This window comes from Aquabacterium commune (assembly GCF_004362855.1).
GTDB lineage: Bacteria > Pseudomonadota > Gammaproteobacteria > Burkholderiales > Burkholderiaceae_C > Aquabacterium > Aquabacterium commune.
On the sequence record NZ_SNXW01000009.1, the window covers coordinates 1 to 115,343 of the forward strand.

Consider the following 115,343-nt stretch of genomic DNA (forward strand, 5'->3'; position numbering starts at 1 on the left):
AACGCCAACCCATCAACCACCAACGCAGGATCAGTTAACCTGCAAACCCCTGGACCTTTCTCCAACTGATTGGTATGGCAAGAGGGGGCAGGTCAGTGCCAGTCCACGGTGTAGCCCAGGCCGCGCAAATGGTCACGGGCCGCAGCGCCCCGTGCGGGCACGACCACGTCGTCGGCATCGCCATGGGCCATGAAGATGGGCGTGTGCTGGTTGGCCGGGTGGCGCTCGGCTGCGGTGGTGTCGAGCAAGGGCAGGTAGCCCGACAGCGCGATCAGGCCCGCCAGTCGGTGCGGGTTGCGCAGGCCAGCCATCAGCGTCATGGCGCAGCCCTGCGAGAAGCCCATGAGCACGATGCGGTCGCTGGGGATGCCGCGGTCGATCTCGCGCTGGACCAGGCCGTCGATCCAGCCTTGTGCGCGGCGCAGCGTGGCCTCGTCTTCGCGGCGTGGGCCGCTGTGGCCCGAGGTGTCGCTGTGCGGCACGGGCAGGATGTCGTACCAGGCGGGCATCTCATGCCCGCCGTTGAGGCTCACCGGCATCACCGGGGCGCTGGGCAGCACGAAGCGCAGGCCGCCGTCTGCGCCGAGGCCAGGCACACCGCTGAAGTCGAGCTCCTGGCAGAAGGGCGCGAAGTCGCTGCCATCGGCACCCAGGCCGTGCAGGACGATGAGGCTGGCGGTTGGCGCGGGGCCGGTGGCGAGTTCCTGGATCTGGAGGTTCATGCGCGCATCTTCGCCGAATTCGCCGCGTCCGCCGAGGCCCAGGGGCGCCTCAGGCCAGCCACTCGATGCCCGGCAGCTGCGCGCATTCGCTGCGCATGATCTCGGCCATGTCCTGCATGTAGGGGCGGCTGGCCAGGGCCTTGGGGCAGATGGCGTGCAGCGCGCTCCACAGGCCTTTCGGGCCGATGCGCAGGCCTTGCACGTAGTCGTGCGAGAGGTAGCTTTGCAGGCCCCAGCTGGGCAGGGCGGCCACGCCGCGGCGGCTGGCGGCCAGTTGCACGATGGCCACCGTGAGCTCGGCGGTGCGGCGCTGCACCTGCACGCCGGCAGGCTGCAGCACTTCGCGGATGAGGTCGATGCGGGCCTCGGGCACCGGGTAGGTGATGAGGGTTTCGCCAGCGAAGTCGCACGCGCTGAGGTGGCGCTTGTGGCGCAGCGGGTGGTCGTTGGCCAGCACGGCCAGGATCTCGAAGCGGAACAGCGGCAGCACGTGCCAGGGGCGCTGCGCCTTCGGTGGTGTGCCGATGACGAGGTCGGCGCGGCCTTCTTTCAGCAAGGCGATGGGGTCGGCGTGGAAGCCGGCCACCAGGTCCACCTCGACACCGGGCCAGCGCTGGCGGAAGCGGTGCATCACGGGCATGAGCCAGTCGAAGCAGGTGTGGCATTCCAGCGCGATGCGCAGCTCGCCCGTGGCCTGGCCGTTGAGCTGCTGCAGGTCGCGCTCGGCGGCTTGCACCTCGGCCAGCACGGTGCGCGCCAGGGCCAGCAGGCGTTCGCCGGCGGGCAGGAAGCGCAGGCCTTGCGGGGTGCGCTCGAACAGCGGCAGGCCGTGGTGCGCCTCCAGCCCGCGGATCTGGTGCGACAGGGCCGACTGGCTCAGGTGCACGCGCTCGGCGGCGGTGGCCAGCTTGCCGGTGTCGGCGATGGCCACGAGGGAGCGCAAGTGCCGAAGGTCGATCATGAGCCGTTTGTGTCAAGGATGTGAAGTACCTGCATTCTATTCATGTGGATGCTGCTGCGGCACAATGAGGCGCCCTTCTTGCCAACCCTCGCTGGAGATCCCATGGGTCAGATGATCGACGTGCCGCGCCCCGATGGCGCCACCCTGCCTGCTTACCTGGCCGAGGCGCCCGGGGCCACGGCATCCACCCCTGCCATCGTCCTCGTCCAGGAGTGGTGGGGCCTCAATGGCCACATCCGCGAGGTGGCCGACCGCCTGGCCGCCACGGGCCACACCGTGCTGTCGCCCGACCTCTACCGCGGCCGCCAGACGACCGATGCCGACGAGGCCGGCCGCCTGATGAACGGGTTGGATTTCATGGACGCCACGCACCAGGACCTCGCGGCTTGTGTGGCCTGGCTGGGCCAGGGCGGGCGCAAGGTCGGCATCATGGGGTTCTGCATGGGCGGTGCGCTCACCGTGGCCGCGGCCGTGCACGTGCCTGGGTTGTCGGCGGCGGTGTGCTTCTACGGGATCCCGCCGAAAGAGGTGGCCGACCCGTCGCGCATCCGCATCCCCTTCCAGGGCCATTTCGCCATGGCCGACACCTGGTGCACACCGGCCGCGGCCGCGTCCCTGCAGCAGGCCATGCAAGGCGAGGGCCAGTCGCCCGAGGTGTTCCATTACCCCGCGCAGCACGCCTTCTTCAACCACAGCCGGCCCGAGGTGCACGATGCCGATTGCGCGGCGCAGGCCTGGTCGCGCATGTCGGCGTTCTGGCAGAGGCACCTGTCGGCTTGATCTGGGTCGGTGCCGGGGCGGTGTGGCTTCGTGATACCTTGGTGTCTTCACTGGCTTCATGGTCTGCACGATGAAGGTGTTCTCCTGGCGCGTGGCCCAGTGGGGTCTGTGGGCCCTGCTGGCCGTGGGCGCTTTCCTGGCATGGCGCACGTTCATGCCCGCCCGCACCGACGCGGTCTCGCTGGTGCGTGCACCCCTGGTGCGCACCGTGCAGTTCAGCGCGCGCGTCAAGACCCCGGCGCGGGTGGAACTTGGCGCGACGCTGACGGCCCGTGTGGCCAAGGTGCGGGTGCAGGAAGGCGATGCCGTGCGTGCTGGCGACGCGCTGGTTGAACTCGAAGCCGAAGAGCCCCGCGCCGCCCTGGCGCAGGCCGAGGCCAGTTGGCAGCAGGCGCGCGCCCGCCTGGAGAGCCAGTCGGCGCTGTCATTGCCCACGGCGCAGGCCAGCCTGGCCCAGGCCGATGCCAACCTGCAGGCCGCCGAGCGTGACCTCGTGCGCACCCAGGAGCTGGTGGCGCAGAAGTTCTACAGCCAGCAAAAGCTCGACGAGTCGAAGCGCGCGGTCGATGTGGCCCGTGCCCTGCGCGATGTGGCGCGTGTGCAAACGCAGGCCAACGGCCGCACGGGCGCTGAGCGCGCCAACGCCCAGGCGCAGTTCGAGGCCGCGCGTGCGACGGTGGAGGCCGCGCGGGCCAAGCTGGCCCAGTACACCTTGCGCGCGCCGGGGCCGGGCCGGGTGCTGGTGCGCAGCGTCGAGCCCGGCCAGATCGTGCAGGCCGGCAAGGCCTTGCTGACGGTGGCCGTGCAGGGGCCGCTGGAGCTGCAGGCCCAGGTGGACGAGCGCTTCCTGGCGCAGCTGCAGCCGAAGCAGCGCGCACGCGTGCTGGCCGATGCCTACCCCGAGCGCCCCTTCGATGCCCTGGTGGACCGCCTCGCGCCGTCGGTGAACGCGCAAAGCGGTTCGGTCGAAGTCACCTTGGTGGTGGCCGGCCCGCCTGACACGCGCCCCGACACCGGCCCCGACACCCGCCCCGATTTCCTGCGCGAGGACATGACCTTGTCCGTCGAGGTGCTCACCGGCGAGCGGCGAGAGGCCCGCGTCCTGCCTTTGCGAGCCTTGCGCGCAACCGCTGCCGCCGCGGCACCGGCCGATCCGCGCGATGGTGCGGCCACGGGCGCCGTGCTGGTCGCCGAAGGGGGCCGTGCCGTGGTGCGCGAGCTCAAGCTGGGCCTGCGCACCCTGTCCGAGGTGGAGGTGCTTTCCGGCCTGCAGGACGATGACCTGGTCCTGCTCGACCCGACCCTGACGCCGGGTGTGCGGGTGCGCGCCCGCCGTGTGGAGACTGCGTCCACCGCGCGCAAGGCGGCCGACACCGGCGAGACCTTCGGCAATGCCGTCAGCCAGGGGTTCTCGCGTTGACCCAAGCGCTGCCCCTGGCCTTCGAGTTCAGCGTGGCCTTGCGCTTCTTGCGCGAGGGGCGCTTTCAGAGCTTGCTCATCATCGTGGGGGTGGCCGCAGGCGTGGCCGTGGTGGCCTACATCTCGGCGCTGGTCACGGGCTTGCAGACCAACACGCTCAACAAGACGCTCGGGGCGCAGGCGCACATCGTGATCTCGCCGCCCGACGAGCGCGTGGCGCCGGCCTGGCCGGTGGCCCCCGGTGAGCGCCATGCCAGCGAGACCCAGGCCCGGGCCCAGCGTCTGCGCACCATCGCCAACTGGCCGGCGGTGGATGCGGCCATGTCGCGCCGCGCTGGCATCACGGCTGTCTCGCCCATGACCTCGGGTGCGGCCCTGGCGCGGCGCGGCGAGGCCACCCGCGCCATCGCGCTCACGGGCGTGGACCTGGCGCGCTACGACCGCATCGTCAACCTGCGCGAAAAACTGGTGGCGGGCAGCTTCCGCATCGGGCCGGGCGAAGCCATCGTCGGCAAGACCCTGGCCGAAGACCTCGGCGTGCGCGTGGGCGACCGCATCACCCTCAGCACCGACAGCCGCAGCGATTCGGTGCGCATCAATGGCCTGGTGGACCTGGGCATCAAGGACCTCAACCGGCGCGTCGTCATCGTGCCGCAGCGCTCCGCGCAAAGCCTGCTCGACCTCACCGGCGGCGCCACGCAGATCGACCTGCGCGTCAACGACGTCTGGGCCGCGCAGGCCCTGGCCGCATCGCTGGCGCGCGAGCTGCCATGCAAGGTCGAGAGCTGGCAGGACGCCAACACCCAGCTGGTCACGGCGCTCAATGCGCAGAGCATCAGCACCACGCTCATCCGCAGCGTGGTGATGGTGGTGGTCGTGCTCGGCATCGCCAGCGTGCTGGTGGTCTCGGTGGTGCAGAAGCAGCGTGAAATCGGCATCCTGCGGGCCATGGGCGCGCAACGGGCGCAGGTTTTGCGCATCTTCCTCATCCAGGGCGGGATGGTGGGTTTGCTGGGCTCGGTCTTGGGCGCGGGCATCGCCATGGGCATGATCAAGGTATTCACCACCTTCGTGCGTGGCGCAGATGGCCTGCCGCTGTTCAGCATCACCCTGCCGCCCGAAACCGCCCTGCAGACGATGGCGATGGCCTTGGCCGCAGGCCTGCTCGCCGCCGTGGCACCGGCCCGCCGCGCCGCGCGCATGGACCCGGCGCAAGCCATCCGGATGTGAGCGAGGCCATGGCACTCCCCAAGCGCATCACCGCCAACCCAACAGCCAGCCCATCGGCCAACCCATCGGCCCGCCAGATGGGCGCCGAGCTGGTCCAGCTCAGTGGCATCCGCAAGGTGTACAACGCTGGCCAGCCCAACGAGATCGAGGTGCTGCACGGCCTGGACCTGCGCATCCGCCAGGGCGAGTTCGCCGCCCTCATCGGCCCGTCTGGCTCGGGCAAAAGCACCTTGCTCAATGTGCTGGGCCTGCTGGAGCGCGCCAGCGCCGGCGAGTACGTGCTGGCCGGGAAGGCCGTCAGTGCGCTCGATGACGATGGCCTCACGCGCCTGCGCCGCGACACGCTGGGCTTCGTCTTCCAGTTCCACCACCTGCTGCCCGCGTTCTCGGCCGAAGAGAACGTGACCATGCCCGCCCGGGTGCGCGATGGCGTGGTCACCCCGCAAGCCCGTGCTCGTGCGCGCGAGTTGCTTGATGCGGTGGGCCTGGCCCATGCGATGGACCGGACGCCCGCGCAGCTCTCGGGTGGCATGCAACAGCGTGTGGCCATCGCGCGGGCCTTGATGCTGCAGCCGGCCTTGGTGCTGGCCGACGAGCCCACCGGCAATCTGGACACCGCCTCGTCCAACGAGGTGTTCGGCCTGATGCGCCGCATCCACGACGAGGTGGGCACGTCCTTCCTCGTGGTCACGCACGACCCGCGCCTGGCCGCGCGCTGCGACCGCGTCATCGAGCTGGTGGACGGCCACATCGACCGCGATGGCCCGATCTCTGCGAGCACATCGATGCCCTCATCGCCACCTTCATTGCCACCTTCATTGCCACCTTCATCGACATGAATTGAATTCAAGTCGATGTGAAAACATCTCGCTTGATTCATGTGGTGCCGCTGGCCACACTGCCTGCCATCGCCCCGCCTGACGTGGGGCCTGGACACACGCCGAACAAGGCACAGAAGGCAGCACATGACACACGCACACACCCTGGGATTCCCGCGCATGGGCGCGCACCGCGAGCTGAAGTTCGCCCTGGAAAGCTTCTGGCGCGGCGACAGCAGCGAGGCGCAACTGCGCGACACCGGCCGCACCCTGCGCCAGCGCCACTGGGCCTTGCAGCGTGAGGCGGGCCTGGCCCAGGTGGCCGTGGGCGACTTCGCCTGGTACGACACCACGCTCACGCTCGCGGCCACACTGGGCGCCTTGCCCGCACGCTTCGGTTTCGACGCCAAGCGCCTGACGCTGTCGCAGTACTTCGAACTGGCCCGTGGTCGCGCCGACCAGCCCGCCATGGAGATGACCAAGTGGTTCGACACCAACTACCACTACCTCGTGCCCGAGCTGAGCGCGGACACCGCCTTTGACGGCGGCGTGGACTGGTTGTTCGACGAGGTCGATGAGGCGCTGGCCCAGGGCCTTGTGCCCAAGCCCGTCATCCTGGGGCCCATCAGCTTCCTGTGGCTGTCCAAGGTGCATGGCGCCCAGTCCGCCGCCAGCGCGGGTTTTGACCGCCTCAGCCTGCTGCCCCGCCTGGTGCAGGCCTACCGCCGCCTCCTCGCGGGCTTCCAGCAGCGCGGTGTGCAGTGGGTGCAGGTGGATGAGCCCGTGCTTTGCCTGGACCTGCCTGCCGACTGGCTGGCCGCCTTCCAGCCCGCGTACGACGAGCTGGCCACGCCCGGCCTGAAGCTGCTGCTGGCCACCTATTTCGACACCGCGGCCGACCACGCCGTGTTGGCCGCACAGCTGCCGGTGCAGGGCTTCCACATCGACCTGGTGCGGGCGCCGCAGCAGCTCGACGCGTGGCTGGCCGCGCTGCCGCCGCAGGCGGTGTTGTCGGTGGGCGTGGTCGATGGGCGCAACATCTGGCGCAGCGACCTGGGCCGCATCCTGGCGTGGCTGCAGCCTTTGCAAGCGCGCTTGGGCGATCGCCTGTGGATCGCGCCCTCGTGCTCGCTGTTGCACGTGCCGGTGACGCTGGCCCACGAGGTCAAGCTCGATGCCGAGGTGCGCAGCTGGCTGGCCTTCGCCACCGAAAAAATCGGTGAGTTGAAGGTGCTGGCCCAAGGCTTGCGCGACGGTGTTGACAGCGTGGCCGAGGCCCTGCAAGCCAATGCCCAGGCCCTGGCCGCGCGCCGCGCCTCGGGCCGCGTGACCAACCCCGTGGTGCAAAAGCGCCTGCAGCGCATCAGCGCCGACATGGCCCAGCGCCACAGCCCCTTCGTGCAGCGCCAGGCCGCGCAGCGCGAGGCCCTGCAGCTGCCACCGCTGCCCACCACCACCATCGGCTCCTTCCCGCAGACGGCCGAGATCCGCCAGGCCCGTGCCGCCTGGCGCCGTGGTGAGCTCAGCGCCACCGACTACCTGCAGCGCATGCGCGCCGAGATCGAGGCCGTGGTGCGCAAGCAGGAAGAGCTCGGTCTGGACGTGCTGGTGCACGGCGAGGCCGAGCGCAACGACATGGTCGAGTACTTCGGCGAGCAGCTCTGGGGCTACGCCTTCACCGACAACGGCTGGGTGCAAAGCTATGGCTCGCGCTGCGTGAAGCCGCCGGTGCTCTACGGCGATGTCTTCCGGCCCGAGGCGATGACGGTGGAGACCACACGCTACGCCCAGTCGCTGACCACGCGGCACATGAAGGGCATGTTGACCGGCCCGGTGACGATGCTGCAATGGTCCTTCGTGCGCGATGACCAGCCGCGCGACACCACCGCGCTGCAGCTCGCGCTGGCCATCCGCGACGAGGTGAGCGACCTGGAGCAGGCTGGCATCCGCATCGTCCAGATCGACGAACCGGCCTTCCGCGAAGGCTTGCCGCTGCGCCGCACGGACTGGCCGCGCTATCTCGATTGGGCGGTACAGGCCTTCAAGGTCTCGGCCTGCAGCGTGCGCGACGACACCCAGATCCACACGCACATGTGCTACTCGGAGTTCAACGACATCCTGCCGGCCATCGCCGCGCTCGACGCCGACGTCATCACCATCGAGACCTCGCGCTCGGCCATGGAACTGCTCGACGGCTTCGGTGCCTTCGATTACCCCAACGAGATCGGCCCCGGTGTGTACGACATCCACTCGCCGCGCGTGCCTTCGGTCGATGCCATGGTGCGCCTGCTGCAACGTGCCGCCGAGGTGATCCCGGCCGAGCGGCTGTGGGTCAACCCCGACTGCGGCCTCAAGACCCGCGGCTGGCCGGAAACCGAAGCGGCCTTGCGCAACATGGTGCAGGCGGCGCAGCGCTTGCGTGAAGGATCCGCGCTGGCGGCGTGAGCCGACGCAGGTTGGCCGCTGAGCGATGTCACACACGCTCACCTTTGCTTGAGGGGGATGTCACGCTGCACCCATGGGCTGACGCTACATTGGCACCGACACACAAAGACCGGTGCCAACATGACAGAACACAGGGAATCACAGGGGCGTGACCTCGGCGCACCGCCTGCCAGCGCGGCGCCGTCTGCCGGTGAGCGCCATCTGGCCTGGCCTGCCGCGGTCACGTTGACGGCCATGGCCCCCTTGGCGGGATGCGGTGGCGGCGGGGGGGACCCAGCGCCTGCGCCTGCGCCCACGGACGACCCGCAAGTCCTGGCCGGCACCACCGCCTTGCTGCCGGAAGAGGATGCCGCGCGTTTCCTGGGCCAGGCGGCCTTGTCGGCGCCCATGGCCGAGGTGACCCGCCTGGTCAATGGCGGCTTGAATTACAAGGCCTGGCTCGACGAGCAATTCGCCAAGCCCGCGCGCACCGACAGCGCCACGGCCCTCAACGGCCGCACCGCTTTCCAACTGGCGCTGGACCAGGGCGCGCTGGCGTTGGACGCCAGCGGGCAGAACTACGCCCACATCGGCGGTGATTTCGGGCTCGACAGCGCGCTGTGGTTCCGCCTGATCACGTCCGACGACGTGCTGCGCCAGCGCATCGTGCTGGCCTTGTCGGAGATCTTCGTGGTTTCGCAGCGCAACATGCCCATCCCCTGGGGCCACATGGCCTGCCTGGCCTACTGGGACCTGCTGGAGAAGCATTGCTTCGGCACCTTCCGCGAGCTGATCGAGGCCATCACCCTGTCGCCGGCCATGGGCACCTACCTCAGCCTGCGCGGCAGCCAGAAGGCCGATGCCGGCGGGCGCCGCCCCGACGAAAACTTCGCGCGCGAACTGCTGCAGCTCTTCACCATCGGCCTGGTGCGCCTGGACGACGGCGGCCAGCCCGCGGGCGGCGAAACCTACGGCATCCAGGACGTCACCGAGCTGGCGCGGGCGCTCACCGGCTGGGATTTCGACCGGCCCACCCCCCCGAGCTACACCCTGGGCACCTTGCCGGACTACACGCGCCGCCCCATGACCCTGGTGGCCGACCGGCATGACGACGACGCCAAGGCCTTCCTGGGCCTGACACTGCCCGCCGGCGCCGGTGGCGCACAGGACCTGAAGGCCGCGCTGGACGGCATCTGCGCCCATCCGAACGTGGCGCCGTTCTTTGCCCGCCAGCTCATCCAGCGGCTGGTGTCCAGCAACCCCGAGCCCGTCCACGTGCAGCGGGTGACGCGGGTGTTCCGCGACACCGGTGGCGACCTGAAGGCCGTGATCCGCGCCGTGTTGATGGACCCGCTGGCGCGGCGCGCCCTGTCCGGCACCGCGGCGGTGCGGCGCAGCAAGTTGCGCGAGCCCATGCTGCGCTTCGTGCAGTGGGCCCGCCTGGTCCAGTTGCGTTCCACCGACAACCGGTGGTCGGTGGGAGACCTGTCGGCCAGCGACCGGCTTGGCCAGAGCCCGCTGCGCTCACCCTCGGTCTTCAACTTCTTCCGGCCGGGTTACGTGCCTTTGAACTCCGGCGTCAGTGCCGATGGCTTTGTCGCGCCCGAGTTCCAGATCACGAACGAATCCACCGTGATCGGCTATGCCAACTTCATGCTGACGCACATCGCGGGCTCGCCCCAGCAAGGCCTGGTGGTGGATTACAGCGATTGGTTGCCCCTGGCGAGCGACCCGGCCAAGCTGGTGGACCGCCTCAACCTGCAGCTCAGCGGGCGCGCCCTGGCCGCGGCCAGCGTGGACCTCGTCACCCGGGCCGTGCGCAGCCTGCCGGCCACCAGCGCCGAGCAGCAGTTGCGCCGCGTCCAGATGGCGTTTTACCTGATGCTGGTCTCGCCCGATTACCTCGTGCAGCGCTGAAGGAGCCCGCCCATGTCGCACCCCCCCCTCCCTTCCGATGCGCTGCCGCAGCAGGCCTCCAGGCGTGACTTCCTGCGCCGCGGCGGCGCCTTGTCGCTGGGCGCAACCCTCCCCGCCTGGGGCATGAACCTGGCCGCCATGGCGGCCTCGGCCGATGCCGCCGCGGCGCTCAGCAACACCGGCGATGGCTACAAGGCCCTGGTCTGTGTGTTCCTGCAAGGCGGCAACGACCACGCCAACACCGTCGTGCCGGTGGACGCGGGCGGCCACGCGCTGTACGCCCGCCTGCGCGGCGCCCTGGCCACGCCACGTGCGCAGCTCTTGCCGCTGTCACCGCTGGCAACGGCGCCTGCCGTGGCGGGTTTGGCGGGTGGGCAGCTGGCGCTGTCGCCGGCCTTGCCGAAGCTGCAGAACCTGTTCAACACCGAGCGCCGCCTGGCGGTGCTGCTCAACATCGGCCCCTTGCAGCAGCCCACGACGCTGGCGCAGTTCAGGGCGCGCAGCGTGGCGCTGCCGCCCAAGCTGTTCTCGCACAACGACCAGCAATCGGTGTGGCAGTCGCATGCGGCCGAGGGCAGCACCGTGGGCTGGGGCGGCGTCATCGGCGACCAGGGCTTGCTGCTCAACCGCGCCGCGCAGGCCACCGAGTCGCTGAGCTGCGTGAACCTGGCGGGCAACGCCGTGTACCTGGCGGGGCAGCAGGCCGGGCAGTTCATGGTCAACCCGCTGGGTCCGGACCGCCTGCTGGCCTTGCAGCCGGCCAACATGCTGGGCTCGCAAGATTGCGTCGATGCCTTCAAGGCCCTGGTCGGCACCCAGGAGCCCGCGGTGCACCGCCTGGCCAAGGAGCACAGCGCCATCATGCGCCGCGCCATGGACACCAACGCTGTGCTGCTGGACAAGCTCTCGGCCATCACCGTGCCGGCCGAGCGCACGCAGCCCAGCGGCAACCCGCTGGCCGACCAGCTGCGCACGGCGGCGCGCATCATGGCGGCCCACCGCAACCTGGGCGCGGCGGGGGCAGCGGGTTCCGGCGGCACCGGCTTGCGCCGCCAGGTGTTTTTCGTCTCGCTCGGCGGCTTCGACCTGCACGACAACCTCAGCGGCCAGCACCCGGTGCTGCTGGCGCAACTCGACGAGGCCCTGGCGCAGCTCGACACCGACCTTGACGCGCTGCAGATGCGCGACCAGGTCACGGCCTTCACCGCCAGCGACTTCGGCCGCACGCTGAGCTCCAACGGCGATGGCTCCGACCACGGCTGGGGATCGCACCACTTCGTCATGGGCGGCGCGGTGCAGGGCGGGCGCTTCTGGGGAGACTGGCCCGAGGTCACCGACCACGACAGTGGCGCGCAGAACATCGGGCAAGGCCGCTTGCTGCCCACGATGGCGGTGGACCACCTCGCCGAGGCCCTGGCGCGCTGGATGGGCGTGAGCGATGCCGCGGCGCTGGACCGCATCGCGCCACATCGGGCGGCTTTTGCGGGCAACTCGCCGTTGACGGGGTTGATGTCGGTCTGAGATCGCAGCGGATGTGGGCTGATGTGTGGCGGATGGGGGCGTTTGCCCTTACCATCCGGGCCCTTCGGCCTCCTTCCTTGGCCGCCACCTTCCTCGGCCCGCACCATGTCCACTGCCCGCACCCCGAACAAGCTCGCCCGCACCGTCGCCGGGTTCCAGCGCCTGCCCCGGGGCCTGCGCACCTGGGCCACCAGCTTCGCGCTGGGCCGCGTGGTGCCGCTGGTGGGCACGGCGGGTTTGCGCTATGAAGAGATCACACCGCAGCGCGTGGTGGTGCGCATCCGCAACCAGCGCAAGGTGCAAAACCACATCCAGGGCGTGCACGCCGCGGCCATGGCCTTGCTGGCCGAGACCGCCACGGGCTTTTGCGTGGGCATGAACCTGCCCGACGACAAGCTGCCGCTCATCAAGACGATGAAGATCGACTACGTGCGCCGCTCGCAGGGCGACATGGTGGCCGCGGCCAGCCTGCGCCCGGAGCAAATCCAGCAGATCCTCACGCAGGACAAGGGCGAGGTGACGGTGCCCGTGACCATCACCGACGCCTCGGGCGAGCAGCCCATCCAGGCCGAGATGGTCTGGGCGTGGGTGCCCAGGAAGCGGGGCTGATCAACGGGCGCGGGCCAAGGCCCACTGCCATCGCCACTGCCATCGGCTCAAGCGAAGTCGGCCGGGGCGTGCCGCAGCAGCGTCTGCACCAGCGCCTCCAGCTCGATGGGTTTGACGACCAGGTCCACCATGCCTGCAGCCCGGCACTTGTGGTGCTCTTCGGCCATGGCGTGGGCGGTCTGGCCGATCACCGGCAGGGTCGGTGCGAAGGCCTTGATCAGGCGGGTGGCCTCGTAGCCGTCCATCAATGGCATCTGGATGTCCATCAGCACCACGTCGAAGGCCGCGCGGCCACTGGCCTGCAGCTCGGCCACCACCGCCAGGCCGCTGTCGCTCATCGTGACGTGGGCGCCCTCGAAGGCCAGCAGCTCTGTCAGCACCATCTGGTTGACCGGGTTGTCTTCGGCGGCCAGGATGCGCAAGCCCTCCAGGCGGCGCAAGCGCTGTGGCTGCACCGCTGGCGGTGTGGCGGGTGCCTGGGGCGTGGCATGGGCCGCTGCGGGCGCAGCCTGTGCAGGCAGGAATGGCAAGCTCACCTCGAAGCGCGTGCCCTGACCGGGAGCGCTGTGGACCTGGATGTCGCCTTCCAGCATCTCCACCAGGCGCTTGGTGATCGTCAAGCCCAGGCCGGTGCCACCGTACTGCCGGGTGGTCGAGCCGTCGGCCTGTTCGAAGGGCTGGAACAGGCGGTCAACTTGCGACGGGCGCATGCCGATGCCGGTGTCGGTGACGGTCAGCACCAGCCGGGTGTGGCGCAAGCTGGCATGGACGTGGACCTCGCCCTGGGCCGTGAACTTGACCGCGTTGGACAGCAGGTTCAAGAGGATCTGCTCCAGCCGCAGGGCATCGCCCATGCACGTGGGCGGCAGGTCGTCGGCCAGCGCGACGTGGATCGCCAGCCCTTTGCCGTCGGCGCGCTCACGCACCACTGCGACGGTGCGGTCGATCAGGGCCCGCAGATCGACCGGCTGCAGCTCGATGTGCAGCTTGCCGGCTTCGATCTTCGAGAAATCCAGGATGTCGTTGATGATGCCCAGCAGCAAGCGCCCCGAGGCGTTGATCTGCTCGAACACCTGCCGGGCCGGGCCGCTGTGGTCGCGCAACCCGATCTGTGCGAGGCCCAGCACGCCATTGAGCGGTGTGCGGATCTCGTGGCTCATGTTGGCCAGGAATTCGCTCTTGATGCGGGTCAGGCGCTCGGCCTCCTGGCGGGCCGCTTCGAGTTCGGCGGTGCGCTCGCGGACGGTTTGCTCCAGGCGCTCCTGGTGGGCCTGCAGCGCGGCACGGGCTTGCTGCACCTCGCTGATGTCCTGGATGGCGCCTTCGATGCGCACCACGCGGCCATCGCATTGCACGGGCTCACCCTGGGTGCGGATCCATTTGACCGCCCCCTTGGCACTGGTGAGTTGCAACTCCAGCGCGTAGGGCTCGCCGCGTTCGACGGCCTGGCGCAGGGTCTGGGCGATGCGGTCGTGGTGCTCGCCCTGGAAGTATTTCAAGCCGTCGTGGAAGGTCAGCGAAGCGGGGTCGCTCGGGTCGAGGTCCAGGATGCGCGCTGCGCCGTCCGTGCGGGTGCCCATGCCGGTGGCAACATCGATGCCCCAGCCGCCGACCTTGGCCAGCGTGCTCATGCGGTCGAGCAGGGCCTGCTTGTCGCGCAAGGCGGTCTCGGTGTGGCGTTGTTCGGTGACGTCCAGGGCCAGGCCGATGACGACGTTGCCGCTGGTGGTCTGCAACCCGCGGCCGTGGACTTCCAGCGCCACCGTCGAGCCATCGCGGCGCCGACCGGCAAAGCCGTAGCGGACCTCGCGGCCCGGGTTGTCGAAGCGGTCCTGCAGCTGCGCGCGAACGCGTTCGCGGTCTGCCTCGGCCACCAGCTCGCTGACGCGCACTTGCTGGACGATCTGCTGCGGGCTGTCGTAGCCCAGGATCCGCGCGAACTCCGGGTTGACGTAGAGGAAGTCGTCGCCCTGGACGATGTAGATCCCCGCCAGCGTCTGTTCGACGAGCGCTTCGAATTTGCTGTTGCCCGAGCGCTGCTCGGTGCGGTGCAGCCACTCGATGCCCATGCTGATGAGCAGGCCCATGGTCACGAACACCCCCATCGCGATGGTCTCGCCGGGGTTGCGCACGGCCCAGTGCCCATGGGGTGAGAGGAAAACGAGCCAGGTCAGGGCCGCGGACACGGAGGTGGCCAGCATGCCCGCCATCCAGCCACCCATCCAGGCGGCCACGAACACCGCCGGGTACGACAACAGCCACGCAAAGGGCTGGAGGTGTGTCCAGAAGTCCCATTGGAGGGTGGTGGCCAGCACCGGCATGCCCACGCCCCAGAGCACGGCCGTGCGGCGGCTGCGCTGCGGCGTGCTTCCCAGCAGCTGGATGTCGGCTTCGGCAGGGACGTTCTGCAGGGTCAACCACAGGATGGCGGACGTCGCAGCGACGAAGGCCAGCCCTTTGAACATCGAGAAACGGGCCAGGGTCTCGGGGTCACTGAACTGCCCGAGGACGCGGTCTGACAAGAAGATCCAGGCCGCAGCGAAAACGGCGTAACCCGCCGTGGCACGCAGGCTGAACAGCTTGCGACGAGAGACCGACATCCATGCTCCTTCCCACCCAGCAGGGCGGTCTGGATTATCGCGCCGGGACAACCGGCGCGGTGCGGGGATCTACAGGGTGTCCGCCCCGTTTCAGCCAGCGTTCAGCCGGCGTTCACGCGGGCCGTCACCGCCTTGCCGCTCTGCAGGCCGAGCTTGGCCATCAGCGCCTGGTCCTTCTCGAACTCGGGGTTGCCGGTGGTCAGCAGCTTGTCGCCGTAGAAGATCGAGTTGGCGCCGGCCAGGAAGCACATCGCTTGCACGGCCTCGCTCATGGCCTGGCGACCGGCGGACAGGCGCACGCGGGCCGTGGGCATGGTGATGCGGGCCACGGCGATGGTGCGCACGAATTCCAGCGGGTCGAGCTGCGGGGTGTCGGCCAGCGGCGTGCCGGGCACGCGCACCAGGTCGTTGATGGGCACGGACTCGGGGAAGGTGGGCAGGTTGGCCAGCTGGGCGATGAGGCCGGCGCGGCCTTCGCGCGTTTCGCCCATGCCCACGATGCCACCGCTGCACACCTTCAGCTTGGCCTTGCGCACGTGTTCGAGCGTGTGCAGGCGGTCTTCCAGGTCACGCGTGGTGATGATGTCGCCGTACAGCTCGGGCGCGGTGTCGAGGTTGTGGTTGTAGTAGTCCAGGCCGGCATCTTTCAAGGCCGTGGCCTGGGTGTCGGTCAGCATGCCCAGGGTGCAGCAGGCTTCCAGGCCCTCTTGCTTGATGACGCCGATCAGCTCGGCGACTTTCTCGATGTCGCGGTCTTTCGGGGCTCGCCAGGCGGCGCCCATGCAGAAGCGGCTGGCGCCGGCGTCGCGCGCGGCGACCACGGCCTCGCGCACCTCATCTGGCGACATCAGCTTGCTGGCTTCCACGCCGGTGTCGTAGGACGCCGATTGCGGGCAGTAGCCGCAGTCTTCGGGGCAGCCGCCGGTTTTCACGGACAGCAGCGTGGCGTGCTCGATCTCGTTGGCGTTCCAGTGCTGGCGGTGCACCTGCTGGGCCTGCCACAGCAGGTCGTTGAAGGGCAGGTTGAAGAGGTCCAGCACCTTCGCGCGCGGCCAGCGGCCATTGTCGAAGTTGGGGTCGGTGCAGTCACCGCCGCAGCCGTGGGCGTTCAGCACGGGCTTTTTGGGCACGAGCTGGATCGGGCGCTCGGCGGTGGCCGGTGCGCTGGTGGGCTGGGTGGACGTTGAGCAGGAAGACATGGGCGTTCGGCGCTGGGTGAGCGCGAAGGGCAGCAAAACCAAGTGCGCAGTTTAGTCCTTCTGCCTGGGTGACCGTGTTGACCACGGATGCATCCGGTTGACGTCAGGTGCCGTCCGCGTCAGCGGTGCGTGCAGGCCAGGAAACCGGAGCGCGGCTGGGCTAAGCTTGGCCCATGCGCTTCGAACACCTCATCGAGATCAACTCCCACCGCGTCAGCATCGGCACCGTCGTGCCACCGTTCACGCGCGAGCAGCTCTGGCGCGGCCTGATGGTCCGGGTGCAGATGCCGCAGCGTTTTCCCATGGGCCCGGAGCGCTGCGACTGGACCGAGACCGAACCCGGCCGCATCCAGCGCACCGTGCATTTCGGGCAGCACGTCATGCACGACGAGGTGGTGGTCGAGCCAGAGCAGCGCCTGGTGTTCACGCCCCAGGCCCATGGCGACACCGCCCCCATCCGCTTGAGCATCGCCATCGAGGAGCCCCAAGCCGGGCAGATGGTGCTGCGCTTCACCTACGAGGCCCTGGCCGCGCAGACGCCCGAAGAGGCTTACTACAACGACTACCGCCACAACGCCTGGCTGCACAACGACCGCGACATGGTCCGCACCCTGCGCCAGTGGTTGTCAGACGAGGGCCTGTGACGCGGGCTCGGTGTCGGTGTGGGCCTTGCGGGGGGCGTCACCGCGTGGCAGCCGCAGCGTGAAGCAGCTGCCCTGACCGGCCTCGCTGTGCACCGTCACGCTGCCGTGCATGCGCTGCAGCAACTGCCGCACGATGTACAGGCCCAGCCCCGTGCCTTCGATGTGGGCCGAGCCCTGCGTGGGCCGCTTGAAGGGCTGGAAGAGCTCGGCTTGCTCGGCTGCGGTCATGCCCAGGCCGGTGTCGCAGAGGTCGATGACGATGGCGTCGGGCTCCTCGCGCGCCGACACGCTGAGCTGACCACCGTCGCGGTTGTACTTGCAGCCGTTGCTCAGCAGGTTGATGAAAACCTGCTGCAGGCGCTGCGGGTCGGCCGTCACCAGCAGGGGCGCGGTGGGCAGGGCATCGACGATGTGCACATGCCGTTCGGCGCGCATGGCCTCCACCAGGGGCAGGCAGTCGCGCACGACCTGCTGCAGCACCAGGGTTTGCGGACGCATGCTGACCTCGCCGGCCTCGACCTTGCTGAGGTCCAGCACGTCCTCGACCAGCGCCAGCAGCTGTTGCCCGGCGCGCAGGATCCATTGCACCTGCTGGTGCTGGGGCGCGGACATGCCGCTGCTGCGGTCGAGGTCGAGCAGTTGCGCGAAGCCGAGGATGGCGTTGAGCGGCGTGCGCAGTTCGTGGCTGAGGCGAGAGAGGAAGGCCCGCTGGGATGTCGCCACCCGCTCGGCGGCATCCCGCTGGACCTCGGCCTGGGCCTGGGCGACCTCGTCGGTCACATCGCGCAGCACGCCCATCAGGTGCAGCCCGCGGTGCGGGTGGGTGAGTCCGACGCGCCCGGTGTTCTCGACGTGGCGGACGCGGCCATCGGGCTGCACCACCCGGTAGCGCAGGGTGGCGATGTGGCCGTGCAGGATGGCGTCGTCGAGCTGCCTTCGGGTGGCGTCCCGGTCGTCGGGGTGGATGCGCTGGCGCAGGGCATCGCGGTCGAGGCTGAGCGCATGCGGCGCCAGGCCGTGCAGTTCGGCGGCGCGGGCGTCCAGGGTGTAGCGCTGGTTGTCGATGTCGAGGTCGAAGCGGCCCAGGCCGGAGGACCGCACGGCCAGGTCCCAGCGTTCGCGTGCCTGGTGCATGGCCTGGGCGTCGCGCTGGCGCCGCTGCAGCGTGCGCAGCGCGACCCAGGTGTAGGCGCCGGACATCAGCAGGGTGGCAGCCAGCAAGCAGGCCTGCAGGATGTTTTCGGTGGTGTGGGCGGCCTCGTTGAGGCTGCCGATGAACTGCTTTTCCTGTGCCAGCAGGCGCTGGTTGATGTCCCGGATGCGGGCCCGGGTGTCGGCTGGGGCGTGGGTGCTGGGGCCGTGGGCTGCGCGGTGTTGCGCCGCCACGGCGCGCAGTTCGGCGAGCAGGCGGTCGCCGGCCACCCAGGCTTGCAGGGCGTCGCGGAAGATCCAGCTCTGGCCGAACAGGCGGAACAGGCCGATCATGCCGTCGATGTCGCTGGCGCGGTTGCCGCCGGCCAGGAAGCCCGCGCGTGCGGCCGCCACATCGACCGGGTCGCGCAGCAGGGCCTCGCGGGCTCGGCGGTCGCCATCGTTGACTTGCAGTGCTGCCTCGAAGCGGGCGAAGGCTTGCGGTTCGCCGGACTGGACGTGCGCGTCGAGCGCCATCACCGCGTCGCTGCGGGCCTTGGACCACAGGCTTTCGCCGGTGACGTAGGCGCGCACTGCGGCCATCATGTGCAGGCTGCCCACGCCGAGGCCGCACAGCAGGGCCAGCACCAGCAGCGGCGGGCCCAGCACCATCAGCCGCAGGTGGGGTTCGGTCGGAGCGTGTGGCTGATCGGTCAGGTGATCGGGCATCTGGACGGGGCCTCCCGGTGACCTGGGTTGGAGCCTCAGCATGACGCAGGGGCCGCGACCGCGTCATCGGGGATTCCACCGGGCGGTGCGCGGTCTCAGAGCACGGGGTGCGGCAAATCGGGGTCGTGCACCTGCGTGGTGCCGATCTCGCTGCGGCCCAGCTTCACCGCGGAGCGCAGCGCCGGCACCGCCGCCTGCATGGCTGCGGCGTTCAGCCCCAGGCCGCGCACCACGCACACGGCTGCGGGCTGGCAGGCGGCAAAGCGGCGCACATCGGCCGGGGTGAGCAGCCCGCCGATGGCCACGACCGGCGCGGGGCTGTGGGCCAGCCACCAGCGCAGGTTGTCTTCGCCCTGGGGCTGCCAGGGCATGTCTTTGGTGGTGGTGGCTTGGACCGGGCCGCAGGCGATCAGGCTGGCGCCGCAACCGGCCGCGCGGGCCAGCTCCCACAGGCTGTGCGAGCTCAGGCCGAGCATGATGCGGTCGCGTTCGGCCAGCAGGCGGGCGCGGTCGTCGGGGCTCAGGGCCTGGAGGTCTTCCTGGCCCAGGTGGACGCCCAGGCGGAAGCCGGCTTCGGTCGCCATGCGCGGCGGCAAGGTCAGGGCGGCGCGCCAGTGGTCGTTGACGAAGAGTTGGGCGCCCGCCTGTGCGGCATCGGCCAGGCTGGCATCGAGCTGGGCTTGCAGGGCCTGCAGGCTGGCAGGGTGCTTGTGGCGCAGCTGCACGCAGCGCAGGCCGGCGGCCAGGGCCGATTGCAGCAGGGCGTGGTCGGGCAGGATGCCGTAGAGGCCGTCGGTGGGCGGGGTGAAAGGGGCGAACAGCGGCGGGGTGCGGGGTGTGCCAGGGGGGGCGGGGTTGTCAGATGCGCTGGGCGTGCCCAGGCTGAGTTGCCAGGGCAGGTCGGTGCCCAGGCCCAGCCAGGGCAGGGGGGCGCCGCCGCGTGCTGGGCCGGCCGCGAAGCCCGCACGCGCCTGCACCGGGCCTGCGCCGCGGCCTGCCGCATGACCTTGCGCCAGGGCCTGGCGGGTGAGCATGTGGGCCAGCACGATGGCATCGGCATCGGCGTGTCCCAGGGCCCAGGCGCCGGCCACGCCGCTGGCGAAGGTGCAGCCGCTGCCGTGGTGGTGCGGGGCGTCCAGGCGCGGTGCGCACAACCAGCCCTGGGCTTGCGGGGTGTCCAGCCAATCCAGGCACCAGGCCTGGCCATGGGGTGAGGGCACCTCGTCGGGGGCGTCGCCACCGGTGATGACCACGCTGCGTGCGCCCAGGGTGCGCAGGGCGGCCGCCAGCGCGGGCAGGGTGTCGCGCGGGCCGCCGTGGCCGCCCGCTTGTTGCAGCAGCAGACGGGCTTCGGCGCGGTTGGGCGTGAGCACGGTGGCGCGTGGCAGCAGCCACTGGCGGTAGGCCTGGCGGACGTCGTCGTCGGCAAAGGCGGCGCCACCGGCCGAGGCGCCCAGCACCGGGTCCACCACCAGGGCCAGTTGGCGGTGGGGGTCTTGGCCCGGGGGCGTGCTGGCGCGGAAGTGGTCCACGCATTGCGCCACCAGGCGCACGGCGGCCACGCTGCCCAGGAGGCCGGTCTTGATGACGCTGGGTGGCATGTCTTCGGCCAGGGCCTGCAACTGGGCCTGGAGCGGGTCTGGCGGCACCGGCCAGACGGCGGCCACACCTTGCGAATGCTGGGCGGTGAGGGCCGCGGCCACGGGGCACAGGTGCACGCCCAGGGCGTCGGCGGCGCGCTGGTCGGCGCTCAGGCCGGCACCGCCGGCGGTGTCCAGGCCGGCGATGCTCCAGACGATGGGCGGGGAGGAGGTCATCGGCAGGGCGGCGTTCACAGTTCGGTGCTCACAGCAGCACGAAGGGTTGGCCACCGACGGGCGTGGTGGCCACGGCGACATCGCTGGTCGGCATCAGGCCCGCGCGGAAGCCTTCGCGTCCGGCGGCCACGGCGTGGCGGAAGGCGCGGGCCATGCGCACCGGGTCGGTGGCTTGCGAGACGGCCGAGTTCAGCAGCACGGCGTCCATGCCCAGCTCCATGGCGGCGGTGGCGTGCGAGGGCGCGCCCAGGCCCGCATCGACGATGAGGGTGATGCCGGGCAGGCGTGCGCGCAGGGTGCGCAGGGCCCAGGGGTTGAGCAGGCCCAGGCCTGAGCCGATGGGCGCCGCCCAGGGCATGAGGATGCGGCAACCGGCATCGACCAGGCGCTGGGCGCTGATCAGGTCATCGGTGCAATATGGCAGCACCTCGAAGCCATCGGCCACCAACTGGCGTGCGGCATCGACCAGCTCGAAGGGGTCGGGCTGCAGGGTCTGTTCGTCGCCGACGACCTCCAGCTTGACCCAGTGCGTGCCGAGCAGCTCGCGCGCCATGTGGGCCAGGGCGATGGCCTCGCGGGCGCTGCGGCAACCGGCGGTGTTGGGCAGCAGGTGGGCGCCTTGGGCGCGGGCCGTGTCGCGGATGGTTTGCACGAAGCCGTTGTCGTGGCCCATGGCGACCGCGCCCGTGCTGGCCGCCAGCGTGCGCTTGAGGCCCAGGGTCAGCACCTGGCTGCCCGAGGCGACGATGGCATCTTGCAGGGCCTGGGGCGAGGGGTGGCCGGCGGTGCCCAGCAGGAAGCGGCTGTGCAGCACGGTGTCGCCGATGCGCCAGGTGTCGGCCGTGTCAGCGTGGTGGGGCTCAGGGCGCATGGGGGTCAGCCTCCGGTGATGGGGGAAAAGCACAGCACGGTGTCGCCATCGTGCAGGGGGTGGGCGCTGCGGGCCTGTCGGGCCACGAAGCTGCCGTTGACCGCAGTGGCCACTTGCGTGGCATCGGTTTGCGTGCCAGCCAGCAGGGCCGCGACCGCATCGGCCAGGGTGCTGTCGGCGGGCAAGGCCAGCGGGCCGCGCTCGGTGTGGACGGTGAGGGTGTGGGCGTCTGGGTGGGTCATGCGCGAGGGTGTTCCTGTCATGCGGACGGGGCGATGGACGTGTCTGGCAACCCTGGCAACCCCGGTAACCCCGGCAGTGCCAGCGCCCGCAAGGCCTCGTCGGCCAGGGACGGTGCCAGCAGCCAGCCGTGGCGGTACAGGCCGTTGAGGCGCATCAGCCCGGGCTCGGTGTGGATGTGGGGTCGGTGGTCGGGCAGGGCGGGGCGCAGGTTGGCGTCCAGCCGCAGGATGCGGGCCTCGGCCAGCGCTGGCAGGATGCTGTGCGCCGCGGCCATGAGCTCGACGGCGCTGCGCAGCGTGACGGGGCCGCGGTCTTCGGTTTCGAGCTCGCTGGCGCCCACCAGCAGGCACTCACCGGGCCGGGGCACGATGTAGATGCGGTGGCGCGGGTGCAGCAGACGCACCGGGCGGTGCAGCCTCACGCCGGGCGCATGCAGCCACACCACCTCGCCGCGCACGCCGCGCACGGGCAGGGCGGGGCGCGCACCCACCCCACGCACATCGCAGACCAGATCGAACGCGTGCGCTGCGGCCGGTGCCGCTGAGGGGTCGGCCAGCGGGGCCAGCCACAGGCATCCGGGCGTGACCTGCTGCACCCGCGTGCCCCAGTGCCAGCGCGCGCCGGGGGCGCCGTCGTGCAGGGCCTGCATCATGGCCACGGTGTCGATGTGGGCCTCGCCGGGCAGCAGCCAGGCGTGCAGCGGGCCGCCGCTGCCGTGCAGCTCTGGCTCCAGCGCGCGCAGTTGTTCGGGGCTCAGCGCTTGGGGCTGGGCATGGGCATGGATTGGAGTTTGGTGCGCTGCGAATCCCGCAGCCAGCAGCGCCTGCGGGCGGTCCAGGCGCGACAGCACCCGCCGCGCGGCACCCAGGTCGGGGCCGTGCGCCACCATCAGGCTGCCGTGCTGGGCAAAGTGGGGCGGTGTGCGTGGCGGTTTGCGGGGCGGCTTGCGGGGCGCGATGTGTTCGCCCAGCTCCGCCGCGATGGCCCGCCAGTGCGCGATGCTCTGCCAACCGCGCACCGCCACATCCGGCTCGGCCGTGTCCAGCTCGGCCAGCGGGCTCAGCATGCCGGCGGCCGTGAAGCCCGCCGCGCCCTGCCCGTCGTGGGTGGGCAGGGCGTGCGGCGCCGGGTCGAACACCTGCACCTCGTGGCCGTGGCGTGAGAGCTGCCAGGCCAGCAGGCGGCCCAGCAGCCCTGCGCCTGCGATGCCAATCGTCATGTTGCGCATGGTGAGCACCTGGCCGTGGCCTCAAACCGGCTGGATGGGGATGTAGAGCTCGCCGCCCACCTGTTTGAACTCCTCGGACTTGGCGGCCATGCCTTGTTGCAGCGCATCGCCCTCGGCCAGGCCTTGCTTCGCAGCGAACTCGCGCACCTCCTGCGTGATCTTCATCGAGCAGAACTTCGGCCCACACATCGAGCAGAAGTGCGCCACCTTGGCCGCGTCCTTGGGCAGCGTCTCGTCGTGGAAATCGCGCGCGGTTTCGGGGTCGAGGCCGAGGTTGAACTGGTCCTGCCAGCGGAAGTCAAAGCGTGCTTGCGAGAGCGCATCGTCGCGCGCCCGAGCGGCTGGATGCCCCTTGGCCACGTCCGCCGCGTGCGCCGCGATCTTGTAGGCGATCAGGCCTTGCTTGACGTCGTCCCGGTTGGGCAGGCCCAGGTGCTCCTTGGGCGTCACGTAGCACAGCATGGCCGTGCCCATCCAGCCGATCATGGCCGCGCCGATGGCCGAGGCGATGTGGTCGTAGCCCGGCGCGATGTCGATGGTCAGCGGGCCCAGCGTGTAGAAAGGCGCCTCGTGGCAATGCGCGAGTTGCTCGTGCATGTTGGCCTGGATCAGGTGCATGGGCACGTGGCCGGGGCCTTCGATGAGGGTCTGCACATCGTGCTGCCAGGCGATCTGCGTGAGCTCACCCAGCGTGCGCAGCTCGGCGAACTGGGCCTCGTCGTTGGCGTCGGACAGGCAGCCCGGGCGCAGGCCATCGCCCAGCGAGAAGGTCACGTCGTACGCCTTCATGATCTCGCAGATGTCTTCGAAGTGCGTGTAGAGGAAGTTCTCCTTGTGGTGCGCGATGCACCACTTCGCCAGGATCGAGCCGCCGCGCGAGACGATGCCCGTGCGCCGGTTGGCCGTCAGGTGGATGAAGGCCAGGCGCAGGCCGGCGTGGATGGTGAAGTAGTCCACCCCCTGCTCGGCCTGCTCGATCAGCGTGTCGCGGAAGATGGCCCAGGTGAGGTCTTCGGCCACGCCGCCCACTTTTTCAAGCGCCTGGTAGATGGGCACGGTGCCGATCGGCACGGGGCTGTTGCGCACGATCCAGTCGCGCGTGGTGTGGATGTGCTTGCCGGTGGACAGGTCCATCACCGTGTCGGCGCCCCAGCGGATGGACCACACCAGCTTCTCGACTTCCTCTTCGATCGACGAGCTCACGGCGCTGTTGCCGATGTTCGCGTTGACCTTCACCAGGAAGTTGCGCCCGATGACCATCGGCTCCAGCTCGGTGTGGTTGATGTTGGCCGGGATGACGGCGCGGCCACGGGCGACCTCGTCGCGCACGAACTCGGGCGTGATCTCGCGCGGGATCATGGCGCCCATGGGGTTGCCACGCAGGCGGGCTTCGCGTTCGGCATCGTTGCCATATTTGGCGCGCCAGTCTTCGGCGAGCTCGATGCGGCGCTGGTTCTCGCGCAGGGCGATGAATTCCATCTCGGGCGTGACGATGCCTTGGCGCGCGTGGTGCATCTGCGTGACGTTGCGGCCACCACCGATGCCACCGAGCGCCCGGCGCGGCTGGCGCTGCAGGCCCGAGGCGGCCTCGCGCAGGGCGGCCATGCGGGCGTCGTGGCGCTCACCGTCTTTCAGGCCATCGTCCAGCGCCTGCACGGCACGGCCTGCGTAGGCTTCGGTGTCGCCGCGCGACAGCACGGCGGCCTCGCGCACCGCGGGCAGCCCACGCGTGACGTCGATGGCCACGGCCGGGTCGGTGTAGGGCCCCGAACAGTCGTACAGCGTGACCGCTTCGCCGTTGGTCAGCGAGACTTCGCGCATCGGCACGCGCACGCCGGGATGGCTGCCCTCGACATAGACCTTGCGCGAAGCGGGCAGTGGCTCGCGGGTCAGGCGGGTGCGCTCGTGGAGGGACGCGGCGGCGGGGGGCAGATCGGTGCCCGGAGCGGTGTCTCGGGCGGTGTCTGGGGCGGTGTCTCGGGCATTCACGGTCGGCTCTCCTCGGTGTGGGACAGGTGCCACGGCAGATGCCATGGGACACGTGCTCCGAGGGGTGCCAGCGGGCACAGGAAAGCGACCAGGGAAGGGGTGAGCCCGATGCGCAGCGGCCCAGGAGCAGCGCACGCACATCGGGCTGCCCCCGTCACGGACCACCACAGGCCAGACAGGACAGCTCTTCTTTCGCCGGTATGAGCCGGATCAAGTTCAACGGGTTCGGTGCATCACCATCTCAGCGTCACTGCGCGGCATCGAGCGAAGTCGAAGCGCACGCGGGACACACCCCGGAGCAAGCCCACAGTGTAGCGCGAGCCGTCCGGGCGGGCCGATCACCGGGGTCGGTTTCGGGGGAATGGGCCTTCGGCCGTCAGGGTGGTGAGGCCCGCATGGGTGCGCTCTGGGGTGTGCAGGGCCGTCGGCGCACGCTCCACAGTTTGGCGTTCCGAGGCGGGGTGCTGTCCGGGGGCCGATGCCGTGCTGGACAAGGTCGCGCGCTCGGCGTCCTGGCGCGCCTGCTCACCCGCGTCCCAGCGCACAGGGCGGGGACCGGCGAAGGCCAGCAGCAGGGCCAGGGGAGCGATCGCGAACAGGGGGCGCATGGGCAAGGGGGCAACAAGGTCAGCAGCCAGGCCGATGGGCCCGGCCTCGGCGCCAGCACCCAAGGAGATGCTGGGAATGCCGTGGATCAGCCCAGTGTAGGCAGCCTGGGTGTGCGCTCACACCCCCGGCACGCGGGGCTCCCCCCTGACGGCGGGTGGCCCGCTGCAAGGCGCTCGGGTGGGCTGTCGCGATGGCGCGTCAGTGTTTCGCCTGGCGCGGCGGGTGCCAGTGCACCGCCTCGGCGCCGGGCACCGCATGGGCGGTGGCGCGGTGGGTGCGGTGGTCGCGCGAGGGCGTGGCAGGGCCGCTGCCACAGCCGCCACTGCAGCTCTGGCAAGCGCCCGATGCCGATGAGCTGGCCGTGGGCGTGCCTGGCGTGCCGGTGCCGCAGTGGGTGCCACTTTGGGCCAAGTGGGCAGCCTCACGGCCCGGCCACCAGCGGCGCACCAGGTAGGCCAGGGCCAGCAGGCCAATGGCCAGCGTGATCCAGGTCTGCCAACTTTGCCAAGTCTGCCCGCTGTGCGCCAAGCTCATCTCACAGCCCCCAGGCCATCGCCGTGTGATAGACCAAGAACGATGCGCCATAGGCCAGCGCGAACAGGTAGCCCAGCATCAGCAGCGGCATGCGCCAGCCGTTGGTCTCGCGCTTGACCACGATGACGGTGGACAGGCACTGCGGCGCGAACACATACCAGGTCATCAGCGACAGGGCCGTGGGCAGGCTCCAGGCGTGGCCGATCAGCTGCACCAGCGCGCTCGACAGCTCGTCGCCCGTCTGCGACATGGCATAGACCGTGCCGAGCGCGGCCACGGCCACCTCGCGCGCGGCCATGCCCGGCACCAGCGCGATGCAGATCTGCCAGTTGAAGCCGATGGGCGAGAACACCACCTCCAGCCCGCGTCCCAGCATGCCGGCCAGGCTGTGCTCGATGGCCGGCCCGGTGGCACCGGCGGGCGGGGCCGGGAAGTTCGAGAGGAACCACAGCACGATCATCAGCGACAGGATGATGGTGCCCACCCGTTTGACGAAGATGGCGGTGCGCTCCCACAGGCCGAGTGCCAGGTTGCGCAGGTGGGGCACGTGGTAATCGGGCAGCTCCATCAGCAGGGGCTGGGCGGCGCTTTGCTTCATGAAGCGCTTGAGCACCAGCGCCACCGCCATGGCCGAGACGATGCCCGCCATGTACAGCGCGAACAGCACCAGGCCTTGCAGGTTGAACAGGCCGCCCACCTCGCGGTCGGGGATGAAGGCGGCGATCAGCATCGCATAGACCGGCAGGCGTGCCGAGCACGTCATCAGCGGAGCGATCAGGATGGTGACGAGGCGGTCGCGCGGGTCGGCGATGGTGCGCGTCGCCATGATGCCGGGCACCGCGCAGGCGAAGCTGGAGAGCAGCGGGATGAAGGCGCGCCCCGACAGGCCCACGCTGGCCATGACGCGGTCGAGCAGGAAGGCCGCGCGCGGCAGGTAGCCGGAATCTTCCAGGGCCAGGATGAAGCCGAACAGGATGATGATTTGCGGCAGGAAAACGAGCACGCTGCCCGCGCCGCCGATCACGCCCTCGATCAACAGGCTGCGCAGCATCCCGTCCGGCATGTGCGCCTTGAGCAGGTCGCCCAGCGCGCCCATGCAGGCCTCGATGGCGTCCATGGGCGCTTGCGCCCAGCTGAACACCGCCTGGAAGACCAGGAACATCAGCGCGGCCAGGATGAGCGGCCCGAACACCGGGTGCAGCACGTGGCGGTCCAGCCGCGCGGTCAGCGGCGAGGCGTGGTCGGGCATGGTCACGCAGGCCGCCAGCAACTCGCCCACGCGGCGGTGGGTGGCCTCGACCGGCGTTTGCGCGATGCGCGCCATGGGCCTGGGCGCATCGGGCACCGGCAGCTTGGCCCAATCCAGGGTGTCGAGTTGGGCCAGCAGGGCGCGTTCGCCGCCGGCACGCACGGCCACGGCCTCGACCACGGGGATGCCGAGTTCGGCCTGCAGGCGGGCGGTGTCGATGTGGATGCCACGGCGCGCGGCCAAGTCCATCATGTTGATGGCCAGCACCATGGGCACGCCCAGGGTTTGCAGCTCCAGCACCATGCGCAGGTTCAGGCGCAGGTTGGTGGCGTCCACCACGCAGACCAGGCCCACCGGGGCGGCTTCGCCATCGCGGGTGCCGGCGATCACATCGCGGGTGATGGCCTCGTCGGGTGTGGCCGCCAGCAGGCTGTAGGCGCCAGGCAAGTCCAGCACGCGCCAGCCCTGGCCTTGCGGCGAGACGAACTGGCCCTCCTTGCGCTCCACCGTCACGCCAGCGTAGTTGCCGACCTTCTGGCGCGCGCCGGTCAGGCGGTTGAACAGGGCGGTCTTGCCGCAATTGGGGTTGCCCACCAGCGCGATCAGCGGGGTGGCCAGCGGGGTTGCCGGGTGGATGACGTCGGGGGACGCGGTCGCCATGGGGCGCTCCTGGGGGTGCGGCCGTCAGGCCAGCACGACTTCGATCAGCGAGGACTCCAGCTTGCGCATGGCGAAGGTGCTGGTGCCCACGCGCACGGCCAGCGGGCCGTGGCCGAAGAACACCCGGCGCAGCACCTGCACGCGCTCGCCCGGCACGAAACCCAACTCCATCAGGCGGCGTTTGAGGGCGCCACCGTCGTGGCCGGCCGTCTGCACCTCGCGGATGGTGGCCATGGCGCGCACGGGCAGCTTGTCCAGCGTGGTGACCGAAGGCTCGGCGCCCGGGTGGGGGCTGTGTGGGGCGGCATGTGCGGTGCCCGGCGCGGGCTGACGTTGCGACTTCATGGGCCCATTGTGGATCAAATGAGAACGATTCGCAATGCAGCCACTTTGACGCAGGTCAGGTGGGGGCTGCCCTCCCTCGGGGTGGGTTCGCCCGGATTCACGGTGTGAAATTCCTCAACGTTCACTTCCAGACACCTTTGCAGGTCATTGATTCATAAGGACTTTTTTTGCGCGCATTTCCCTGAAAATCGCCGCTAAGTCTTTGATTTCATTGAACTTTTTTTCACACCCACCTTGTTGCGGGGGTGTTGATCGGGTAAAGTGGGATTTAGTGCAAATTCGTGGGGTTTTGTGTGAGTCTGATCTTTCAAGGTGCATCAGCGCTGTCGCTGGACGCCAAGGGCCGCTTGGCGGTCCCGGCGCGCCATCGTGACGCCCTGGCCGCCTTGTGCAGCGGTCAGCTCACCCTCACCAAACACCCGGAAGGTTGCCTGATGGTCTTCCCCCGTCCGGCCTGGGAAGCCTTCCGTGACAAGGTCGCGGCCCTGCCCATGTCGGCCTCCGGCTGGAAGCGCATCTTCCTGGGCAATGCGATGGACGTGGACGTCGATGGCGCCGGCCGCGTGCTGGTCTCGCCCGAGTTGCGCGCTGCCGCCGGCCTGAGCAAAGACGCCATGCTGCTGGGCATGGGCAGCCACTTCGAGTTGTGGGACGCGCAGCGCTACGCCGCGCACGAAGCCGAAGTCATGGCCCAGGCCATGCCCGATGCGCTGCAGGACTTCACCTTCTGATCGGACGCACGGTGAACGCACCTTGGCAGCACCACACCGTCCTGCTGCGCGAGGCGGTCGATGCCTTGTGGGATGAGGCCGACGGCCCGCAGCCCGATGGCATTTACGTCGATGCGACCTTTGGCCGTGGCGGTCACTCGCGCCTGATCCTCTCCAAGCTGGGGCCGGGCGCGCGCCTGATCGCGCTGGACCGCGACCCCGAGGCCATCGCCCACGCCACGCAGGGCCCCGACGCCATCACCGACCCGCGCTTCCAGATCGTCCACGCGCCGTTCTCGTCCTGGGGTGAGGTGTTGCGCGAGCTGGGTTGCACGCAGGTGCAGGGCATCCTGATGGACATCGGCGTGTCCTCGCCACAGATCGACAACCCCGAGCGCGGTTTCAGCTTCCGCTTCGATGCGCCGCTGGACATGCGCATGGACACGACCCAGGGCATGAGCGCGGCCGACTTCCTGGCCCAGGCCTCGGTCGATGAGATCGCCGACGTCATCCGCAACTACGGCGAAGAGCGCTTTGCCGGCCCCATCGCGCGGGCCATCGTGGCGCGCCGTGAAGAAGGCCATCCGCTGCAAACCACCGGCGAGCTGCAGGCCCTGGTGGCGCGTTGCGTGAAGACCCGCGAGTTCGGCCAGGACCCGGCCACGCGCACCTTCCAGGCGCTGCGCATCCAGGTCAACCGCGAGCTGGGCGAGCTGGAAGACGCGCTGGACGCGGCCTTGCAGATGCTGGCGCCCGGTGGTCGCCTGGCCGTCATCAGCTTCCATTCGCTGGAAGACCGCATCGTCAAGACCTTCATCGCCCGCCACAGCAAGGAAGAGGTCGATCGCCGCGTGCCCTTCGCGCAGCCGCGCCCGCTGATGCTGGACGCCGTGGCGCGCATCAAGCCGTCAGACGAGGAGATCTCGGTCAACCCGCGTTCGCGCTCGGCGGTGCTGCGCGTGGCCGAGCGCACCGCGGTGCCCTGGTCGCCCGAGGCGGTCGCGGCGGCCTCGCCTTTGGCGAAAAAAGCAGGTGCCAAGGCGGCATCGAGGGCGCCGGCCAGGCCTGCGGGCAAGTCGGCTGGCAAGCCCGCTGGCGGCAAGGGAGGGCGCAAGTGATGCTGCGCCTCAACCTGCTGCTGGCCATCGTCTTGCTGGGCAGCTGTGTCTGGCTGATCCGCACCAGCCATGAGTCGCGCCGCCTGTTCGTGGCGCTGGAGCGGGCGCAAAGCGAGTCGCACGAGCTGCAGATCGATTTCGAGCGCCTGGAAGTGGACAAGCGCGCCCAGGCCACGCCGCTGCGCGTGGAGCGCCTGGCCCGCGAGAAGCTGCGCATGTACGGCAACAGCCCGACACTGACGCAATACGTGAGCGCTTCGGCCTCGTCGCCGATGGTGGCGCCTGCTGCGCCTTCTGTGGCACCTCCCGCGGCCGCGTCGGGAGCGCGTCCATGAGCCGGGTGGTGGGTCGCATGGCCGACCTCTGGCGTCGCCTGCGTGGCCAGCCGCGTCGCCAGGGTGGCCAGGGCATGCCCACGGTGCGCTACGCCACCAGCCCGCTGCTGGCCTCGCGCACGCCGCCCTGGCGCGTCAAGTTCCTGATCGGTGCCATCGGGCTGGGCTTTGCGGTGCTGATCGGCCGCGCTGCCTGGATCCAGATCGTCCACAACCAGTTTTACCTGGACCAGGGTGCCAGCCGCTACGAGCGCCGCATCGAGCTGCAGGCCACGCGCGGCCGCATCCTCGACCGCAATGGCGAGCTGCTGGCATCGAGCGTGCCGGCGCCTTCGCTGTGGGCCATCCCGAAAGACCTGGACGCCTCGCCCGCCGAGCTCCAACAATTGGCCAAGCTGCTGAACATGCCGGTGGCCGACCTCAAGAAGCGGCTGGCCAGCAACCCCAACTTCGTGTGGCTGCGCCGCAAGGTCGAAGACAAAGTGGCCCAGCAGGTGGCTGCGCTCAAGGTCCGGGGCGTGTACGAGCTGCGCGAGGCGCGCCGCCAGTACCCCGAGGGCGAGTCGGCGGCGCACATCGTGGGCTTCACCAACATCGAAGACGAAGGCCAGGAAGGCATCGAGCTGGCCTACCAGAAGCAGCTGGCCGGCCGCGACGGCTCGCGCCACGTCATCAAGGACCGCCTGGGCCGCCCGGTCGAGGCCGTGGGCGACGCCATCCCCGCGGTCGATGGCCAGGCCATCCGCCTGTCGGTCGATGCCAAGGTGCAGTTCTACGCCTACCAGCGCATCCGCGACGCCGTGCTGCAGCACAAGGCCAAGGCGGGCAGCGTGGTGGTGCTCGACGCCGTCACCGGCGAGGTGCTGGCCCTGGCCAACGTGCCCAGCTACGCCCCGGGTGACCGCCGCAACCTGACCGGCGCACAGCTGCGCAACCGCGCGCTCACCGACACCTTCGAGCCGGGCTCGACGATGAAGCCCATCGTCACCTCGCTGGCCCTGGAAACCAAGCGTGTGCGGCCCGAGACCATCATCGCCACGGCGCCGGGTCGCTTGACCATCGACGGCTCGACCATCTCCGACTCGCACGCCCACGGCGACCTGACGGTGGAGCAGGTCATCCAGAAATCCAGCAACGTCGGCACAGCCAAGATGGCCTTGATGATGCAGCCCCGCGAGATGTGGGAGATTTTCTCCGCCGTCGGCCTGGGCCGCAAGCCGCAGATCGGCTTCCCCGGCGCGGTGACGGGCCGCCTGCGCCCGTACAAATCGTGGCGTCGCATCGAGCAGGTCACCATGAGCTACGGCTACGGCCTGTCGGCCAGCCTGTTCCAGCTGGCGCAGGCCTACACGATCTTTGCCACCGACGGCGAGCTGATCCCGATGACGCTGCTCAAGCGCGATGGCGCGGCCGATGCCGTGGCGCCGGTGCGCAAGGTGGCGCAGTCGGACACAGGCGCGGAGACGGGTGACGGCCCCCGTCCGGTGCTGGCTTTCAAAACCGCCTTCCGTCCCGGCACGGACAACGACGCCATGCCCGCATCGCCGGGCGAGCCCGTGCAGGTGCATGGCACGCGCGTGATCTCCCCGGCCACTGCCGCTGCCGTGCGCAAGATGCTCAACCTGGCCACCATGGCCGGCGGCACCGCACCCAAGGCGCAGGCCCTGGGTTACAGCGTGGGTGGCAAGACGGGCACGGCGCACAAGGTCGAAGGCCGTGGCTACTCGGGCAACAAGTACCGGGCCTGGTTCGTGGGCATCGCGCCCATCAGCAAGCCGCGCATCGTCGTGGCCGTGATGGTTGACGAGCCCAGCAACGGCGTCTATTACGGTGGCGATGTGGCCGCGCCCGTGTTCAGCCAGGTCGTCCAGCAAACCCTGCATCGCCTGGGTGTGGTGCCCGACCTGGAGGTGCAGCCGCAGATCCAGACCAGCATCCCGGCCGAGGTGGAGAGCTTCTGATGGCCGCCCCCTTCGCCCACCTCCACAGCACGGCCGAGGCCTTGGACTGGCTGCGCCAGCAGGGCGTGGCCGAGCTGACCGTGGACAGCCGCGCCGTGCGCACCTTGCCTGACGCGGCTTTCATCGCCTGGCCCGGTGCGGCGCGCGATGGCCGCGCCTTCGTGGCCCAGGCGCTCAACGAGGGTGCCCGCGCCTGCCTGGTCGAAGCCGAGGGCGTCGAGGCCTTCGATTTCGCCGGTGCGCCGGCAGGCCGCATCGCCACGGTGAGCGGCCTCAAGGCACGCAGCGCCGAGATCGCCCATGGCTTCTACGGCGAGCCCAGCGCCGCGCTGAACGTGGTCGCCGTGACCGGCACCAATGGCAAGACCTCCACCTCCTGGTGGACGGCGCAGGTGCTGCAGGCCCTGGGCCAGCCCTGCGGTGTGGTGGGCACCTTGGGCGTGGGCCAGGTGAACGCGGTGGTCCACACCGGCCTGACCACGCCCGACCCCATCACCTTGCACCGGACGTTCCAGGCCTTCGTGCAACAGGGCCTGAAGGCCGCGGCCATCGAGGCCTCGTCCATCGGCATCGAAGAGCTGCGCCTGCACGCCACGCACATCGCCGTGGCCCAGTTCACCAACTTCACGCAAGACCACCTCGACTACCACGGCGACATGGCCGCCTACTGGCAGGCCAAGCGCAGCCTGTTCGACTGGCCGGGCCTGCGCGCCGCCGTCATCAACCTCGACGATGCGATGGGCCGCGAGCTGCTGGCCCACGCCCTGTCGCGTGGTCTGGACGCCTGGAGCTACACCCTGACGGCTGGCAGCACCGCGCGCTTGCAGGCCCAGGCCGTGCAGCACCTGCCCGCCGGCGTGGCCTTCACCGTGGTCGAGCGCGCACCGGCGTCGGGTGAGGTGCTGGCGCAGGTCGCCGTGAGCGCGCCCGTCACAGGCGGCTTCAACGTGGCCAACCTGCTGGCCGTGATCGGCGCAGCGCGCGCCCTCGGGGCCTCGCTGGCCGATGCTGCCGCGGTTTGCGCCCAACTCCAGGCCGTGCCGGGCCGCATGCAGATCGTGCCGGCGCCCGCAGACCAGGCCGCTGCGCCCCTGGTGGTGGTGGACTACGCCCACACGCCCGACGCGCTGGAAAAAGCCCTGACCGCGCTGCGCCCCGTGGCCCAGGCCCGCGGTGGCCGGCTGTGGTGTGTGTTCGGCTGTGGCGGTGACCGCGACCCGATCAAGCGCCCGCTCATGGGCGCCACCGCCGACCGCCACGCCGACCACGTCGTGCTGACCAGCGACAACCCGCGCAGCGAAGCGCCATGCTTCATCCTCTCGCAGATCCTGGCCGGCGTGCCGGGCCGCGACGAGGTGGCCGTCATCGAAGACCGCCGCGAAGCCGTCGCGCATGCCATCGGCCAAGCCGCCGCGCACGACGTCATCCTGCTGGCCGGCAAGGGCCACGAGACCACGCAAGAGGTGGGCGGCGTGAAGACACCTTTCTCCGACCTGGACGAAGCTGCGGCGGCCTTGCACGTGCGGGCTTCGTCGGGTGCCGCCTCGCAAGGAGGTGCCGCATGAACACCACGATGACGACCCTGGCCCAGGTCCATGCCCTGCTGCCCGGCTCGGTGCTGCATGGCGACCCGGCCACGCCGATCACCCGCGTGCACACCGACACCCGCACGCTGCAAGCCGGTGACCTCTTCCTGGCGCTGTGCGGCGAACGCTTCGATGCCCACGACTTTCTGCCGCAAGCGGCGCAGTCGGGTGCCGTGGCCGTGATCGGGCAGCGCGGTGTGGCCGCGTGCGGCCTGCCGGGCCTGACGGTGAGCGACACCCGCGCGGCCCTGGGCTGGCTGGCGTCGGGCTGGCGCGCGCGCTTTGACATCCCGCTGGTGGCCGTCACGGGCAGCAATGGCAAGACCACGGTGACGCAGATGGTGGCGTCCATCCTGCGCGCCTGGATGGCGTCGCAAGGCGATGCCGATGCCGCCCTGGCCACGGCCGGCAACTTCAACAACGACATCGGCGTGCCGCTGACCCTGCTGCGCTTGCGCGAGGGCCAGCACCGCTGCGCCGTGGTCGAGCTGGGCATGAACCACCCGGGTGAGATCGCGCAACTGGCCGCCATGGCCGCGCCCACCGTGGCCCTGGTCAACAACGCCCAGCGCGAGCACCAGGAGTTCATGCACACGGTCGAGGCCGTGGCCCGCGAGAACGGTGCCGTGTTGCAGTCGCTGTCGCGCACCGGGGTGGCCGTTTTCCCGGCCGACGACGCCCACACGCCGATCTGGCGGGCGCTGGCCAACGGCTGCCGCGTCATCGACTTCGCCACCGAAGGCGCGGCGGCGGTCACGGGCAGCGCCACCTGGCAGGCTGCGCCCGCGCCGCACTGGCAGATCCGCCTGCGCACGCCGCAGGGCGAGGCCGACGTCGCCCTGGCCATGGCCGGTCAGCACAATGTGCGCAACGCCCTGGCCGCCACCGCGGCCGTCCTGGGCGCGGGCGTGCCGCTGAACGCCATCGCCGCGGGCCTGCAGGCCTTCGAGCCGGTCAAGGGCCGCTCGCAACTGCGCCAGGCCCGCCTGCGCGGTCAGGCCGTCACCCTCGTCGATGACAGCTACAACGCCAACCCCGACTCCGTGCGCGCCGCCATCGACATGCTCGCCGGCCTGCCGGGCCCGCACTGGCTGGTGCTGGGCGACATGGGCGAGGTCGGTGACCAGGGCCCCGCTTTCCACGAGGAAGTGGGCGCCTACGCCGCCGAACGTGGCATCGAACACTTCTGGACGGCAGGCGCGCTGTGCGCCCATGCCAGCCATGCAGCGCAGGCTGCACAGCCCGCAGCCGCCCGCCCACAAGGCGAGGCCGCCGTGCCGTCCGTCCGCCATTTCGACAGCGCCGCCGACATCGTCGCGGCCCTGTCCCAGCCCGATGCGGCGCCGCCTGCCGCGTCCATCCTGGTCAAAGGTTCTCGCTTCATGAAGATGGAACAAGTCGTCGCCAACCTCACCGGAGGTGCCCATGCTGCTTAGTCTGGCGTCTTGGCTGCAAGGGCTGCACCCCGAGTGGGGCTTCCTGCGCGTCTTCCAGTACCTCACCTTCCGCTCGGTGATGGCGGCCATGACGGCGCTGCTCATCGGGCTGCTGCTGGGCCCGTGGGTGATCCGCAAGCTCACCGAGCTGAAGATCGGCCAGCCCATCCGCGAGTACGCCATGGCCAGCCACCTCAGCAAGCGCGGCACGCCGACCATGGGCGGTGCGCTCATCCTGCTGGCCATCGGCCTGTCCACGCTGCTGTGGTTCGACTGGTCCAACCGCTTCGTGTGGATCGTGATGATCGTCACCACCGGCTTCGGCCTGGTCGGCTGGAGAGACGACTGGCGCAAGGTGGTCAACAAGGACCCCGAAGGCATGCCCTCGCGCGAGAAGTACTTCTGGCAGAGCGTCATCGGTCTGATCGCGGCCATCTACCTGGCCTTCAGCGTGTCCGAGACGAACAACCTGCGCGTCGTCGAGTTGTTCTTCCGCTGGATCGCCTCGGGCTTCAGCAACGACCTGCCGCCGAAGGCCGACCTGATCGTGCCTTTCTTCAAGACGGTGAGCTACCCGCTGGGCGTGTGGGGCTTCATGCTGCTGACCTACATCGTCATCGTGGGCACGAGCAACGCGGTCAACCTGACCGACGGCCTGGACGGCCTGGCCATCATGCCGGCCGTGATGGTGTCGGCCTCGCTGGGCATCTTCTGCTACGTCACGGGCAATGCCGTGTTCGCCAAGTATTTGCTGCTGCCGCACATCCCGGGCGCGGGCGAGTTGCTGGTGTTCTGCGCAGCCATGGCCGGCGCGGGTCTGGCCTTCCTGTGGTTCAACGCCTACCCGGCGCAGGTCTTCATGGGTGACGTCGGTGCGCTGGCCCTCGGTGGGGCCCTGGGCACCATCGCCGTCATCGTGCGCCAGGAGATCGTGCTGTCCATCATGGGCGGTGTCTTCGTGCTGGAAGCCCTGTCGGTGATGGTGCAGGTGGGCTACTTCAAGTACACGAAGAAGAAGTACGGCGAGGGCCGCCGCATCCTGCTGATGGCGCCGCTGCACCACCACTTCGAGAAGTCGGGCTGGAAAGAGACGCAGGTCGTGGTCCGCTTCTGGATCATCACCATGCTGCTCTGCCTGGTGGGGCTGTCCACCCTCAAGCTGCGTTGACCGGAGCGACACACCATGCACCACCTGCGTGACCTCACCGTGCTGATCCTGGGTCTGGGCGACTCGGGCCTGGCCATGGCGCGCTGGTGCGCCCGGTGCGGCGCGACCGTGCACGTGGCCGACACCCGCGCCCACCCGCCGCAGGCCGCCACCCTGGCCGCACAGGTGCCCGCGGCGGCGCTGCACCACGGCCTGGACCCGGCGCTGCTGGCGGGCGTGAACCTGGTGCTCAAGAGCCCCGGCCTGGTGCCCGACGCACCCGATGTGGCGCCGCTGCTGGCCCGCGCCGACGCCCTGGGCATCCCGGTGCGCGGCGAGCTGTCGCTGTTCGCGTCGGCCTTGGCCGACCTGAAGGCCGAGATGGGTTATGTCCCGAAGGTGGTGGCCATCACCGGCACCAATGGCAAGACGACGACGACCTCGCTGACGGCCAAGCTGATCGAGCGGGCGGGACTGCGCGTGGGCCTGGCCGGCAACATCGGGCCGACCCTGCTGGACACCCTGCGCGAGGCGCTGGAGCACGAACCCACCCGCTTGCCCGAGGGCGATGCGCTCGATGCCGACCGGGCCGCCAACGCTCTGCCCGAGCAGCATCAGCCCGACGAGCCCAGGTCCGATGAACCTCTGCCCGATGAACCCCTGCCTGAGAACGACGAGCCCCCGCTGCCGGTCGGCGAAGACGGCGATCTGGCCGTGCCCGCCCAGGGCCTGTCGGACGATGTGGATGGCGCAGATGCCGCAGATGCCGCGGACGCTCCGCTGGTGCAACTGACCCCGCCGCCGCTCGCCGCGCCCACCTTCGAGGTGCTGCCCGAAGCCTGGGTGCTGGAGCTCTCCAGCTTCCAGCTCGATGGCGTCCATCACTTCGAGCCCGACGCGGCCGTGGTGCTCAACGTCACGCAGGACCACCTCGATTGGCACGGCACCATGGTCGCCTACGCCGAGGCCAAGTCGCGCATCTACGGCCATCGCACGGTCATGGTCGTCAACCGCGACGAGCCCTTGGTCGAGGCCATGGTGCCGGCGCCCGAGGTCATCAAGTCCGGCGTGCGTGGCCGTCCGGCCCGCGTGGTGCACCGCAAGGTCGTGCGTTTCGGCCTGGACGCACCGCGCGCGCCGGGCGATTTCGGCTTGGTGGTCGAGTCGGGCATGGCCTGGTTGGTGCGTGCCCTGGAGGCCGACCCGACGATCAAGCGCGGCAAGGGCAAAGGCGCGCAGCTGGAAGACGAGGAGATCGTCCTGCAGCGTCTGATGCCCGCCGATGCGCTGCGCATCCGCGGCCGCCACAACGCGTCCAACGCCCTGGCCGCGCTGGCCCTGGCCACGGCGATCGGCTGCCCGCTGGCGCCCATGCTGCACGGCCTGCGCGAGTACCGCGGCGAGCCGCACCGCGTCGAGCACGTGATGACGCTGCGCGGTGTCGATGCCATCGACGACAGCAAGGGCACCAACGTCGGCGCCACCGTGGCCGCCCTGCTGGGCCTGGGCGCCGATCTGTCGCCGGGCAAGCTCAGCCTCATCCTGGGGGGCGACGGCAAGGGCCAGGACTTCGGCCCGCTGCGCGAGCCCGTGGGCCGTTTCGCCCGTGCCGTGGCCCTGATCGGCCGCGACGCCGACGCCATCGGCCAGGTGCTGTCCGGTGTGCAGACCCCGGCGGGCGACGACATCGTGCTGCAGCGCTTTGACAGCCTGGAAACCGCCACCGCCTGGGCTTTCGAGCAGGCCGCCGAGGGCGATGCCCTGCTGCTGAGCCCAGCCTGCGCCAGCCTGGACATGTTCCGCAATTACGCCCACCGCGCCGAGGTCTTCGTGAAGACTTTGCAGGCGCTGGCGACCGACCTGGGAGACATCGCATGAGCGTGGCTGCCAACCGTCCGTCGCCGCTGGCCTGGTTGGGCCGGGCCGTGCGCAGCCTGCGTGGCCAAGGCCAACAGGGCGAAGGCACCGAGGGCGGCCCGTTGCCTGTGCGCGACTTCGTCAGCGTCAGCACAGCCCAGCCTTCGCGCCTGCTGGGCTTTGACCAGCCCCTGGTGTGGGTCACGCTGGGCCTGCTGCTGGCCGGCCTGATCATGGTCTATTCGGCCACCATCGGCCTGCCCGACAGCCCGCGCTTTGCCAACTACGCGCCCACGCATTTCGTGATGCGCCACCTGCTGTCCATCGTCATCGCCATCGCGGTGTCGGCCGTGGTCACGCAGATCCCGATGGCGACCTGGGAGCGCATCGCGCCCTGGTTGTTCGTGGCCTCGCTGGTGCTGCTCATCCTGGTGCTGATCCCGCATGTGGGCAAGGTGGTCTATGGCGCGCGGCGCTGGTTGCCGCTGGGCATCATGAACTTCCAGCCGTCCGAGTTGGCCAAGCTGGCCATCGTGCTCTACGCCTCGGACTACATGGTCCGCAAGATGGACGTCAAAGAGCACTTCTTTCGCGCCGTGGCCCCGATGGCCGTGGCCGTGGCCGTGGTCGGCTTACTGCTGCTGGCCGAGCCCGACATGGGCGCCTTCCTCGTGATCGCCACCATCGCCATGAGCATCCTGTTCCTGGGCGGGGTGAACGGCCGCATGTTCTTCCTGATCACGGCGGTGCTGATCGGTGCCTTCATGCTGATGATCTCGCTGAGCCCGTGGCGGCGCGAGCGCATCTTCGCCTACCTCGACCCGTGGAACGAGAAGAACGCGCTGGGCAAGGCCTACCAGCTGACCCACTCGCTGATCGCCTTCGGCCGCGGTGAGATCTTCGGTGAAGGGTTGGGCTCCAGCCTGGAAAAGCTGCACTACCTGCCCGAAGCCCACACCGACTTCCTGCTGGCCGTCATCGGCGAAGAGATGGGTTTCGTCGGCGTGGCCGCGGTCATCATCGCCTTCTTCTGGCTGGTGGTGCGCCTGTTCAACATCGGCCGCCAGGCCATCGCGCTCGACCGCGTTTTCTCAGGCCTGGTGGCCCAGGGCGTGGCGGTGTGGATGGGTGGCCAGGGCTTCATCAACATGGGCGTGAACCTGGGCGTGCTGCCCACCAAGGGCCTGACACTGCCGCTGATGAGCTTCGGAGGCTCGGGCGTGCTGCTCAACTGCATCGCCCTGGCCATCTGCCTGCGGGTGGACATGGAAAACAGGCAGTTGATGCGCGGAGGCCGCGCATGACGCAAGCACCCCGTCACCTCGTCATCATGGCCGCGGGCACTGGCGGCCACATCATGCCCGGCCTGGCCGTGGCCGATGAGATGAAGCGCCGCGGCTGGACCGTGAGCTGGCTGGGCACCGAGGGCGGCATGGAAAACCGCCTGGTGCCGCCCACCGGCATCCCGCTGGACACCATCTCCTTCAACGGCCTGCGCGGCAAGTCGGTCAAGGACACGTTGTTCGGCGGCGTGCGACTGCTCAAGGCCTTCGCCGACTGCTTCAAGATCCTGTCGGCGCGCAAAGCGAATGCCGTGCTGGGCATGGGCGGCTACGTCTGCTTCCCCGGTGGCGTCATGAGCGCCGCGCGCGGCCTGCCGCTGGTGATGGTCAACGCCGATGCGGCCATGCTGCTGAGCAACCGCGCGCTGCTGCCCATCACCGACGTGCTGGCCTGCGGTTTCGATGGCCCGGCCGCCAGGCACAAGGTGTCGCGTGTGACGGGCAACCCGGTGCGCGCCGAAATCGAGGCCATCGCCGAACCGGCTCAGCGCTTCGCCGGCCGCAACGGGCCGCTGAAGGTGCTGGTGGTCGGGGGCAGCCTGGGCGCGCGCGCGCTCAACCAGGCGCTGCCGCTGGCGCTGGCCCGCTTGTTCAAGGATGTGCCCGCCGACCGCCGCCTCCGCATCACGCACCAGACGGGCATGGCCAACCTCGCAGACGTGAAGGCCGACTACGTCAAGGCCGGCCTGGACCCGGCCAGCGATGTGGAGCTGCTGCCCTTCATCAACAACATGGCCCAGCGCCTGGCCGACTGCGACCTCATCGTCTGCCGTGCCGGCGCCATCACCGTCAGCGAACTCTGTGCCGCGGGCGTGCCCAGCATCCTCATCCCCTTGGTGGTGTCCACCACGGCCCACCAGCGTGACAACGCCGAGTTCATGGCCGCCCACCAGGCCGCCATCCACCTGCCGCAAACCGAGCTGAGCGCCGAGACCCTGGCCGCTCAACTGCAGTCGCTGCAGCGCAGTAGCCTGGCCGAGATGGCCGGCCGCGCACGGGCCCTGGCGCGTCACCAATCCGCTGCCGCGGTGGCCGATGCCATCGAGCAGTTTGTCAAACCCACTTCAGTAAAGGCGTCGGCATGAAGCACGCCGTCAAGCACATCCATTTCGTGGGCATCGGGGGCGCCGGCATGAGCGGCATCGCCGAGATCCTGCACAACCTGGGCTACCGCGTGTCGGGCTCGGACCAGTCCGACAGCGCCACCTCGCGCCGCCTGGCCTCGCTCGGCATCGCGGTGCACATCGGCCACGAGGCCGCGCACATCGCCGGTGCCGAAGCCGTGGTCACGTCCACCGCCGTGAAGGGCGACAACCCCGAGGTCATCGCCGCACGCGCCAAGCGCATCCCGGTGGTGCCGCGCGCCGTCATGCTGGCCGAGCTGATGCGCCTGCGCCGCGGCATCGCCATCGCGGGCACGCATGGCAAGACCACCACCACTTCGCTGGTCACGGCCATCCTGACCGAAGCCGGTGTCGATCCGACCTTCGTGATCGGCGGCAAGCTGCACAGCGCCGGTGCCAACTCGGCCCTGGGCAAGGGCGAGTACATCGTGGTCGAGGCCGACGAGTCGGACGCCTCCTTCCTCAACCTCATGCCCGTGCTGTCGGTCGTCACCAACATCGATGCCGACCACATGGACACCTATGGCCACGACTTCGCCAAGCTCAAGCAGGCGTTCGTGGACTTCCTGCACCGCATGCCCTTCTACGGCGCGGCCATCCTGTGCTCGGACGACCCAGGCGTGCGCAGCATCATCCCGTTGATCTCACGACCGGTCATCAGCTACGGCTTCGGTGAAGACGCCCAGGTGCGCGCGGTCGATGTCGAGGCCTTGCCCGGCGGTCAGATGCGCTTCACCGTGCAGCGTCGCAATGGCACCGTCATGCCCGACCTGCACGTGACGCTGAACCTGCCTGGCCGCCACAACGTGCTCAACGCGCTGGCCGCCATCGCCGTGGCCACCGAGATCGAGTTGCCCGACGAGCCCATGGCCAAGGCCCTGGCCGCCTTCACCGGCGTGGGCCGCCGCTTCCAGCGCCATGGCGATTTCCCCGCCGCCGACGGTGGCCGCTTCACCCTGATCGACGACTACGGTCACCACCCGGTGGAGATGGCCGCCGTCATCAGCGCCGCGCGTGGCGCCTTCCCCGACCAGCGCCTGGTGCTGGCCTTCCAGCCGCACCGCTACACCCGCACCCGCGACTGTTTCGAGGATTTCGTCAAGGTGCTCGGCACCTCCGACGCCGTGCTGCTGACCGAGGTCTATGCCGCTGGCGAAGCGCCCATCGTCGCGGCAGACGGCCGTGCGCTGACCCGCGCCGTGCGCGTGGCGGGCAAGGTCGAGCCGGTGTTCGTTGACGACGTGGCCGAGTTGCCCCAGGCCATCGTCGCCAATGCCCGTGGCGGCGACATCGTCATCTGCATGGGCGCAGGGACCATCGGCAGCGTGGCCGGCAAGGTCGCCGAGATGTTGAAAGAGAGCGCCTGAGATGAGCAACGTGCATGTGAATGCCTCCCCCATCGACGTGGCCTCGCTGGGCCGCGTGGCCGTGCTCTTCGGTGGCACCTCGGCGGAACGCGAGGTCTCGCTGATGTCGGGCAGCGGTGTCTTGAAGGCCTTGCAGTCGCAAGGTGTGGACGCCTTCGCTTTCGACCCGGCCGAGCGCCCGCTGCAAGAGCTCAAGGCCGAGGGCGTGAGCCGCTGCTTCATCGCCCTGCATGGCCGCGGCGGGGAAGACGGCACCGTGCAAGGCGCGCTGGAGTTGCTGGGCATCCCCTACACCGGCTCGGGCGTGATGGCGTCGAGCATCGCCATGGACAAGGTCATGACCAAGCGCATCTGGCGCTTCGAAGGCCTGCCCACGCCGGACTGGCGCATGGTGGGCAGCGTGGCCGAATGCGAGCACGCCCTGGTGGCGCTGGGTGCGCCCATGATCGTCAAGCCGGCGCGCGAGGGCTCGTCCATCGGCCTGAGCAAGGTGACCGATGTGTCGCAGTGCGCCGCCGCCTATGCCGCCGCCGCCCAGCACGACCCCGAGGTGCTGTGCGAACAGTTCATCGAGGGCGAGGAAACCACCTGCCCGGTGCTGACCGTCGAAGGCGAGGCCCTGGCCCTGCCGGTGATCCGCATCGTTGCGCCCGGTGGCAACTACGACTACCAGAACAAGTACTTCACCGACGAGGTGAAGTACCTCTGCCCGAGCCAGCTTGACGCCGACGAAGAGGCCGAGATCCAGCGCCAGGTGCTGCGCGCCTTCAAGACGCTGGGCTGCCGTGGCTGGGCCCGTGCCGACGTGATGATCCGCAAGACCGACCGCCAGCCCTTCCTGCTGGAGATCAACACCTCGCCGGGCATGACCGGCCACTCCCTGGTGCCCATGTCGGCCAAAGCGGCCGGCCTGAGCTACGAACAACTCTGTGTGCACCTGCTGGCCTCGGCCAGCCTGGACCAGCCCGCCTGAGGAAGCCGAGCACGCCATGCAAGCCGCCGCCGCCCTCCACCTGCCACGCGAAGCCGATGAGGCGTCTCAGGACGTCCGCTGGATGAACGCGGCCGCAGCCTTGCTGCTGGGGGTGGCCGTGTGCGGCTTGCTGTGGGCCGGCATGCAGCGCCTGAGCCGCTTGCCCTTGTTCGCGCTCCAGCAGGTGCAGCTCGAAGGCGACCTGGTGCGCAACAACATCGCCACCGTGCGCGCCAACATCGTGCCGCGCCTGCCGGGTGGCTTCTTCCAGACCGACCTGGCGCGCGCCCGCGAGGTCTTCGAGGCCGTGCCCTGGGTGCGCCACGCCGTGGTGCGGCGCGTGTGGCCCAACGAGTTGCGCGTGCAGCTGGAGGAGCACCGCCCCGCCGCCTACTGGCAGCACGAAGACCGCGACGACCAACTCGTCAACACCTTCGGCGAGGTGTTCGATGCCAACATCGGCGATGTGGAAGAGCGCCTGCCCACGCTGGACGCGCCGGCCAACGCAGGCCCGGGCGAGTCCCGCGCCATGCTCGACATGCTGCGCCGCTTGCAGCCCGTGCTGGCGCCGCTGGGCAACATCGACACCCTGCACCTGAGCGAACGCGGCTCCTGGTCGGTGGACCTCGACAACGACGCCGACATCCAGTTGGGTCGCGGCAGCGAAGACGAAATCGTCGCCCGTGCCCAGCGCTTCGTGCGCACCTTGCCCGAGCTCAAGCGACGCTACCCAGCGCCGCTGTCTTACGCCGATTTGCGCTACCCCGAAGGCTACGCCGTCAAGCTCCGTGGCACGACCACCTCGCAGGAGGTCCCGAAGCCCGGCGCTGTGCGCAAACCACTGCCTCCTGCCAACAACAAAACGCCCGCGGCCCCTTCGCGAAGCGTGAATTCAACTCGATAATCGACGCACACACCATGGCCAAGGAATACAAGGATCTGGTAGTAGGACTCGACATCGGCACCGCCAAAGTGATGGCGGTGGTGGCCGAGGTCCTGCCGGGTGGCGACTTGCGACTCGCCGGCCTCGGTGTCGCTCCTTCGCATGGCCTCAAGCGCGGTGTGGTCGTCAACATCGACGCCACCGTGCAGTCCATCCAGCAGGCTTTGAAAGAAGCCGAGCTCATGGCCGATTGCAAGATCAGCCGCGTCTGGACGGGCATCACCGGCAGCCACATCCGTGGCCAGAACTCCACCGGCATGGTCATCGTGCGGGACAAGGAAGTCGCGCCCCTCGATGTACAGCGCGTGGTCGAGACCGCCAAGGCCATCAACATCCCCAACGACCAGCGCCTGCTGCTGGTCGAGCCGCAAGAGTTCATCATCGACGGCCACGAGGTCAAAGAGCCCATCGGCATGAGCGGTGGCCGCCTCGAAGTGAAGGTGCACATCGTCACGGGCGCGCAAAGTGCGGCCGAGAACATCGTCAAGTGCGTGCGCCGCTGTGGCCTGGAAGCCGAGCAGCTGGTGCTGAACCCGAGCGCATCGTCGGCCGCCGTGCTGACCGAAGACGAGAAGTCGCTCGGCGTGGCCATGGTGGACATCGGCGCCGGTACCACCGACGTGTCCATCTTCACCGATGGCTCGGTGCGCCACACCGCCGTCATCCCCATCGCCGGTGACCTCATCACCAGCGACATCGCCATGGCGCTGCGCACGCCCACCAAAGACGCCGAGGACATCAAGGTGGACTTCGGCGTGGCCAAGCAATTGCTGGCCGATCCGAACGAGCACGTCGAGGTGCCCGGTCTGGGCGACCGCGCGCCGCGCATGCTTTCGCGCCAGGCCCTTGCCGGCGTGATCGAGCCGCGCGTCGAAGAAATTTTCTCGCTGGTCCACCAGGTGATCCGCGAGTCTGGTTACGAGGAACTGCTGTCGTCCGGCATCGTGCTGACCGGTGGCTCGGCGGTGATGCCGGGCATGGTCGAACTCGCCGAAGACATTTTCTTGAAGCCGGTGCGCAAGGGGACGCCCTTGTACTCCGGCGCACTGCACGACATGGTGGCGAGCCCCCGCTCGGCCACCGTCATGGGCTTGCTCGAAGAGGCAAGACTCGCGCGCATGCGCGGGATGAAGGCGGCGCAACAGGCAGGGTCGGTCCAGTCCCTGTTCGGTCGCGTGCGCGATTGGTTCGTGGGCAACTTCTGACATCGAAACAGAAGCACCCGCATTGGAAATTCAATTGGCAACTGCTTGAGACAAAGAGAGGTCTGACATGGCAATCGAGATGATCGAAAACTTCGACATGGGCACCCAGATCAAGGTGATCGGGGTGGGTGGCGGCGGCGGCAATGCCGTCGAGCACATGATCGCGCAGGGCGTGCAAGGCGTGCAGTTCATCTGCGCCAACACCGACTCGCAAGCGCTCAACCGCTCCAGCGCCGAGTTCCAGCTGCAGCTGGGCAACTCGGGCCTGGGCGCAGGTGCCAAGCCCGAAGCCGGCCGTGCGGCCGCCGAAGAAGCCGTGGACCAGATCCGCACCGCGCTGGACGGCGCCCACATGGTCTTCATCACCGCCGGCATGGGCGGAGGCACGGGCACGGGCGCAGCGCCCGTGATCGCCCGCGTGGCCAAGGAAATGGGCATCCTGACCGTCGGCGTGGTGACCAAGCCTTTCGAGTTCGAAGGCAACCGCCGCATGAAGCAGGCCGACACCGGCCTCAACGAGCTGGAAGCCAACGTCGATTCGCTGATCGTCGTGCTCAACGAGAAGCTGCTGGAAGTGCTGGGCGATGACATCACCCAGGAAGAGGCCTTCAGCAAGGCCAACGACGTGCTGAAGAACGCCGTGGGCGGCATCTCCGACATCATCCACATCCCCGGTCTGGTGAACGTGGACTTCGAAGACGTCAAGACCGTGATGAGCGAGCCGGGCAAGGCCATGATGGGCACGGCCACCGCCGGCGGCCCGGACCGCGCCACCAAGGCCGCCGAAGCCGCCGTGGCCTGCCCGCTGCTGGAAGGCATCGACCTGTCTGGCGCGCGCGGCGTGCTGGTGCTGATCGCGGCTGGCAAGTCCAACTTCAAGCTGAGCGAGTCGCGCAACGCGATGAACACCATCCGCCGTTACGCCGCCGAAGACGCCCACGTCATCTACGGCACGGCCTACGACGAGAGCCTGGGCGACCAGCTGCGCGTCACCGTCATCGCCACCGGCCTGAGCGGCACCCGCCGCGCGCAAACCCCGATGACCGTGGTGCACAGCGCCCCGGCCACGCAGGTGTTTGCCCGCACCGGCACCGACAACATCCCCGTGCTGACCCAGCCTGTGGGCCACATGGCCGCACATGGCGGTGCTGCCGGCGGTTCGTCGATCGGCATGGGCCACGCCAGCGATTTCAGCGGCATGAACACGCCCAGCGTGTGGCGTTCGGGCCGCACCCAGGCCGCTGCCAAGGTCGATGCCCTGGCCAGCAATGGCATGGACGAAATCGAGATCCCGGCCTTCCTGCGCAAGCAAGCCGACTGAGGCTCGTTCCCGTTCTCTCTTTCGATCTCTCTGTCTGATTTCCCTCTGTCCCGCCCGGGGCAGAGGGTTTTTTGCATGCCGACGCTCAGGCCATGGTCTTGAAGGCCGACACCGCCTGCGCCAGTTGTTGTGCCTGCTGCCTCAAGCTCTCTGCGGCGGCCGAAGTTTCTTCCACCAGTGCGGCGTTCTGCTGCGTGGTTTGATCCAGGTTGTTCACGGCCGAGTTGATCTGGCCCACGCCCTGGCTTTGCTCGGTGCTCGATGAGCTGATCTCGGCGATCAGGTCGTTGACCTTGCGCACCTGCAGCACCACATCGTCGATGGTCTGACCGGCCTGGTTGACCTGGTTGGTGCCCATCTCCACCTTCTCCACGCTGTCGGTGATCAGGCCCTTGATCTCGCGGGCGGCATTGGCGCTGCGCTGTGCGAGCGAACGCACCTCGCTGGCCACCACGGCGAAGCCGCGGCCTTGCTCGCCAGCACGGGCGGCTTCCACGGCGGCATTCAGCGCCAGGATGTTGGTCTGGAAGGCGATGCCATCGATCACGCCGATGATGTCGGCGATGCGGCGGCTGGAGTCCTGGATGGCCGACATGGTGGCCACGACATGGCCCACGTCCTGGCCGCCTTGCGTGGCCACCTGGGTGGCTTGCAACGCCAGCTGGTTGGCCTGGCGGGCGTTGTCGGAGTTGCCGCGCACGGTGTCGTCCATTTGTTGCATGGAGGCGGCCGTCTCTTGCAGGCTGGCGGCCTGGTGTTCGGTGCGGGCCGACAGGTCGGCGTTGCCCTGGGCGATCTGCGCCGAGGCGGTGGCGATGGATTCGGTGCCACTGCGGATGCGCCCGATCAGGGACGACAGGTTGCGGCTCATGGTGTTGAGCGTTTCGCCCAAGGCGCTGAGTTCGTCCTTGCCAGACACCTGCAGCTGCCGGCTGAGGTCGCCTTCGGCCACGGCCTGGCTCAGGCGCACGGCGTCGTTCAGCGGCTGGGTGATGGAGCGGGTGATCAGCAGCGCCATGGTGGCGCAAACCAGCATGCCTGCGATCAGCACGCCCGCGGTCGTCCACTGGGCCTGGCGGTAAGCGGCATGGGCCGAGTTCACCGCTTGGCGAGCGCCTTCGGCGTTCAGCTTGGTGTCCTTCTCCAGGGTGGCGGCCAGCGCCAGGTAGGTTTTGCTGGACGCACCGTTGAGCAACTGGCGGGCTTCTGCCAAGCCCTCGTCACCTCGGTTGGACTGGACCAGCACCGGGTCCACGGTGGCGTGGTAAGCGTCCAGCTGGGTGCGGATGTCCTGGAACAGGGCGCGCTCTTCGGGCGAACTGATCATGGGCTCGTACTCGCTGAGCAGGGTGGGCAGCGTTTGGGTGCGGATGTCATCGATCCGCTTGAGCTGCGTGGCCTTGGCCGCTGCATCGGTTTCCAGGATGTGGCGCATCAGCGCGCGGCGCTCGGTGTTGACCGTGGCGTCGATGCGCGACAGCACTTGCACGCTGGGCAGCCAGTTGCCGCTGACGTCGTCGGCGCTGTCACCCATGCGGGACATGCTCAGCAAGCCGGCGCCGCCGGTCAGCAGCACCAACAGGCAGGCCATCAGGAAAGCAGCCGCCAGGCGGCCGCCGATGCTCAGTTGTCTCAATGCGTTCATGTCAGTGCCCCGGGAATCTTTGGTCCATTCACGTTGGCCTATCGGCACGTCGGGCAAAGGCATGAGGCCGAGGCGGCACCTTGACTCGGCTTTGTTGCAGATTTTGCAGAATTTGGGCGCCTGGGCGTGCACCCTGCCCACTTCAGCGCGTGCTGAGATGCTGCGTCAGGGCGTGCAGCCGGGCTTGCGCGATGCGCTGGCCGATGGCGGGACCTGTCAATCCAAGTGCGAGGGCTTGCGCAGACACGGCGGCGGTGTCCACGGCCAGCACGCAGTCCAGGGCCTGCCGCAGGCGCGGGCCCGGGGCGTAGGGCGTGTCCTCCAAACCCAGGCGACCGCGGGCGTCGCACTCGCAGGCCAGCAGCACCTCGTGGAAGCGCTGGGGTTTGCGGATGGCGTCACAGCGTTCCAGGAGGCGGAAAACTGCCTCGGCGCCGAATTCGCTGCTGCGGTGGAGGTTGCCGTGCTCGCGCGCGACCACATCGGCCAGCTCGCGGCAGTCGGTGGGCACGCGCAGGCGCTGGCCCACGGCCTTGAGCAGCTGGGCGCTGCGACCTTCGTGGCCGATGTGGCGGGGCAGCACGTCGGGCGGGGTCGTGCCTTTGCCGAGGTCGTGGCCCAGGCAGGCGTAACGCACGGCCAGGGAGCCTTGCAGGCGGGCGCTCATGTCGAGCACCATCATCAGGTGCACGCCGGTGTCCACCTCCGGGTGGTAGTCGGCGCGCTGCGGCACGCCCCACAGGCGATCGACCTCGGGCAGCAGGCGGGCCAGGGCGCCGCAGTCGCGCAGCACCTCGAACATGCGCGAGGGGCGGTCTTCCATCAGGCCGCGGGCCAGCTCCTGCCAGACGCGCTCGGCCACGAGGTGGTCCACCTCGCCGGCAGTCACCATCTCGCGCATGAGCCGTGCCGTTTCGGGCGCCACGCTGAAATCGTGGAAGCGGGCGGCGAAGCGCGCCAGGCGCAGGATGCGCACCGGGTCCTCGGCGAAGGCGGGCGAAACATGGCGCAGCACCCGCGCGGCCAGGTCGCGCTGGCCGCCCCAGGGGTCGATGACGGTGCCATCGGCATCCTCGGCCATGGCGTTGACGGTGAGGTCGCGGCGCGCGAGGTCGTCTTCCAGGGTGACGTCTGGCGCCGCGTGGACGGTGAAGCCGTGGTAGCCGTGGCCGCTTTTGCGTTCGGTGCGGGCCAGGGCGTGTTCTTCGCCGGTGTCGGGGTGCAGGAACACGGGGAAGTCTTTGCCGACGGGGCGAAAGCCCGCGTCCAGCATGGCTTGCGGCGTGGCGCCCACGACGACCCAGTCTCGGTCACCCACGCTGCGGCCGAGCAGGCGGTCCCGCACGGCACCGCCCACCAGGTAGGTTTTCATGCCGGTTTTCTGACCTGTGCGGCCAGGGCCAGGTACTCCGCCACGGGCACTTCTTCGGCGCGGCGCTGCAGGTCGAAGTCGGTGGTGATGCCTTGTTGGGTGATCCAGGCGCCCAGGGTGTGGCGCAGGATTTTGCGGCGCTGCGAGAAGGCCACGGCCACCATCGCTTCCAGCACCTTGGGGTCCACGTCGGGCACCTCGGCCAGCGGCGTCATGCGCACCACGGCGGAGTTCACCTTGGGCGGCGGGTCGAAGGAGCCCGGTGGCACATCGACCACGCATTCCATGTCGTAGCGCCACTGCAGCATCACGCTCAGGCGGCTGTAGTCCTTGTGGCCGGGCGTGGCCACCATGCGGTCCACCACCTCTTTTTGCAGCATGAAGTGCTGGTCCACGACCACGTCGGCGCAGGGCAGCAGGTGGAAGAGGATGGGGCTGGAGATGTTGTAGGGCAGGTTGCCGATCATGCGCAGCTTGACGCCGCGCTCGCGCGCGAGCTGGGCGAAGTCCACCTTCAGCACGTCGGACTCGATCACGTCGAGCTCCGGGCGCAGGCGCAGGCGCGCGGCGAGGTCGCGGTCCAGTTCGACCACGGTCAGCTTCTCGCAGCGCTCGACCACCGGGTCGGTCAGTGCACCCAGGCCGGGGCCGATCTCCACCAGTGCTTCGCCCGGCTTGGGCGCGATGGCGCGGACGATCTCGGCGATCACGCCCTGGTCCACCAGGAAGTTCTGGCCGAAACGCTTGCGCGCGATGTGACCGCCGCCGCCAGCGACCGCGCGCGGGCGACCCTGGCCGCTGTGGCTGCTGGTGTGGCCGCCGTGGCCGGGGCGCTTGCCGCCGCGCTCAGGGCGCATCGCGCATTTCCACGTAGGCCGCGGCGCGCAGCTCGCGGGCCCACTCTTCGTACGTGGCTTCGAACTTGCGCTCACGCAGCACGCTGCGGGCGGCTTCGCGACGCTGGGCATCACTCAACTGGGCTTCGCGGCGCTCGATGAGCTGGATGAGGTGCACGCCAAACCGGCTGACCACGGGCTCGGAGATCTGGCCCGGCTGCAAGGACAGCAGCGCCTTTTCGAACTCGGGCACGAACTGGCCGGGCGAGGCCCAACCCAGCTCGCCGCCCTTGGCGCCGCTGCCGTCTTCCGAGTGCTGGCGCGCCATCTGTGCGAAGCTGGTCTGGCCGTCCACGATCTGTTTGCGGATCTCGTTCAGGCGGTTGACCAGGGTGGCGGTGTCCCCCTGGGGCGTGCTGCGCAGCAGGATGTGCCGGGCGCGTTGCTGCGTGTAGGTGGCCTGTGCGCTGCTTTCGCGCTCCAGCAGCTTGACGATGTGGAAGCCCGCGTTGGAGCGCACCACCGGCGCCACCTGCCCGACCTTCAGGCCCTGGGCGGCGTTGACGAAGAGCTCCGGCAGCCGGCTGAGCTCGCGCATGCCGAAGGCGCCACCGTCGTTGCGGGTGTTGCTGTCGTCGGAGTGTTGCTTGACCAGCTGCGCGAAATTCTCGCCAGCAGCCACGCGGCGTTGCAGGTCTTCGGCCTTGGCCTGCAGCTGAGCCACTTGCGCGGGCGTGGCGCGCTCGGGCACACCGATCAGGATGTGCGCCAGGTTCAGGGCCGTTTCGGTCTGGGCGGCCGGGTCGGTGGCCAGGAAGTTCGTGACCTCTTCTTCGCTGAGCGCGATGCGCGCCGTCACCTCGCGTTCGCGCAGCCGCTGCAGCAGGAGCTGCTCGCGCAGGCTGCTGCGGTAGCGGTCGTAGTCCAGACCGTCCACGGCCATGCGCTGGCGCAGCTCGCTGAGGGTGAGCTGGTTCTGTGCAGCGACGTTCTCGATGGCCTGGTCCAGCTCCGAATCACCCACATTCAAGCCAATGACGCGGGCGTGGGAAATCTGCACCTTCTCGTCGATGAGGGCGTCCAGCACCTGGCGGCGCAGTTCCTCAAAGGGGGGCAGGCGGGTGCCTGGCGCGCTGGCGTCCTGGATGCGGCTGACACGCTTGTCCACCTCCGTGTGCGTGATCAGCTCCTGGTTGACCACCGCGACGATGTAGTCGGACGTGGTCTGGACGCCGGCGATCTTGAGTTCCTTGCTCAGGGCGCGGTCACCGGGGATGCGTGGCGTCAGCGAGGGGCCGTCGTTGCGGCGCAGCTGGGCCGATGCCGGCGTGGCCACCACGACCACCGCGGCCGCGGCCAGGCACAAAGCCACGGCGCGCGACAAGGTCCTGAAGGCACGAACATCTGCAAAGGGGGCGCTGGACATCAGGGGTGCTCGCTCATTCATCGCTGTAGGGGGTGGTGTTGCCGGGCTGGGCCAGGGGCTTGCCCTCGTCGCGCAGCAGGCGGTAGCCAGGCACATTCTGCTTGAGGACGCGCAGCGGGTTGGCGCCCAGGGCGAGCTGGGACAGGCCCAGCAGCTCCAGCTGGAACATCACGCGGGTGTTGGCCTTGCTGGTGCCGAGTGCGACGCGTTCGGTGACGACGCGGCCGATCCAGCAACCGGCGTCGTATTCCACGCCCACCAGGGAGTTGATGATGCGCTGGTCGCGCATGCTGTGCGTGATGCGGCCCACGGTGTACCAAGTGCCGCCACAAGCGCCTCCGGCCGAGGGGCGGCGCGGGTTGAGGTCGAGCAGGTCAGGGGAAGTGGCCTGGGTCATCACCTGCTGCAGCGGCGGTGTGTGCCCGGCAAAAGGCCATTGCCAGCCAATTTCGACCTGCTCCGACGCGGTGCGCCGGTAGCGGTAGGTGGCGCTGACGGTGCGCCAGTTGCCCGGGTAGTAGCGCACCGTCATGGCGCCTTGCTCGGTCTGGCGGTTCTGAGCGCTGTACTGCACGGTGCTGTCCACCGACCAGTTCGGGATCACCGAGGTCGAGGCCTGCAGCAGCAGGTCGGACAGGCGCTGCGTCACGGGTTTGCTGTCCAGCGGGTTGATGCGCTGGTCGGCCAGCAGCACCTTCTGCGCGATGCCCAGGCGCAGGGCCTCCGCACCCGTCTTGCTGTCCAGCAGGCGGGACTGCACGCCCACCGTCACCTGGTTGGCGTCCGAGATGCGGTCGCCGCCGGTGTAGGCGTTGTCGGTGTAGATGGCGTACTGGTTGAAGTCGCGCGGTGCGCTGTCGAACAGCGGCAGGTCGTTCTGGCGGTGGTAGGGCGTATAGACGTAGAGCACGCGCGGCTCCAGCGTCTGGATCAGGTCGCGGCCGAACAAGCTGGTGGCGCGCTCCATGGAGAAACCGCTGTCCAGGCTGAAGGTCGGCGTGACGATCGTGGCGCTGCGGCGGTTGCCATCGGCGACTTTGTCGAGGTCGTAGCTGACGCCGCGCAGCGTGGCCCGCGGCAGCACGTTGATGCCGCCCAGCGTGAAGGGCCGCTCGACGATGGCGTTGGCGTTGACGCGGTTGCCCACGACCTGGGTCGGGTCCGCGTTGCCGAAGCGGTTGAACTCGCCTTGCAGGCCGAAGACGACACCGCTGTCGCTCACACTGCGGCTGCGAAAGCCCATCTGCGGCTCGCGGCGGTAGGGCGTGCTGATGTTGCTTTGTGTCGGGTCGGAGGGCGGCGCGAGGTCGCGCAGCGTCTGCCAGGACTGCACGCTGCCGTAGAAGGTGGTCTGGCTGTTGCCCAGGCCCCAGTAGCGCTGGTTGAGGGTGGTCTCGACGTTGGCGTGGCTGTCGTACAGGCGCGGCGTGGTCGAGAACTGGATGTGGGAGAAGTCCTTCCAGAAATTGTCGTCCGAGGCGCGCAGCAGCTTGATGTCGTAGGTGGTCTGGGCGAGGGCGTCCGTCTTGCCCAGGCTGCCCTTGTGGACGAAGTCGATCAGGCCGCGCGTGCTGCCGCGCAGCTTGTCGTCCGGCAGGCCGAACACGCGCAGCTTGCCGGTGTCCTGCGCCTCCATGTAGCGGAACTCGATGTCGGCGCCAGCGCCACGGCGGGCCGACACGGTGGGCGCGATGGTGGCGTCGCGGTTCGGCGCGATGTTCCAGTAGTACGGCGCGGACAACTCGAAGCCGCTGGCGCTGTCGAAATAGAAGCTGGGTGGCAGGAAGCCCGATTTGCGCTGGTTGTCCAGCGGGAAGGTCAGCGACGGCGCGGCCAGCAGGGGCACGCCCATGAAGCGGATCACCGCGTTCTTGGCCTCGCCTTCGCTCTTGTCGAAGTCCAGGTCCACCTGGCTGGTCTGCAGCTCCCAGTCGGGGCGGCCGGGTGTGCCATCGGGTTCGTCGTCCGGTGTGCAACTGGAGTAGCGCGTGCTGTGGGCGCGCAGGCGGTTTTCGCCCAGGAATTCCACCAGCTCGGCCTGGCCGCCGGCTTGCGTGCGGGCGAACCAGAAGTGCGGGCGGATGAAGTTGCCTTCCAGTGTGTCCAGCCTGAGCGTCAGCTCCGGGCCGGTGAACAGGTTGCCGTTGCTGGAGATGCGCACGTTGCCGCGCGCCCGCGCCGTGTTGTCGGCCTGGGTGTGGACGAGGTCGTCGGCGCGCACGCGCATCTCGCCCTGGCGCAGGCGCACCGAGCCGCTGGCGTGGGTGCGCTCGCCGGAGGTGCCGTCCATCGAGTCGGCCTCGAAGAACAAGGGCAGCTTGCCGTCGCGCCGGTTCATGCGCGGCGCGGGCAGCGAAAAGCTCATGCGCGAGGCGGGTGTAGAAGGCGCGCTGGCCGCAGCGGCGGCGCTGGCTGCTGTGGGGGGCGTGCCTGCTTCGGCCAGTGCCTGCGCATCGGCGTGGTGCCAACCGGCTTGGGCCACAGCCCAGGCGCAGGCCAGGGCGACCGGTGTCCACCCAGATGCCAGCGGGGCCGACAGGCGCGAGCGCACCCTGGCACCTGCCTGGCGGGCGCGGGCAAGGTGGGCGGAGGGCTGCACCCGGGCGGGCGAGGTCTGGCGAGGTCGGTTCAAGGGTGGGGTCACGGGTGGCGCGTCGCAGGGGGCTGCAGCAGGGGCTTCCCGTCAGGTGAGCCGGCCTTGCCTAGAATCGCCGCATTATTTCATGAGCCGGCCTTGCCGCCGCCTCGCGCACACATGACCACCGCCGACACCTCCTCCACCGCTTCCCCCATCGCCTGGGCCGACCCCGCCCGTGCCCAGGCCTTCGACGCCTGGCTGGACGGCCTGCGCGCCGAACACGGCCTGCTGCCCGAGACGGTGCGCGCCGCCAGCGCCGACGCCAGCTTCCGGCGCTATTTCCGCATCGACACGGCCGCAGGCGCCTCCTTGATCGCCATGGACGCCCCGCCAGACAAGGAAGACTGCCGCCCCTTCGTGGCCGTGGACCGCCTGCTGGCCGCCGGTGGCGTGAACGTGCCCACCATCCATGCCTGGGACGAGGCACAAGGCTTCATGCTGCTGAGCGACCTCGGCGCCCACACCTTCTTGTCCACCCTCGACATGACCGAGCTGGACCACCACCCCGGCCGCCCCAACCGCCAGCGCTACACCGCCGCCCTGGCCGAGCTGCTGCGCATCCAGGCCGTGCCGGCCGACAGCCTGCCGCCTTATGACGACGCCCTGCTGCAGCGCGAGCTCGACCTGCTGCCCCAGTGGTACTTCACCCAGCTGCGCGGCCAGGTGTTGTCCGACGCCGACCGCACGATGCTGGACCACACCTTCGCCCTGATCAAGGCCGAATGCCTGGCCCAGCCCGTCGGCTTCGTGCACCGCGACTTCCACAGCCGCAACCTGATGGTTGACCCGACCGACCCCACCGCCCGCCCCGGCGTGATCGACTTCCAGGACGCCGTGCGCGGCCCGCTGACCTACGACCTGGTCAGCCTGCTGCGCGACGCCTACGTGATCTGGGACGAAGACATCCAGCTGGACCACGCCGTGCGCCACTGGGAAGCCGCGCGCAAGGCCGGCCTGCCCCTGTCCGACGACTTTGGCGAGTTCTGGCGCCAGTTCGAGTGGATGGGCCTGCAGCGCCACCTCAAGGTGCTGGGCATCTTCGCGCGACTGGCCATCCGCGACGGCAAGCGGCAGTACCTGGGCGACATCCCCCGCGTCTGGACCTTCGCCCACCGCGTGGCCTCGCGCTACCAGGGCCTGGGGCCGCTGGCGCGCCTGCTGGAACAGGCCGAAGCGGCCCATGGCGGCACCCAGACCCAGGTGGGTTACACGTTTTGAGCCTCCGTTTGAGCCGATCGTGGGGTGTCATCTGAGGGGATGCGTGCGAAAAGTGCGCAAAAAAACGGCAATCCAGGGATAATCCCGCCTTGATGACCGACCACACCCCCGAGATGAACGCCGCAGCGGACGCTGTGCCCGCAGCCCCTGTCGATGCAGCCGTCCCCGCCGCCACCGATGCCGCGGAGGCCGCGCCCCCCGCGCCGGCCCGCTTCGACACCCTGCCCCTGGACCCGAAGATCCTCGCCGCCATCGCCTACCCGACGATGACGCCGATCCAGGCCAAGGCCATTCCCCTGGTGCTCGCGGGCCGCGACGTCATGGGCGCCGCGCAAACCGGCACCGGCAAGACCGCCGCGTTCTCCATCCCGCTGCTTCAGAAGATGATGAAGCACGAGAACGCCAGCATGTCGCCCGCTCGCCACCCGGTGCGCGCCATCGTGCTGGCCCCCACGCGCGAGTTGGCCATCCAGGTCGCCGACAACGTCAAGACCTACGCCAGCAAGTGCAACCTGCGCTCGGCCGTGGTGTTCGGCGGCATGAACATGAAAGAGCAGACGGTCGAGCTCAAGGCCGGCGTTGAGGTGCTGATTGCCACCCCGGGCCGCCTGATCGACCACATCGAGGCCAAGAACTGCAACCTGTCGCAGGTCGAGTACGTGGTGCTCGACGAGGCCGACCGCATGCTCGACATCGGCTTCCTGCCGGACCTGCAGCGCATCCTGAGCTACCTGCCCAAGACCCGCCAGACCCTGCTGTTTTCGGCCACCTTCTCGACCGAGATCAAAAAGCTGGCGCAAAGCTACCTCCAGGACCCGGTGCTGGTCGAAGTGGCCCGCCCGAACCAGACGGCCACGAATGTGGAGCAGCGCTTCTACAAGGTCGATGACGATAACAAGCGCCACGTGATCCGCCAGATCCTGCGCGACCGCGACATCAAGCAGTCCATCGTTTTCGTCAACTCCAAGCTGGGTTGCGCCCGCCTGGCGCGCACCTTCGAGCGCGACGGCCTGCGCACCTCGGCCCTGCACGGCGACAAGTCGCAAGACGAGCGCATCAAGTCGCTGGACGCCTTCAAGCGCGGCGAGGTGGACCTGCTGGTGGCCACCGACGTGGCCGCACGCGGCATCGACATCGCGGCCCTGCCGGCGGTGTTCAACTTCGACATCCCCTTCAACGCCGAAGACTACGTGCACCGCATCGGCCGCACGGGCCGCGCGGGGGCGTCGGGTCTGGCCGTCTCGCTGGTCACGAGCAGCGACGCCCGCCTGATGGGTGACATCGAAAAGCTGATCAAGAAGAAGATCGACGTCGAGGCCTTCGAGCTGCAGGGCAGCCGGGGTGGCGATCGCAGTGACCGCGGCGATCGGGGTGAGCGCAGCGAGCGCCCGACCTACCGCCGTCGCGACGAGTCCTTCGACGACCGGCCCGACCTGCCCTCGGCAGGCGCTGCCTTCGGTGCCCCGCGTGAAGCCCGCGAAGCCTACGCCCCGCGCGACCGCGACAGCCGCCCCAGCCGTGCGACCCCGCGCCGCGCCCCGGCCGACCCCTTCTTCGACAAGCCCTACGAGCCTTCGGCCGCCGCCGAGCCAGCATCCTGGGAAACCAAGGATTCGGTCTCCACGGCCGCTGCCGGCAACGGCCTGTCGCGCTTCATCAAGCCCAAGCGCAAGGTCGCGGCCTTGCTGGGCGGCTCGGGCACCACGCGCCGCTGAGCCGCTGAAGCTGCGCCGGAGGCCGCTCAGGCCGCCGCAGACAGTGGGCCTGGGCCGAGGTGTGGGCCGGTGTGCGGCACCAGATGCTGCTGGGCCCTGGCCGCCACGGCCGCGTCTGTCTGGCGCAGTCGCCACACCGAGGGCGACACGCCGTACTCCCGCTTGAAGGCCTGGCTGAACGCCGCCTCCGAGGCATAACCGACCTGGTCGGCCACCTTGCCGACCGACAGCGCCGAGTGCGCCAGCTGCCGCGCGGCCAGCCGCATGCGGTGGCGCGTCAGGTAGGTCAGGGGCGGCTCGCCCAGTGTTTGCGTGAAGCGGTCGGCGAAGGCCGAGCGCGACAGGCAGGCCTCGCGGGCCAGGTCGGGCACCGTCCAGTTGTGCTGCGGGTCGCGGTGGATCAGCGCCAGCGCCGTGGACAGCGCGCGGTCTTTCAGCGCGGCCAGCCAGTTGCCCGAGCCCTCGGCCACCGTCTCGACGTGGTCGCGGATGCACTCCATGAAGAGGATGTCGCCAATGCGGTTGAGGATGGCCTGCTGGGCCGGGCGACGCTGCATCACCTCCAGGGCCAGGAACTGCAAACCGACCGCCAGCCAGGGCGGCGGGGCCTCGCCCAGGCCGCGCACGTGCAGCACCGGGGGCAGGGCGCGCACCAGTGGCGCGGCCATGTGCACATCGAAACGGGCGTGGGTGCTGATGAGGTGGCAGGCCTGCGGGCTGTCGCCGTCGGTGGGGCTGCTGCTCACGCGGGCACCGACCACGTCTTGCGCCATGTGGGGCAGCAATTCCTGGGCGATGGCCGCGCTTTGGGGGCGGTCCTGGATGTGGTGCGGGGTGCCGTTGGGCAGCACGACCAGGTCGCCTGTTTCCAGCAGCAGCGGCTCGGCGTCGTCGCGCATCAGCCAGGCTTGACCCTGGGTGATGACGTGGGCACAGGCCAGGCCAGGTGTGGCCAGGCGCCAGGACCAGGGCGGGGCATTGACCGACGAGACGAAGACCACGCCGTCGAAGTGCATGTCGTCCAGAATCAGGCTGAGGGTGTCCATGCTGACGCAGCTTGCCACGGATGCAAGCGCCGCGCACCGGGCAAAAGTCCGCATCGCCAGCGCGATCCGCCGTCATGCGCTGTGGCTTGCGCTGTGCAGGGTTTGTCCGCCCCTGCGGTCGGCGCATCGCACAAGTCCTGCGGCCGCTGGCGGCTTCCGCTGCGGGCGCTGTTTGCCGACACTGTGGCCATCGAACAAGGAGTTGTCCCATGTCCCAAGCCACCCTCCACCCGACGCCTTCTGCGCATTGGGCCGACCCCAAGCGCTACCTGTGGCTGCTGGGCCCGGCCATCCCCGTCATTGGCGCTGCCATGCTGGCCGTCTATTGGCAAACCCAGGCCACCTGGAGCCTGTGGTTCGCCGTCGCTTTGGTGCACCTCATCCTGCCCGTGCTGGATTTCATCTTCGGCGAAGACGCCGCCAACCCGCCCGACGCGGCCCTCAAGGCGCTCGATGCCGACCGCTACTACAGCTGGGTGCTCTACGCCTTCGTGCCTTTGCAGATCGCCGTGACCATCCTGGGCGCCTGGATGGCCGCCACCCTGGACATGCCCTGGCACCACCTGCTGGGCCTGGCCATCAGCGTGGGCATCGTCAATGGCGTGGCCATCAACACCGCGCACGAACTTGGCCACAAGAAAGACAAGCTCGACCGCTGGCTGGCCCGCATCTCGCTGGCACCGACCTTCTACGGCCACTTCTACGTCGAGCACAACCGCGGCCACCACAAGAACGTGGCCACGCCGGAAGATCCGGCCAGCTCGCGCTTTGGCGAAACCTTCTGGGCCTTCTGGCCGCGCACCGTGGCGGGCAGCCTGCGTTCGGCCTGGCACCTCGAGGCCGAGCGCCTGCAGCGTTTCAACAAGGGCGTGTGGAGCCCTGACAACGAGAACCTGCAGTCCTGGGCGATGTCGTTCGTGCTGTTCGGTGGCCTGCTCGCCGTGCTGGGCTGGAAAGCCTTGCCCTTCCTGCTGATCCAGGCGGTGTATGGCTTCTCGCTGCTGGAGGTGGTGAACTACCTGGAGCACTACGGCCTGAAGCGCCGCAAGAACGCCGATGGCCGCTACCAGCGCTGCGAGCCCGAGCACTCGTGGAACAGCAACCACACCATCACCAACCTCTTCCTGTACCACCTGCAGCGTCACAGCGACCACCACGCCAACCCCACGCGCCGCTACCAGACCCTGCGCCACTTCGACGACAGCCCGCAACTGCCCTCGGGCTACGCCGGCATGATCACGCTGGCCTACATCCCGCCGCTGTGGTTCGCGGTGATGAACAAGCGCGTGATCCGCCACTACCAGGGCGACCTGGACCGCATCAGCTTCGACCCGGCCAAGCGCGAGGCCCTGATGGCCCAATACGCCGACCACGCGGCCAGCGTGCGGGCGCAGGCCACGGCCTGACAGCCTCCGACAGAGGCCGACCGTGGAGCGGACGCGCTACAGTGCAGGGGCGTGATCCGCGCCGCCCCTGCACCCCGTCGTGTCGCCCACCCATGTCCGTCCCTGCGAACGCTCCTGCCCTGGAACCTGAGCCTGGCCCCGCGCCCGACAGCCTGGCCGACGCCGGCTTCGTGGCCGGCCTGCGCCAGCAGATGGTCAAGTTCGCGCGCCTGCACCTGGGCGACAGCCACCTGGCCGAGGACGCCGTCCAGGAGGCCCTGGTGGGCGCCTGGACCGGCGGGCAGCGCTTTGCCGGGCGTTCGGCCTTCAAGACCTGGGTGTTCGCCATCCTCAAGCACAAGGTGGCCGACTTGCTGCGCCACAAGCAGCGCATGGTCGATGCGAGCTCCTTGCTCAAGGAAGGCGAAGGGCAATCCCTCGATGACTTCTTCGACGACAAGGGCCACTGGCTGCAAGACGCCAAGCCCGCCGCCTGGCGCTGCCCCGAGGCCAGCCTGGAGCAGCAGCAGTTCTGGGCCGTGCTGGAGGTCTGCCTGGACGGCATGCCGGCCGCTCAGGCCCGCGTCTTCATGATGCGCGAATTCATGGATTTCGAGACCGAGGAAATCTGCACCACCGTGGGCATCAGCAGCAGCAATTTCTTCGTGATGATGCACCGTGCCAGGCTGCGCCTGCGCGAGTGCCTGGACCAGCGCTGGTTCGCCAAGGAGGCATGAGCATGGGCAAGCACCGCGTGATGATCCAGTGCGACGAGGCCACCCGGCTGCTGTCGGACGCCCAGGACCGCCCACTGGGCGCGGGTGAGCGCACCGTGTTGCGCATGCACACCTGGATGTGCAGCGGCTGCCGCCAGTTTGGCGCACAGGTGGGCTTCATCCGCCAGGCCATGACGGGCTTTGCCGAGCGCTCAGGGGATCTCGACGCCCCCCATGCGCGCGACGATGGTGCCTGAGCGGCCCATCACATAGGCCGAGCGCGGCTGCAGCTCGAAGCGCTTGGGCGCGGGCAGCATCACCGCCAGGCGCGCAGCCTGTGCGGCGCCCAGCTGGCTGGCATCGACCTGGAAGTAATGGCGTGATGCCGCTTGTGCGCCGAACACGCCTTCGCCCCATTCCACATTGTTGAGGTAGATGTCGAGGATGCGGTCCTTGCCCAACAGGCCTTCGAGCATGAAGGTGATGGCGAACTCCTGGCCCTTGCGCAGGAAATTGCGCTCGCTGCTCAGGAAGAGGTTCTTGGCCAGCTGCTGGGTGATGGTCGAACCGCCGATGACCTTGGGCGTGGCGTTCAGCGCCGTGGGGGGCGGCGGTGCCGCGCGGCCGCGCTTGGCGGCGCGCTCGGCCGCACGCTGGTAACGCGCTTGCGCGTCGGCGCGGACTTTCTCTGCGCGGGCCTGGGCCTGGTTGTTCTTCTTCCAGGCGTTCTGCAGCGCGTCCCACTCCACGCCGTGGTGATCGACAAAGTTGGCGTCTTCCGAGGCGATCACGGCGCGGCGCAGGTGGTCGGAGATGCGACTGCCGTCCACCCACTCCTGGCGCCAGGCGATGCGGCCTTGCGTGCGCAGCAGGCGGGCCGCTTCGCTGCGCTGGAAGGTGGTGGATGGCGGGTCCACCACGCGCATCAGCGCGATGCGACCGAGGAAGAACAACTGCAGGCTCAGGACGCTGAGCACGAGCAACACGGAGATCCGCCAGACAGCGCGCATCGGTGTCAGGCTCCGGGGGCGTCCACCAGGGCGCGCAGCTCGCGCAGCACCGGGGCGGTGTCGGGGCGCACGCCGCGCCACAGCAGGAAGCTCTCGGCCGCTTGCTCGACCAGCATGCCCAGGCCGTCGCGGCCGGTGGCGCCGTGCGAGCGGGCCCAATCCAGGAAGCCTTGGGCGGCCGGACCGTACATCATGTCCAGCGCCAGGCTGCCTGTGCGCAGCACCTGCGGGCCCACGGGCACGCCTTCGCCCGAGAGGCTGGTGGCCGTGCCGTTGACGACGACATCGAACGCCTCACCGGCATCCTGCAGCGACCGCGCGCTCAGGCGCACGCCGTGTTGCCGGGCGACGTCAGCGTGCCGCGCCACCAGTTCTTCGGCCTTGGCCACGGTGCGGTTGGCCACCACCAGCTCGGCGCAACCCGTTTCGATGAAGGGCCCCATCACGCCCGCGCTGGCGCCACCCGCGCCGATCAGCAGCACGCGCTGGCCCGCCAGGGGCACACCGGCGTTGACGGTGATGTCACGCACCAGGCCGATGCCATCGGTGTTGTCGGCCAGCCAGCCGCCATGGGCATCCGCATCGAAACGCAACACGTTGGCGGCCTGGGCCAGTTCGGCGCGGGCTGTGCGGCGTGCGGCCAGCGCGAAAGCCTCGAACTTGAACGGCACGGTGACGTTGCAGCCGCGTGCGCCATCGGCGGCGAAGGCCTGCACCGTCGCAGCAAAGGCATCGAGCGGGCAGAGCAGGCGGCCGTAATCCACCGCCTGGCCGGTTTGCTGGGCGAACAGGCTGTGGATGTGCGGCGAGCGGCTGTGGGCCACCGGGTTGCCGGCCACGGCGTAGCGGTCAACGCGGTGATCGACCGCGCGGTCGAGGGTGCTGTCTGCGGTGCTCATGGTGCGGGCGGGGGCTCGGGTGTCTGGGGGGCGGGCGTGGCCGGGGTGGCGGACTGCACCGTGGTGGCTTCCAGGCCGGCGTCGCGGGTGAAGCGGAAGCGCGAGGAAATCAGCAGCAGGTCGTGGCCGGCGCTGACCTCGGGGGGCACCGGGTCGAACTGGCCCATGGCCATGACGATGCCGCGGGCGCGCTTGTCCAGCGCCTTGTTGCCCGAGCTGCGCGTGACGATGGCCTCGACGATCTTGCCCTGGCGGTTGACCCACACCTCCATCACCAGCTCGCCGTACAGCTTCTGGCCGTTGGCGCTGGGGAAGTGCTCGGTGCCGGCGCGCTCGACGCGGGTGCGGAAGGCGCTGTAGTAGAGGGCATCGGCCGATTTCAGCGTGGCCGGGCTGAGGTAGCGCTTCTTGGGCCGGGCGTTCTCCTCAAAGATGCGCTTTTCCAGCTCGGCCAGCAGCTTGGTGAGCTGGCGGCGGCGCTCCTCTTCGGCCTGGGCCTGCTGGGCGTCGGTGGGCGCGCGGGGCTGCGGCGGAGGCAGGGCGGCCAGTTCCTGGCGCACCTGGGTGAGCAACTGCTGCTGCTCGGCCTGCATCTGCTCGATCATGCGGGCGGTTTGCGCCAGTGCATCGCCGACTTCGTTGTCGGGTGACGGCGGCAGGGGCGAGGTGGCGCGCACGTTGGTGCTGGCCTCACCGCCACCGGCCAGGTTTTGCTGCGCCAGGGCTTGGGCCTGGTCGGGCTTGGCCTCGCTGCCGGCGTTCACCAAAATCACTTCCAGCGGCGTGTTCTCGAAGGTGCGCTGGAAGCCCTCCGGGTCCACCAGGCGGAAGCTGAACAGGCCGATGTGCAGCAGCGCCGACACCCCCAGGCAGACCTGCAGCAGGCTGAGGGACTTCCACAGGGCGATCAGGCGAGGGGGCATCGGCAGGTGCTTCGCAAGATGACGGCGGGGGACGGCGGGCAGTGGCTGGCGGCGGTGGCCTGGCTCAGGCGCCAGCGGCCGGTGCTTCGGGGGCATCGGCATCGGCCACATCGATGGCCAGCGTCAGCGGCCCTGCATTGTCCAGCACCTCGCTGTCGTCTTCCTCGCTCGCGTCAGCCTGGGCCGCGTCGCCTTGGGACTCGGCCTCATCGAGTCGGGCGATGACGCTGGCGTGCACATCGAGCGTCAGCAGGTCCACGCCGGTGACGCGCACGCGCACCTTGGCATGGCGCGGCAGGTTGTCGGCGCCAATGGCCTTGAAGACCAGGGGCAGGGTGTCGGCGCGCACCAGGCCGTTGACCATGACGGCGCAGTCCAGCTCGCTGATGCCTTCCTGGCCGAGGTGCTGGATCGTCCAGTAGCGCTCCATGCTCGACTGGAAGCCGTTGTAGGCGCTGTAGGCCCCGTCGAAGTTGGAGATGACGGCGAACAGTTCGGCGTCTTTGGGCTTGAAGGGCGCGACCAGCGCGGCGGTGCGGCCGTTCTTGGCGCAAGCGATGATCTGCCACTGGTTGACGAGGTCCACGTAGCGGCGCAGCGGCGAGGTCGCCCAGGTGTACTGCGCCACGCCCATGCCGGCGTGCGGCGCGGGCTTGGTGGACATGCGCACCTTGATGCCCGGCTGCAAGCTGGCCTGGCTGCGGTAGATGCCGGGCACGCCGAGCTCGGCCAGCCAGCCGCCCCAGGTGCTGTTGGCCAGGATCATGGCCTCGGCCACGATGAGGTCGAGCGCCGAGCCGCGCTGGCGCGTGCCGATGAGCACCTGCTCGTTGCCCTGCGGCTCGATGCCATCGGACATGGTGTTCGCACCGTTCGGGCCGATCAGCTTGAAGCTGTAGTCCGGGCGGTTGAAGATTTCGGGCTTGCCGCGCACCACCTCGCGTTGCGCCTTCAGGTGCTGGGCCAGGCGGAAGGCGAAGGCCAGCTCGGGCGCGAAGGCGTAGTCGGCCGGGGCCTCGCCGCTCAGCGTCGCGTTGGTGATGACGCCGTCGAGCTGATCGTGGCGCAGGTTGGCCGCGATCGGCACGCGCTCCAGCTTCGTTTCGCTGGCCTTGCGCTCCAGCGTGGCCTCGTCAAAGCTCACGTACAGCGAGACCGCCGGGCAGTCGCGCCCTTCGATCAGCGTGTAGGCCTGCACCACCTCGTCGGGCAGCATGGTGATTTTGTGGCCGGGCATGTAAACGGTGGACATGCGCGCGCGGCCAAGTTGGTCCACCGGCGTGCCCGGGGCGATGGCCAGGCCCGGTGCCGCGATGTGGATGCCGTAGGTGACGGTGCCGGTGCCCAGGCCCTGCACGGACAGGGCGTCGTCGATCTCCGTGGTCATGGAGTCGTCGATGGAGAAGGCCTGGACGGCGGCCAGCGGCAGCTCGTCCTTGACGGGCGGGGCCTCCAGCGGCGAGAAACCCGTGCCCTTGGGGAAGTGCTCGAACAGGAAGCGCTTGTAGTGGAACTGGTAGGGGCTGTCGATGGCGCCGGCCTCTTTCAGCAGGTCCAGCGGGGCGCGCTGCGTGGCCTTGGCCGCGTCCACCACGGCCTTGTAGGCCGGGCCGTTCTTGTCCGGCTTGAACAGGATCTTGTAGAGCTCGTCCTTGATGGGCTGCGGGCAGGTGCCGGCAGCCAGTGCTTGCGCCCATTGTTCGATCTGCAAGGCCTGCTGCTTCTTGCGCTCGATGGCGACCAGGGCCTGTTTGAGGATGTCCTCGGGGGCCTTGCGGAAGCGGCCCTTGCCACGGCGGTGGAAGTAATGCGGCGTCTCAAAGAGGCGCATCAGCATGGCGGCTTGCTCGACGGCGCTGGCCGTGGCGCTGAAGTACTCGCGGGCGAGCTCGTCGAAGCCGAACTCTTCTTCCGGGGCGGTCTCCCAGACGAGGTCCACGTCGATGTCGGTGGCGAGCGCGGCGGCCTGCGCCAGCAGCTCGGCCGGCGCCGGCTTGGCGAACTTGATCAGCACGTTGGCGGCTTTCGCCTTCACGCGCTTGCCCGAGTCGAGCTCGATCTGCATCGAGGCGTCGGCTTCGGACATCACACGGCCAGCCAGGAACTTCCCGGCATCGTCAAACAGGGCAAACATCGAAAGGGGGTCTCTTTGGGTTCAGGCCGCGATTGTCCCATTTTGGCGCGACGGCTTGATGCCTTGGCCTGTCGGGCGTGTCGGGGCTGTCTGTCAGGCGCCGCGCTGGGTCAAGCCCAGCCAACGCAGCAGCGCCGGCATGTGCAGTGCGAAGTCGCTCACCGCGTGGTCGCTGCCGTCGAGCAGCGTCACCTGGGCGCCTTCGTGGTGAGAGAACATCTCGCGCCAGTCCAGCACCTCGTCGCCCTTGGCGATCAGCGCCCAGTGGCGCTCCGGGTGGTGCAGGGGGTAGGGGTCCAGCAGCGCGAACTGGTGGATGAATTCCTCGCGAAAATAGAAGCGCGCGCTCGGATCGTGGCAGGCGGTTTGCTCGCCGATGTGGCGGGCCAGGTCGCGGGCCGGGGCCACGGCCGGGTTGATGAAGGCCGCGCGGCAACCCAGCAACTCGGCCAGCACCGCCGCGTAAAAACCGCCCAGGGACGAGCCGATGACGGCCATGTTTTCGCGCGGCCACAGCGCCACCAGCTCGCGCAGTTCGGCCACCGTTTGTGTGGGCGATGGCGGCAGTTGCGGGCAGTACCAGGCCACATCCACCCCTTGTTGCTGCAGTTGCTGCACGGCAGCGCCCAACATCTGCGCCTTGTTCGAGTGCGGCGAAGAGCGGAAACCGTGCAGGTAGAGCAGGTGGGTGGGCGGCGTCATGCCCCGCATTGAACGCCCGCAGGCGGTGACCCGTCAAGGTCACCGCCCGATGCCCGGTTCACAGGTGCGCGTGCCTCACTTCGCGATGAAGGCGTCGCGTGCCTGGCGGCCCAGGAAAGGGTGGTCGGTGAAGAAGCCGTCCATGCCCAGCTTGAGGAAGGCGGTGATCTGGCCTGCCAGGTCACCAAAAACGCCCGCATCGGCAGGGTTGGTGCTGCTGTCGAAGTCGCTGGGCAGGAAGTTGTTTTCGGCGCGGAAGGTCCAGCCGTGCACCTTCAGGCCGACCGCGTGCGCGTCGCTCACCAGCGTGGTGGGCGTGCCCAGCTTGCCGCCCACCAGCGGGATCATCAGGTTGGTGTTGGCGCCCACACCGGTGGCGTAAGTGGCGATCTCTTTCAGGCCTTCGGGCTTGGCGAGGTCGGCGTAGGTGCGCTTGTCGCCGGCCACGGTGAAGTCATAGGGCTGGCCCGAACCGTTGAGCAACTGCACCAGCGGCAGGCGTGTGCGGGTGGCCAGGGCCTTGAGGTTGCCCACCTCGAAGGACTGGATGAACACGGCGGCGTTGGGGCCGCGGTAGCCGTGGCGGTGCAGGCTGCGCAGCAAGGGCTCTTCCAGGGAGAGGTTGATGCCGTCGAAGTAGGTTGGGTGCTTGGTTTCGGGATAGACGCCGATGGGCTTGAACTTGGCGGCGGCCTTGTGGCCACCTTCGGCCAGGGCCCTTGATTGGGCATGGGCGCGGCGGCGCTCGTTGGCCTGGTCCACCAGGTTCAGCACCTCTTCGAAGGTGGGCACCTCGAACATGCGGTCAAAGCGGGTGTTGGCCACGCGCAGGCTGGGCAGGCGCTCCTTGGCGCGCAGGGTTTTCAGCTCGGCCAGGGTGAAATCTTCGGTGAACCAGCCGGTCAGGCTGACGCCGTCGATGAGCTTGGTGGTCTTGCGGTCGGCGAACTCGGGGCGTTCGGCCACGTCGGTGGTGGCTTCGCGGATGCTGCCGTCGGCGTTGACGATGGCGATGGCGTTCTCGTGGCGGGCCACCAGCACGCCGTCCTTGGTGCTGACCAGGTCGGGCTCGATGTAGTCGGCGCCTTGCTCGATGGCCAGCCAGTAGGCCAGCAGCGTGTGCTCGGGCACGTAGCCGGACGCACCGCGGTGGCCGATGACCAGGGGCGCGGCCATCGTCGGCTGCGAAGTGGCATGGCGGGTGGCGTCGCTGGCGTCAGCACCGGCATCGTGGGCCTGGCTGAGGTTGGCGCAGGCGGCCAGGGCCAGCGCGGCGATGGGGGTCAGCAGGCGTGCGGCGGGGCGGGCGTGGGTGACGGGGCGGAAGGACATGGCGGGCTCTCCTGGATCTTGCGTGTGGTGAAAACAAGCTGTCTGGCCAGACTAGGAGGACCGTGTGTCGCCTGCGTGAACGGGGGGATGCCGTGAGGCTTGTCACAAAGCTGTCAGGGATAGCCCAATAGGATCACGTCCGTTGCGTCGCCCGGCTTGGGCGTCGTTGGAAGGATCTCCCCCGATGAACATGTCTCGAGCGCCCCGCAGCCGGGTGCGGGCTGAACTCGTCCCTGTTGTGTCCCGCGTGCTGCCTGGCGTGCTGCCCCGCACGCAGCGCGGCTTCACCCTGCTGGAGCTGCTGGTGGTGCTCGTCATCATCGGTTTGCTGGCAGGCTATGTGGGTCCGCAGTTCTTCAAGCAGATCGGCAAGTCCGAAACCAAAACGGCCGCCGCACAGGTCGATGGCCTGGGCAAGGCGCTGGACCAATACCGCCTGGACACCGGCCATTACCCCAGCACCGAGCAGGGCCTGGCCGCGTTGTGGGTCAAGCCGGCCGATGAGTCCCGCTGGTGGGGCCCTTACCTGCGCAAGGCCGTGCCCAAAGACCCCTGGGGCCGCGAGTACCAGTACAAGGCCCCCGGCGAGCACGGCGACTACGACGTCTATTCGCTGGGCAAGGATGGCCGCGAGGGCGGTGACGGCGAAGACCAGGACATCACCAATTGGTGATCGCCATGAGCCGCACGCCTGTCCCATCTGTTGCCCGACCTGCCGCTGACACCCCCGTGCCCCGTTCGCGCCGGCGGTCTGCGGCCGCATCGGCACAGGCACAGGCACGCCCGGGCGTGTTGCAGCGCCTGCAGGGGCAGCAGGTGTCACAGCGCCGCGTGGCGTTCCCCCGCCGCCTGTTCTGCCAGGAGCTGGCCGTGCTGCTGGACGCGGGCATCCCGCTGTACGAGGCCATCGCCACGCTGTGCGAAAAGGAAGAGTCGGGCGATGTGGCGCGTGTGCTGAACTCGCTGACCACCGATTTGTCCGAGGGCCGCACGCTGTCGCAGGCCATGCGCCAGCAGCCGCAGGCTTTCAGCTCGCTGCTCATCGCTTCCATCGAAGCCAGCCAGCGCACGGGCCAGACGGCCGAGGCGCTGCGCCAGCACGCGGCCTACCTGACGTGGCTGACGGGCTTGCGCGACAAGCTGGTCAGCGCGGCCATCTACCCGGCCATCCTGATCGGCGCCAGCCTGGTCGTCATCAGCTTCCTGACCGTGTTCGTGGTGCCGCGCTTCGCCGACATCTACGAAGGCATGGGCGGCGAGATGCCCTGGGCCTCGGCGGTGCTGCTGGGCATTGGCAAGGGCGTGGGCGACCACCCCTGGTTGACGCTGGGCGGCCTGGTCGGTCTGGGCATGGCCATCGCGGCGGCCTGGAAAGCCCCGGTGGTGCGCGCCGCGGTGTCGGAACGCCTGTGGCGCACGCCGGTCATCGGCCCGCGCCTGCGCCTGATCGAGCTGGCCTCGCTGTACCGCACGCTGGGCCTGCTGTTGCAGGCCGGTGTGGCCGTGGTGCCAGCGCTCGAAGCCTCGCTGGAGCTGGTCGGGCCCTCGCTGCGCCCCTCGATGACCCAGGCCACGCGCCGCGTGCGCGAAGGCGCCCGCCTGTCGGACGCGCTGCAGCGCCACCACCTGACCACGCCGGTGTCCGTGCGCATGATGCGCGTGGGCGAGCAGACCGGTGAGCTCGGCCCCATGCTGGAGCGCGCCGCGACCTTCTACGACGAAGAGCTGGCACGTTTCACCGAGTGGGTCGGCAAGGTGGTGAGCCCGGCGCTCATGCTCATCATGGGCGTGCTGATCGGCGGCATCGTGGTGTTGATGTACCTGCCCATCTTCCAGGTGGCGGACCAGATCCAATGACGGGGGCCACACCATGAGCGCACAACTGCAAAGCAATGGCCAGCCCGAAGGCAGCAATGTGTTGCCGCTCGACGGCATGCTGAACTGGGTGCCCGATTGGCGCGTCTGGCCGCTGGCGCGGGCCTTGCGCCTGCGCGTGGTGGTCGCCCGCGACGGCGAAGGCGATGCAGCCGACGCCGGCCACCTCTGGGCCCTGACCCCGCACACCGACGACGTGCTGCTGCGCGAGGCCGTGGGCCGCGCCGTGCCGCAGCCGCTGCGCTGGCGCCATGTCGAGGAAGACACGCTGTGCCTGTGGCTGGCGCAAGGCGAGCAGGCCTTCGAGGCCCGCGGCACGCTGTTCGATGTCGAAGGCGCTGTGGGTGGCGCGGAGGGCGGTGCCGAGGTGCACGCCCTGTCGGTGGACACCATCACGCGCGAGACCAGCCAGGTCGTGCGCATGCTCGACGCCACGCTGTTCGATGCGCTCAAGGCCCAGGCCAGCGACTTGCATCTGGAATCGACCGCCACCGGCATGGTCATCCGCCACCGCCTGGACGGCGTCATGGTGCACGTGGGCGATGTGGGTTCGCGCGAAGTGGCCGAACAACTCGTGTCGCGCCTGAAAGTGATGGCCGAGCTCGACATCGGCGAACGCCGCCTGCCACAAGACGGCCGCTTCAAGCTGCGCGTGCAGCAGTCGGCCGACAGCGGCGTGCGCGAGGTCGACTTCCGCGTCTCCATCATGCCCAGCAGCTTTGGCGAAGACGCCGTGCTGCGCATCCTGGACCGCTCGCGCTTGTCGGAAGAATCGAGCGCGCTGAGCCTGGAAGGCCTGGGCTTCGATGCCGACGACGCCACCGTGGTGCGCCGCCTGGCCAGCAAGCCCTACGGCATGCTGCTGGTGACCGGCCCGACCGGCAGCGGCAAGACGACGACGCTGTACGCCGTGGTCCAGGAGATCAACACCGGCGACGACAAGATCATCACCATCGAAGACCCGGTCGAGTACCAGCTCGGCGGCGTGGTGCAGATCCCGGTCAACGAGAAGAAGGGCCTGACCTTTGCGCGCGGCCTGCGCAGCATCCTGCGCCACGACCCGGACCGCGTGATGGTCGGTGAAATCCGCGATGCCGAGACGGCGCAGATCGCCTCGCAAGCCGCGCTCACCGGCCACTTGGTGCTGTCCACCATCCACGCCAACAACGTCTTCGACGTGGTCGGCCGCTTCATGCACATGGGCGTGGACCTCTACAACATGGTGTCGGCGCTCAATGGCGTCGTGGCCCAGCGCCTGATGCGCAAGCTGTGCACGCACTGCGCCGTGCCCTGGCAGCCCAGTGCGCTGGACCTCAAGGCCGCGCAGCTGCCGCTGGACACGCACGGCACCTTCTTCCAAGCCGTGGGTTGCGCGCATTGCCGCGACACCGGCTACCGCGGCCGCAAGGCCGTCACCGAAATCCTGCTCATGGACGACACCCTGCGCGACCTCATCGTCACCCGCGCCTCGCTCATCAAGATCAAGGCCCATGCGCGCGCCAGCGGCACCCGGCTGTTGCGCGAATCGGCCCTGGCCTGCGTGCAGCGCGGCGAGTCCACGCTGGCAGAACTCAACCGCGTCACGCTGGCGGAATGAGCATGGCCGTGCAAGCAGTTTCCTCCCGCGGTGCTGGCATCGCCACAGAGGCGGCAGCCGATGCCAGCTGGCAAGCCAGCCTGGGCCAGCAATTGCAGCGCCAGTGGCATCGCCTGCAAGCCCGCCTGCGCAGCACCTGGCGGCCCTTGACGGTGGCCTTGTTGGCGCCGCCCCATGTGCCGGGCGATGCCTTGGCCGTGGATGCCGCGCTGGACGCCTTCGATGCCTGGGCCGCCGAGCACGAAGGTGTGAACGTGGCCGTGCAGCTGTCCAGCCGATGGCTGCTGTGCTGTGCCACGCCCGAGGCCGCCAACGGTGCGCAAGCGCGCGAACTGGCGCAGCAGCAGTGGGCGCATTACTTCGGCCTGGAAGCCGAGCAGCTGAACGCCGAATGGCTCACCGTGGACGCGCTGCAGGGCGGTGCGAAGACCGCGGCGCTGGGCGATGTGAGGCTGGTGTGCGCCGTGCCCCGTGCCCTGATCGATGGCCTGAAAGACGTGGCCCGCGAGCGTGGCCTGCAACTGCAAGCCGCCATGCCCTGGTGGGCCGAAGGCCTGCAGGATTCCTTGGACGCCGATGCCGTGGCCGTGCCCGCCGCCGCCCAGCCGGAAGGCAGCACCCGCGCCTGGGCCTGGGCCGAGCCGGGCCTGCTGAACCAGGCGCAGGCCGAGGCGCGCGAAGGCCGCTGGGTGCTGACGCGGGTGTGGTCTGAGCTGGCCTCTGACGTGCGCGCCGAGCCAGGGCGAACGCCCGAGGCCGTGGCCGCCATGGCGCCGCCCGAGCCTGGCGCGCTGGCGTGGCCGCTGAGCCCGGCACCCCGCCGCCACGAAGGCTGGGCCGAGGGCCTGAACTTCCTGGGCCCGCGCGTGCGCACCAGCTTCTGGGGATGGGCCTTGCTGGCCCTGGGCGTGGTCGCGGCCCTGCACGCGGCCGACCGTGCCGCCGCCGTGCAGGACGAGCTCACCGAGGCCCAGGCCGTGGTCAAGCGCCTGCAGCGCGGCGAGCGCCAGGTCAGCGTGCAGGCCCAGGCAGCCTCGGTCGCCCAGGCCACGCAAGCCGCCAGCGCGCCCGAGCTCCAGGCAGAGAGCTGGCGCCACGCCGCCCAGCTCGCCCAGTGGCTGGGCTTCCCCTGGGCCGACACGCTCGACCACATCGACGCCACCTCGCTCAAGCACAAGGCGGTGCTGGCGCAGTTCAGCCTCGACCTGGCCACCCTGGCCAGCAACGAAGGCGTGCAGCCCGACCTCAAGCTGCAGGCCGCCGTCATCGACGACACCGCCGCCCTGCAGTGGCTGGCCGCCCTGGGCCCGCAAGCCATGCTGCGCGCCCGCGAACCGCTCAACACGCCCTTCCTCACCGCGCAAGGCCGCTACGCCTGGCGCCTGGACGTCGTCACCACCGGTGGCACGCCATGAACGCGGCCTCCTGGACGATCTGGTTGAAGCGCCTGGGCTGGCCCGGCCTGGTCGGCATCGCCGCCCTGGCGGGTGTGCTGTGGGTGGAGCGCGCCTGGTTGCCGCAGCAGCAGGCACAGGTCGCGCAGACCGCGTCCGACGCGCGCCGCCTGCGCCATGAACTGCAAGCCCGCGCCGATGCCGTCCAGGCCGCGGCCAGTGCGGCGTCCAGCGCCAGCCAGGCCATCGACCCGAAGGCCGGCCCGCGCGCCGTCTGGGCCGTGCTCTGGGACGGCCTGCCCGACGCCTCCGAGCGCCTGGCCCTGCAAAGCGGCGTGCTGAGCGCGGCCCAGGACGCCGGCATCGCGCTGGGCTCAGTGCAACTGCGCGGCGAGCTCTCGCCCTGGCTCGACAAGAACCAGCCGCAAGGCCTGTGGCGCCAGCGCATGGTCATGCCCGTGCAAACCAGCTACCCGGCCTTGCGCACCTGGTTGGCGGCCTTGCTGCGCCAGCCGGCCCTGAGCATCGACTCGCTCGATATCCAGCGCGCCGACCCCATGTCCGACCAGGTCAAGGCCCAGGTCACCGTGTCGCTGTGGTGGCGCCAGGACCGGAGCCACTGATGCGCGCACCCTTGAAGATCGCACTCGCCGTGGCCGTGCTCGGCGCCGGATGGGCCGCCATGCAGCCAGACGATGGCGTCGAGCTCGCCGTGAGCGACAAGCGCGGCACTTCGAGCGACAAGCGTGGTGCTGCGACCGACGATCGCAGAGGCACTTCACGCCCGACCTCCGCCCCCGCGATGGCCAAGCGCGGCGCGGCGCCAGCGGCGGCTGCGTCTGCACCCTGGACCGATGCCGCTTTGAGCGAGGGCGTCCGCGCCTGGCGCCTCAGGTTGACCGATGCCGAGGTGCTGCCGCCGGCCCGCCCGATGACAACGTCGTCACCTTCCGCCTGGGCCTCGATGGCGCCCCCGCCACCGCCACCCGTCAAAGAGGCGCCCCCGCCGCCGCCCCCGCCGCCGATGGCGCCGCGTTTCCCACATGCCTGGATCGGCCGCGTCAACGACGAGGCGTCCAGCGCGGCCGGTGCGGCCAGTGCCCCTCGCGCCATCCAGCGCGCCGTGCTCGCCGGCCCGGTGGCCACCTGGGTGGTCAAGGAGGGCGACGTCATCGACAGCCAGTGGCGCGTGGACCGCATCCAGGACAGATCCATGAGCCTGACCTACCTGCCCCTGCAGCAAAGCCAGACCGTTTCCATGAAATGACCATGAGCAAGCATTCCTTCATCCGATGGCGCCTGAGCGGCTGGGGTCTGGCCGCAAGCCTGATGCTGGCCGCCTGTGCCGGACCCGCAGCCATCGAGGAAGCCGAGATGCTGTCCCGCGGTGGCCAGTACGAATCCGCCGTGGCCCGCCTGCAAGGTGCCCTCAAAGAGCGCCCCGAAGACCGCGCTCTGCGCCTGGCCGTGCTCAAGGAGCAGGACCGCGCCGTCGCTGCCTTGTCGGCCCAGGCCCATGCCGCGCGCGACGCCGGCCAGCCCGACGAGCTCAAACGCGTCTTCACCCGCATGGCGCAGATCGCGCCGCAGCACCCGCGCACCCAGGCCTTGCGCACCGAGGTGGACCGCCTGCAGCGCCGCGCCCGCCTCTTCAACGACGCCCAGGCCGCCGTCGAGGCCAAGACCTTCGAGCGCGCCGAAGCCTCGCTGCGCGAGTTGCTCGCCGAGGAGCCCCACAACCCGCGCGCCCGCAACCTGCTCAACCGCGTGGAAGACATCCGCGCCAACCAGGCCCGCAAGCAGGCCACGCAGACCCTGGCGGTCGGCACCAAGCCCGTCACGCTGGAGTTCCGCGAAGCCCCGCTCAAGAGCGTGTTCGAAGCCCTGGCCCGCGCGGCCAGCCTCAACTTCGTCTTCGACAAGGACGTGCGCGGCGACACCAAGACCACCGTCTTCCTGCGCAACATCTCGGTGGACGAGGCCCTGCGCGTCATCCTGGGCACCCAGCAGCTCGGCTACAAGCTGCTCAACGAGAACACCGTGCTCGTCTTCCCGGCCACGCAGCAAAAGCAGCGCGACGTGCTCGACACCGTCACCAAGAGCTACTTCCTGGCCAACACCGACCCCAAGCAAGCCCAGGCCCTGGTGCGCACCGTGGCCAAGACCCGCGACATCTTCATCGACGAGCGACTCAACCTGATGGTCGTGCGCGACACGCCCGAGGTGGTCCGCCTGATCGACCGCCTCATGCAGAACCTCGATGTGGCCGAGGCCGAGGTCGTGATGGAGCTGGAAGTGCTGGAAGTCTCCAGCACCAAGGTCGATGAGATCGGCCTGAGCCTGCCCGAAGTCTTCAACTACGGCGTGCCCAACAGCACCGCGGCCCTCTCGTCGGTCAGTGGCCTGCGCTGGAGCACCGCCAACCCCGCGGCCATCGCCACGCTCAAAAGCTCACGCGGCATGAGCAACCTGCTGGCCAACCCGTCCATCCGCGCCCGCAACCGCGAGAAGGCCAAGGTCCTGCTCGGCGAAAAGCTGCCCGTCTTCACCACCACCTCCACGGCCAACGTGGGCGTGTCGTCCTCGGTCAGCTACCTCGACGTCGGCCTCAAGCTCGAGGTCGAACCCCAGGTCCAGCTCGATGGTGACGTCACCATCAAGGTGGCGCTGGAAGTCAGCAGCGTGACCCGGCAGGTGGCTGGCCCGCAAAACTCCATCGCCTACCAGATCGGCACCCGCCAGGCCTCGACCACGCTGCGCATCCGCGACGGCGAAACCCAGATCCTCGCCGGCCTCATCAGCGACAACGAAAGCCGCAACTCCTCCGGCGTGCCCGGCCTGCACGACCTGCCCATCGCCGGCCGCCTGTTCGGCACCACCAAAGACTCGCGCGACAAGACCGAGGTCATCCTGCTGATCACACCGCGCGTGGTGCGCAACGTCATGCAGCCCTCGGTGGCCGGCGCCATGTCGCCCTCGGGCACCGAAGCCCAGCCGGGCGCCATGCCGATGACGCTGCGCGACGACGCCCAGGCCGTCCTGCCCACGGCGGGTTCGGGCCTGGGTGGCCTGCCGGGTGCGCGTCCTGGCGCGACGGGCCGGGCCGGTGCGGGCGCGGGTGCCCCCGTGCTGGGCCTGACCGGGCCGGAGGAAGTCCTGCCCGGGGCGTCCTTCCAAGTCATCGTCAACAACCCCACGGCCCAACCCATCACCACCACGGTGACGGTGGACAGCACGGTGCTCGACATCGCCACCCCGGGCGGCGAGTCTGGCCGCATCAGCGTGACCGTGCCGCCCAAAGGCCGCAAGCCGCTGATGCTGCGCGCCAAGGCCGAGGTCACGCTCAGCGACACCATCGTCGGCATGGACGCCGGCGAGCCCCTGCGCCTGCGCGTGCGCAACCCGGCCACGCCCGACCCGGCCGATGCGGCCGACAACGTGGACCCGACCCAGCTCGAGGCGCCGCCCCCAGCGACCAACCCCGATGGCAGCCCCGCGAATGAATTCCATTGAGATCAGCGGCAACCCGCGCCTGAAGATGAGGGGCTTCACCCTCATCGAGATGGTCGTGGTCGTCATGATCGTGGGCATCCTGGCCAGCGCGGCCATGCCCTTGATGGCGCTGCACAAGCGGCGCACGCAAGAAGCCGAGCTCAAGGAATCGCTGCGCACCCTGCGCCGTGCCATCGACGCCTACAAACAGGCGGCCGACAAGGGCGACATCGCCAAGCGGCCCGACGACAGCGGCTACCCGCCCAGCCTGGACGTGCTGGTCAAGGGCGTGCCCAAGCTCACGCCGGGGGCGTCCCTGGCCGCGGGCAAACCGGGTGAGGCCAACAAGCCGGGGGGCAGTGGTGCCGCCGCGGCTGCGGGTGCTGCGCCGTCTGCGGCCAACGCCGCCTCCAGCGCCTTCTCGCTGAACCTCTTCGGCACGAGCACCGGTGGCGCCACCGACGCAGCCACCGGCAAAGCCCCGGCCACCATCTACTTCCTGCGCCGCCTGCCACGTGACCCCTTCGCCGACCCCACCGTGCCCGCCGCCCAGACCTGGGGCCTGCGCAGCTACGCCAGCCCGCCCAACGCGCCGGCACCCGGGGCCGATGTGTTCGATGTGTACTCGCGCAGCGAAGGCGTGGGCCTCGATGGCGTGCCCCTGCGCGAATGGTGACATCCCCATGGCCCCGATGACACCGTCCACCCCAGGCCACCAGCGGCGCCGCCGTGGCTTCACCCTGATCGAGCTGATCGTGGTGCTGGCCATCATCGGCCTGCTCGCCAGCATCGTCGCCCCGCGCTATTTCCGCTCGGTGGACAACGCCCGCGAAGCCGCGCTCAAAACGTCCCTGAACGTCATGCGCGACGCCATCGACAAATACGCCGCCGACCGCGGCAACTACCCCGAATCGCTCGACGACATGGTGCAGCGCGGCTACCTGCGCCAGGTCCCCGAAGACCCGCTCACTGGCCGGCGCGACAGCTGGCAGATGCTCGGCCCCCGCCCCGGCAGCGTCATGCAGGGCCGCGTGGCCGACGTGCGCAGCGGTGCGTCCGGGCGTGGCCAGGACGGCCAGCCCTACAGCAGCTGGTGAGGCCATGCCACGCCACCGCGGCTTCAGCTACCTCATGGTCTTGCTGTGGGTGGCCATCAGTGGGGTCATGCTGATGGCCTTGTCGCGCGCCTGGCTGCTGGAGTCCCGCCGCGAGCGCGACACCGAACTCATCTACCGCGGCGAGCAAATCCGCGAGGCCCTGAGCGCCTACGCCGCCGTGCCCGTCAGCACGGGCCGCAGCCGCGCGCCCGAACGCCTCGAAGACCTGCTCGAAGACCGCCGCAGCGGCCAGGTGGTGCGCCACCTGCGCCGCGTCTGGCGCGACCCCATCACCAACAGCCCGAGCTGGGGCCTGGTGAAAGACGAGAACGGCGGCATCGTCGGTGTCTTCAGCACCTCGCCCAAGGTGCCGCTGCTGGGCCCGCCCGGCACGCGCAGCTACAAGGAATGGCGCTTCGAAGCCGGGGCAGGGGCCGAGCCCGCCGCGTCCGCCGATGCGGCATCGGTGCCTTCCGCCATGGCCGCAGCACCCAACGGCCAGGCGGCCAGCCCGTGAAACGTGAAACGTGAAGTTTCGTCAACAAACCGTCATTCGGCCTACCTACACTCCGCCCATCAATCACCCGGCATCATGACGACGTCCCTATCCATTGCCCCCGACCAGTCGGAAGTGCTGCTGCGCGTCATCGAAGCCGCTCCGCAGGTGTGCAGGCGTCACCAGTTTTTTGTCTGGACCCAGGGTGATTTCCAGCGCTGGCTGCCCCACAAAATCAGCATCTGCGGCTCCTACGACCGCGACCAGCGCGACGTCGTCTTCGACATCTTCAACAGCATCCCGCTGCCCGAGGCCGTCGTCCAGAGCCTGCGCAGCATGCGCTCCGAAATCGTCCAGGCCGCATTGACCTCCTGGCGCAAGAGCCGTTCGCAGGCCGCCGTGCTGTCCCTGCAACGCGATGTGCTGCCCCAGCCTCTGTCCGCCGCCCTGATCGAGTTGGGCTACGACCAGGTCATGGTGCACGGCCTGACCCGCCCTGGCCGTGCCGACGAGCTCGAAAGCTTCTTCATGTTCACCCAGCCGCGCGCCGACTACGGCGTGGCGTCCCAGCAGGCGCTCGACATGCTCCTGCCCTGCGTGCACATGGCCTACCAGCGCGTCTGCGTCACCGAGCGCCAGATGGACACCGGCCGCGGTGCGTCCTACGCCAGCTCGGGCCAGGGCCTGCCCCGCCCGACCCCCATCACCGAACGCGAGCGCGAAATCCTGCTGTGGGTGCGCGACGGCCTGAGCAACCAGCAGATCAGCGAAAAGCTCGGCATCAGCGCGCTCACCGTCAAGAACCACGTGCAGAAAATCCTGCGCAAGCTGGGTGCCGCCAACCGCGCCCAGGCCGTGGCCAAGGCCATGACCATGAACGCCCTCGGTGCAGCGCACATGCAGTTTGGCGAGTCCCATTATTGAAAGATCCAGCCATGTTGTCTCGACACAGCAAGGGGCTTCGGCCCCTCTCGTTTTTGGTGATGAGCCTCACGCTCGTGTCGGCGGCTGTGGCGCAGATGGCGCCGCTGAGCCAGATGGCCACGCAAGCCACACGCGATGTCAATGAGTTCAGCGCCTTCGAGCGCCCTGCAACAGAGCCTCCACGCACCGGCCCGCTGGACGATGCCCAGTTCGCCGTGCTGCGCCAGGGTGGTCCGTGGTCGGTGGCCGACGTGCAGCCTGTGTCAGCCGAGGTGCGGGCGCTGTTCGTGCTGGCCCGTCAGGGCGACTGGCCCAAGCTGGTGGAGGGCCTCAAGGCCAGTCGCGCCAACCCCAATGTGCGCGACCAGGACGGTGCCACCCTGCTGACCCTGTCCGCACGCGCGGGCAACTTGCCTGCGGTTCAGGAGTTGCTGCGGCGCGGGGCGGCGCCTGACCAGCGTGGGCTGGCGGGGCACACGCCGCTGGCCGCTGCCGCTGTGGGTGGGCATGACCTGGTGGCGCGCGAGTTGCTGCGCATGGACGCCCGCACCGACCAAGCTTCGGCCAACGGGCAGTTGCCCTTGCACTTGGCCGCTCGCGGCGGTCACACCCGGGTGGTGCGCGTGCTGCTCAAGGCCCAAGCCGAACCTCTGGTGTGGAACCGCGAGGGTCGCCACGCATTGGCCGAGGCGGCATTGGGTGGGAGCATCCCCGCGATGGAGATGATCATCACCGCAGGCGTGCCCTTGAACGCCCCTGACCGCCATGGCCTCAACGCCCTGCATGCCGCGGCCCTCGGTGAACAGGCGGTGGCGGTGGCCTGGTTGCAACAGCGCGGCGTGCTGGTGACGCATCCCCTCACCTCGGTGATGCTGCAGCGCCTGGCCGAAGGCCTGAACACCACGCCCTGAATGAGGTGATGCACCCCCCGCGTTTGAAGGGGGGCGTTGAACTGCCAAACACCGCATTTCCTGGGAAGACCCCGGGCTGCTGATCCGATCGGACCACGTTGCAGCCTGGGGTCTTCCTTTGTGTGCGTCACACCCCGTGGCTATCTTGGTGGTCGATGTGACCAGTGGCTTGCCTCGACCCGAAAGGACTAGGGCAGACCCGTGGTTCAACCCCCATGGTTGTCACACGCCATGGGGACACTGCAGGCTGCTCTTGGCACACAGCAGTCGCCTGGAGTACTCAAAATTTTCCTTCCTTCCCTTTCGGAGATAGACAAATGCAAATCAAGCACATCCTGGCCGCTGCGGCCCTCGTCGCCACCGGCGCCGCCAACGCTGCCATCCAAAGCGGCACCAACGGTGACGGTTCCCTGTTCCTGATCGCCTTCGACAACCAAAACGGCACCACCACCGCCGGCCTGTTCGACCTGGGCTACAGCCTGACCAGCTTCGCTGGTGCTGGCAACGCATCCGCCACCAGCACCTTGGGTGCTTTGGCTGCCGCAAACACCACCGTGGTGTGGAACTTCGTGAACAACTCCGTCACCCTGAACGGCAGCGTTGTTACGACCCTGGGCACCAACAACTGGTCTGCCGCTTACGCCACCCTGCTGGCCAACTCCAACGCTGGCGAAATCCAGTACGTCGTTGGTGCCAACGACACCACCGGTACCAGCACCAACAAGCGTTCGCTGATCACTGGCTCGCTGACCCCTTCGGCACAAGACCTCCTCAACCAGAACACTGCTAACAACACGGCACTGGGCCAGATTTCGAACAGCTTCGACATCTTCACCCCGATCGCCACCAAGGGCACCATCGGTTCGGCTGACAACGGTGCGTACACCTTCACCGCCGCTGATGGCGCCACCGTCGTCGCCAACGGCTACGTGATGGCTGACGATGGCTTCTCCAGCAACTGGCGCCTGTCCAACAAGCTGGGCGGCACCGTGGACGCTGGCGTGACCAATGGTCTGTGGTTGGCTGACGGCGGTACCGCCGGCAACGAGCGCCTGCTCGGCCGCGTGACCTTCAGCGCTGCCACCGGCACCCTGACCTACACCAACGCTGTGACCTCCAACGTGCCCGAGCCCTCGACCTACGCCCTGGCCCTGCTGGGTCTGGCCGTCGCTGGCGTCGCTGCCCGCCGCCGTCGCGCCTGAACCGTCGGGCCTTCGGGCCTGACGTGACCCACGCTCACACCTGAGCAGGCGGGGCCCAGCAGGGCTCCGCCGGGTCAACTGTTGTCTGCTTCCGCCTTCTTCCCGTTCCCATCCTTCCACTTTTGGAGCACTCCATGAACTTCACCAAGATCGCTCTGGCCGTTGTCGCCACCGTCGGCGTCGCTGCCCAGGCCCAAGCCGCCACCGTCAACCTGACCGGCGCTTCCGCCACTTCGTTGTCCTACGTCAAGGCCCTGAAGGGCCTGTGCGGTGGCACCTTCACCGTGTACAAGACCGATGCCACGGCCACCGCCCTGGGCAATTTCTTCACCGCCAAGTGCTCGACAAACTTCACCGGCCTGAGCAACGCCGGTGGCGTGGCCGTTGACGCCGTCGCCTTCAACGTGTCCGGTGGCTCCTTCACCGCCGTGTCGGGCTCGGCTGGCAATGCCAGCTTCGCCTTCGTGCCCACCACCGGCGGCACCGCCACTGCTGGCACCGGCAACCTGGCTGGCGTCAACCTGCAAACCGGCGTCACCGCTTCCCTGACCGGCCAGAAGTCGGTTGGTGGCTTCCTGGACATCGAGCCCACTGCCTTCCCCAAGTCTGAGCTGACCACCGCTGGCGTCGTCGCTTCGGGCCTGACCTCCAAGACCTCGGCTGCCAACTTCAGCCAAGTCTTCGGCGTGGCCGTCAGCAACGACCTGTACAAGGCCCTGCAGCGCGCCCAAGGCATCACTGCTGCCACTTCCACCGAAGACGACCGCCTGCCCCAGTTCCAGCCCACCATCAGCCGCGCCCAGTACGCTTCCATCGCCGCTGAGACCTTCAACTCGTCCAAGGAAGACATCGGTGCTCTGTTGGGCCTGCAGGCTGCTGACTCGGCGGATGCCAACGGCAACCGCTTGCTGACCCTGTGCCGCCGTGCCTCGACCTCGGGCACCCAGGCTGCTTCCAACCAGTTCTTCCTGAACACCTTCATCGGCACCGGCGCAAACGGTGGTGCAACCAACCCGGCTAACGCCGCTGACTACGCCATCGCCAACTCTGGCTCCACCACCTTCGACCTGAAGGAAGGTGCCGGCACCTCCAACGCCCGTGACTGCCTGAACGCTGACGGCTACGGCATCGGTGTGCTGTCCCTGGAAAACAGCCCCGCCGCGGCCATCGCCACCGGCGAGCTGGGTGGCTACCGCTTCGTCAAGCTGAACGGTGTGGCCGCCTATGACGGCGTTGGCAGCGTTGCTTCCGCCAAGGACGGCACCTACGAGTTCTGGTTCCAGTCGCAGAAGTTCGCCAACAACGCCACGGCAACTGCTGTGTTGAACGCCATCGACGCCGAACTGAACGTGCTGACCGGCGTGACCGGCCTGTTCCCGAACGCCGAGAACCTGTTCTCGCGCAACGGTAACAACAACAACATCATCACCAAGCAGTAATTGTTGAGGTGCCTCACCCCCCCTCTCGGGGGTGAGCGAGGGGTGCGTAATGACCCTGAAACGACAGTCCCCAACCATGGGGACTGTTCCTTTTTGTAGCGCCGTGAAAATGAAAAAAGCACTCGTCCTCGTCCTGGGGCTGTCTGCCACCCTGATCGCGCCCGTGTGGGCCCAGGCGCCGGCACAGGCCAGCGCGCCCAAGCAGGCCGCCGCTGCCGAGCCCGTCTTCGACGTGTACGAGTACGTCATCGAAGGCAACACCGTTTTGCCCTCCGCGGTCGTCGAACGCGCCGTGGCGCCTTTCATGGGCCCTGGCCGCCAGTTTGCCGATCTGGAGCAGGCCCGTGCCGCCCTTGAGAAGGCCTACCAGGACGCCGGCTACCTGTCGGTGCTCGTGAGCCTGCCCAACCAGCGCGTGGACACCGGCGAGGTGCGCCTGGAAGTGGTCGAGGCCGCGGTTGAGAAGCTCAATGTCACGGGCGCTCAGTACCACCTGCCCAGCCGCATCCGCGACGCCGTGCCCAGCCTGAAGGCCGGCGAGGTGCCGCATTTCCCGCAGGTGCAGGAAGAGCTGGGCGCATTGCAATCGGCCGACCTGCAGGTCACGCCCGTGGTCAATGCCAGCGACAGCGGTCGCGGCATCGATGTGGACCTGAAGGTCGAAGACAAGGCCCCCGTGTCGGGCAGCATCGAATTCAACAACGGCCAGAGCTTCAACACCACGCGTGGCCGTGTGGCGGGGTCCATTTCTGTCACCAACCTGTTCCAGCGTGGCCACACCTTGGGCTTGAGCTGGCAGTACGCGCCTTACCGCCCGAAGGACAGCAACACCTTGTCCCTGGTCTATGGCTTGCCCCTGAGTGGCCGCGATGACCTGCTGGCGTCCATCACCGAAAGCCGCAGCGACACGCTCACGCGCGTCAGTGGCACTGGTCCGGCCTCCACTCTGGTCAAAGGTGTCTTCGCGGGTCTGCGTTGGTCGCGGCGCCTGGCGGGTCTGAACTGGCCTGTGCGCCACAGCTTCTATGTGGGCGTGGACTACAAGCACAACCGCGACTTCAACACCTTCCTGGACGGCGCGATTGTGCAGCGTCCGCCCACGCGCTATCCCTTGCTGTCGGCAGGTTACAGCCTGACCCACAACGGCGAGGGCGACACCCTTTCCAGCGTCAGCACCGCGATCAAGGGCAGCACCCACTCGCTGGCCGGTCGCAAGGTGGATTGCAACGGCGTGTCGCTGGAGCAGTTCGATTGCAAACGCGCCGGCTCCAGCGCCGACTTTCTGGCCTGGCAGATTGGTGTGGGCCACGGTCGCCCCGTGTTCGGCAACTGGCGTCTGAACCTCAGTGCCGATGCGCAGATGGCTTCTGGCCCGCTGCCCAGCGGCGAGCAGTACGCCTTGGGTGGTGCCAGCACGGTGCGCGGCTACTTCGACTATGAGCAGACCGGCGATCAGGGTTGGAGCGCCCGCGCCGAGTTGGTTACTCCGGTGTGGTTGGAGTTGTCTGGCATCCAGGCCACGGCCTTGCTGTTCTCTGACCGTGGCTGGGTCCACCTGCTCAACCCGCAACTCACCCAGGTGGCCCGCACGCACCTGGGCAGCCAGGGCCTGGGCCTGCGACTCACCAATGGCCAGGGTGGCTTGCAGGTCAACGTCGATTTGGCCCGCGTGGCCTTCGACACCCAGCGTCCCACCGACAGCGGTGCCCGCCAGTTTGCCAGCGGCCCCAAGGCCGACCGCCTCTACCGCTTGAACGTCAGCGTTCGCCAGTCGTTCTGATTTCGCCCGATCCCGCCTGATCCATCGCCCCGCTCGCCAGGAAGTCCATCATGAACAAGCACGTCCACCGCCTTGTGTTCGACCGCCGTCGCGGCATGCGAGTGCCCGCGCACGAGCACGCCCGCTCGGCAGGCAAAGCCGCTGGCGGCCAGACCCGTGCTGTGGCCTTGGTGAGTGCCTTGTCGCTGCTCGCGGCAACGGAAGGTGCGGTGGCGCAGATGAGAGCCGATGGGGCGGTGGACAGCACGGCGGTGACACGTCCCCAAGGCGCGGTGTCGGTGGTGCCCGCTGCGCGGCCGGTGTCTGAACTGGTGCGCTCCGCGCTGGAGTTGACGCAGGCCAACCTGCCCAAGTACACGGCCGATGGCAAGTGGGCGTTGAACACGGGCAGCTACACGGACCCCAAATTTTCTGACGATGGCAAGATCCTGACGCTGACGCAGAAGGGCACCACCATCGTCCTCAACTGGGACAGCTTTGACATCGCCAATGGCTACACCGTGCGTTTCGTGCAGCCCGATGGAGGTCGTGCACTGAACCGTGTGCACAACTTGACGCCTTCTGTCATCAACGGCGTGCTCACGGCGACGGGTGAGGTCATGCTGGAGAACACCGCTGGCGTGATTTTCGGCAACAACGCGCGCGTGGACACGCGCAGCATGGTGGCCACGGCACTGAAGGTCAGCGACGCTGCATTTGAGGCAGGCATCCGCAGCTACCGCAAGGGTCAGGCCTCGTTTGGTGGTGACAACACGGCCGTCAACGGCTTTGTGGCTGTCGAACGGGGGGCGCAGATTCGCTCTTTGCCGGGTGGCGATGTCATCCTGGTGGCGCCCCGTGTGGTCAACCAGGGCCTGATCGAAACGCCGCAGGGCCAAGCCATCCTGGCCGCTGGCAAGACCGTGTACCTGTACGCACCGCTGGACCTTGCTCAGCGCGGTTTGCTGGTGGCGATCGACAACTTTGACGAAGCAGCCCTCGCCACTGCGCCTGACCTGGGCAGTGTCGAGAACGCACGCGTCAGCAGTGACACCAACAGCGGCACCATCCGCGCAGACAAGGGCACCATCAACCTGGTGGGTGCGGCCATCCGCCAGAAGGGCACGCTCACGGCGACGACCGCGGTGAAGGGCCAGAACGGCGCCATCTTCCTGACGGCCATGAAGGACACGGTCACACGCACGCCGGAGAACGACAAGGGCGCACTGGTCCGCGTGGCCAACAACACGGGCACCGTCGAGCTGGGCGGTGGCAGCGTCACCGAAGTGTTGCCTTCGGTTGACGGGCTGCTGCTGAGTCAGGCTCAGGTCAATGAAGGCAAGATTGGCGTCAGTCCGGACGAAGTCATGCGCGTGCGTGACAAGCCTGTTGCCCCCAAGACCTTGGCTTCCACGGCCACCGACGCTGAGAAGGCCCAATTCGCAGCGGACAAGGCTGCATACGAGGCCGATCTGAAGGTCTATGAAGCCTTGCTGCAGCAGGCCAGCGACACCTTCTACCGTTCGCGCATTGACATCATCGGCAAGGAAATCACCTTGCGTGCAGGCTCTGCGGTGCAAGCGCCGGCAGGCGAGGTCAACATCCTGGCGACCAGCAATTGGGCCACGTCGCCTCTGAACAATTCGCAGTCTGCCCTGGGCAAGGATGACAGCCGCATCGTCATGGAGGCAGGCGCCAAGGTGGATGTGTCAGGCTTGAACAACCTGCTGCTGCCCGCCTCGCGCAACCAGCTGCAGGGGCGCCTGTTTTCCATCGAGTTGGCAGACTCCCCCCTGCAGCGCGATGGCGTGATCTACCGTGCAGACTTGCTGGCAGACGCGCGTCGCCGCATCACCATCGGTGACGTCACCGGCCTCTACAACGACATCCGATACAGCGCAGCCGAGTACTCGACCGCCGGCGGCATGTTGCGCATGCAGGCTCAGGGCGCGATGCTTCTGGACGCGGGCGCCAGCATCGATTTCAGCGGCGGCAAGGTGACTTACGACGCAGGCACCCTCGTGTCTTCGCTGTTGCTGCGCAATGGCGCTGTCGCGCGCCTTGAAGATGCCAGCAAGGACCTGCGCTACTCCGAGCTGATCTCCGACCCCAGCAGTGCCACCGAGGATGAACTTGCCCGCCTCGGGTTGGCCGACCCAGGCGTGACCGCGCCGAATGTGCTGGAGTCGCAAACTGTGGGCATGAGCGCAGGTGTTGCCCTGATGTCGGCCCCGGTGATGTCACTGGGTGCCACGCTGAATGGTGGCGTGACGATGAGCGATGTGCAGCGATTGTCCACCGATGTGGCTGAGCGCGACAAAGCCTTCAACACCAGTATCACGCTGGGGGCGGTGACCGACTTCTCCCGCGTGGTCAACCGCTCTGCCGCACTCACAACACAGCCTCATCTGTATGCCTCGCTCAAGCCCACCGCGGGTTTGCTGGTGCTGGGCCAACACCATGGCACGGTGTCCAATGGCGTGGAGGAGCGCACGGTCCAGTCTTCCATCCAGGTCACGACCAGTGGCTTGAGCCTGCCCACGCTTGCAAGCGCCTGGACCACGGAAAGTTGGCAACAAACCTTGGCGCAGGTGGGCACAGACCTGAAGGTGTCGGCCGCCTTGATCAATGCGGCTGGTCTTGCAGGGCTGACGTTGCAGGCTGACAAAGTGAGCATAGGCTCAGCAGTCCAGGGTGACTTGCCTGCGCTCAGCTTGGCGTCGGGTGGCAGCTTCGAAGCGAATGCCTTCTCCGGCGTACAGGTGGATGGGCGCATCGCCTCGGCCGGCGGTGCCATCTCGCTGTTGGCACGCAAGGAGGGGGCTGACGTGGTGCTGGGCAGCACCGCATCGCTGGATGCTGCTGGCACGGTGCGCGATGAGCGGGTGAGTGCTGCGCCCGCCAACGAAGGTGTTGCCCGCAAGGGGGGCACTGTGACCCTGCAGGCAGCACGAAGCGTGCTGGCCGCAACCGGCAGTGACATCGATGTCTCTGGCGCCGCGTGGCGTTCCAGCGGTGGCGCCTACGTGCAGGGCACGGCGGGTGAGCTGTCGATTGCTGTCAACCAACAGTACCTTGACAAAACCAGCGCTCCGGCGGGCACCTTGTCGCTGGGCAGCACCCTGAGTGCTTATGACTTCAGCGCTGGCGGCACTTTCACGCTGAAAGGCATCCCCGCCTTGGTGATTGGCGGCACCCGCAAGGGTGCGTTTGCCATCGGCAACCAGCTGTTTGCCGACCGTGGCTTCGGCAAGCTGGACGTGACCACGATTGGTCACATCGACATTGCCAGCGGGGCTCTTGTCCAGCCCACGCTGGTCAACATGGTGCCCACCGCAGCGCGGCTGGCGGGCCTCACCGCCCAGCCCTACGAGCTCACGGTCCTGGAGGCTGGCCGACGTCAACCCTTCCGTTTGACGCTCAAGGCAGAGGCCTTGCCTGGGACCACCGCGGCGGACACCACCTCCGGCTTGCCCAACGGGGCCAACCTCACGGTGGGCCAGGGAGCGTTGATCGATGTCGGCATTGGCGGCGCCATTGACCTGAGTGCGGGCGGCAGCATTGAAATGGACGGCACCTTGAGGGCGCTGGCTGGCAACGTCAGTCTGAAGTTGCTCGGTACACGCGGTGCGTCGGCCACGGACACAAGCGCGTTTGAGGCCCAAGGATACTTGAAGGGCCAGCGCATCCACCTGGACAACGATGCGCTGATTGATGTTTCTGGCGTGGTCAAAAGCTACCTGATTGACGGTGGCCTTGCTGCTTTCCTGGGGCTGGGTCAGCGTGAGGTGGGTGAAGTGCTCTCCGGTGGCACGGTCACCTTGGGTGGGAGTGATGGTACGGCCACGCGCGGTCAGCTCATCATGGACAAGGACGCCACCATCCGTCTCAATGGCGTCAGTGGTTTGCTGGACCGCAGCGCGCTGCCGGGCAAGAGCCTGATCAGCGCGGGCGCGGGTACTTTGAACATCATGTCCACCGACGGCTTCCAGTTGCTGGGCAAGGTGGAGGCGGCAGCACCGAATGCGTCTGTGTCGGGCGGCACGATCAACATTGCGCTCAGCCAAGAAGGCTTGGTGGACCGCACGGATCCGGCCTTGGTTGCCGAGGATGGCGTGGAGTTCAAGAAATATCCCGAAGGTCAGCGCAGCATCCGAATCACTGGCAGCCAGGCGCAGGCCGTGACATTGGCTGAATCGGGGCTGGGATTTGGCGAGGGCGTGGTGTCGGCCGAGTTGCTCAACACCTCGGGCTTTGACCGCATTCAGTTGCGAGCCGACCAGAGCGTCCAACTCAATGCGGGTGCCAATTTGGTGGCAGCGGACAACCGCACAAGGTTGCAGTCTGTTGTGCTCAATGCCTCGGTGATCGACGTGGCCGATGGCGCGGGACACACCATCCAGGCACACCAAGTCAGCATGGGCCCCAAAGGCAAGCCGGGTGATGCGCTGCCTGTGGCACTGCCTCAGGTCACGGCAGCCAGCAAGCGTGCGGCGGCCGGCGATTTGGGCGGCACCGGCTCCCTGGAGGTGCAGGCAGGTTTGATCGAGGTGGTGGGCGACACGGCGGTGCTGGGCACCGACAAGCTCACGCTCAATGCCACCTTGGCGCCTGCAGCAGCGGCATCGCTGGGTCGCACCAATGGTGAGATCCGCTTTGTGGGTCAATCGTCTGCGAGCAATGCGGCCTTGACGGGACAACTCAGCTTCAGCGGTGAGTTGAACTTGGTGGCGGGACAGGTGTATGCGACCACGCTGTCCAAATTCAATGTGAAGGGTTATGACACGGCCGGCGCCGACATGAAGGGCACTTTGAACATCCTGACGCCGTCCGCAGGGATCAGCAGCAGCCAGACACCGTTGTCCGCCCTGGCTGCTTTGAACCTGCGTGCCAACAGCATCACGCTGGATGGCACCGTGCGACAGCCCTTTGGCAGCATCGACGTCGAGGCCAACACACTGACCCTGACCGGTCGCGCCGACTTGTCGGTTTCCGGTGATGGCACCAAGGTGCCCGTGGGCACCACCCTCAACCAGACGCAATGGGTGTATGGCACCCAGGGCACGGTGACGACCACAGGCACCGCCGCCAACATCGCGCCCAAAGACAACGCCACGGCCATCGACCTGAGCCAGCTGCCGCTCAACAAGCAGATCACGCTCAATGGCAAGACACAGCTGAAGATCGACAGCCAGTCTGCCGTGGACGTGCGTGCCGGTGGCGACATCGTGGCCTCCGAGTTCAAGCAAGGCGTTGGCGGCACCACCGACACCTACCTGCGCAAGAACGTTTTTGCTGTGCTGCCCAACTACAGCTATGACTTTGCGCCCACGGATGCCGACATCGGTGCCACCGCGCAGAAGGTGGGTTCTACCCTGAGAGCCGGTGACCAGATCACCATCGCCACCGACAACGGCGTCTTGAAGGCTGGCACCTACACCCTGATGGATGCGCGCTACGGCATCCTGCCCGGCGCGGTGCTGGTCAGCGCCACAACCTTGCCCGTGACGGCTCCCCTGCCTGTCGCCGTGCAGAACGACGACGGCTCGGTGATCGTGTCTGGTCATCGCAAGGCCACAGGCACAGCGCAGAGCGGCGGTGGCGATCAACGCCTGGCGCTGACCCTGGAGCCCGAGGCAACCTTCCGCAAGAAGTCCGAAGTCATCCTGACCTCGGGCAACGCGTACCAGCAACAACAGTCGGTCCGAAGCGGCAACACCCTCTTCAACCCAGGAGATGCCGGACGTGTTTCGCTGCTTTCTGAGAAGGCATTCGATTGGGCTGCACGCTTCAATTTCTCTGGCAAGGCTCAAGAGGGTTTGAGCGCGGGTCAGTTCGACCTGTCCATGCTGAACATGGTGGTTCAGGCCGACCCGTCACAGGCGGGGCCGACAGGGGCCAAGAGCGTCAGCCTGGATCAGCTCAACGCCCTGGGTGCCGACAGTGTGTTGCTGGGTGGAAAGCGCACCACTCAGGCCGATGGCAGCATCAAGGTTGAACGCAATGCCAACAGCATCACGTTCCAGGCTGATCTGGATGCGAATGGCGCTCCTGTCGTGGGAACGGCTGAGGCGCCGCGCAATGTGCTCAGCACGGGCGGTGAGCTCATGGCCGTGGCAACCCGTGAACTCACGGTCGAGAATGGCTTGACCATTGTGTCCACCGGGGCAGACACGGGTGCATCGCGGCGGTATGAAATCCAGAACGCGGGTGCTGCGCTGCAGGTTGGCAACTTGGCCAACACCGACATCAGCGTGGTATTCAGCGACGGCGCTTTGACGGAGACCGCACAGGGCAACCTGACGGCTGGCAAGGACGACAAGGCCGGCAATGTCAAGCTGCAGGGCAACTCGGTACAGTTGGACGCCACCCATGTGTTGTCCGTGGCCCAGTCCACCGAACTCATCACGCGATCCTTGAGCCTGGGCGGCCAGCGCGTGGCCGTTGGCGCAAGTGGCGAGGACGAGCTGGACGATGCCACGCTCTCGGTCAGCGACAAGTTGCTGACCGCAGCCAACAATGCAGACCGTCTCAAGCTGCGTTCTTACACGAGCATTGATTTCTATCGATCCGTCGAGCTGGGCTCCGATCAGATGACCCGACTGTCGCTGGACGCGCCGCAGTTGCTGGGGCGCGGTACCGCGGCAGACACGGCGGTCGTTCGTGCTCGCGAGGTGGTGCTGGCCAACAGCTCGGGCCGCAAGGCGCCAACCCAGCAGGTGACGGAGAACGGCAACTTCGTGACGAAGGCTGAGTTGGGGGCATCCGCGCTGCTGGTGAGCGCCAAGCCAGTCCTGCGCGATGGCAAAACGGGTGGCCTGACCATCGCTGCCTCCCTGACGGCTCAGCAGAGCGCTGAGGCGCAGGCGGGACAGCGCCTGGCCTTTGGCAAAGGCACGCTGCAAAGCGCCGGGGACATCATCTTCTCAGGCCGAGGCCAGACCGTGGCACAGGGTGACTTGACCCTGCGCGCAGCCCGCGTCACCGCGGACAGCACGTCCGATCAGACCGTCGAAGCCACAGGGGCACTCAACATTGAGAAAGCCCCAGGCGGTAAAACGCTGAACGAGTCCCTGGGCGCCGGCGGCAAGGTGGCCCTGGCCGGAGCGACCGTGACCCAAGCAGGCCTCATCGACATCGAGGCTGGCCGGGTGAGCATGATGGGCGCGGGGGTGACTGGCCAGACCGACACCGTCGTTTTCGCTGAAGGTTCCGAGACGCGCGTGGATGGTCGCACCCTCAAGGTGTCAGACACTCACGCCGTGGCATCAGGTGGTGGGCAGATCACGGCCCAGGCCCGCACGGGCCGCATGGTGATCGATGGCGCGCTGTCAGCTGCCGCAGCCGCGATTCCGGAGGGGATGACGGGCGATGCGCCATACGCTGGCACCGTCACGTTGAAGGCGGCGGATGCCGTGGTGATGGGTGAGAAAGCGGCCATCAATCTGGAAGCCAGCAGTGGCAAGGGCGGCAATCTGAATGTCGATGCCGGCAAACTGCTGCTCGGTGACAGTGCACAGGCCGCAGCGCTGGCCAATGCCAGGGTCGCGCAGAGTGGTCTGGACAAGCTGATGGACATCAGCCGCAACGCCAGCGGCAATGCGCACCGCGCCGTGGATGTGCGCGTGCGCGCCGATGACCTCAGCCTCAACACGTCCGTCAAGGCTGCCATGGTGGCCCTGACGTCGGACAGCGGCAAAGTCACTTTGGGCGGGCAGTCCAAAATCGACGCCACGGCCCTGCAAGGTGGTGTGGTGCAACTGCAGGCCAAGGGTGACCTGACCCTGCAGACCGGTGCGCAGGTGTTGGCCCAGTCCACGCGTGCGGGCGCCAACGGAGGGGACATCCTCCTGTCCTCCACAAGCGGCCAAGTGCTTTTGGGCAAGGCCACGGTCAAGGCTGACAGCGAGGGTGACACTGCCGATGGCCGCATCGTCATCCGCGCAGGCCAGACCCAGGATGCGGCTGGCAACTACACCGGCGACGTGAATGTGGGTTTGCTGCCTGCAGGCGCAGCCGATGCAGTGGATGACAAGCTGACGCTGCAAGCGGGTCAGATCGAGATCGAAGCCGTGCGCGTGTACAAGGACGCGGCTGACACTGCAGTCAACGCACAACACACCAGCCTCATCGCTGGGGTCAGCAGTGGCCAGGCCTGGGGTCTGACCACCCTGGTCGAAGACGCTGCCAAATTCGCCACGGACACCAACAAAGCCAAAGTTTTGAACAATCTGGGCTTGAGCAACCGTCCTGAGGTGCACGTCAAGGCCGGTGTGGAGGTGCAAACTTTGGGCAACCTCACGGTGGACAATGGCACCACCGAGATCACGCTCAACACGGTGAGGGCAGGTACAGAGCCGATCACGCTCACCATCCGCTCAGCAGGGGACATCAATGTCAACAGCACGGTGAGCGACGGTTTCACCGCGGCCAGCGGCATCCTGAGCACCGCGGCCGGTGACGCCACTTCCATGCGCTTCGTGGCCGGTGCAGACACCTCGTCGGCCAAGCTATCGGCCACACAGGCTGATGCAACAAAGGGGCACTTCACGCTGGCGGGTGGCAAGTTCATCCGCACCACGGCAGGTTCCATCGACGTCAACGCTTCGGGCGACGTGCGCTTGATGGCGCCGACGCTGGCGACGTCATCGGCCATCTACGTGGCGGGCCGGACGTCGGCCCTGGCCAGCAATGAGCGCGTCACGTCCAACCCGTCTGCCAACGCCAGGTTCACTGAGCGCGGTGGGCGCCTCACGGTGGCGGCGGGCGGCAACGTTGGCAGCTACTTCCTCGACAGCGACAATGCCAACGCGTTGACCCAGCAGCAGGTGGCCCAGATGACGGGCAACTATTTCTTCCACGGTGGCACGACGGCTATTCCGGTGGCTTGGTGGACGGGCTTCAACGCTTTCCGCCAGGGCTTTGGTTCTTTCGGTGGCGGCAACATCAGCGTCACTGCAGGCAATGCCGTGAGCAACGTGGCGGTGGTCGCACCCACGAGTGCTCGCACGGTGCAGGTGGTGGATGCCGCAGGCAAGGTGTTGCGCACGGAACTCAAGGAGCTCAACGGCGGCAACATCGAGGTGCTGGCCGGTGGCGACATCGACGGCGGTGTCTATTTCCTGGGCCGTGGCCAGGGACGCATTGCGGCCGGTGGTTCGCTCAACCGAGGGGCGGACCAAGTGTCGGACAAGCTCGTTGATGGCGTCGTCCCTCGTCCTGATGGCACAGTCGTCTATGAGCCTGGCGCCATGTTGGGCTTGATGGCTGGCACTTGGGATGTGTCCGCTCTGAAGGACCTGAACGTGTCCTACATCTTCAACCCGACGGTGCTGCCTTTCCGCACCAACGGTCAGAGTCCGTACAACACCGGCAACATCACCAATGCCGCCTCGGGGTTGAATGCCAACAATGCATCGGTGTACTTCACGTACGCCGCAGACGCTGGCGTGACCCTGACCTCTGTGCAAGGCAGCGTGAACTGGGAAACCAATGCCCAGGCGCTCAATTTGATGCACAGGAACGCGGACGCCACGTCAGCCGCCGCTGGCATTGGCTTGACTCCTACAGGCGCGGCGGCGTCGACATTGGGCTCGCTGGCCAGCGTGGCGCCGCCTGTGGTCAGCATCAACAGCCTCCAAGGCAATGTGCTGATCAACACGGCCGGTCGTGCTTTGGCAGAGGAAAACGGCACCATACCGAGCACCAACGGCATTGCGGTGCAACCCATTTACGTGATGCCGACCGCCAAATCGGACGTCAACATCTACGCGGCCCAAGACCTGGTTCTGCAGGGCAATTTGCAGCTCTTGGACGCCCAGCAGGCGCAGCTGGGCTTGCCCAGTATGACGAAGCCTGCATTGGTGGCTGGCAACACCACCACGCTCACCAGCAACAACATTGCAGCGCTGAACAATAACTTGCAGCCAGGCTCCAGCACGACGGTGACCTCTGCCAACGGCCTGCGCGTATCGAGTGATCTGGATGTTCTGAGTGCAACGACCATCAGCGACCTGGGGCAGGCCGCCAACGCCAAGGTGGTGCACGTTTACGCCGGGAGGGACATTGTTTTTGATACCAAGACAGATGACGGTCTGGTGGTCGATCCATTCTTGCGCAGCAATCGGCCGATGGAGTTGGTGGCGGGTCGTGACATGGTCAATCCTGCGGTTATCGGCCAGAACTTCACAGAAGACGATGTGACCCGCATCGCGGCAGGCCGTGACATCACTGGTGGCACCACCACCAGCAGCCAGATATTGCTGGGCGGGCCCGGTGCCTTGCGTGTCGAGGCGGGCCGTGACATCAACCTCAACCAGTCGCTGGGTGTGGTTGCGGTGGGCAATGAGATCAACACTGCCTTGCCCGAGCAGTCGGCCAAGATCACACTGTCTGCAGGCAATGCACGTACCGTCAACCTCTCGCAGTTGTTGGCCCAGCACGGGGCTGACCCTGCCTTGCGCTTGGCCATGAACGCTGCGCTGGAAGCCAGCAAGCTGCCTGTGCCTGGGGGCGCGGACAGCTGGGCGGCGCTCGGCTTCGAGGCTGCCCTGTCCGCCTTCAGCGGGCTGACAGACGGGCACCAGGTGGCTGCAGTGAGCCAATACCTCAATGCGGTCTTCGTGGCGCGCTATCTGCCTGACCAGGCCGGTCGTTCCGACGCTTACTACCGCTCTGACGCTTTCCTGCGACTCAAGCAGGAGGCCATGTGGAAGGAGGCCATCAGCCTGGCGGGTCAAGCCGTGGCCATTGCCGTGTCCAGCAACGCGGCGGAGGAAGCCACTCGCGCAGCGCAGCGCAAGGCTCTGTTCGCGCAGGCTGCCGGTGTGGTGGACCTTGCTGGCTTGGGCGCCAGCTTCAATCGCAGCGGTGACATCAACCTCTCCAATGCCAAGGTCCATAACCTGGGTCTGGGTGGCGGCACGCAGTTGGGACAAGTGGACAACAGCCTGGGAGGCATCGATTTGGTCGCGGCTGGACAAGTCACCGCAGGCCTGCCAAGCGCCGATGCGAGGAAACCCGGTGGCTTCATCAACTTCCAGGGTGGCAGCTTCCGTTCTTTGACGGGTGGTGACTTCCTGGCAGAAGACCAGAAGGTCATTGTGGTGGGACGTGGCAACCTGTACATCTACACGCTGGATGGCAGCATCGACTCGGGCAAGGGCTCCAACACGAGTGCGGCCAAGCCACTGCCTGTACGCGTGTTCGACGCAACGACCGGCCGCGTGATCACGCAGGGCCAGCCGCCGACCTCGGGCAGCGGCTTCCAGGCGGTGGGGGCGCCCAGTGACGTGGAAACCGTGATCGGCTTGTACGCACCCAACGGTGAAATCCGCGCCCTGGACGCCTTCATCAAGGGCAGCAAGGTCGAGATCGCTGCACCCAAGGTGGTTGGCGCTGACAACATCGCTAACGCCACTGGCACCACGGCCCCACCGCCGCCAGTGGTCTCCTTGAGCCTGACGCCCAAGGTGGCTGATACGGCAGCGGGCGTGGCGCAGGCGATCGATGCTGGTGACGCACGCGGCCGAGACAAGGCGTCCTCGTCGATGCTGACCGTGGAGCTGTTGGGCTTCGGTGACGGCAACGCCACAGCGGCTGGCGCCGCCGAGCCACCCAAAGAAAAAGACAAAGACAAAGAAAAGCGCTGATCCCGCCGAGGGCCAGGCCCTGATCCAGGGGGGAGCCCCCCGGATCCCTCATTTGTGAATGTTGCGTGACTGGTTTTTGGGGTGCATTGATCCGTATGGATTCAATGCATTCCCTAACCAGGACACATGATTTTTCAATAATCCACTCTCTTTTCTTCACCGGTCTGATCATGAAGATCAAGCGCATCCTCACTTCGACGTTGTTCGCAGCAGCAGTTTGTCTGCCCACCCTGGCGCAAGCTTGGTGGAACGCCGATTTCAAGCACCGCACCAAGGTGGTGTTGAACACCACCGCCCAAGGCGTGGAAACCAAGGAAGCCCTGTCGGGTGTGGTCGTGCCGGTGCGCTTGCACTCGGGCAACTTCGACTTCCTGGGCGCCAAGCCGGACGGCGCCGACCTGCGCGTGGTGGCCGCTGACGACAAGACCCCGCTGAAGTACTGGGTCGAGCGCTTCGACGGTGCCAATGAGTTGGCCGTGGTCTGGGTTCAACTGCCCAACACCCTGCCCGGCACGGACAAGAACCTGGTCCATGTGTATGCCGGCAACGAAGCCGCTGCCGCCGAGGCCACCAGCCCCGCCATCTTCGACGGCGCCATGGCCGCGGCCATCACCTTCGCTGGCAAGACTGGCGAAACGGCCGATGACGTCAGCGCCCAGGTCAAGTCCGCAGGCCCCGTGGCCCGCGAGAACACCGGCCTGATCGGTGTGGCCGCCAAGCTCGACGGCCAGCCCCTCACCTGGACCTCCGACAAGCTCAAGGCCGGTGGCACCGGCCCCTACAGCGTGAGCCTGTGGTTCAAGCCCGAAGCCGTCACGGGCACCTTGTTCAAGCAAGGCCCCCTGTCGCTGGCCCTGGCCAATGGCAAGGCCACCGCATCGCTGGGCGCCGCCACGGCGGTTGGCGGTGAGCTGCCGACCGCTGCCTGGGCCCACCTGGCCGTGACCGTGGGCAACGGCAAGCTGACCTTGTACGTCAACGGTGCCCAGGCCGCCCAGGCCGATGTGCCCGCGACCGTGGCCCCCATCGAAGGCGCCCTGTCGGTGGGCCAAGGCATCACTGGCCTGGTGGACCAACTGGAAGTCGCTGGCACCGTGCGCAGCGCCGACTGGGTCAAGTTCGCCCACGCCGCCCAAAGCGCCGACGCCAAGCTCGTGCTGTCCACCACGCAAACGCCTGACACGGCCGATGCCGACGCGGGCCACGGCGAGAAGGGCCACTTCGCCATCCTGGTCGAGAACCTCACCACCGACGCCTGGGTCGTCATCATCATCCTGGCCATCATGTTCGTGATCGCCGTCTGGGTGATGTACGACAAGGCCGTGCTGGTGGGTCGTGCCGACAAGGACAACCTGAAGTTCCTCAGCAACTTCCGCAGCGCCAAGGACGTGCTGTCCGTGGGCACCACCGACATGAAGCACTCGCAGCTGGCACGCCTCTACAACGCCGGCCTGCGCGAGCTGAACAAGCGCGACGTGGGCAAACCCGGCGCGGCCCCCTTGTCGGGTGCTTCGCTGGACGCCGTCAAGGCCGCGGTCGATGCCGACCTGATCCGCGAAAGTCACACCCTCAACAGCAAGATCGTGCTGCTGACCATCGCCATCTCGGGCGGCCCCTTCCTGGGCCTGCTGGGCACGGTGGTGGGCGTGATGATCACCTTCGCGGCGATTGCCGCGGCTGGCGACGTCAACGTCAACGCCATCGCCCCCGGCATCGCGGCTGCGCTGCTGGCCACCGTGGCCGGTCTGGCCGTCGCCATCCCCGCGCTGTTTGGCTACAACTACCTGGCCGCGCGCATCAAGAACATCTCGTCCGACATGGGCATCTTTGTCGATGAGTTCATCACCCGTGTCGCCGAGAACCACGGTGCCCGCTGAGCGCGCACAAGGCTTGGTCATGGCAGTCAGCATGAACACGGGGGTTGAGCATGGCCGGTGATGTCAAAGGCGATCTGCAGGCGTACGACGACATCAACGTCACGCCCATGCTCGATCTCGCCTACGTGCTGCTGGTCGTGTTCATCATCATGACCACGGCCTCGGTGCAGGGCGTGAAGGTGACGCCCCCGCTGACCCAGGCGGCCAACAACCTGGCCAAGCCACAGACCAAGGGCATCACCATCACGGCCGATGGCCAGGTCTATCTGGACGCCTACCCCGTGAGCATGGACGAGCTGCAAACCACCCTGGCCCAGTACAAGGCCGCCAACCCTGCGCTGCCGGTGGTGCTGAAGGCCGACGCGGCCACCCAGTACGAGAAGGTCATGCAGGTGCTGGAAATCGCCAAGCGCCTGGACATCACCGAAATCGGCTTGGCCACCAAACGCGCGCAATGAGCTGAGCCATGCAGGTCCAAGACGAAACCAAACCCTACGACAGCATCAACGTCACGCCGATGCTGGACCTGGCCTATGTGCTGCTGGTCGTGTTCATCCTGATGACCACGGCTTCGGTGCAGGGCCTGAGCATCAACATGCCCAAGCCCAGCAACAAGCCCAGCACCGAGAAGCACGAGCTCAAGGTGGTGCAGGTGATGCCGGGCGGTGCCTTGCTGCTCAATGGCGTGCCGGTCACGGCCACCCAGCTCGAGAGCGAGCTGGTCCAGGCCAAGCAGCGCGACCCGAAGATGAGCGTGGCCATCAAGGGCGACGCCCGTTCGCAATACGCCCAGGTGGTCACCGTGATCGACCTGTGCAACAAGCTGGAGGTGTCCATGGGCCTGGTCACCGCCAAGATCGGAACCTGAGATGAGCGCCCCTGACATGGACCGTGGCGACCAGGCCGCCGAGGACACCCAGGACGGCGGCGCCAAGCGCTTCATCGTGCCCGCGGTGCTGGTGCTGGCCCTCGTGGTGGCGTCCTACCTGATCTACAGCCAGATGGGCAAGGGCGGTGGTGGCCCCAAGCGCCAGACCGTGAAGATCGCGGTCCTGCCCGACACCCCGCCGCCGCCGCCGCCGCCCCCGAAGGACGAGAAGAAGCCCGAGCCCAAGCCCGACGAGAACAAGCCTCAGCCGCAAGAGCAAAAGCAGGTCGAGGCCCCGCCCGAGCCGCAGCAGCTGAAGATGGAAGGCGCGGCAGGCGATGGCCCGAGCGCTTTCGGCTCAGGCAGCGTGAACAGCGAGTACAAGGGCGGCGCCATTGGCACAGGCACGGGCGGTGGCACCCTGGCCGACAAACTGGCTTTCGGCAGCTTCGGCAATTCGGCGCGGCGCGAAGTCAATGACTTCCTCAACCGAGACCAGAACTTGCGGCGCAGTGGTGACTACAAGTTGCCCTTGAGCCTGTGGGTACGTGCTGACGGCAGCATCGAGCGTTTTGAGCTGGATGCGAGCTCCGGTAACCCAGAGGTTGACAGCCGCCTTCGCCAGGCCCTGGCGCAGTTCCGTGGGTTCCGTAACCCACCGCCTGCTGGCCTGCCTCAGCCCATCAGGCTGCAAGTGACCAACCGCATGACAGGCTGAGTGCGCTCGGGCGCAACCGTCATCGTTTTTCAAGCGACATCATCATGACCATCAAGCTTTTCACCCGTTGGCCCGCGCTCACTGTCCTGGCCATGGCCCTGGCAGCGCCTGTTGCCCACGCTGACGACCGTGCAGCCCTGGAAACTTTGCGCCAGACCACCCGCAACTTGATCGATGCGTTGGTTGAAGGCGGCGTGATCACGCGCGAGAAGGCTGACGCCTTGTTGAAGGCCGCGGAGCAGCGCTCTGCCGCTGAGTTGGCCAGCAAGCCAGTCGCGCCTGCTGCCCCTATCACCACGGCCGATGGCAAGCCGGTGCTGCGCGTGCCTTATGTGCCCGAGAGCATGCGCAACCAAATCCGTGACGAGGTCAAGGAGGAAGTGATTGCCCAGGCACGTGCCGAGCGTTGGGGTGTGCCCAATGCCACACCGTCTTGGGTGGACCGCATCCGCATTGATGGTGACATGCGCTTGCGCTACCAGAAAGATGATGTCAACAGCAACAACACGGCTGCTCTGACGTACCTCGCGGCAGAAGTTGGCAACGCGAATGGTATTTCCCGTATTCCTGACTTTGCAGCTTACCGGCTGACCAGCAACAACCTACCGCTGCCAGTGAGTGACACCACGGCTGATCGCACACGTGAGCGCATCCGCTTGAGGTTGGGGTTGACGGCGAAGGTGACGGACGAGGTCTCCGTGGGACTCCGGTTGGCCACTGGCAGCGCCACCGATCGCGTCTCCACCAACCAGACCATGGGGCAGAACTTCAACAAGTACCAACTTTTTGTGGACCGTGCCTTTGTGCGCGTGGACCCGGCTGAATGGGTGACGCTGCAAGGCGGTCGCATCCCGAATCCCTGGTTCAGCAGCGAGATGACCTGGAACGAAAACCTCAACTTCGAGGGTTTTGCCGCCACTTTCCGTCACCCTGATCAGAATGCAGCCATTGCGCCGTTCCTGACCCTGGGCTACTTCCCCTTGCGCGAGGCCACGCCACCGACCCGCAACTCGCGCTCACTGTGGGGCGCGCAGATCGGCGCGAACTGGGCGGTGGATTCCCGCACCCGCGTCAAGCTGGGGCTGGCTTACTACCAATACAACAATATCGAGGGCCGTTCGGACAACGACTACACCATCACGGGCACCACCGTTCCAACCGGTTCGACCTACGGGCAGTATGAATACCCCGTGGGTTTGCGTCAGAAGGGCAACACCGTCTTTGAGACCAACCCGCTGTTGTCGGGTTCTTTGGACACTGCCCCCGTGTGGGGCTTGGCCTACCGCTTCAAGCCGCTGGTGTTGACGGCATCCGCCGAGTTCACGCACTTCAATCCGTTCAACATCTTGTTGTCGGCCGAGTACGCCAACAACACAGCGTTCAGCGCCTCGGACTTCCGTCGTCGCGCGACGTTTTCCAGCTACGCCAATGTGGACCCGGGCGGCAAGCGAGATGGCTATCAGATCAAGCTGGCGGTGGGCGCCACCGATGTGCGTGAAGCCGATGACTGGCAGGTGCAAGCCACCTACCGTCACCTGGGCTCCGATGCCGTGCTCGACGCCTTCACAGACAGCGACCTGGGTTTGGGCGGGACCAACATGCGTGGTTACATCCTAGGCCTCACATATGGGCTTTACCGCAACACCTCGCTGGGCCTTCGCTACCTGGCCGCCCAAAACATTGACAGCACCATCAACAGCAACTTCCCCAACGCGACCTTCAAGGTCAACTCCCTGCAGGTGGATTTGAATGTTCGCTTCTGATCACCCCATGCCCCGACCCACTCACCGGGTGCTGCGCGGCCTGATCGCGCTGTCGCTGGCCGTGTCCGCCTCGGTGGTGTTCGCGCAATCCGACAAGGACGCCGAACAAACCAAGCGCTTGCGCCTGCAAATGCGTCAGATCCAGCAGCAGCAACAGGAGGCGCAGGAAGCGCAAGCCAAGGCCGATCAGGCCCGCCAGCAAGCAGAGCAAAGCCTGAAGGCGCAAGAGTCTGACCTGCAAAAGCAGCGGGCTGCAGCCGGCAATGCCCAGCGCAAGGCCGCCGTGCTGGACAAGGAGCTGGAGAAGCTGAAGGCCGACCACGAGCGGCTCAAGGCTGATTTGGCCGCCCTGACCGAGAAGCACCAAGGCGTGTTGGCCACGGCGAAGGCCGCACAGGAAAAGGCCGCGGCTGCCGAGTCCCGCCTCACGCAAGAGGGGCAGCAGCTCACGCAGCAGTTGCAGCGCTGCACGGCCGACAACGCGACCCTGGTGGGCCTGGGCAACGAGTTGCTGGTGCGGTACGAGAGCAAAGGTTTGGGCGAGGTCTTGTCCGCCAACGAGCCCTTCGTGCAGACGGGCCGCGTGAAGCTGGAGAATTTCAAGTCGCAGTACGGCCAGCGCATCGAGGCGGCCAAGGTCAAGGCGGGGGATTCCCCTGCGCGTTGATGCGTTGATGGGCGCCGATGCCAGCCCTGCGCCTTACACTGAAGCATGCCCATCACCTTCAAATCCCAAGCCACCGGCGACCTCGTGATGCTCGACAAGCACGCCGAGGCCTTGCTCCAGCTGCTGGGCAAGACCGCCAAAGCCGCGGGCGTCCTGGAGCCGGCAGACATGGCGCACGCGCTGACGGTGTTGCGCGCCATCGAGGACCCGCGTGACGCGCAAGCCGCAGCCCGTGCCGAGCGCGCGGCGGAAGCGTCGGCTGGCGACGAGCAAGAGGACGAGAAAGAGCAAGAGGATGAGGCCCCCGGGCTGACCTTGTCTTTCCAGGACGAGCCCGTCAGCCTGCGCCAGCGCGCTGCACCCTTCATTCGCCTGATCGAGCAGGCCCAGGCCGAAGGCAAACCGATCGTCTGGGGCGTCTGAAGCCCGCTTCCGGCTTGTGCACTGCAGCATGGCTGAGGCATGATGGCCGCATGTCCGAGTTCGCCACCCGCCTCATCGCCGTGCGCCACGGCGAAACCGCCTGGAACCGCGTCTCCCGCATCCAGGGCCACACCGACATCCCCCTGAACGAAGCCGGCCTCTGGCAGGCGCGCCAGGTGGGGCAGGCGGTGGCGGCCGAAGGCATCGACGCCATTTACAGCTCGGATTTGCAACGCGCCGCAGACACGGCCCGGGCCATTGGCCGTGCCGCGGGTGTGCCGGTGCAGTTGGATGTGGCCTTGCGTGAGCGCCATTTCGGCGAACTCGAAGGCCTGACCCATGACGAGATCAACACGCGCTGGCCCGAGCAAGGCCGGCGCTGGCGCGGCCGGGACCCCGACTACGGCCCGCAAGGCGGCGAAACGCTGAAAGATTTCCACGCGCGCTGCGTGGGCGCCCTGACCCGGCTGGCGCAACGCCATCCGGGCCAGACCGTGGTGCTGGTGGCCCACGGCGGTGTGCTCGACTGCTTCTACCGCGCCGCCAATGGCGTGGACCTGAGCGTGCCGCGCAGCTGGACCATCGGCAACGCCACCATCAACCGGCTGCTCTACAGCCCCGACGGCCTGACCATGATCGGCTGGGCCGACGATGGGCACCTGCAGGCCGAGCGGGGCCTGGACGAGTCCTCCGATGGGGCCGTGGCGCCTGCCTGAGTCCCGACGCGCGTCGGGGCATTGCGCAAAACTTAACAATGTGTTTTTGAAAGCTGGCTATCATCCCGGGCAGAATATTGACTAGGCAAGTATTTACGAGGTGAACATGGCGCGTCGCAATCAGGGTGTCGATCAGGGTGTCAGGCTGGGGATGTTGGCAGGTGCCGCCTTGGCGCTGGCCGTGCTGGCAGGCTGCGGCAAGGGGGGCGATGCCACCGCGCAAGCGCCCGCGGGCGCCAAGCCGGCCATGCCACCGGCGCAGGTGGGCGTGGTCACGGTCAAGTTGCAGTCCGTGCCCGTGATGAACGAGCTGCCCGGCCGCCTGGAAGCCTTCCGCACCGCGCAGGTCCGTGCCCGCGTGGCCGGCATCCTGCAGCGCCGTCTGTTCACCGAAGGCGCCGACGTGAAGGCGGGCCAGGCCCTCTTCCAGATCGACCCGGCCACCTACCAGGCGGCGCTGGACAGCGCCCTGGCCACACAGGCGCGCGCCGAGGCCAACCAGGCCCAGGCCCAATCCCTGGTCAAGCGCTACGAACCGCTGCAAGCCGCCAAGGCCATCAGCCCGCAGGAGTTCCTCAATGCCCAGGTCGCAGAGCGTCAGGCCAATGCCGACGTGCAGTCCGCCAAGGCCGCCGTGCAGACGGCGCGCATCAACCTCGGCTACGCCAGCGTGAGCTCGCCGATTGCAGGCCGCATCGGGCGTGCGCTGGTCACCGAAGGCGCGCTGGTGGGGCAGGGCGAGGTGACGCAGCTGGCCGTGGTGCAGCAGGTCAACCCGCTGTACGTCAACTTCACGCAGCCGGCCAACGAGGTGATGAAGCTGCGCCAGGCGCTCAACAGCGGTGCGCTGAAGAAGGCCGGCGAGCAGGTCGCCAGCATCCGTGTCGTGATGGACGATGGCCGCGAGTACCCACTGGCGGGCAAGCTGCTGTTTTCCGACCTGACGGTGGACACCACCTCGGGCCAGGTCTCGCTGCGCGCCGAGCTGCCCAATCCGCAAGGCCTTTTGCTGCCGGGCATGTACGTGCGCGTGCGCCTGGAGCAGGCCCAGGTGGACGGCGGTTTCCTGCTGCCCCAGCAGGCCGTGACCCGCACCGCGCAGGCCGACACCGTCATGGTGGTGGCAGCCGATGGCATGGTCTCGCCGCGCCCGGTGAAGATCGGGGGTGCGCGCGGCAACCAATGGGTTGTGTTGGGCGGCTTGAAGGACGGCGAGCAGGTGATGGTCGATGGCTTCCAGAAGATGATGAACCCCAAGGTGCCGGTGAAGGCCGTGCCGTGGCAGGCGCCTGCGCAGAACGCGTCGATGGTCGCTCCGGCGGCATCTGCCGCCTCTGCTGCGTTGGCACCGTCCGCCGCGGCTTCGCGCTGATGTCCCGCTGAAGGAGCCCGCATGTCACGTTTCTTCATCGAGCGGCCCATCTTCGCGTGGGTGATCGCGCTGTTCATCCTGGTGTTTGGCGGCGTCGCCATCACCAAGCTGCCGATCGCGCAATACCCGACCGTGGCACCGCCCTCGGTCGTCATCAGTGCGACCTACCCCGGTGCGTCGGCCAAGACGCTGGACGAGAGCGTCGTCAGCGTGATCGAGCAGGAGCTCAATGGTTCGCCCGGCATGGCCTACATGGAGTCGGTCAGCCAAGCCAACGGCACGGGCAGCATCACCGTGACCTTCGAGTCCGGCACCAACATCGACCTGGCCCAGGTGGACGTGCAGAACCGCCTGGCCCGTGCCACGCCGCGCTTGCCCTCGGCCGTGACGCAGCAGGGCGTGAAGGTGGACAAATCGCGCAGCAACACGCTGATGTTCGTGATGCTGTCGTCCACCAACCCGGCCTTTGACCCTGTGGCCCTGGGCGATTACGCCTCGCGCAACGTGCTGCCCGAGTTGCAGCGCGTGGCCGGCATTGGCCAGGTCACGCTGTTCGGCACCGAGCGCGCCATGCGCATCTGGGTGGACCCGGCCAAGCTGCTGGCCTACGGCCTGAGCCTGAGCGACGTCAATGCCGCCATCCGCGCACAGAACGCCCTGGTGCCGGCCGGCGCCCTGGGTGACCGCCCCAACCTCATCGACCAGACCTTGTCGGCCACCGTGGTGGTCAAGGGCCAACTGGAGAACACCGAGCAGTTCGGCAACGTGGTGCTGCGCGCCAAGGCCGATGGCTCGACCGTGCGCCTCAAAGATGTGGCCCGGCTTGAGTTAGGCGCCCAGACCTACGGCACCTATGCGCGCCTGAACGGCAAACCGGCACTGGGCATGAGCGTGCAGCTCTCGCCCACCGGCAATGCGCTGGAGGCGGCCAAGCTGGTCAAGGCCCGCATGGAGCAGCTCAAGAAGTACTTCCCGCAGGGCGTGGATTACTCCTTCCCCTACGACACCTCGGGCTTCATCGAGATCTCCATCAGCCAGGTGGTCGAGACCCTGGTCGAGGCCGTGGTGCTGGTGTTCCTGGTGATGTACCTGTTCCTGCAGAACATCCGCTACACCCTGATCCCGACGCTGGTGGTGCCCGTGGCCCTGCTGGGCACCTTCGGCGTGATGCTGGTGGCGGGTTTTTCCATCAACGTGCTGACGATGTTCGGCATGGTGCTGGCCATTGGCATCCTGGTGGACGATGCCATCGTGGTGGTGGAGAACGTCGAGCGCCTGATGGTCCAGGAAGGGCTGTCGCCCCGCGAGGCCACGCGCAAGGCCATGGGCCAGATCAGTGGCGCCATCATCGGCATCACGGTGGTGCTGGTGTCGGTGTTCATCCCGATGGCCTTCTTCGCGGGCTCGGTGGGCAACATCTACCGGCAGTTCTCGCTGGCCATGGTGGCCTCGATGCTGTTCTCGGCCTTCCTGGCCTTGTCGCTGACGCCGGCCTTGTGCGCCACGCTGCTCAAGCCCGTGCCGCACGGCCACCACGAGAAGCGCGGCTTTTTCGGCTGGTTCAACCGCTTCTTCACCTCGACCACGCACGGCTACGAGGGCATCGCGGCCAAGCTGGTGCGCCGCGGCGGCCGCGTGTTCATCGTCTATGCGCTGATCGTCGCCACCGTGGGCTGGCTGTACGTGCGCATGCCATCGGCCTTCCTGCCCAACGAAGACCAGGGCAACCTGATCGTCAACATGCAGCTGCCGCCGGGTGCGACGGCACCGCGCACGGAAGCCGTGGTCAGCCAGGTGGAGCAGTACTTCCTCAAGCAGCCCGAGGTGAAGTCCATCATCGGGGTGGTGGGCTTCAGCTTCTCGGGTTCGGGTCAGAACGCGGCGCTGGGCTTCGTCACCCTCAAGGATTTCGACGAGCGCCAGGGCGAGGCGCACTCGGCACAGGCCGTCGCCAAGCGTGCGTTCGGTGCGCTGAGTGGCGTGCGCGATGCCTTCATCTTCCCGCTGAACCCGCCGCCCATCCGCGAGCTGGGCAATGCCACGGGCTTTTCGCTGCGCCTGCAGGACCGCGCCGGCCTTGGCCACGACGCCCTGCTGGCGGCACGCAACCAGTTGCTGGGCATGGCCCGCGAGAGCAAGGTCGTCACGGGCCTGCGCCCGGATGGCCTGGAAGATGCGCCTCAGCTGCAACTCGACATCGACCGTGAGAAGGCCTACGCCCTCGGTGTGAGCTTCGATGTGCTGAGCGCAACGCTGTCCACGGCCTTGGGTTCCAGCTACATCAACGACTTCCCCAACCGCTCGCGCCTGCAGCGCGTGGTGGTGCAGGCCGATGCCCCGGCGCGCATGCAGCCCGAGCAGATCCTGCAGCTCAACGTGACCAACACGCAGGGCCAGAGCGTGCCGCTGTCGGCCTTCGTGACGACGCGCTGGGTGACCGGCCAGATGCAGGCGGTGCGCTACAACGGCTACCCGGCGATGCGCATTGCCGGTGACGCGGGCGCAGGCTTCAGCACGGGCCAGGCGATTGCCGAAATGGAAGCCCTGGCCGCCAAGTTGCCGCAAGGCATCGGCATCGAGTGGACGGGGCTGTCGCGCGAAGAGCAGCTCTCGGGCTCGCAGGCCACGACGCTGCTGGTGTTCTCGCTGCTGGCCGTGTTCCTGTGCCTGGCCGCGCTGTACGAGAGTTGGTCGATCCCCGCTGCGGTGATGCTGGTGGTGCCGCTGGGCGTGCTGGGCTCGCTGCTTGGCGCGAACCTGCGCGACCTGCCCAACGACGTCTTCTTCAAGGTGGGCCTGATCACCATCATCGGCCTGTCGGCGAAGAACGCGATCCTGATCATCGAGTTCGCCCGCGAGCTGCAGGACAAGGGCATGGGCCTGCTGGAGGCCACGCTGCAGGCCTGCCACCTGCGCTTCCGCCCGATCATCATGACCTCGGTGGCCTTCATCCTGGGCGTGCTGCCCCTGGTGATTTCCACCGGCGCCGGCTCGGCCAGCCAGCGCGCCATCGGTACCGGCGTGATGAGCGGCATGATCGCGGCCACCGTGCTGGCGGTGTTCTTCGTGCCGGTGTTCTTCGTGGTGATCCGCCGCTGGTTTCCGGCCAAGCCCGCCGCAGAAGCCACGACACTGGCCGCAGACACGGCACACGCCCATGAAGGCAAGGAGTGAGGCCATGGCCGCAACGATGCAATCCCCGCGCCCGATGCTGCGCCCCGCGATGACCGTGGTGACGCTGGCCAGCCTGCTCACGCTGCAGGCCTGCTCGCTGACCCCGACCTACCAGCGCCCTGAGCTGGCCGTGCCTCAGGCGCTGGCCGGTGCCGATGCGGCTTCTGCCACCGCTGCGTCGGCTGCTGGGTCGGCTGTTTCGGCGGCTGTTGCATCGGCGTCCCCGCCTGCCGTGGCCGAGCTGCCCTGGCGCACCTACTTCCCCGACGCCCGCCTGCAATCGCTGGTGTGCGAGGCCCTGGCCCACAACCGCGATTTGCGCGTGGCCATCCTCAACATCGAGCAGCTGCGCGCGGCCTACCAGATCCAGCGCGCCGACCTGTTCCCCACGGTCAACGCCAGCCTGAGCGGCACCCGCCAGCCGTCCACCGTGTCGCCCTACCGGCTGGGCACCACGGCCACCGGTGGCCTGGCCATCCCCGCTTTTGAGCTGGACATCTTCGGCCGCGTGCAGGCCCTGAGCGATGCCGCCGCCGCACAGGTGCTGGCCTCGGAAGAGGCGCGCCGCTCGGTGCACATCAGCCTGGTGGCGTCGGTGGCCACGACCTACTACACGCTGTGGGCCGACCGCTGGCAGCTGGCCCTGGCCGAGCAGACCCTGGCCACGCGCCTGGATTCGTTCAAACTGCAGCAGCTGAAGTTCGACAACGGCGTGCTCAATGAGCTGGATTTGCGCTCGGCGCAGTCCACCGTGGAAGCCGCCCGCGTGGCCCGCGCTCAGGCCCAGCGCGCCGTCGCCCAGGACGTGCAGGCCTTGGCCCTGCTGGTGGGCAAGCCGGTGCCCGCCGAGTGGTTGCCGCCGCAGGCCAACCTGGCCCTGAAAGACCCCGCACAGTTCGTGCAGGCCAGCCTGTGGCCTGGCTTGAGCGAGTTGCCCGTGGGCCTGTCGTCGGACGTGCTCTTGCAGCGCCCCGACGTGGCCCAGGCCGAGCAAACGCTGATCGCGGCCAACGCCAACATCGGTGCCGCGCGCGCCGCCCGCTTCCCGCGCATCGCCTTGACGGGCAGCGCCGGTGTGGCCAGCAACTCGCTGTCGGGCCTGTTCGACGATGGCCGCTTCGCCTGGAGCTTCGGTGGCAGCTTGCTGGCGCCGATCTTCGACGCCGGGCGCACCGCCGCGGGCGTGGACAGCGCCTTCGTCAAGCGCGACATCGCCATCGCCCAGTACGACAAGGCCGTGCAGTCCGCCTTCCGCGAGGTGGCCGATGCCCTGGTGGCGCGGCGCACCCATGCCGACCAGGCCGAAGCCCAGCTGGCACAGGCCCGGGCCGAAGCTGCGCGCTTGAAGCTGTCCACCCTGCGCTACGACAACGGCGTGGCCAGCCAGCTCGACCTGCTGGACGCCCAGCGCGCGCTGTTTGCAGCCCAGCAGGCGCACATCACCGCGCAGCTGGCGCGGCAGTTGGCGCACATCGGTGTGTACAAGGCCCTGGGGGGCGGTTGGGTCGATCCGAGATAATCTCGTTGTGAGCACGAACACCTGCACGAGCCTGCGCATGACCCCCACGAGTCCTTTGACCCTGCGCGACCGCTGGGCCCTCTACCTCGACCTCATCCGCTGGAGCCGGCCGCAAGGCTGGCTGCTGCTGTTGTGGCCCACGCTGGCGGCTTTGTGGCTGGCGTCGGACGGCATCCCCAGCGTGCACATGCTGGCGGTGTTCACGCTGGGCACCATCCTCATGCGCAGCGCGGGTTGTGCCGTCAACGACGTGGCCGACCGCGACTTCGACCGCCACGTGCAGCGCACCGCGCAACGCCCGATCACCAGCGGGCGCCTGTCGGTGAAAGAGGCCCTGGCCGTGGGCGGCGTGCTCACGCTGGCGTCGTTCGCGCTGGTGCTGACCACCAATGTGCGGACCATCGCGTGGTCGGTGGGTGCCCTGGCCGTGACCATCCTCTACCCCTTCACCAAGCGTTTCTTCGCGATGCCGCAGGCGGTGCTGGGCGTGGCCTTCAGCTTCGGCATCCCGATGGCTTTTGCCGCCGTGCAGGACCAGGTGCCGCCGGTGGCGTGGTGGCTGGTGGCGGGCAACCTGGCCTGGGTGCTGGCTTACGACACCGAGTACGCCATGGTGGACCGCAACGACGACCTCAAGATCGGCATGCGCACCTCGGCCATCACCTTGGGCCGCTTCGACGTGGCCGGTGTGATGGGCTTTTACGCCCTGTGCCTGGCCTGTTGGTGGCAGGCAGGGCAGTTGCTGCACCTGGGCTGGCCCTGGTCGCTTGCGCTGGGGGTGGCCGCGGCACAGGCTGTGTGGCACGGCTGGCTCATCAGGGGCCGTGAGCGTGAGCGGTGCTTCCAGGCCTTCCGCCTCAACCATTGGCTGGGGCTGACGGTGTGGCTGGGCGCGGTGCTTGATCGGGCCTTGGCGGCGCTGCCGCCTGTTGGCGCCTGAGCTTGCTGGGGCTCCGTGATGGTGGGCCCCGTCTGGCGACGGCGCTCAGCGCATGCCGTCCAGCGCCGCGCTGACGCGGTGCAACACGCCTGACCAGTCGCCGGCCTGTGCCTGGCGGAAGATGCGGGCGCCGGGGTACCAGGGGCTGTCTTCGCGCTCCGTGAGCCAGCGCCAGTCGGCGGTGTGCGCGGCGAGCAGCCACAGCGGTTTGCCCATGCTGCCAGCCAGGTGGGCCACGCTGGTGCACACCGACACGACCAGGTCCATGTGGGCGCACAGCGCGGCGGTGTCGTCAAAGCTCTGGAGCTCGCTGCCGAAGTGCCGCAACTGCTGCTCTTGCTGCAAGTGGCCCGAGCGCATCGCGGCCTCGTCCCACGGGCGCACCTCTTGCTGAAGGCTGATCCATTCGATGCCAGGGTGCAGCGCGGGCAGCAGGGTGGTCAGCGGGATGCTGCGGTGGATGTCGTCGCTTTGCTGCGGGTTGCCGCTCCACACCACGCCCACGCGTGGCCGGTCGCGCGGCCCCAACCGTGTCTGCCAGTGGTTCAACCGAGCCGCATCGGGCTGGACGGCAAGCGGGGGCGGCAGCCCGGACGCATCGGTGCACAAGGCCAGCGGCAGGCTCATCAGGGGGCATTGCAGGTCGTGCGGCGGCAGGGGCTGGCCACGTGCCACGACCTCGGTGTTCGGCAGGGCGGCACTGATCAGGCCCTGCAGCGGTGCTTGCACTTCGAACACCACCTGCGCGCCCATCGCTTGCAGCAGCGGGACGAAGCGGCCGAACTGCAAGGTGTCGCCCAGCCCTTGCTCGCTGTGGACCAGCAGGCGCCGCCCCGCCAGGGGCATGCCGGTCGCCCAGCGCGGTGCCGCCGATGGCGCTTGCCAGCCTTGTGCGGCGAACAGGTCCAGGCGCGCTTCCGAGTGTTGCCAGCCGCTGTGCCACTGGCCCAGGCGCAGTTGCGTCATGCCGATGTTCCAGCGCGCCAGGTGCAGGTCGGGCTGCAGCGCGAGGGCGGCTTCGAAGGCCGCGATGGCTTCGTCCCAGCGGTGCAGCCGGCTCAGGGCATTGCCGCGGTTGCCGTGGCTTTGTGCGTTGTCGGGGCGCAAGGCCAGGGCCTGGTCGAACGCCGCCAGGGCATCGGCCGGGCGGTGCATGGCCAGCAAGGCCAGGCCGCGGTTGGCGTGGGCAAAGTCGGCCCGCGGTTGCAACTCGGCCACCTTCTCGAAGTTCAGCAGGGCCAGCGCGGGTTCGCGCAAGGCCAGTTGCGCGGCGCCGCGGGCGTTGAGGGCGTCGGTGTGCCGAGGCGCGAGCTTGATCAAGCGCGTCAGCAGGGACACGGCCAGCGCGGCATCGCCCATCTGCAAGGCCAGCTGCCCAGCGGTGAGCAGCGCCGGCATGTGCTTGGGCTGGGCCGCCAGCGTTTGTGCGAAGGCCTGCGCGGCTTGGGTCCACGCTCGGCGGCTCAGGCAGTTCAAGCCAGCCTGGAAGAGGGCGTCGGCCGAACGGGCTCCGGTGGTCATGGCGGTGGGCGGTGGTGCTTCAGTGGTCAGAGGCGCGATCTTGCCTCGCCCGTGTGGCCGGCCCGTGAATGCCCCAGCTCAGCGCCCGAACTCAGCGCCCGAACTCGTCGCCGAGCTCGCCGGCCCGCTGCTCGGCGGCGCGCATGGCCGCCACGAAGGTGGCTTTCACGCCGGCGTTCTCCAGGTGCGTGAGCGCCGCGTGGGTGGTGCCGCCCTTGGACGTCACGCGCTCGCGCAGCACGGTGGGGCTGTCGCTCGATTGCGCGGCCAGCGCCGTGGCACCGGCGAAGGTGGCCAGGGCCAGCTGGCGGCCTTCGCTTGCGCTCAGGCCCATGTCCTGCGCGGCCTGCACCATGGCTTCGATGTAGTAGAAGACATACGCCGGTCCCGAGCCCGACAGCGCGGTCACGGCGTCGAGGTCGGCCTCGCGGCTCAGCCACAGCAGCTGCCCGGTGGGCGCGACCATCTGCGCCACGGCCTCGCGCTCATCGGCCGAAACCTCGGGGCGCGCGAACAGGCCGGTCATGCCCTGACCCACCAGGGCCGGGGTGTTGGGCATGGCGCGCACGACACGCTGCGTGCCCAGCCAGCGGGCGATGTCGTCGGTGCGCAGGCCGGCCATCACGCTGAAGTGCAGGGCGCCTTGCGTGAGGGCGGCGCAGGCGCTGGCGGCGTCCTTGAACTGCTGCGGCTTGACGGCCCACACCACGGTGCGGGCGCTTGACAAGGTGGCTTCGGGCGCGTCCGGGGCGGCGGCGGTGCGCACACCGAGCGTTTCGCTCAGGCGGCCGCGCTGCTCGGCGCTGGGGTCGATGACGAGGATGCTGGACGGTGCGCGCCCTTGGCGCAGCAGGCCGCCGATGATGGCCGTGGCCATGTTGCCGCCACCGATGAAGGCGATGTCGGCATGGGTCAGGTCGGCCGGGGAGGTGGTGCTGTTCATGGCCGGCATCATGCCGCATCTGCCGCATCGGGGGCTGGGGCGGGGGCCGTCGAGTCGGCCAGCATCTGCAGCAGGCGTTCGGCCTCGATGGGTTTCTTCAGCAACTGCACGCGCGCCTGGGCGGCTTCGTCCGTCAGGCCCTCGGAGGCCTCGCCCGTGAGCAGGAAGGCGGGCAGGTCGTCGCCGAATTCGTAGCGCAGCTGGCGGATGGCGTCCAGGCCATTGATGGACAGCCCCAGGCGGTGGTCGCTGACCAGCGCGGCTGGCATGTCGCCCTCGGGCATGCGGCCCTTCTCCTGCAGGGCGGCGACCGCGGCCAGGGCCTCGTCCGGCGTGGCCGCGCCCGCGACCTGCCAGCCGTGCTGTTGCAGCACCAGCGAGGTGCTGTCGCGCACCTGGGGGTCGTCTTCCACGAGCACGACCACGCCCCGCCCAGCGCGAGCCATGGCCTGCGCTGTCGTGGCCGGGGCCACAGGCTTGGCAAGGGCCTGGGCGGCTGCCTGCGCTTGGCCGCCACCCGCTGCCGGCGTCACTTCGGCCAGGCTGGCCGGGATCAGGCGCGGCACGCGCACGCTGAAGCACGAGCCCCGCCCCAGGCGCGACAGCACCGTGACCGGCGTCGGCCCCAGCAGGCTCAGGCGGCGCACCACGGCCAGGCCCAGGCCCAGGCCCTCGCTGCTCAGGCGCCCGTCGTTGCGGGCCTGGAAATAGTCGTCGAAGATGCGGTGGCGGTGCTGGCGCTGGATGCCCACGCCCGTGTCCCACACCTGGCAGATCACCCAGGGGCCGCGCTTGCGAGCGCGCAGGCGCACCTCGCCGTGCTCGGTGTAGCGCACGGCGTTGTTCAGCAGGTTGCGCAGGATGCGCTCCAGCACATAGCCATCGGTCTGCACCCATTCGCTGGTGGCATCGAGCTGCCAGCGCAGGCCCTGGCTGGCGCACAGGACGGAGAACTCGCTGTCCAGCCGCGCCCACATCTCGGCCAGGGGCAGGGCCTCGGCGCGGTAGTCCACGCGCTGGGCGTCCACCCGCGCCACGAAGAACATCTGCTCGAACATCGCCCCCAGCGAGCCCAGCGCCGTCTGCAGCTTGCGCAACAGGCTCTGGCCCTCGTCCTGGTGGATCCAGGGCTTGAGCGCGCTGCTCAGCAGCATCATCACGTGCAGGGGCTGGCGCAGATCGTGGCTGGCGGCGGCGAAGAACTCGCCTTTGAGGCGGTCCGCCGCTTCGGCGCGGGCCTTGGCCTCGGTCACTTTGTTGATCTCTTCGCGCAGTTGCAGCACCAGGCCGGCGTTCTCGTGGCGCAGCAGCACGGCCTCGCGCAGGCGGCGGTTCACGCTCAGCGACACGCCCATGCAGGTCAGCAGCGACACCACCAGGACCAGGGCCAGGAAACTGGAGCTGCCGTTGTGCTCGTTGGCCAGGCGCCCGGCCACCAGCAGCAGCACGGGCACGCTGCCCACGAAGGCCACAGCCCAGTCGTGGATGGTGACCAGCATGACCGTGTAGCCATAGACGATCAGCGCGGCCACGATGGTCATGCGCCATTCGGGCGTGGCCACGGGCAGCAGCGCCACCGCGATCAGGCCCCACATCGTGCCTTCGAGCGTGTGCCAGATCAGCAAGCGCGTGCGCCAGCGGCCATAACCGGACTCGGTGATGCCGAAGCGGTGAAAGTGCCGCACCAGCATGCCCACGGTGGCCCACACGGTGAGGTGGCCGAAGGCCGGCAGCACCCATTTCCAGTGGGCCATGGGCCAGTCCCGCACCATCCAGCCCAGCATGAGCAGGGCGGCAAGTTGCGCGCCGATGGAGCCGGGCGAATGCCGCCAACTGTCGTTCAGCAGCTGCAGGTCGATGCGCGCCTCGATGGGCGACAGTCCCCGCAGCGACCGCCGCAGGATGCTCACACGCTGTCCTGTTGCGGGTCGTGCTCGGTGCTGGTGTGCTCGTCAGCCTGGGGGCTGGCCGCTTGCGGGCTGCGCGAGCACAGCAAGACGAGTTGGGTGCGGCTGTGCACGCCGTAGGCGCGGAAGATCGCGCTGACGTGCAGCTTGACGGTTTCGGCGCTGATGCCCAGGGCCGTGGCGATGGCGTGGTTGGTGCAGCCCTTGAGGATCCACTGCAGCACGTCCTTCTGGCGCGGCGTCAGGCGGATGGTGCGCAGCGCGCTGTCCTCGTCGGGCGCAGGGAAATCCACCTCGCTGGGCGACAGCAGCTCCGAGGGGAAGTGCAACCGGCCTTCGACCAGGGCCTGCAAGGCGCCGGTGAAGCCATCGATCTCGGCGAGCTTGGGGATGAAGCAGGAGGCACCGTGGTGGATGCACTCCAGCGCCACCTGCACATCGGCCTGTCCGGTGATGATGCCGATGCGTTGTGTTGGCGCGGCCGCACGCACGGCCTGCAACGTGGCCACGCCGCGGCTGTCGGGCAGGCCGAGGTCGAGCAGCACCACATCGATCGGGTCGGTGGCGGCGGTGTCTTCCAGCTTGGCCAGCGTGCTTTGCAGGGAGTTGGCCTGCGAGAAGCGCGCGGTCGGCGCAAGGCTGCGGATGGCCTGCATCATGCCTTCGCGGATGAGGCTGTGGTCGTCCACCAGCAGGTAATGGGGCGCGGGAGATACTTCCATGGCAAGTCTTTCTTCAGACGGGCATCTTAGTGGGTGCGTCAGCGCTGGCCGAACAGGGCAGTCCCCACCCTGACCAGGGTTGACCCTTGTTCCACGGCCACTTCGAGGTCTGCGCTCATCCCCATCGACAGGGTGTCCAAGGGAAGACCCTCTGATTGCAGGAGATCGAAGACGACACGCACCGCCTGCAATTGCCGCCGCTGTTCGGCCGGGTCGGGCGAGGGCGCAGGCAAACCCATCACGCCGCGCAGTTGCAGGCGGGGCAGGGCGGCCACGGCCCGGGCCAGCGCCAGGGCTTCTTCGGGGGCGACGCCGCTTTTGCTGTCCTCGCCGCTGGTGTTGACCTGGATGCAGACCTGCAGGGGCGGCAGGTGGGCCGGGCGCTGCTCGCTCAGGCGCTGCGCGATTTTCAGGCGGTCCACCGTGTGCACCCAGTCGAAGGCCTCGGCCACCACGCGGGTCTTGTTGCTTTGCAGCGGCCCGATGAGGTGCCAGGTGATCTGGTCGCGCAGGTCGGCCAGCTCGGCGATCTTGTCGAGCGCCTCCTGCACGTAGTTCTCGCCGAACTGGTGCTGCCCGGCGGCCACGGCCTCGCGCACCGTTACCGCTGGAAACGTCTTGCTCACGGCCAGCAGCGTCACGCTGCCGGGTGGGCGTCCAAATTCCGAAACAGCACGGGCAATCCTGCCCCTCACGAGTTGTAG

Annotated in this window: 87 protein-coding genes, 1 pseudogene and 1 riboswitch (1 of these 89 running past the window's edge); of the genes and pseudogenes, 57 read left to right on the plus strand and 31 right to left on the minus strand. The window is 68.3% G+C overall.

Features of this window, described 5'->3' with window-relative positions; genetic code table 11:
• Positions 1–92: 92 nt before the first annotated feature.
• Complete coding sequence (locus EV672_RS14485) at positions 93–722, minus strand: alpha/beta hydrolase (RefSeq protein ID WP_133610465.1); 630 nt, start codon at positions 720–722, stop codon at positions 93–95.
• Between the two features lie 49 nt (positions 723–771).
• Positions 772–1,683, minus strand: coding sequence for a LysR family transcriptional regulator (locus EV672_RS14490; RefSeq protein ID WP_133610467.1), 912 nt, complete (start codon positions 1,681–1,683; stop codon positions 772–774).
• Positions 1,684–1,785: 102 nt separating this feature from the next.
• Here EV672_RS14490 and EV672_RS14495 point away from each other — a divergent pair, with 102 nt between their 5' ends.
• The 8 genes from EV672_RS14495 to EV672_RS14530 all read left to right on the plus strand — a co-directional run bounded on the left by EV672_RS14495 (position 1,786) and on the right by EV672_RS14530 (position 12,401).
• Complete coding sequence (locus EV672_RS14495) at positions 1,786–2,463, plus strand: dienelactone hydrolase family protein (RefSeq protein ID WP_133610469.1); 678 nt, start codon at positions 1,786–1,788, stop codon at positions 2,461–2,463.
• 70 nt (positions 2,464–2,533) lie between these two features.
• Positions 2,534–3,883, plus strand: coding sequence for an efflux RND transporter periplasmic adaptor subunit (locus EV672_RS14500; RefSeq protein WP_166643587.1), 1,350 nt, complete (start codon positions 2,534–2,536; stop codon positions 3,881–3,883).
• Entirely contained in the window at positions 3,880–5,112 is a 1,233-nt protein-coding gene (locus EV672_RS14505; protein WP_243738709.1) for an ABC transporter permease, read from the plus strand. The genes EV672_RS14500 and EV672_RS14505 overlap by 4 nt, the downstream gene beginning before the upstream one ends.
• A 77-nt stretch (positions 5,113–5,189) precedes the next feature.
• Positions 5,190–5,951, plus strand: coding sequence for an ABC transporter ATP-binding protein (locus EV672_RS14510; protein WP_133610694.1), 762 nt, complete (start codon positions 5,190–5,192; stop codon positions 5,949–5,951).
• A 126-nt stretch (positions 5,952–6,077) separates the two neighbouring features.
• Positions 6,078–8,375, plus strand: a complete 2,298-nt coding sequence (gene metE, locus EV672_RS14515) for a 5-methyltetrahydropteroyltriglutamate--homocysteine S-methyltransferase (protein ID WP_133610472.1) — start codon at positions 6,078–6,080, stop codon at positions 8,373–8,375.
• Positions 8,376–8,495: 120 nt separating this feature from the next.
• Positions 8,496–10,271 (plus strand): DUF1800 domain-containing protein, encoded by a 1,776-nt coding sequence (locus EV672_RS14520; protein WP_166643588.1) that lies wholly within the window; start codon positions 8,496–8,498, stop codon positions 10,269–10,271.
• 12 nt (positions 10,272–10,283) lie between these two features.
• On the plus strand, positions 10,284–11,792 hold the full coding sequence (locus tag EV672_RS14525; protein ID WP_133610476.1) for a DUF1501 domain-containing protein: 1,509 nt from the start codon (positions 10,284–10,286) through the stop codon (positions 11,790–11,792).
• Between the two features lie 105 nt (positions 11,793–11,897).
• The gene (locus EV672_RS14530; RefSeq protein ID WP_133610478.1) at positions 11,898–12,401 is read left to right on the plus strand and encodes a DUF4442 domain-containing protein; all 504 of its coding nucleotides are present in this window, start codon (positions 11,898–11,900) and stop codon (positions 12,399–12,401) included.
• A 47-nt stretch (positions 12,402–12,448) separates the two neighbouring features.
• Here EV672_RS14530 and EV672_RS14535 read toward each other — a convergent pair whose 3' ends face one another.
• Both EV672_RS14535 and bioB read right to left on the minus strand, forming a co-directional pair.
• Entirely contained in the window at positions 12,449–15,001 is a 2,553-nt protein-coding gene (locus tag EV672_RS14535) for an ATP-binding protein (RefSeq protein WP_133610479.1), read from the minus strand.
• Positions 15,002–15,102: 101 nt separating this feature from the next.
• Entirely contained in the window at positions 15,103–16,200 is a 1,098-nt protein-coding gene (gene bioB / locus EV672_RS14540; RefSeq protein ID WP_133610481.1) for a biotin synthase BioB, read from the minus strand.
• 173 nt (positions 16,201–16,373) lie between these two features.
• Here bioB and EV672_RS14545 point away from each other — a divergent pair, with 173 nt between their 5' ends.
• Positions 16,374–16,844, plus strand: coding sequence for an AtaL-like protein (locus EV672_RS14545; RefSeq protein WP_133610483.1), 471 nt, complete (start codon positions 16,374–16,376; stop codon positions 16,842–16,844).
• On the opposite strand, the gene EV672_RS14550 is transcribed toward EV672_RS14545, so the two are convergent.
• From EV672_RS14550 to EV672_RS14595, 10 genes are all read right to left on the minus strand, one after another.
• Entirely contained in the window at positions 16,827–18,704 is a 1,878-nt protein-coding gene (locus EV672_RS14550; protein WP_133610485.1) for a sensor histidine kinase, read from the minus strand. The two genes, EV672_RS14545 and EV672_RS14550, sit on opposite strands and share 18 nt — an antisense overlap.
• 95 nt (positions 18,705–18,799) lie before the next feature.
• Positions 18,800–20,521 (minus strand): bifunctional hydroxymethylpyrimidine kinase/phosphomethylpyrimidine kinase, encoded by a 1,722-nt coding sequence (locus EV672_RS14555; RefSeq protein ID WP_166643589.1) that lies wholly within the window; start codon positions 20,519–20,521, stop codon positions 18,800–18,802.
• A 28-nt stretch (positions 20,522–20,549) separates the two neighbouring features.
• A complete protein-coding gene (locus EV672_RS14560) occupies positions 20,550–21,392 on the minus strand; it encodes a thiazole synthase (protein ID WP_133610488.1) in 843 nt (280 codons plus the stop codon).
• 5 nt (positions 21,393–21,397) lie between these two features.
• Positions 21,398–21,634, minus strand: coding sequence for a sulfur carrier protein ThiS (gene thiS, locus EV672_RS14565; protein ID WP_133610490.1), 237 nt, complete (start codon positions 21,632–21,634; stop codon positions 21,398–21,400).
• Positions 21,635–21,651: 17 nt separating this feature from the next.
• Positions 21,652–22,863: an FAD-dependent oxidoreductase gene (locus tag EV672_RS14570; RefSeq protein WP_133610492.1), complete on the minus strand. Its 1,212-nt coding sequence runs from the start codon at positions 22,861–22,863 to the stop codon at positions 21,652–21,654.
• Between the two features lie 21 nt (positions 22,864–22,884).
• Positions 22,885–24,795: a phosphomethylpyrimidine synthase ThiC gene (gene thiC, locus EV672_RS14575; protein WP_243738717.1), complete on the minus strand. Its 1,911-nt coding sequence runs from the start codon at positions 24,793–24,795 to the stop codon at positions 22,885–22,887.
• A 227-nt stretch (positions 24,796–25,022) separates the two neighbouring features.
• Positions 25,023–25,158, minus strand: a riboswitch (TPP riboswitch).
• Positions 25,159–25,190: 32 nt separating this feature from the next.
• Positions 25,191–25,466: a hypothetical protein gene (locus EV672_RS14580; protein ID WP_166643590.1), complete on the minus strand. Its 276-nt coding sequence runs from the start codon at positions 25,464–25,466 to the stop codon at positions 25,191–25,193.
• A 193-nt stretch (positions 25,467–25,659) separates the two neighbouring features.
• Complete coding sequence (locus EV672_RS14585) at positions 25,660–25,995, minus strand: hypothetical protein (RefSeq protein ID WP_133610497.1); 336 nt, start codon at positions 25,993–25,995, stop codon at positions 25,660–25,662.
• Between the two features lies 1 nt (position 25,996).
• Positions 25,997–27,904 (minus strand): ferrous iron transport protein B, encoded by a 1,908-nt coding sequence (gene feoB, locus EV672_RS14590; protein ID WP_133610499.1) that lies wholly within the window; start codon positions 27,902–27,904, stop codon positions 25,997–25,999.
• A 24-nt stretch (positions 27,905–27,928) separates the two neighbouring features.
• Positions 27,929–28,249, minus strand: coding sequence for a FeoA family protein (locus EV672_RS14595; protein ID WP_133610500.1), 321 nt, complete (start codon positions 28,247–28,249; stop codon positions 27,929–27,931).
• Between the two features lie 302 nt (positions 28,250–28,551).
• Here EV672_RS14595 and mraZ point away from each other — a divergent pair, with 302 nt between their 5' ends.
• The 15 genes from mraZ to ftsZ all read left to right on the plus strand — a co-directional run bounded on the left by mraZ (position 28,552) and on the right by ftsZ (position 46,675).
• Complete coding sequence (mraZ, locus tag EV672_RS14600) at positions 28,552–28,980, plus strand: division/cell wall cluster transcriptional repressor MraZ (protein ID WP_133610696.1); 429 nt, start codon at positions 28,552–28,554, stop codon at positions 28,978–28,980.
• A gap of 11 nt (positions 28,981–28,991) precedes the next feature.
• Entirely contained in the window at positions 28,992–30,077 is a 1,086-nt protein-coding gene (gene rsmH, locus EV672_RS14605) for a 16S rRNA (cytosine(1402)-N(4))-methyltransferase RsmH (protein WP_133610502.1), read from the plus strand.
• Positions 30,077–30,412, plus strand: coding sequence for a cell division protein FtsL (gene ftsL, locus EV672_RS14610; RefSeq protein WP_133610504.1), 336 nt, complete (start codon positions 30,077–30,079; stop codon positions 30,410–30,412). The genes rsmH and ftsL overlap by 1 nt, the downstream gene beginning before the upstream one ends.
• On the plus strand, positions 30,409–32,373 hold the full coding sequence (locus tag EV672_RS14615) for a peptidoglycan D,D-transpeptidase FtsI family protein (protein ID WP_424923162.1): 1,965 nt from the start codon (positions 30,409–30,411) through the stop codon (positions 32,371–32,373). Before ftsL ends, EV672_RS14615 begins: the two co-directional genes overlap by 4 nt.
• On the plus strand, positions 32,373–33,938 hold the full coding sequence (locus EV672_RS14620) for a UDP-N-acetylmuramoyl-L-alanyl-D-glutamate--2,6-diaminopimelate ligase (protein ID WP_133610506.1): 1,566 nt from the start codon (positions 32,373–32,375) through the stop codon (positions 33,936–33,938). The genes EV672_RS14615 and EV672_RS14620 overlap by 1 nt, the downstream gene beginning before the upstream one ends.
• A complete protein-coding gene (locus EV672_RS14625; protein ID WP_243738710.1) occupies positions 33,935–35,395 on the plus strand; it encodes a UDP-N-acetylmuramoyl-tripeptide--D-alanyl-D-alanine ligase in 1,461 nt (486 codons plus the stop codon). The genes EV672_RS14620 and EV672_RS14625 overlap by 4 nt, the downstream gene beginning before the upstream one ends.
• Positions 35,385–36,563, plus strand: a complete 1,179-nt coding sequence (gene mraY / locus EV672_RS14630) for a phospho-N-acetylmuramoyl-pentapeptide-transferase (RefSeq protein WP_133610508.1) — start codon at positions 35,385–35,387, stop codon at positions 36,561–36,563. The genes EV672_RS14625 and mraY overlap by 11 nt, the downstream gene beginning before the upstream one ends.
• A 15-nt stretch (positions 36,564–36,578) precedes the next feature.
• The gene (murD, locus tag EV672_RS14635; RefSeq protein WP_133610510.1) at positions 36,579–38,420 is read left to right on the plus strand and encodes a UDP-N-acetylmuramoyl-L-alanine--D-glutamate ligase; all 1,842 of its coding nucleotides are present in this window, start codon (positions 36,579–36,581) and stop codon (positions 38,418–38,420) included.
• Entirely contained in the window at positions 38,417–39,703 is a 1,287-nt protein-coding gene (gene ftsW / locus EV672_RS14640; protein ID WP_133610512.1) for a putative lipid II flippase FtsW, read from the plus strand. Before murD ends, ftsW begins: the two co-directional genes overlap by 4 nt.
• Positions 39,700–40,827, plus strand: coding sequence for an undecaprenyldiphospho-muramoylpentapeptide beta-N-acetylglucosaminyltransferase (gene murG / locus EV672_RS14645; RefSeq protein WP_133610514.1), 1,128 nt, complete (start codon positions 39,700–39,702; stop codon positions 40,825–40,827). Before ftsW ends, murG begins: the two co-directional genes overlap by 4 nt.
• The gene (gene murC / locus EV672_RS14650) at positions 40,824–42,233 is read left to right on the plus strand and encodes a UDP-N-acetylmuramate--L-alanine ligase (RefSeq protein ID WP_133610516.1); all 1,410 of its coding nucleotides are present in this window, start codon (positions 40,824–40,826) and stop codon (positions 42,231–42,233) included. Before murG ends, murC begins: the two co-directional genes overlap by 4 nt.
• Before the next feature lies 1 nt (position 42,234).
• A complete protein-coding gene (locus tag EV672_RS14655) occupies positions 42,235–43,206 on the plus strand; it encodes a D-alanine--D-alanine ligase (protein ID WP_133610518.1) in 972 nt (323 codons plus the stop codon).
• A gap of 16 nt (positions 43,207–43,222) precedes the next feature.
• Positions 43,223–44,110 (plus strand): cell division protein FtsQ/DivIB, encoded by an 888-nt coding sequence (locus EV672_RS14660; RefSeq protein WP_133610520.1) that lies wholly within the window; start codon positions 43,223–43,225, stop codon positions 44,108–44,110.
• A gap of 14 nt (positions 44,111–44,124) precedes the next feature.
• Positions 44,125–45,354 (plus strand): cell division protein FtsA, encoded by a 1,230-nt coding sequence (gene ftsA, locus EV672_RS14665; protein ID WP_133610522.1) that lies wholly within the window; start codon positions 44,125–44,127, stop codon positions 45,352–45,354.
• A gap of 67 nt (positions 45,355–45,421) precedes the next feature.
• Positions 45,422–46,675: a cell division protein FtsZ gene (gene ftsZ, locus EV672_RS14670; protein ID WP_133610524.1), complete on the plus strand. Its 1,254-nt coding sequence runs from the start codon at positions 45,422–45,424 to the stop codon at positions 46,673–46,675.
• A gap of 256 nt (positions 46,676–46,931) precedes the next feature.
• Here the strand turns inward: ftsZ and EV672_RS14675 are convergent.
• From EV672_RS14675 to EV672_RS14695, 5 genes and pseudogenes are all read right to left on the minus strand, one after another.
• Positions 46,932–48,299: pseudogene (locus EV672_RS14675) on the minus strand (methyl-accepting chemotaxis protein); the annotation flags it as partial.
• 163 nt (positions 48,300–48,462) lie between these two features.
• Complete coding sequence (locus tag EV672_RS14680) at positions 48,463–49,692, minus strand: multifunctional CCA addition/repair protein (protein ID WP_133610528.1); 1,230 nt, start codon at positions 49,690–49,692, stop codon at positions 48,463–48,465.
• Positions 49,689–50,549, minus strand: a complete 861-nt coding sequence (gene rsmA, locus EV672_RS14685) for a 16S rRNA (adenine(1518)-N(6)/adenine(1519)-N(6))-dimethyltransferase RsmA (RefSeq protein WP_133610530.1) — start codon at positions 50,547–50,549, stop codon at positions 49,689–49,691. Before rsmA ends, EV672_RS14680 begins: the two co-directional genes overlap by 4 nt.
• A complete protein-coding gene (locus EV672_RS14690) occupies positions 50,539–51,954 on the minus strand; it encodes a peptidylprolyl isomerase (RefSeq protein ID WP_166643592.1) in 1,416 nt (471 codons plus the stop codon). Before EV672_RS14690 ends, rsmA begins: the two co-directional genes overlap by 11 nt.
• A 13-nt stretch (positions 51,955–51,967) precedes the next feature.
• Positions 51,968–54,586 (minus strand): LPS-assembly protein LptD, encoded by a 2,619-nt coding sequence (locus EV672_RS14695; protein WP_133610534.1) that lies wholly within the window; start codon positions 54,584–54,586, stop codon positions 51,968–51,970.
• 123 nt (positions 54,587–54,709) lie between these two features.
• Between EV672_RS14695 and EV672_RS14700 the strand changes: the two genes are divergently transcribed.
• Together EV672_RS14700 and EV672_RS14705 are read left to right on the plus strand one after the other, a co-directional pair.
• A complete protein-coding gene (locus EV672_RS14700) occupies positions 54,710–55,810 on the plus strand; it encodes an aminoglycoside phosphotransferase family protein (protein WP_133610536.1) in 1,101 nt (366 codons plus the stop codon).
• A 92-nt stretch (positions 55,811–55,902) separates the two neighbouring features.
• On the plus strand, positions 55,903–57,525 hold the full coding sequence (locus EV672_RS14705; RefSeq protein WP_243738711.1) for a DEAD/DEAH box helicase: 1,623 nt from the start codon (positions 55,903–55,905) through the stop codon (positions 57,523–57,525).
• A 26-nt stretch (positions 57,526–57,551) separates the two neighbouring features.
• Here EV672_RS14705 and EV672_RS14710 read toward each other — a convergent pair whose 3' ends face one another.
• Positions 57,552–58,571 carry an AraC family transcriptional regulator gene (locus EV672_RS14710; RefSeq protein WP_166643593.1) on the minus strand — a complete coding sequence of 340 codons (1,020 nt, stop codon included), beginning with the start codon at positions 58,569–58,571 and terminating at the stop codon, positions 57,552–57,554.
• Between the two features lie 209 nt (positions 58,572–58,780).
• Between EV672_RS14710 and EV672_RS14715 the strand changes: the two genes are divergently transcribed.
• The 3 genes from EV672_RS14715 (at position 58,781) to EV672_RS14725 (ending at position 60,929) form a co-directional block, all read left to right on the plus strand.
• A complete protein-coding gene (locus EV672_RS14715) occupies positions 58,781–59,977 on the plus strand; it encodes an alkane 1-monooxygenase (protein WP_133610540.1) in 1,197 nt (398 codons plus the stop codon).
• Positions 59,978–60,069: 92 nt separating this feature from the next.
• Positions 60,070–60,693, plus strand: coding sequence for a sigma-70 family RNA polymerase sigma factor (locus EV672_RS14720; protein WP_133610542.1), 624 nt, complete (start codon positions 60,070–60,072; stop codon positions 60,691–60,693).
• 2 nt (positions 60,694–60,695) lie between these two features.
• On the plus strand, positions 60,696–60,929 hold the full coding sequence (locus EV672_RS14725; protein ID WP_243738712.1) for a zf-HC2 domain-containing protein: 234 nt from the start codon (positions 60,696–60,698) through the stop codon (positions 60,927–60,929).
• Here the strand turns inward: EV672_RS14725 and EV672_RS14730 are convergent.
• The 6 genes from EV672_RS14730 to EV672_RS14755 form a co-directional block, all read right to left on the minus strand.
• Positions 60,885–61,682, minus strand: a complete 798-nt coding sequence (locus EV672_RS14730) for a transglycosylase domain-containing protein (protein ID WP_133610544.1) — start codon at positions 61,680–61,682, stop codon at positions 60,885–60,887. The two genes, EV672_RS14725 and EV672_RS14730, sit on opposite strands and share 45 nt — an antisense overlap.
• A 5-nt stretch (positions 61,683–61,687) precedes the next feature.
• Positions 61,688–62,581 carry a shikimate dehydrogenase gene (gene aroE, locus EV672_RS14735; RefSeq protein ID WP_133610546.1) on the minus strand — a complete coding sequence of 298 codons (894 nt, stop codon included), beginning with the start codon at positions 62,579–62,581 and terminating at the stop codon, positions 61,688–61,690.
• The gene (locus EV672_RS14740) at positions 62,578–63,504 is read right to left on the minus strand and encodes an energy transducer TonB family protein (protein ID WP_133610548.1); all 927 of its coding nucleotides are present in this window, start codon (positions 63,502–63,504) and stop codon (positions 62,578–62,580) included. The genes aroE and EV672_RS14740 overlap by 4 nt, the downstream gene beginning before the upstream one ends.
• Before the next feature lie 64 nt (positions 63,505–63,568).
• Positions 63,569–65,638, minus strand: coding sequence for a ribonuclease catalytic domain-containing protein (locus EV672_RS14745; protein WP_133610550.1), 2,070 nt, complete (start codon positions 65,636–65,638; stop codon positions 63,569–63,571).
• A 93-nt stretch (positions 65,639–65,731) separates the two neighbouring features.
• Complete coding sequence (locus EV672_RS14750) at positions 65,732–66,340, minus strand: YqiA/YcfP family alpha/beta fold hydrolase (RefSeq protein WP_133610552.1); 609 nt, start codon at positions 66,338–66,340, stop codon at positions 65,732–65,734.
• Between the two features lie 75 nt (positions 66,341–66,415).
• Positions 66,416–67,672 carry a glycerophosphodiester phosphodiesterase gene (locus EV672_RS14755; protein WP_133610554.1) on the minus strand — a complete coding sequence of 419 codons (1,257 nt, stop codon included), beginning with the start codon at positions 67,670–67,672 and terminating at the stop codon, positions 66,416–66,418.
• A 184-nt stretch (positions 67,673–67,856) separates the two neighbouring features.
• Here EV672_RS14755 and gspG point away from each other — a divergent pair, with 184 nt between their 5' ends.
• The 28 genes from gspG (at position 67,857) to ubiA (ending at position 109,546) form a co-directional block, all read left to right on the plus strand.
• Positions 67,857–68,345, plus strand: coding sequence for a type II secretion system major pseudopilin GspG (gspG, locus tag EV672_RS14760; RefSeq protein ID WP_243738713.1), 489 nt, complete (start codon positions 67,857–67,859; stop codon positions 68,343–68,345).
• A gap of 5 nt (positions 68,346–68,350) precedes the next feature.
• Entirely contained in the window at positions 68,351–69,529 is a 1,179-nt protein-coding gene (locus tag EV672_RS14765) for a type II secretion system F family protein (RefSeq protein ID WP_133610556.1), read from the plus strand.
• A gap of 13 nt (positions 69,530–69,542) precedes the next feature.
• Positions 69,543–71,144 carry a GspE/PulE family protein gene (locus EV672_RS14770; protein WP_133610558.1) on the plus strand — a complete coding sequence of 534 codons (1,602 nt, stop codon included), beginning with the start codon at positions 69,543–69,545 and terminating at the stop codon, positions 71,142–71,144.
• Positions 71,145–71,152: 8 nt separating this feature from the next.
• Complete coding sequence (locus EV672_RS14775) at positions 71,153–72,559, plus strand: hypothetical protein (protein ID WP_133610560.1); 1,407 nt, start codon at positions 71,153–71,155, stop codon at positions 72,557–72,559.
• On the plus strand, positions 72,556–73,161 hold the full coding sequence (locus EV672_RS14780; RefSeq protein ID WP_133610562.1) for a hypothetical protein: 606 nt from the start codon (positions 72,556–72,558) through the stop codon (positions 73,159–73,161). Before EV672_RS14775 ends, EV672_RS14780 begins: the two co-directional genes overlap by 4 nt.
• Positions 73,161–73,805, plus strand: a complete 645-nt coding sequence (locus tag EV672_RS14785) for a hypothetical protein (RefSeq protein ID WP_133610564.1) — start codon at positions 73,161–73,163, stop codon at positions 73,803–73,805. Before EV672_RS14780 ends, EV672_RS14785 begins: the two co-directional genes overlap by 1 nt.
• 2 nt (positions 73,806–73,807) lie before the next feature.
• Positions 73,808–76,051, plus strand: a complete 2,244-nt coding sequence (locus EV672_RS14790) for a secretin GspD/PilQ domain-containing protein (protein WP_133610565.1) — start codon at positions 73,808–73,810, stop codon at positions 76,049–76,051.
• Positions 76,038–76,706: a type II secretion system protein gene (locus EV672_RS18865; protein WP_208110782.1), complete on the plus strand. Its 669-nt coding sequence runs from the start codon at positions 76,038–76,040 to the stop codon at positions 76,704–76,706. Before EV672_RS14790 ends, EV672_RS18865 begins: the two co-directional genes overlap by 14 nt.
• A 7-nt stretch (positions 76,707–76,713) precedes the next feature.
• Complete coding sequence (locus tag EV672_RS14805) at positions 76,714–77,127, plus strand: type II secretion system protein (RefSeq protein WP_243738714.1); 414 nt, start codon at positions 76,714–76,716, stop codon at positions 77,125–77,127.
• 4 nt (positions 77,128–77,131) lie between these two features.
• Positions 77,132–77,644, plus strand: a complete 513-nt coding sequence (locus EV672_RS14810) for a type II secretion system protein (protein WP_133610567.1) — start codon at positions 77,132–77,134, stop codon at positions 77,642–77,644.
• 75 nt (positions 77,645–77,719) lie between these two features.
• Positions 77,720–78,547 carry an XrtB/PEP-CTERM-associated transcriptional regulator EpsA gene (gene epsA / locus EV672_RS14815; RefSeq protein WP_133610569.1) on the plus strand — a complete coding sequence of 276 codons (828 nt, stop codon included), beginning with the start codon at positions 77,720–77,722 and terminating at the stop codon, positions 78,545–78,547.
• Between the two features lie 59 nt (positions 78,548–78,606).
• Positions 78,607–79,458: an ankyrin repeat domain-containing protein gene (locus EV672_RS14820; protein ID WP_166643594.1), complete on the plus strand. Its 852-nt coding sequence runs from the start codon at positions 78,607–78,609 to the stop codon at positions 79,456–79,458.
• A 317-nt stretch (positions 79,459–79,775) separates the two neighbouring features.
• The gene (locus EV672_RS14825) at positions 79,776–80,660 is read left to right on the plus strand and encodes a PEP-CTERM sorting domain-containing protein (RefSeq protein WP_166643595.1); all 885 of its coding nucleotides are present in this window, start codon (positions 79,776–79,778) and stop codon (positions 80,658–80,660) included.
• A 134-nt stretch (positions 80,661–80,794) separates the two neighbouring features.
• A complete protein-coding gene (locus tag EV672_RS14830) occupies positions 80,795–82,099 on the plus strand; it encodes a hypothetical protein (RefSeq protein WP_133610574.1) in 1,305 nt (434 codons plus the stop codon).
• 109 nt (positions 82,100–82,208) lie between these two features.
• Positions 82,209–83,879, plus strand: a complete 1,671-nt coding sequence (locus EV672_RS14835) for a ShlB/FhaC/HecB family hemolysin secretion/activation protein (RefSeq protein ID WP_166643596.1) — start codon at positions 82,209–82,211, stop codon at positions 83,877–83,879.
• 50 nt (positions 83,880–83,929) lie between these two features.
• Complete coding sequence (locus tag EV672_RS14840) at positions 83,930–95,509, plus strand: filamentous hemagglutinin family protein (protein WP_133610579.1); 11,580 nt, start codon at positions 83,930–83,932, stop codon at positions 95,507–95,509.
• A gap of 170 nt (positions 95,510–95,679) precedes the next feature.
• Entirely contained in the window at positions 95,680–97,386 is a 1,707-nt protein-coding gene (locus tag EV672_RS14845; RefSeq protein WP_133610581.1) for a DUF2341 domain-containing protein, read from the plus strand.
• Positions 97,387–97,436: 50 nt separating this feature from the next.
• Positions 97,437–97,844 carry an ExbD/TolR family protein gene (locus tag EV672_RS14850; RefSeq protein ID WP_133610583.1) on the plus strand — a complete coding sequence of 136 codons (408 nt, stop codon included), beginning with the start codon at positions 97,437–97,439 and terminating at the stop codon, positions 97,842–97,844.
• An 8-nt stretch (positions 97,845–97,852) separates the two neighbouring features.
• Positions 97,853–98,254 (plus strand): ExbD/TolR family protein, encoded by a 402-nt coding sequence (locus EV672_RS14855; protein WP_133610585.1) that lies wholly within the window; start codon positions 97,853–97,855, stop codon positions 98,252–98,254.
• A gap of 1 nt (position 98,255) precedes the next feature.
• On the plus strand, positions 98,256–98,972 hold the full coding sequence (locus EV672_RS14860; protein WP_133610587.1) for an energy transducer TonB family protein: 717 nt from the start codon (positions 98,256–98,258) through the stop codon (positions 98,970–98,972).
• Positions 98,973–99,118: 146 nt separating this feature from the next.
• Positions 99,119–100,735, plus strand: coding sequence for a putative porin (locus EV672_RS14865; RefSeq protein WP_166643597.1), 1,617 nt, complete (start codon positions 99,119–99,121; stop codon positions 100,733–100,735).
• Between the two features lie 7 nt (positions 100,736–100,742).
• Positions 100,743–101,402, plus strand: a complete 660-nt coding sequence (locus tag EV672_RS14870; RefSeq protein WP_133610591.1) for a hypothetical protein — start codon at positions 100,743–100,745, stop codon at positions 101,400–101,402.
• Positions 101,403–101,447: 45 nt separating this feature from the next.
• Entirely contained in the window at positions 101,448–101,825 is a 378-nt protein-coding gene (locus EV672_RS14875) for a DUF1840 family protein (RefSeq protein WP_133610593.1), read from the plus strand.
• Between the two features lie 50 nt (positions 101,826–101,875).
• Positions 101,876–102,541: a histidine phosphatase family protein gene (locus EV672_RS14880; RefSeq protein WP_133610595.1), complete on the plus strand. Its 666-nt coding sequence runs from the start codon at positions 101,876–101,878 to the stop codon at positions 102,539–102,541.
• Positions 102,542–102,647: 106 nt separating this feature from the next.
• Positions 102,648–103,913, plus strand: a complete 1,266-nt coding sequence (locus tag EV672_RS14885; protein WP_133610597.1) for an efflux RND transporter periplasmic adaptor subunit — start codon at positions 102,648–102,650, stop codon at positions 103,911–103,913.
• 21 nt (positions 103,914–103,934) lie between these two features.
• Entirely contained in the window at positions 103,935–107,087 is a 3,153-nt protein-coding gene (locus EV672_RS14890) for an efflux RND transporter permease subunit (RefSeq protein WP_133610599.1), read from the plus strand.
• Between the two features lie 4 nt (positions 107,088–107,091).
• Positions 107,092–108,606 carry an efflux transporter outer membrane subunit gene (locus tag EV672_RS14895; protein ID WP_279536204.1) on the plus strand — a complete coding sequence of 505 codons (1,515 nt, stop codon included), beginning with the start codon at positions 107,092–107,094 and terminating at the stop codon, positions 108,604–108,606.
• Between the two features lie 37 nt (positions 108,607–108,643).
• Positions 108,644–109,546 carry a 4-hydroxybenzoate octaprenyltransferase gene (gene ubiA / locus EV672_RS14900; RefSeq protein ID WP_133610601.1) on the plus strand — a complete coding sequence of 301 codons (903 nt, stop codon included), beginning with the start codon at positions 108,644–108,646 and terminating at the stop codon, positions 109,544–109,546.
• A 45-nt stretch (positions 109,547–109,591) separates the two neighbouring features.
• Here ubiA and EV672_RS14905 read toward each other — a convergent pair whose 3' ends face one another.
• From EV672_RS14905 to EV672_RS14925, 5 genes are all read right to left on the minus strand, one after another.
• Entirely contained in the window at positions 109,592–111,067 is a 1,476-nt protein-coding gene (locus EV672_RS14905; RefSeq protein WP_133610603.1) for a tetratricopeptide repeat protein, read from the minus strand.
• Positions 111,068–111,158: 91 nt separating this feature from the next.
• Positions 111,159–112,010 (minus strand): pyrroline-5-carboxylate reductase, encoded by an 852-nt coding sequence (gene proC / locus EV672_RS14910; protein ID WP_243738715.1) that lies wholly within the window; start codon positions 112,008–112,010, stop codon positions 111,159–111,161.
• Between the two features lie 8 nt (positions 112,011–112,018).
• Positions 112,019–113,920: a hybrid sensor histidine kinase/response regulator gene (locus tag EV672_RS14915; protein ID WP_133610607.1), complete on the minus strand. Its 1,902-nt coding sequence runs from the start codon at positions 113,918–113,920 to the stop codon at positions 112,019–112,021.
• Positions 113,917–114,639, minus strand: coding sequence for a response regulator transcription factor (locus tag EV672_RS14920; protein ID WP_133610609.1), 723 nt, complete (start codon positions 114,637–114,639; stop codon positions 113,917–113,919). The genes EV672_RS14915 and EV672_RS14920 overlap by 4 nt, the downstream gene beginning before the upstream one ends.
• Positions 114,640–114,677: 38 nt before the next feature.
• Positions 114,678–115,343, minus strand: the 3' portion of a protein-coding gene (locus tag EV672_RS14925) for a YggS family pyridoxal phosphate-dependent enzyme (RefSeq protein WP_133610611.1). 21 nt of this gene lie beyond the right edge of the window; the window shows 666 of its 687 coding nt (coding positions 22–687); the start codon falls outside the window, past its right edge — the gene reads right to left on this strand; it ends in the stop codon at positions 114,678–114,680.

Excerpts from the sequence above, each read along its gene's own strand:
- EV672_RS14785 (WP_133610564.1), top strand. The coding sequence starts at position 73,161 with ATGCGCGCACCCTTGAAGATCGCACTCGCCGTGGCCGTGCTCGGCGCC.
- EV672_RS14655 (WP_133610518.1), top strand. The coding sequence starts at position 42,235 with ATGAGCAACGTGCATGTGAATGCCTCCCCCATCGACGTGGCCTCGCTG.
- EV672_RS14530 (WP_133610478.1), top strand. The coding sequence starts at position 11,898 with ATGTCCACTGCCCGCACCCCGAACAAGCTCGCCCGCACCGTCGCCGGG.
- rsmA (WP_133610530.1), bottom strand. The coding sequence starts at position 50,549 with ATGCGCCCTGAGCGCGGCGGCAAGCGCCCCGGCCACGGCGGCCACACC.
- EV672_RS14535 (WP_133610479.1), bottom strand. The coding sequence starts at position 15,001 with ATGTCGGTCTCTCGTCGCAAGCTGTTCAGCCTGCGTGCCACGGCGGGT.
- EV672_RS14500 (WP_166643587.1), top strand. The coding sequence starts at position 2,534 with ATGAAGGTGTTCTCCTGGCGCGTGGCCCAGTGGGGTCTGTGGGCCCTG.
- ftsL (WP_133610504.1), top strand. The coding sequence starts at position 30,077 with ATGCTGCGCCTCAACCTGCTGCTGGCCATCGTCTTGCTGGGCAGCTGT.
- EV672_RS14690 (WP_166643592.1), bottom strand. The coding sequence starts at position 51,954 with ATGTCCAGCGCCCCCTTTGCAGATGTTCGTGCCTTCAGGACCTTGTCG.
- EV672_RS14680 (WP_133610528.1), bottom strand. The coding sequence starts at position 49,692 with ATGAAAACCTACCTGGTGGGCGGTGCCGTGCGGGACCGCCTGCTCGGC.
- EV672_RS18865 (WP_208110782.1), top strand. The coding sequence starts at position 76,038 with ATGAATTCCATTGAGATCAGCGGCAACCCGCGCCTGAAGATGAGGGGC.
- EV672_RS14860 (WP_133610587.1), top strand. The coding sequence starts at position 98,256 with ATGAGCGCCCCTGACATGGACCGTGGCGACCAGGCCGCCGAGGACACC.
- ftsZ (WP_133610524.1), top strand. The coding sequence starts at position 45,422 with ATGGCAATCGAGATGATCGAAAACTTCGACATGGGCACCCAGATCAAG.
- EV672_RS14810 (WP_133610567.1), top strand. The coding sequence starts at position 77,132 with ATGCCACGCCACCGCGGCTTCAGCTACCTCATGGTCTTGCTGTGGGTG.
- EV672_RS14820 (WP_166643594.1), top strand. The coding sequence starts at position 78,607 with ATGAGCCTCACGCTCGTGTCGGCGGCTGTGGCGCAGATGGCGCCGCTG.
- EV672_RS14790 (WP_133610565.1), top strand. The coding sequence starts at position 73,808 with ATGAGCAAGCATTCCTTCATCCGATGGCGCCTGAGCGGCTGGGGTCTG.
- EV672_RS14750 (WP_133610552.1), bottom strand. The coding sequence starts at position 66,340 with ATGACGCCGCCCACCCACCTGCTCTACCTGCACGGTTTCCGCTCTTCG.
- EV672_RS14770 (WP_133610558.1), top strand. The coding sequence starts at position 69,543 with ATGAGCGCACAACTGCAAAGCAATGGCCAGCCCGAAGGCAGCAATGTG.
- EV672_RS14570 (WP_133610492.1), bottom strand. The coding sequence starts at position 22,863 with ATGCGCAACATGACGATTGGCATCGCAGGCGCAGGGCTGCTGGGCCGC.
- EV672_RS14755 (WP_133610554.1), bottom strand. The coding sequence starts at position 67,672 with ATGTCCTTCCGCCCCGTCACCCACGCCCGCCCCGCCGCACGCCTGCTG.
- thiS (WP_133610490.1), bottom strand. The coding sequence starts at position 21,634 with ATGACCCACCCAGACGCCCACACCCTCACCGTCCACACCGAGCGCGGC.
- EV672_RS14545 (WP_133610483.1), top strand. The coding sequence starts at position 16,374 with ATGCGCTTCGAACACCTCATCGAGATCAACTCCCACCGCGTCAGCATC.
- EV672_RS14660 (WP_133610520.1), top strand. The coding sequence starts at position 43,223 with ATGCAAGCCGCCGCCGCCCTCCACCTGCCACGCGAAGCCGATGAGGCG.
- epsA (WP_133610569.1), top strand. The coding sequence starts at position 77,720 with ATGACGACGTCCCTATCCATTGCCCCCGACCAGTCGGAAGTGCTGCTG.
- EV672_RS14845 (WP_133610581.1), top strand. The coding sequence starts at position 95,680 with ATGAAGATCAAGCGCATCCTCACTTCGACGTTGTTCGCAGCAGCAGTT.
- EV672_RS14720 (WP_133610542.1), top strand. The coding sequence starts at position 60,070 with ATGTCCGTCCCTGCGAACGCTCCTGCCCTGGAACCTGAGCCTGGCCCC.
- ubiA (WP_133610601.1), top strand. The coding sequence starts at position 108,644 with ATGACCCCCACGAGTCCTTTGACCCTGCGCGACCGCTGGGCCCTCTAC.
- EV672_RS14875 (WP_133610593.1), top strand. The coding sequence starts at position 101,448 with ATGCCCATCACCTTCAAATCCCAAGCCACCGGCGACCTCGTGATGCTC.
- EV672_RS14595 (WP_133610500.1), bottom strand. The coding sequence starts at position 28,249 with ATGAAGTCGCAACGTCAGCCCGCGCCGGGCACCGCACATGCCGCCCCA.
- EV672_RS14805 (WP_243738714.1), top strand. The coding sequence starts at position 76,714 with ATGGCCCCGATGACACCGTCCACCCCAGGCCACCAGCGGCGCCGCCGT.
- EV672_RS14830 (WP_133610574.1), top strand. The coding sequence starts at position 80,795 with ATGAACTTCACCAAGATCGCTCTGGCCGTTGTCGCCACCGTCGGCGTC.
- EV672_RS14870 (WP_133610591.1), top strand. The coding sequence starts at position 100,743 with ATGCCCCGACCCACTCACCGGGTGCTGCGCGGCCTGATCGCGCTGTCG.
- murG (WP_133610514.1), top strand. The coding sequence starts at position 39,700 with ATGACGCAAGCACCCCGTCACCTCGTCATCATGGCCGCGGGCACTGGC.
- EV672_RS14510 (WP_133610694.1), top strand. The coding sequence starts at position 5,190 with ATGGGCGCCGAGCTGGTCCAGCTCAGTGGCATCCGCAAGGTGTACAAC.
- EV672_RS14745 (WP_133610550.1), bottom strand. The coding sequence starts at position 65,638 with ATGTTTGCCCTGTTTGACGATGCCGGGAAGTTCCTGGCTGGCCGTGTG.
- EV672_RS14485 (WP_133610465.1), bottom strand. The coding sequence starts at position 722 with ATGAACCTCCAGATCCAGGAACTCGCCACCGGCCCCGCGCCAACCGCC.
- EV672_RS14850 (WP_133610583.1), top strand. The coding sequence starts at position 97,437 with ATGGCCGGTGATGTCAAAGGCGATCTGCAGGCGTACGACGACATCAAC.
- bioB (WP_133610481.1), bottom strand. The coding sequence starts at position 16,200 with ATGTCTTCCTGCTCAACGTCCACCCAGCCCACCAGCGCACCGGCCACC.
- EV672_RS14885 (WP_133610597.1), top strand. The coding sequence starts at position 102,648 with ATGGCGCGTCGCAATCAGGGTGTCGATCAGGGTGTCAGGCTGGGGATG.
- metE (WP_133610472.1), top strand. The coding sequence starts at position 6,078 with ATGACACACGCACACACCCTGGGATTCCCGCGCATGGGCGCGCACCGC.
- EV672_RS14890 (WP_133610599.1), top strand. The coding sequence starts at position 103,935 with ATGTCACGTTTCTTCATCGAGCGGCCCATCTTCGCGTGGGTGATCGCG.
- ftsA (WP_133610522.1), top strand. The coding sequence starts at position 44,125 with ATGGCCAAGGAATACAAGGATCTGGTAGTAGGACTCGACATCGGCACC.
- aroE (WP_133610546.1), bottom strand. The coding sequence starts at position 62,581 with ATGAGCACCGCAGACAGCACCCTCGACCGCGCGGTCGATCACCGCGTT.
- EV672_RS14835 (WP_166643596.1), top strand. The coding sequence starts at position 82,209 with ATGAAAAAAGCACTCGTCCTCGTCCTGGGGCTGTCTGCCACCCTGATC.
- EV672_RS14620 (WP_133610506.1), top strand. The coding sequence starts at position 32,373 with ATGGCCGCCCCCTTCGCCCACCTCCACAGCACGGCCGAGGCCTTGGAC.
- EV672_RS14740 (WP_133610548.1), bottom strand. The coding sequence starts at position 63,504 with ATGCCCCCTCGCCTGATCGCCCTGTGGAAGTCCCTCAGCCTGCTGCAG.
- EV672_RS14715 (WP_133610540.1), top strand. The coding sequence starts at position 58,781 with ATGTCCCAAGCCACCCTCCACCCGACGCCTTCTGCGCATTGGGCCGAC.
- ftsW (WP_133610512.1), top strand. The coding sequence starts at position 38,417 with ATGAGCGTGGCTGCCAACCGTCCGTCGCCGCTGGCCTGGTTGGGCCGG.
- EV672_RS14880 (WP_133610595.1), top strand. The coding sequence starts at position 101,876 with ATGTCCGAGTTCGCCACCCGCCTCATCGCCGTGCGCCACGGCGAAACC.
- EV672_RS14615 (WP_424923162.1), top strand. The coding sequence starts at position 30,409 with ATGAGCCGGGTGGTGGGTCGCATGGCCGACCTCTGGCGTCGCCTGCGT.
- EV672_RS14920 (WP_133610609.1), bottom strand. The coding sequence starts at position 114,639 with ATGGAAGTATCTCCCGCGCCCCATTACCTGCTGGTGGACGACCACAGC.
- EV672_RS14705 (WP_243738711.1), top strand. The coding sequence starts at position 55,903 with ATGACCGACCACACCCCCGAGATGAACGCCGCAGCGGACGCTGTGCCC.
- feoB (WP_133610499.1), bottom strand. The coding sequence starts at position 27,904 with ATGGCGACCGCGTCCCCCGACGTCATCCACCCGGCAACCCCGCTGGCC.
- EV672_RS14725 (WP_243738712.1), top strand. The coding sequence starts at position 60,696 with ATGGGCAAGCACCGCGTGATGATCCAGTGCGACGAGGCCACCCGGCTG.
- EV672_RS14765 (WP_133610556.1), top strand. The coding sequence starts at position 68,351 with ATGAGCCGCACGCCTGTCCCATCTGTTGCCCGACCTGCCGCTGACACC.
- EV672_RS14855 (WP_133610585.1), top strand. The coding sequence starts at position 97,853 with ATGCAGGTCCAAGACGAAACCAAACCCTACGACAGCATCAACGTCACG.
- EV672_RS14730 (WP_133610544.1), bottom strand. The coding sequence starts at position 61,682 with ATGCGCGCTGTCTGGCGGATCTCCGTGTTGCTCGTGCTCAGCGTCCTG.
- gspG (WP_243738713.1), top strand. The coding sequence starts at position 67,857 with ATGAACATGTCTCGAGCGCCCCGCAGCCGGGTGCGGGCTGAACTCGTC.
- mraY (WP_133610508.1), top strand. The coding sequence starts at position 35,385 with ATGCTGCTTAGTCTGGCGTCTTGGCTGCAAGGGCTGCACCCCGAGTGG.
- EV672_RS14905 (WP_133610603.1), bottom strand. The coding sequence starts at position 111,067 with ATGACCACCGGAGCCCGTTCGGCCGACGCCCTCTTCCAGGCTGGCTTG.
- EV672_RS14710 (WP_166643593.1), bottom strand. The coding sequence starts at position 58,571 with ATGGACACCCTCAGCCTGATTCTGGACGACATGCACTTCGACGGCGTG.
- EV672_RS14585 (WP_133610497.1), bottom strand. The coding sequence starts at position 25,995 with ATGAGCTTGGCGCACAGCGGGCAGACTTGGCAAAGTTGGCAGACCTGG.
- EV672_RS14895 (WP_279536204.1), top strand. The coding sequence starts at position 107,092 with ATGGCCGCAACGATGCAATCCCCGCGCCCGATGCTGCGCCCCGCGATG.
- proC (WP_243738715.1), bottom strand. The coding sequence starts at position 112,010 with ATGAACAGCACCACCTCCCCGGCCGACCTGACCCATGCCGACATCGCC.
- EV672_RS14490 (WP_133610467.1), bottom strand. The coding sequence starts at position 1,683 with ATGATCGACCTTCGGCACTTGCGCTCCCTCGTGGCCATCGCCGACACC.
- EV672_RS14495 (WP_133610469.1), top strand. The coding sequence starts at position 1,786 with ATGGGTCAGATGATCGACGTGCCGCGCCCCGATGGCGCCACCCTGCCT.
- EV672_RS14550 (WP_133610485.1), bottom strand. The coding sequence starts at position 18,704 with ATGCCCGATCACCTGACCGATCAGCCACACGCTCCGACCGAACCCCAC.
- murD (WP_133610510.1), top strand. The coding sequence starts at position 36,579 with ATGCACCACCTGCGTGACCTCACCGTGCTGATCCTGGGTCTGGGCGAC.
- EV672_RS14840 (WP_133610579.1), top strand. The coding sequence starts at position 83,930 with ATGAACAAGCACGTCCACCGCCTTGTGTTCGACCGCCGTCGCGGCATG.
- murC (WP_133610516.1), top strand. The coding sequence starts at position 40,824 with ATGAAGCACGCCGTCAAGCACATCCATTTCGTGGGCATCGGGGGCGCC.
- EV672_RS14700 (WP_133610536.1), top strand. The coding sequence starts at position 54,710 with ATGACCACCGCCGACACCTCCTCCACCGCTTCCCCCATCGCCTGGGCC.
- EV672_RS14525 (WP_133610476.1), top strand. The coding sequence starts at position 10,284 with ATGTCGCACCCCCCCCTCCCTTCCGATGCGCTGCCGCAGCAGGCCTCC.
- EV672_RS14625 (WP_243738710.1), top strand. The coding sequence starts at position 33,935 with ATGAACACCACGATGACGACCCTGGCCCAGGTCCATGCCCTGCTGCCC.
- EV672_RS14825 (WP_166643595.1), top strand. The coding sequence starts at position 79,776 with ATGCAAATCAAGCACATCCTGGCCGCTGCGGCCCTCGTCGCCACCGGC.
- EV672_RS14560 (WP_133610488.1), bottom strand. The coding sequence starts at position 21,392 with ATGCGCCCTGAGCCCCACCACGCTGACACGGCCGACACCTGGCGCATC.
- EV672_RS14520 (WP_166643588.1), top strand. The coding sequence starts at position 8,496 with ATGACAGAACACAGGGAATCACAGGGGCGTGACCTCGGCGCACCGCCT.
- EV672_RS14780 (WP_133610562.1), top strand. The coding sequence starts at position 72,556 with ATGAACGCGGCCTCCTGGACGATCTGGTTGAAGCGCCTGGGCTGGCCC.
- EV672_RS14555 (WP_166643589.1), bottom strand. The coding sequence starts at position 20,521 with ATGACCTCCTCCCCGCCCATCGTCTGGAGCATCGCCGGCCTGGACACC.